We start from the raw sequence: 114,322 nt of genomic DNA, 5'->3' as shown, positions 1-114,322 counted from the left end.
TGAACACTTTGGCCAAGCTCCAAGTGTGGACCACTCCACTGTGGTTGCTCCTCATGGTGGTACCGGTGGGATACCTGCTGATTTCCCACCCCGAGAGCATCGACAGCTTCTTTGCCTACACCGGTGGATCGGGCGACGGCGGTCCCAACCTTGCCTCGGTGATGCTTGCCGCCGGCGTCTGTTTGTCCCTCATGGCGCAGATTGCCGAGCAGATCGACTACCTCCGGTTTATGCCTCCCAAAACCGCGGCCAACAAGGGTGCATGGTGGCGTGCAGTTATTCTGGCGGGGCCGGGTTGGGTGATCTTTGGCGCGATCAAGCAGATTGTGGGCCTGTTTATTGCCATCTACCTGATCGCCTCCTTGGATCCCGCAGCCGCCGCCACCGCCAATGAGCCGGTGCACCAGTTCCTGGGCGTTTACCGGGAGATGATGCCAGCCTGGCTGGCCATGACGCTGGCTGTGGTGCTGGTGGTTATTTCCCAGATCAAGATCAACGTCACTAATGCCTATTCGGGGTCGCTGGCCTGGACCAACAGCTTTACCCGCGTCACCAAAACGTACCCGGGCCGCATGGTTTTTGTGGTGGTGAACCTGGTGATTGCCCTGATCCTGATGGAAGCCAATATGTTCGACTTCCTCAACACCATCCTTGGCTTCTATGCGAACTGTGCCATGGCGTGGGTGGTGACGGTGGCGTCCGACATCGCCATCAATAAGTACCTGCTGAAGGTTTCTCCCAAGGTGCCGGAGTTCCGGCGCGGCATGCTTTACGCGGTGAATCCCGTCGGGTTTGTCTCAATGCTCGTGTCTGCAGGGATTTCGATTGCCGTTTTCTTTGGTGCTTTTGGGTCCGCCATTCAGCCGTTCTCACCGATCTTTGCGGTGGGCCTGGCCGTGGTGCTTCCGCCGTTGCTGGCTCTCCTGACGCGCGGCCGCTACTACCTGCGGCGTACCGACGACGGCATCGACCTGCCAATGTTCGACGCCGACGGGAACCCCAGCGACGCCAAGCTCCTTTGCCACGTGACGGGGATCGAGTTCGAGCGTCCGGACATGGTCCGCTCGGCCCAAAATGCGCCCGACGGCGGCCCCCAGTACGTGTCGTCCCTCGCCCTTTCGACGGATAAGACGGGGGAATTGGTACTGCCGCCCCAGCCTTGACGGTGCTTGTCGCTTGTCGCTGATTTGGGTTCTGAGAGAGGCCGGTGCATTAATGCGCCGGCCTCTTTCACGACTTTCGGATGGTTCCCGCCGGTGGTAGAAACAACGGCGGGTGCCTGTGGATAACTCTTATCGCTGAAATGTGATGTGGGCTACCCTTGAGTCATTGTCCGGAGCATGCCGTCTTGAAACTACTGGGGGAATAGCGGCCCATGACATCGCACAGCACTCGTACGTCCCGTGGCCTGCGCTTTGGCGTTTTGGCCTCCGTTGTTGGCGGCTTGCTCCTGCTGTCCGGTTGCTCGGGCGGAGCACCTGCAGATCCCGGCGCAGCATCCCCGACTTCCGCAGAGTCGGCTTCCCCCAGCGCCACACCCACTCCGACACCGACCCCCAGCGCCGTCTACAAACCCGCCGACGCGTCCGGCCCCGCCCAAAACGTTCCGGTTCCGGTGCTGCCGGAGGTGGCGAAGACGGAGACGAAGGAAGGGGCAGAAGCCTTTACGAAGTATTGGTTTTCGGTTCTGAGCTATGCATATGAGACAGGTGACACTGCCGCGCTATCGCAGCTTTCCAAACCTGAATGCACTTTTTGTCAGGGGCTCGTTGACGACATCGAAGCTGCTTGGGCTGAAGGCAAGTGGATTTCTGGCGGCCAAATAGAAATTCCGGCTGCCACCGCAAAGCCTTCCACTGACGGCTCTACACAGGTGATTCTTCAAGTACTGCAGAAAGAGTTGGTTATTCACAACCAGGACGGAAGCCCGTATCAGGACAAGACAGCTGCAACAAACGCGGGAAGCGTCGCTATGGTGAAGTTCGCCAACGCAGAATGGGTGGTCAGCGACCTAGGACTGATCCGGTAATCATGGGTTACATAGGCAAGGTCCTTGCAACCCTCGCCTGCTGCGTGGTGATCTTGGCGCCGTCTTCTTTGATTGCCTACGCCGAAGATGAGGCGAAATCGCAGCCCCGGATCGGTGGGGGTTTTACGGACACCGGGCTTCGAGTTGGGGCTAATAGCTGGGTGTCTGACCCCAATACCGGGGAAATCAATCGTGCTGAGCCTGGCGCTGTAAGTACAGACCCCGACGAATACAAGTACGAATTGCAGTGCCACCTCGGTGGGGGCGACTTCGATACCCCTTGTCTCGCCCGGCAGGTCGAGTGCAATGACGGGCCCGACGGTGAAGAAGGCATTCCGGTCATGTGGTACTCGAGGCCGCGCGGTGTTCCGGGAGCCGTTTGGGCGATCCACTCCGGCCCGACCTGTCTTTACGATGCAAAGCCGGAAGACCTGCTGCCCCGCATTGCCGCCGATATTCAGCGGCAGTTCCAAAGCCTCCCCGTAAATGCCGGAACGGTGGTGGCGCAGCCCAGCCCGCACACACTGCGGGGCGCCGAAACGAACTTCTATGCGGAAGCAGTGGAACAGCAGTTTGACGTCACCATGTTCGGCCAGCAAGTACACATCGTCGCCACGCCGATCCAGTACACCTGGAACTACGGCGACGGCACGGTCATCGGGCCCCAGCCCTCGATGGGAGGCCCGCTGCCGCAGGACCGATGGGGTGAAAAGACCCGGACAAGCCATGCGTACGGCGCTACCGGCGACTTCCAGGTTGTGCTGACCACCTCCTTCCAAGGAACGTACTCGGTCAACGCTGGCCCGCCGTTGCCCATCCCGGGCCAAGGGCAATTCAATGCACCACCACAAACCATCAGCGTATGGCGGTCGCTCACCCGGAACTACGCCGACGACTGCAACGCCAACCCCCAGGGCCAGGGCTGCCCGGGTGTTGGGGCAACGCGTTAGGGGCCCGGTCTCAGCAGAACCCGATCACCGTGCAGCGCGACCCGCGCACCCACCGGAGCGCAACCCACAGCACCACGCGTCGTCGGACGCTGTGTGATTCGCGCCGCAGCCGGAATAGTTGCTCACGCCTCCCAGTTGGGCCTAACAGAACGTTGGAAACATCGAAAGGAACCGCGCATGCTGTTTTCCCCTCTGGCCCTTGGCGAACTTGAACTCCCGAACCGCCTTGTGATGGCGCCCCTGACGCGGCTGCGCGCAGGCGAAGAAGGTATTCCGGGCCCCCTGCTCGCCGAGCACTACCGCCAGCGGGCCTCCCTGGGCTTGATCGTCAGTGAAGGAACCTACCCCAGCATCGCGGGCCGTTCCTACCCCGGCCAGCCCGGCATCGTCACGGAGGAGCAGATCGCCGGCTGGAAGACGGTAACCGACGCCGTCCACGCCGAAGGCGGACGCATGTTCGCGCAGATCATGCACGGCGGCAGGGTTTCGCACCCGGACATTACGGGCGGCCACACCATCGTCGCCCCCAGCGCCGTTGCCATCGAGGGCGAAGTCCGCACCCCGTCCGGCAAGCAGCCGTACCCTGTCCCGCACGCGCTGACCACCGACGAACTTCCGCTCGTGATGCGGGAAATCGTCGACGCCTCGCTGAACGCTATCGAAGCCGGCTTTGACGGCGTGGAGCTGCACTCAGCCAACGGCTACCTCCTGCACGAGTTCCTGGCGCCGAACTCCAACGTCCGCACGGACAGCTACGGCGGTTCCCCGGAAAACCGCGCGCGGTTCGTCATCGAGACGGTCAACGCCGTCGTCGCAGCAATCGGAGCCAGCCGCGTGGGTATCCGCATTTCGCCCGAGCACAACGTCCAGGGCATCGCCGAAGTTGATACCGCAGACGTCCGCGCCACCTACGAGGTGCTCGTGGACAGCATCGCCCCCCTGAACCTCGCCTACCTCAGCATCCTGCATCATGAACCCACTGGGGTACTGGTCCAGGACCTCCGCACCCGCTTCGGCGGGACCTTCCTGGTCAACACCGGCTTTGGAGTAGTGACCACCCGCGAGGAAGCTGTGGCCCTGGTGGCGGACGGCCACGCGGACGCCGTAGTGGTGGGCCGTCCCGCAATCGCCAACCCGGACCTGGCCCGCCGCTGGAACGAGAGCCTGCCGCTGAACGAGCCGGACCCGTCCACCTTCTACGCAGAGGGCGCAGAGGGCTACACGGATTACCCGGTGTACGCGGGCTAGAACCGCCCTTGACGGCAACTCCTTAAGACAGACGACGGCGGCACCCGGCTTGGGTGCCGCCGTCGTCTGCTGCTCGAGGTGCTGTCCCGGCAGCGGGCGCCAAAGGAATCCGACCGCCTTTGGCTAGTGAAGTTGGCCCGCCGGGCTCCTCGGGGAAGCCGGCGGTGATCAGATGCTACTCCAGCAAATGGATATTTACCAGAGGCCCGTCGGGCCGCCGCGGAAAGGGCTAAAGGACTGCCTCCCGGCCCGTTCCTTCAGTCATTACGAGCCTCCCGTCCTGGATGTTAACAAGGACGCTTTTGGGCTTTCCGCTGACCTTCGTGATCGCCTTCAGACCGCGGTTGGTCACCTCAACCCCCACATGCGCACCCTTCGCCGGCAGCTCTACAGATACCTCGTTTGCGATGCCGAGGATCGGGTTGGTGGAAACGTCCAGGTCCCGCCGAGCCTGCTTGCCGTTCACCGTCACGGTGATGTTTGCCTCCTCGAACCCCTCCTGAAACACAATAAGCAGTTCCCGCATCATGCCCTCTTCCTCGAGCGTTGGGTTGCCTGTGACGGCATTTCAACTACAGCACTTTGGAGGCGGCAGCGGAATACCTTGCCGGAGGCCCCGCGCGATCAGCAGCAGTGGAGCCCGCAGCCCGCTTAGGGCAAGATGTTCTGGTGACCCAACTGCCGCAGGCCCCTTCCGTACCTCCGTCCACACACCGGAAACGGGAGGACGACATCTATACCCAGGTTGCCACGGAGCTGGGGGTCAAAGCCTGGCAGGTCAAGGCGGCAGTGGAGCTTCTCGACGGCGGATCCACCGTGCCCTTCATCGCCCGGTACCGCAAGGAGGCCACCGGAACGCTGGACGATACCCAGCTCCGTGACCTCGACGAGCGGCTGCGCTACCTCCGCGAACTCGAGGACCGCCGTCGTACAGTGCTTGAGGCTGTTGCTGCCCAAGGCCAGCTGACCCCCGAGCTGCAGAAAGCCATCCTTGCTGCCGACACGAAGTCCCGGCTCGAGGACATCTACCTGCCGTTCAAATCCAAGCGGCGGACCAAGGCTCAGATCGCGCGTGAAGCCGGCCTGGAACCGCTGGCTGACGCGTTGCTCAAGCGTCCCGAACTCAGCCCGGAGCGCGAGGCTGCCAAATACCTGAACCCGGAACATGCTGTTGGTGACGCCGCTGCTGCGCTCGCAGGAGCCCGGGCCATCCTCGTTGAGCGCGTCGCCCAGGACCCTGACCTGGCCGCCAACCTGCGCGAGCGGCTGTGGACACAGGGCCGCATGGTGTCCCGCGTGAAGAAGGGAAAAGAAGCCGACGGGCAGAAGTTTGCCGACTACTTCGAGTTCGCACAGGCCCCAGCCGGCATGCCGTCCCACCGGGTTCTCGCCTTGCTGCGCGGGGAGAAGGACGGCATCCTTGACCTGGACCTCACCGAAGCGGATCCCACCGACGACGCCGCCCTCGCCGCCGCACGTTCCCGGTACGAGTCAGCGGTGGCCAAGTGCCTCGGCGTTGCCGGCCGCGGCCGTCCCGCTGATGGGTGGCTGCTGGAAACGGCGCAGGTGGCGTGGCGGTCCCGGGTGTTGGCCCGGCTCACCGCTGACCTGCGCGGCAAGCTGTTCGCCGCAGCTGAGGACGAGGCGGTCCGCGTTTTCGCTGCGAACCTCCGGGATGTTCTGCTGGCAGCGCCCGCCGGGAACCGGGCAACGCTGGGCCTGGACCCGGGGCTCCGAACCGGCGTGAAAGTCGCTGTGGTGGACGGTACCGGCAAGGTCGTCGCCACCGATACCGTCTACCCGCACGCTCCCGCCCGGAAGTGGGACGAAGCGCTGGCAAAGCTGGAGCGCCTGGCGCGGCAGCACGCCGTCGAACTCGTGGCAATTGGCAACGGCACCGCCTCCCGGGAGACGGACAAGCTCGCCGCTGAGCTGATCAAGCGGCTGCCGGACGTTGATAGGAAACCGCAGAAGCTGGTGGTTTCCGAAGCCGGAGCATCCGTCTACTCCGCTTCCGCTCTTGCCGCGGCCGAGCTCCCCGGGATGGATGTGTCGCTGCGCGGTGCTGTGTCCATCGCCCGCAGGCTGCAGGACCCGCTGGCCGAGCTGGTGAAGATTGATCCAAAGTCCATCGGCGTGGGCCAATACCAGCATGACGTGACGGCGTCGAAGCTTGACCGGAGCCTTGACGCGGTGGTGGAGGACTGCGTCAACGCAGTAGGAGTTGACGTGAACACTGCTTCGCCGGCCTTGCTGAGCCGGGTGGCCGGCGTGGGGCCGTTGCTGAGCGAAAATATCGTCGCCTACCGCAACGAGCACGGCCCCTTCGCCAAGCGTGCCGACCTGAAAAAAGTGCCCCGGCTCGGTGCGAAGGCCTTCGAACAATGTGCCGGCTTCCTCCGGATTACCGGCGGAACCGAACCCTTGGATGCTTCGAGCGTGCACCCTGAGTCCTACCCGGTGGCGCGTAAGATCCTGGTTGCCGCGGGCTCAGCGCCTGCTTCATCCTTGGATCCCCGCGATTTTGCGGACGGCACCTTCGGTCTGCCCACCGTTAAGGACATCTTGGCGGAGCTGGACAAGCCGGGCAGGGACCCGCGCCCGGCGTTTGCGGCGGCGACCTTCTCTGAGGGGATCGAGAAGATCTCCGACCTCAAGCCGGGCATGATCCTGGAAGGGACGGTGACCAATGTTGCGGCCTTCGGCGCGTTCATTGACGTGGGCGTCCACCAGGATGGCCTGGTCCATGTGTCTGCGCTCGCGAACCGCTTCGTCTCTGACCCTCGTGAGGTGGTGAAGTCCGGCCAGGTGGTCCGGGTGAAGGTGCTGGAGGCAGACCCCGAGCGGAAGCGGATTTCCTTGACCTTGCGGCTCGACGACGAATCTTCCGCCGGCGGGCAGGGCAGCGGAGGGTCCGGTGCGGGGAGGTCCGGTGCGGGGAGGTCCGGTGCCGGGAGGCAAAATCCGGACCGTTCCGGACAGGAACGGCAACGGTCCGCCAAGAAGCCGGGCCGTTCCGACGGACGTAACGCCGCCCCCAGGCCAGCACCAGTGGATACCGCTCTGGCCGAGGCCCTGCGGAAGGCCGGGCTCGGTAAGTAGCCATTTTTGCCCCCGGGGGAGGGCTTCCCTGTGCTCGGGCAAGGGGCGGGCGCCCACACATTTATTTCGCCAGGGCCGCGGCTGGGCTTTCGGCGGCGGTGGCTTTCTGTAAAAGTGGGTCCATGACCTACTTCCTGGAGTACATCATCCCTGCCGCCTCCGCCGACGCCGAGTTTGAGTTCCCCCACGACGAGATCAACTCCGGCACGACGATTCCGTTGAGCGAGACAGACGCGGAGGTCGTACACACTCCGGAACTGCCGGCGCGGACCGGAATCATCGGCGCCACCGCACCGGAAGCAAAGCTTGAAGCCGAACAGCTGATCACCCACAGCCGCGCGTCCGAGGCGTCCTTGTATTTTGATCCGTCCAACTCCCTCCAGGCGGGCGTGGGCACGCTTGTTGCCACCTTCACCGAAGGCAGTGGCTGGCAGGACGCCTAGGTTACCGGCGCTCCGCCGAGCTGCCCATACGGCAGCGAACGACGGCGGAGCCCCCATGCTCCATGAGGTCACCGCGCGTGCACGCGCGGTGACCTCATTTGCGCTGCCCAGTTTCGGGATCCCCCGGGCGCGCCCGGTTTCGGCGTTTTGATGCGGAAACCGGTAAGTCCTACCCGGGAGCCGATGTGGAACCCCTCACCCCACCACGGCCCCAGGAGGAACAGGCCGCATGATTAGTGGCTAATGAAGCAGCGGTAACCCCAATGTACCTAATGCGCCAACCGGCGTTGCCCCTCCACCCCTAATCCTACAAACACCGGAAATTCCCCACGTAGGAAGGGTTATTAAAGCAAGTACCCACTACTGATGTTTACACAGCGGGGCCTACCCTACGCTCAATTTACGAATTAGTTCTACAGGCCACTACCGGCCAAAGTTCTCTAAAAACGCCATGAAGCGGTGAGGGATTTGTCTATTTCAATTCAGCCCCCAATTTCATTCTCCAAGCCGGCGGCAGTACCGGAAAGAGCGTCCATAAGCGTTGTGATCCCAACATTAAACGAAGCCAAAAACGTCCCTTGGGTCCTTCGGCGTATGCCTTTATACGTGGACGAAGTGGTGATAGTTGACGGCCGTTCCACGGACAACACGGTTGGGGTGGCGCGGGCAGTCCGCGGGGACATCGTGGTGGTGAACGAGCAGCGCAAGGGCAAGGGTGTGGCGCTGCGGTCAGGATTTGCCGCAGCAACGGGCGACATCATCGTCATGCTGGACGCCGATGGAAGCATGGACCCCCAGGAAATTGGCTGGTTCGTTTCTCCGCTCCAGCACGACTATGACTTCGTCAAAGGCTCCCGATACGTCACGGGTGGGGGGTCCGAGGACCTGACCTGGCTGCGTCGCGCAGGAAACCGGGCGCTGACCGGATTGGCCAACACGGTCCTGCACAGCAACTACTCGGACCTTTGCTACGGCTACATCGCTTTCCGGCGGGAGTGCCTGGAAGTCCTGCAGCTGGAATCCGATGGATTTGAAATCGAGACAGAACTGATCGTCAGGGCTGCGAAGGCGGGCCTCCGGATTGCCGAGGTCCCCAGTTTCGAACTGGACCGCATCTCCGGGGCGTCAAATCTCCAGACCTTCCGGGACGGCTGGCGGGTATTGGGCACCATGGCCCATGAGTGCCTTCTGTGGGAGGCCCCTACCGCCGGCGCACGCCCCGAGGCGCTTCGCCGCGTGAAGTACGCCTACGCCAACGTGAGCTTCCCGCGCACGCCCACTGATCCACAAAGCGTTCTTCCCGTCGTAAGCGTGGCATGACATGGCGTACGTTCCCTTCCCAAGCGTGAGTGTGATCGTCTGCGCCTACACGGCTGAGCGCTGGAATTTGCTGCTGGGCGTCATCGAGTCCGTCCGCACGCAAACCCGGGCGCCCAGTGAAGTCATTGTCGTGATCGACCACAACGAGGAACTTTACGACCGGTTGGCCGAGACCGTTGGTGACGTCACCATTGCCAAGAACACCGGCCCGCGCGGGCTCTCCGGAGCACGCAACACCGGCGTGGGCCTGGCTGACTCGGACATTGTCGCCTTTCTCGATGATGACGCCGAAGCCGCGCCAGACTGGCTGGAACGCCTAACGGCGCTCTATGACGATCCTGAAGTGCTTGCGGTAGGCGGTCGGGTGGAGCCTGTCTGGGAAGCTGGACGTCCCGGATACTTCGGTGAAGAGCTCGACTGGATCGTTGGCTGCAGCCATCGAGGCTTGCCACGGGTTGCCTCCGAAGTCAGGAACGTGATCGGGGCCAACATGTCGTTCCGGCTCGACGTCATTCGCACGGTGGGCGGCTTCAACATCTCCTTGGGCCGGCAGGGTTCCACTCCCTTAGGCTGCGAGGAAACCGAGATCTGCATTCGGTCGACAATGGGCGCACCCTGGTGCCGCATCGTTTACGAGCCCGCCGCACTGGTCCGCCATCATGTGCCGGCAAGCAGGGGATCCGTCCGCTACATGCTTTCAAGATCCTGGTCGGAAGGGATCTCAAAGGCCCAAGTCAGCCACGTCGTAGGGCACAAGCGGGCACTCGGCCCGGAGCGCCGATATGTCCGCAGCATCCTGCCCCGGGCCATCTTTTCAGCCATAAGTGACTGGAGCCATGGCGATCCTGCCGGACTTGGCCGTGCGGCTGCCATAGTGGCGGTCGTGACGTGTACGGCGGCAGGCTACCTCCGGGGACGTCAGCTTGCGCATGTGCCCGGACGCCCCCTGAACCACCCGGTCCTGGCCGGAGTCAGTCCGTGGCGGGAAGTGAAGTGACCGGGGGTTTGGGGCTCGGGATCGTCAGGGCCAGAAACCTGCACCGCGGCTTCGTCAACGACCTACTCGCAGCCACCGCCACAGCGACGCCAGCGCGGACAGCGTCCATACGGCCAACCCGGACGACACCGCCCGCACCAGCAGCACCATCCGACCGACACCACTTAGACAGGGGACGACCATGAGCACCAGGCAGACCAAGAATCTTCACTTCGACATCCACGGCCGCGTCACGATCAGCGTCGACGGAAAAGCGCCGGCGGCACACCAGCTCCGGACCATGCTGGCGTGTTTCGCCACGGACGCTGAACGGCCGGCCGACATCGTCGTCGATGACCGGCCGGAGCCACTGCCGGATGCTGGCCTGCTCGAGCACGAGCTTGCGTACACGGAGACCGGCGTGCGTTTCAATGCCGACCGGGTCCAGGTGGTGAGGGACGCAGAGCAATGGCGCGTACACGGATCGGGCGAGCTGTTGACCTCTGTGGTCCCTGTTCTCGACGCCGCCATGATCGCTCGGGGAGCTGCGATGATCCATGCGGCAACGATGGCGTACCGGGGCCACGCGATCGCGCTTCCCGCGGCCGGAGGGACCGGTAAGACGAGCACCGCCGCAAAGCTGATGCGGCGTGAGGGCTGGTCGTTTATGGGCGACGACTGGGCCTTCCTCGCCGAGGACGCCACACTGCTCGGCTATGCGAAGCCGATGTTCATCAAGCCGCATCACCGGGCCATCTACCCGCACCTGTTCGAAGGCGTCCGGAAGCCCCTTGTCCCCCCACGGTTCTCGCAGACCGTCGGCAGTCTCACCACGCTGGTGCACCCGTACGTCATCCGTTATCCGCGGCTCGCGGACTTCTCCCGCCGGTGGTCGCCCGAACACCGCATGGTTGACGCGGCCACCGCGTTCCCCGGGCGGGAAGTGACCACCACGGCCCCGCTCGCGGCCGCCATCTATGTTGAGCGGTTCGAAGGAACCAAGACCCGGATTCTCGACCGGACGACCGATTGGATGGTCGACCGCATGATCGGAAACTTCCACATCGAGATGGCAGGCTTCTCGCAGCGGGTTGTCACCGGCCTGGCAGCCACGTCCGTCGTCCCGTGGCGCGAGCACTTCGCAGCGAAAGGCCTCGTGCTGAGCAAAGCACTGGACGGACGTCCCTGCCACCTGCTGCAGGTGCCCGCGGCGTACTCGGCCGACGAGGCGTCGGACGACATCGTCCGGCATCTTGAGGAGCTGCTGCCGTCGGTCCTCGACGAGCAGGTCTGAGGGGTTGGACACAGTGGGCCCCAACCCTGCCGAAGTCACCGCCGTCGTACCGGCCCGCAACGCGGAGCAAATGCTCCCGCGCTGTCTGGAGGCCCTGCGTCAGTCCGGCGTGGCCGAGATCATCGTGGTGGACGGATGCTCCACCGACGGCACCGTCGACCTCGCCCTCGCGGCCGGTGCCCGGGTCCTAAGCGACGAGGGGCGCGGCCTGCCGTGGGCTCGAACGCTCGGTGTGCAGAGCAGCACCACCCGTTGGGTCCTGCTCGTCGACTCCGACGTCGTGTTCGGGCCCGGAGGGGTTGCGGACCTGCTCACGGAGCTCGTCGAGGAAGGCTACGATGCCCTCCAGGCCGGGCTGGAGAGCGTCGCCGGCCCGGGCTACTGGGGGCAGGCGCTGGCACGTCACCACCGCACTGGCCGCAGCCGCAACTGGTTCGGGCTGGTAGCGACCGTCGTGGACCGGGAACTGATGCTGGGTGTGGGTTTCGACGACACCTTCAAGTCAGGCGAGGACATCGAACTGCGTTGGCGGATGCGGAATTCCGGGATGCGCACTGCGGTGTCACGCCGGGTCGTCGTCGAACACCGTTTCGCAGCGGACGACTTCGACTTCGCGCTCGACCAGTTCCTCATGGACGGAACAGGACTGGGAAAGATGATCCGCAAACACGGCTGGCGCGGTGCGAGGTTGGCGCTGCTGCCCGCCGCCGCGGCAGTTCGGGGCAGTGCCTTGAGCCTTGCGGCGGGGCAACCCCGGTGGCTGCGCTACTACATAGCCTTCTGCTGGTACAACTACGCGGGTTTGGTCAAGGGTTTCGCGTCGTGAGCGCCTTGAGGGGGGACCGAGCCGTGGACGCCCCGCCCGTCCGGCACTCCGCCCTGCGCAGCTCACTCGGCCTCATCATCGCCAAAGGCGCCCAGACCGGCTCAGGTTTCGCCTTCTGGGTGGTGGCCGCGCATGCGGCGTCCGAGCGTGAGGTCGGGCTCACTACGGCGGCGGTCTCGGCGGTGTTGATCTGCGCACAGCTCGCGGTGCTTGGCGCCGGGTCGGCCGTGATCGTCTCCATCGGGCGGGGGGAACCGCCGGCACGGGTGCTGGATGCGGCGTTCGGCATCGTGGCACTGGCCAGCACCGTGCTGGGCCTCGGGTACCTCCTGCTGCAGTCGGCCGTGGCGCCGGACACGGCCTCGGTATCGGTTCTCTTCTGGCTCATGTTCCTCGTGGCCGCCGTCACCGGGACCATGGGCACCGTGCTGGACCAGGCGCTCGTGGCACTGGGACGCGGTGCCAGCGCGACCTTGAGGTACACGGTGGGCGGTCTGGTCTCGCTCGGGGCTGCAGCACTCGTGGCCTGGCAAGCGAACCCCGCCGCGGCGGACGTGCTGATGGCATGCTGGACCCTTGGCACCGCCTCTACGTGCATCGTGGGTGTGGTCCAGTTGCGCAGACTCGTCGGCTACCGGCCGCGGCCATCCTTGCACCCGGCGCGTGGCCGTCCGCTGCTGATGGTGGGCATTCCAAACCAGCTCCTCACCCTCACCGAGCGCGCCCCCGGGCTGGTGCTGCCGCTCCTGCTCGTCCACATCGTATCTCCCGAGGCTGCTGCCTACTGGTATCCCGCGTGGATGATGGCTTGGGCGGCCTACACCGCCCCGATGCTGATGGGCATCGTTCAGTTTTCCGAGGGTGTGCGGGAGCCTGGCCGCCTCGTGTCGACCACCTGGGCCACACTCCGGTGGTCGCTCGCCATAGGAGGCCTGGCTGCCGTCGTCCTCATCGTCTTCGCCCGCCCCCTGCTCCATCTGCTGGGAGACCGGTACGCCGACGCGTCCGCCGGCGCCCTGCGGTGGCTGGCGGCCGGTGTGGTTGCCTATGCGGTGCTGCAGTCTTACAACGCCGTGTGCCGGGCCCGCGGCCGCTACGCGGAGGCCATCACGGTCGGCGTGGTCCTCGCAGTCGCCCTCTGCGTCGCAGCATTGTCCGCCGCCGAAAGCGGTCCCAGCGCCATGGCCCTTACCTGGCTGGTGGTGCTCTCCATCGGAGCCCTGGCGGTCGGCCTTCGGCTGCTCGCAGTCCTCCGGCACGTCAAACAGGAGGTACGATGACCAGCACGCTTGATGCGCCGAGCCGCTTAGACAGGCGCTGGAAACCCCGTGACCTGTGGTGCGCCCTCGCAGGACTCGTGTCACTCGCGCTCGCCGCGGGGGCCGCTTCCACAGTGTCCTTGCCCGTGAACAGCGATCTGGGGCTCGTCGCCGTCCTGCCCTACCCGTTCTGGGTGGGGGTCCTGATACTTAACGCCGCCTTCTTCGTGGCCTTGCGCGGGGACTCCGCGGGACCGGCGAGCCGACCGGTGATGGTCTGGCTCGTGGCTGTGCTTGTGCTCGTGCTCTTCGGGGCCGCAGCCTTTGTGACAGACGTACCGCGGGGTGAGGTCGCGTTCCGGCATCTCGGCATCGCGGATGCCCTCTCCGGTATGCAGCGGATCGATCCGAACATCGATGCGTACTTCAACTGGCCGGGCTTCTTCGCCCTCCTTGCGACGGTGCTTGGGGCGACCGGCCTCGACCCAGCGACCCTTGCCCTGTGGGCTCCAGTGCTCAACGTGGGCCTGTGGCTGACTGCCGTGGCCGTGCTCACCGGCTATTTGACCCGGGATCCAAGGCGGCGTTGGCTGGTGCTCTGGCTCTTCTGCCTCGGCAACTGGCAGGACCAGGACTACCTGTCGCCCCAGGCCTTCGGCTTCTTCCTGTATCTCGTTGTGCTTGCGATGCTCCTCGGTCCGCTGGCAGCGCGGTCCGCCAAGTTCCACGGCTTCCGGCGCGCCGACCTGGCGGAGTGGTGGCGGGGGCGCTCGCCAGCCGAACCCCAGCCGGCGCGCCGGCTGGCCGCTCTCGTCGTGACCCTCCTGCTCATCACGGTCATCAACGCCAGCCATCAGCTGACGCCGTTTATGTTGCTCATTGTCATTACCGTTCTCACCCTGAGCGGGCGGGTATGGCCCAGCAGGCTGCCTCTGATCGCCGGCCTGGTGCTGATGCTCTGGCTCGTCTTCCCGGCGAGTACGTACCTCGCCGGGCACCCGCTCCTGCAGGACGCAGGACTGCAGATTGCGGCCGAGTCCAATGTGGTGGATCGTGTGAGCGGGACTCCCGGGCACCTGCTCGCGGTGCAAATCCGGGTCGGCCTCACCGTCCTCCTGTGGGTGCTCGCCGCTGTCGGGGCAGTGCTCGACCGGCGCCGGGGGCGCCTCGACCTCCGTGTGGTCCTCCTCGCCCTCACCCCACTGCTGCTCTTCCCCGCGCAGGCGTACGGCGGAGAAATGCTCATTCGCGTTTCGCTGTTCGCACTGCCCTTCGTAGCCCTGCTGGCGAGCTCGGTGCTGCTCCCCGGAAACGGCGTCGCCCGCCCGTCCGTCCGCGCCGTGGGAGGCCTTGTCCTCACCTGCCTCCTGCTGGCCGTACTGACCGTGACCGGCCGTTTCGGAAACGCCCAGTATGACGTCTTCACCGACAATGAGATGGAGGCAGTCGCCGCCGCGGAGCATCTGGCGCCTCCCGGCTCGGCGATCATCTCTGCAGCCCACCCGACGCCGTGGCGCAGCGGGTCCTACCTCGATCACCGTTACCGGACCATGGATGACCTGTGCCGGGAGGACCTGTCAACTCAGACGTGCGGTCCCATCGTCTACAACTTTGCCCGGCACACCCCGGCCGGCGCCCACATGCTCTTCCTGCGCTCGTCGGAGGCGAGTGTGGTGCTCCAGGGCGACAACAGTGCGGGCGAATTCACCGAGCTGGAGGAGTGGTTTAGCATGCAGGACGGCGTGGAGCTGGTGTTCAACAACGTGGATGCACGTGTGTACAAGGTGGCGCCATGAGTGCCATGAGTGCCATGACTACCGTCAAGCGGCCCACCATGGCGCTCGGCCTCGCCGCCGTCGTGCTGGTGCTCCTGACGCTTGTGGGGCTGCCGACTCCGTTGCAAACGGCCGCCGCGGCAGCTGTCCTCATCCTGCTCCCGGGACAGGCACTGGCCCGGCTCACGCCGGTAACCGACTTCGCCCTCGGAGCGCTGCTCGTCCTGGCGCTTGGCCTCGCCACGCTCACCGTGGTGTCCACGGCGATGTTCTACCTTGCCGTGTGGTCGTGGCAGGCATGCGTCGTCTCGATGGGCGCCATCACCATCCTCGCGTGCCTTGCACGCGCACGGCAGGAGGCTGCGTCATGACCGATCTTGCAGGACTGTTGGTGGCTGCCGCCCTGCTCGTCACCCTCGTCACGCTCGAGGTCCGGCACGCCGGACCAGACCCCAGGCAAACCGCAGCGCCGAGGCTTCTCAGCCGGGCGGTGAGCCGCGGGGCCGTTGCCGTCATGTGGATAGCGTGCCTGCTCCTCCTCCTGCCACGTCTGCTGGAACTACTCACGTGAGTGGCGCAGCCCGGTGGTGGCTCCTCAGCGACCTCCACTTGGGCGCGGCGGACGAGGACCCCCGGCGCCCCGGCAAGGTGCTGCCAGAGTTCCTGCACCGCGAGGTGCTGGCAGCCGCCGGCCAGCAGCACGTCGTTTTTGTCGGTGACACCTTTGAGCTGGCCGGGTTCCCCGAAGAGGAGAGCCTGGCCCGGCTGGAGTCCATCCTGGACCGCCACCCGGACACCTTGCAGGCGCTCAAGGCGTGCGCGGCGCGCGGCGTGCAGTTGCACTTCGTGTGCGGCAACCATGACGTGGAGCTGGCCCGGCCCTCCGTTGGCGCCCGCCTGTCATCGCTGCTGTCACCGGCCGGGCCCGCGCAGGTCCGGGTGCACCCCTGGTTCCTGCACGTGCCCCACGTCCTCGTGGCCGAACACGGGCACCAGCATCACGCGCTGCACCGGATCCCCGAACTGCTGCGCACCGCGGTCAGCGGTACCGACGAGCTGGACCTGCCTCCGCTCGCCGCGTGGCACGCCCAGCCGTCGACATCGCGCCTGAGCCGTGCCGGCGCTGTTGCCCGGGCCTGCCTGGCGTCTGAACGGGCGGAACGCCGCGTCCGTGAGGTTGCCTACGGCGAGCTGTTGCAGGCCGAGTCACTGCGGCTGGAGCTCGACGGGGAGGCTGTCCGGGACCTGGCGCGCCTGTCCCGGTTCCGGACGGTGTCGGTGCTCCCGCGCACCGCCTCCCGCATGGTGCTCGCGGCCGCCGGGCGCAGCATCGCCAGCGAGGAGGCTCCTGCCGCAGCAGCCCGGGTCGCGCGCACCCTCGAAGCGCACAGTTCCGCAGTAGCCTGGTACGTTTCGGCCCACACCCACCGGGCCCTCGAGTCCGCACTCGAAGAATCCACCACCCGGTACGTCAACACCGGCACGTGGTCTTCGGACGTCCGCGGCCGCGGGCCTGACCAGTCGGACCGCGGTGCTTTCCCGTTCGCTGTGGTCGACGTCGCCGAAGAAGGCGCCATCAGCGGCGGGCTGCGGTACTGGCGCCCGGACAACGGCTGAAGCCTGACCGGTATGGGCTCAGTTGGCGTGAGCCAGGGCTCAGCCTATGCCGAGGGGAGCTGGTGCGGTCAGCCCTTTTCCCAGATGGCCACCCAATCCACATACAGATGGCCGCTCGTTGCCGGATCCGGGCACTCCGGCAGGCAGGATTCGGTCTGCAAAATGTAATGCATCGGCGTATCCGGCGTGGCGGTGGTACTCATGCCAATTGATCTGCCGTCAAGAAAAAACTCGACCCGTCCGGGGCTCCACTCGGTGGTGGCCGTGTGCCAGAACCTAAAGGAAGACGGGGTGTGGAACATATCGATCAGCCCGCCCTCATCGCTGCCAGTGCCGTGCATGGCAGCATAGATTGTTGCCGCCAGGTCTCCCTCCGGGAAGTCTATTTCGCCGTCCCGCGGCCACTGTTTGCTGTCGGGCCAGAGCAGCCATGCGGTTTTGAATCCCTTCAGTGCGTCGCCCTTAAACCGCACGGAGTATCGTCCGTAGAGTTGGCTGTTGTAGGGCCGTTCACTGGTCTCCGTAAGCTTGGGCGCCGGTGCCGCGCCCATTGAGTAGCCGTTTTCGGAGTGCAGATACATGTCCAGGACGCCGTCCTGCACACTAAGGACCTTGGACGGGAAATACCCGGACTTTGCCTGATTCAACTGGGCAGCCGTATCCGGCGTACCGTCAGCGTAATTGGCGCTCCACTTCGGGCCGTAGACGTCGCCCGGGAATCCGCCCACCGGCACATTCCCGCTGACAAAATCCTCCGTAAAAACCTGTTTCCACCCGGGCAGGTTGCCGACGGGCATGGCCTCTCCGCTGGGCCGGCTGGTGTTCTTAACCGCTTGGTGCGGCGAGGCAGAGGCCGCATCCGCCCGTTCGGTTCCCTGGGCTTCAGCGCTAAGGGTGGGCGGCGAATCGGAAGCGAAAGTCAGCGAGCCCAGAACCGACAAAAGGACCGCCGAAACGAGGGGGAGTACCCGCATGCGATGCCAGGACCTCTCCAAGTTGTCACCCCGCGGCGGGGCCGCGTCGATGGTTCTGAATCCGTTCATTGCGTTCAGTTGCCTCTGTGATGCGGAGATCGGCCAGGCATCCTCCCAATGCACCGGGGAAAGATACAGGCACTGTACCCCAGTCTGTACGGACCGGGTATGACGTCCCGCCTCACGCCGGGCCCGCTCTTTGGAGCCGTCCGGCAATTCCTATCCTGCAGGTACCTCTGAGGGGTCACCGGATTCCCTGGACTCCTTCTGCCACGGCCAGCGTCCGGTAATTTCAAGCTCAAGGGAAAAACTGAGGAATGTCCGGATCAGCACGATGATGGCCAGGACTCCAACGGTCTCGAAGGTCGGTGTCACCGCGACCGTACGGATGATGTCGGCGGCAACCAACAGCTCAAGCCCCAGCAAAATGGACCTGCCCAGGAGCTGCCGGTATAAGCGGTAGAAGCTCAATTTCCCACTGCCCGCAGGAAGGTTTCGCGGCTGATGACCGCGCAGTGCCAGAGGGACGGACACCAGGGCGCCAACCACCATCACGGCTACTCCGGCAAAATCGACAACCTGCCCGGCAGCCTCAATAACTTCCCGAAAGTCCAAGTTTCCTGCCTCACTCATCCCGCGTCACGTCGCTTTTGTTCAGGGGACAGCCTACGGGTGGCGGATGCCGTTGCCGGCCAGGACGTCCCGGTAACCGTCCCTGAAGGAAGGAAACGCGAAGGTGAAGCCCGTGCTTTGGAGGAGTTTGTTGCTGCAGCGCTTGTTCCCGCCGCGGGCAGGTCCGGCGTCTCCCACCGGCGGCGCAGCCATGCCCAGTTCGCCGGCGAGGAAACGCAGCACGGCTCCGAGATCGGCCGGGTCGTTGTCCACGCCAACGTAGACCGGGCCCGGGCTTGCAGGCATGGTGGCCAGATGCACGATCGCAGCAGCAGCGTCGTCGCGGTGGATACGGTTGGTGTACCGGATGTCCTGGGGAATAACGGCGGAACTGTCGCGCACCTGGTCGATCAACCTGGTCCGGCCCGGCCCATAGATCCCGCCCAGCCGAAGGGACACGGCAGTTGTGGGGGTTCCCTCAAGCCTCTTTCGGAGAAGCTCCTCCGCCTCCCTCAGGATCCTGCCGGAAAAGCCGCCCGGCGCAGGTGCCGTGCCCTCATCAACCCAGCCGCCTCCCGCGTCTCCATAAACCGCGGTGGAGGAGACAAAGAGCACCCGGCCCGGCGTCACGCCGTCGCGCTCCAAAGCATCCAGGACGTTGCCCAGGCCCCGCACATACGCGGACCGGTAGGCATCCTGCGAGGATGAATCTGCGGCCACGGCAATGACGACGGCGGAGGTGTCCGCCGGGACCGGCGGCAGGTTGGGTGCGCTCAGGTCAGCCGCCACACCTTTGATGGCGGCCGGCAGCTTTGCGGGGGAGCGGCGCCAGCCCACTACACGGCGACCGCGGGCAGCGAACCGCAAACCAGCTTCAGTCCCGAGGTCGCCGCAGCCGGCCAGGAGGATCGTCATCCCTTACGGTGCCTCCACCGGGAAGAACACGCGGGGATCCTGCAGGAGTGCCGGGTAGGTGAAGGCCGACCGGTCGATGATCTCGGTAACCGTGAAGTTTCTTCCGAACCTGCCGTCCTCCAGCGTGATGGGCCGGCCCACAACTTGCCCCACCGCAAACTTGTGGCCGTGTTCGAACGGGACGGCGACGGGAGTTTTTCCGGGGAGGGTGGCGAAGGCTTCCTCCTGGGCCAGGCGCTTGCGGGTGGGCTTTTTCAGCTGCGGCCTGGGCGGCGCCTTCCGCGGCTGCTTTGAGGGGCGGCGGGATCCGTCGTCGATGTAGACAGGAGAGTAGCCGTCATCCGGTTCCTCCGCGGCGGACGCGGCAGCGGGGAAACCATGGGCCGGCGGCAGTGCCACCGTGTCCAGGGCCTGGGGATCGACGTCGTGATGCGGGGAGCGGAGGATCCAGAGGATGTCGCCCTCAGGTTCTTGGGGCAGGAACTCGTGTTTGGGTTCGGGCCAGAGGTAGTCCATATCCGGTACCGCGTCTTCAAAAACCGAGCTGTAGAACTTTGGTTCCTTGCGCACCAGCTTGGAGCGGTGGCTCAGGTGGAAGTCGGGGTCGCCCAGCCAGGGCGGCATCGGAATCTTGTCCGCGTAGTCCGGGTGGGCCGCCTGCGGGGCGAACTCTGTGATGTTTTCACGCGTCTTGTCCGGGTGTCCGCGCTTGGTCCATTCGTCCACCATCGCCAGCCCGTACATAGTCAGGGCCGGCACATAACCCATCCACATCCGGATCGCCGGGTGGGTCTGCCAGCCGTATCCGGGAATCACCAGGGCACGCAGTGTCTGGAGCGCTTCGACGCGCTGCTTGCCCAGGCGGGCGGTGTCCAGGGCCGCGGCGCTCTGCCGGAAATCGGGGTACGGGAGGAAGGTTTGCATCCCTTCAGTCTGACGGCAGCTTGCGGATGTGCCAATTGCAGTGCCGGGCGCCACACCTCCCTCAGCGAAGTGTTCACATAGTGGACTCATGCATACACCGGGCAGTCCAACCCACTAGGATCGCCGCAACACCCCACCGTTTTGGAAGCCTACTCATGACATCAACACCTGAAAAAATCGCCGGAATCACCCACTCCTTCGCGCCCCGCTACGGGCAGATGCTGAGCCCGGACGCAAAGGGCATCCTGGTCCTTGACGAATTTACCCTTGATCCCGAGACAGCACGGAAGGACCAGCACCGCTTCCGCGACGGCATCGCCGCCGTCGCCCGGACGGTCCGCCGCATCGCGGCCCTTCGCGTGATCATCGCGGTCGTGGCCATCGCCAATCTTCCACTGTTCCTGCTGTCCAGCGGATGGTGGATTTACGCCGTTTCGCTCGCCCTCGTCGTGGGCGTTCACACCGCGGTCACCCTGCTGAACCGGCACGAGCCGAGGCTCAAGCAGCGGTCTGCGCTGGAGCTGCACATGCACCGGGAGAAGAGCGCCAACTACCGCAAGGTCCGCGACGCCGTGAAGTACATGATTGACACTCCGGGCCGCATGAACGAGCACCTGTACCTGGAGCTCCTGGTGGTCAAGCGCGTGGCCCTCAACCTGGCCCACGGCACCGTTGCTCTACTGGACACCAGCGACGAGTCTGCATGGAAGGTGCGCATCGTGCGCGAGATTCCCGCGAACAGCTGAGTCTCTGCCTTCAGCAGCTTTAAAAGCACGACGCCGGCGTGCCCCTTCTGGGGGCACGCCGGCGTCGTTGTTGGTCAACGGAATTTGTCTATCGCCGACCGGTTTGGGGAGGCCGTGCCGGCCTCGGATACTGCGCCGTCATTCTCGCGGGCAGTGATTCACGCGGGAAGCTGGATGACCTGTCCCTCGAAGACGAGGTTGGGGTCGGAAACGGTGCCGAGGTTGGCGTCGGCAAGGTGCTGCCAGCCGCCGTCGATGCCCAGCTTCGCAGCCACGATGCTCAAAGTGTCGCCCGCCTGCAGCGTGTAGGTCTCGCCACTCAGGGCAACCGCCGTGACGTGCTTGGCAGCCGGAGCCGTGGCGGTGGCTGCCTGGACAGGAGCAGCCTGGACCGGTGCAGTCTGGACTGGTGCCGCCTGGACAGGAACACTCTGCGCCGGCGCACTTTGCGGTGCTGTGCCGGTACCGCCGCCGCTCAAGCCCAGCTGCGCTGCACAGGAGGGCCAGGCGCCCCAGCCCTGCGCTGCCTGGACCTGCTCGGCGACTGCAATCTGCTGCTCACGGCTGGCGTCCGAGGCCGAACCTGCGCCGCCGTACGCTGCCCAGGTGCCGGGACTGAACTGGAGGCCTCCACTGAAGCCATTGCCGGTGTTGGTGGCCCAGTTGCCTCCGCTCTCGCACTGCGCCAGGGAGTCCCAGGTGGAGGCACTCGTGGTGGCGTTGGCCGCGGTCGCTGAAAGCGCGAGGCCGGCGGCTGAAATAGCGGCCACGGTGGCTCCACGGCGTGCGGCAGCACGGAATCTGGTGTTTTTCATGATGGTTATGCTCCTGAAGGCCACCTGCGCTGGTTCCGTCCCCGGAGATCATCGCGCCACTGCCCGCCCCTGACGAATAGAGGTCAATATCGGTGTCTGCCTGCTGGGCAGTTCTGGTGGAGGCAGCACCGGGCATTCATGTCGCCCGCTGTCCGGGCATGCATTTCACGCTAGGACATAGCAGTGCCGTTATCAAACTGAGATCTTTTCTGGGTGCAAGCTGGTGGTTTGCTGGGTGCCTCATTGCCAAGCGAGACGCGAATCCGGTCGGGGCACTATCCTGACCGGATGGATAACTATGCAGGCAGCAGTGCCGTGCCTGAGACCGAACCTGACGCAGTCGAGCCGGAGACGCACGCCAAGCCCCTCCCGGTGGCCGAACTGCACCTTCATATCGAGGGGACGCTGCAGCCGGAACTGATCTTTGCGCTGGCCGAGCGGAACCGCATCACACTGCCGTACTCCGGGCTGGATGAGTTGCGGGCGCGGTATGAGTTCACGGACCTGCAGTCCTTCCTCGACCTGTACTACGCCAACATGGCCGTGTTGCAGACGGAGGAAGACTTCGCCGACATGACTTATGCCTACCTGGAGCGCGCCGCTGCTGCCGGGGTTCGGCACGCTGAGATCATGATGGACCCGCAGGCCCATACCTCGCGCGGCATCCCCTTGAAGACCTGCGTCAACGGCGTCGCTTCCGTCCTGGCCACCTCCCAGGAAGACTTCGGGATCTCCACCATGCTGATCGCAGCTTTCCTGCGGGATCTTTCCGAGGAATCCGCGTTGGAAGTCCTCGACGGTCTGCTGGCAATGAACGCGCCCATCGGAGCGGTGGGGCTGGACTCGGCGGAGGTAGGGAACCCGCCGTCGAAATTCGAGCGGCTCTATGCCAAAGCCCGCGAAGCGGGCCTGCGCCTGACCGCGCACGCGGGCGAGGAGGGGCCGCCGTCGTACATCCTTGAAGCCCTCGATGTCCTGGGCGTTGAGCGGATCGACCACGGCATCCGGTGCATGGAAGATCCTGCCTTGGTGGAACGCCTGGTGGACGCGCGGACCCCGCTGACCGTCTGCCCGTTGTCGAACGTTCGGCTGCGCGCGGTTGACACCCTGGCCGACCACCCGCTGCCCGCCATGCTCGCCGCGGGCCTGAACGTTTCGGTCAATTCTGATGACCCGGCCTACTTCGGCGGCTATGTGGACGACAACTTCAGCCAGTTGGACGCCGTGTTCGAACTCTCCGATTTCGACAAGGCCAGGCTCGCCGCCAACTCCATTCATTCGTCCTTCGCATCGGAGGAGCGGAAGGCGGAACTGCTGGCAGAACTGAACGGCCTCGACGCGGTCCGCTGACGCCAGTTGTGTCACAGGCAACAACCGCGCCCACATGCAGCTAAACTGGGTGCCGCAGGCGTGTCCGGAGGGGTGCAGGGCGGCAGCTGTGAACGCACTCCAGGGTTATGCAGCAAGCCCTACACCCGATACTCCAGACTCACTTCCGGGAATGTCCGCTTCATAGTCGGTCACGACACGCAGAGTTAACCGTATTAAGTCGCGCGATGTAACGGGCAGTTGGCAAGATGCCTAAGACCGATCGCTTTTATAAAAAGGGGAATCATGGCCAAGTCCACCGCAGAAAACACCTTCCTTCGACTCAAGACCGTTTTGGATGTCCTGACCGAAGGCGTGTGGTCCGGTGATGCACTGAACGCGGGGCAGGTCCTCGCGGAGGCTACGGCACGCGTGCCGTTCAACGAGCACGAGGCCGAACTGCTCAGCGGCGGGATTCCCCGCGGGCACAAGACGCTGACTTCCGCCACAGCCAAGCTGGTCAAGGCCGGCTGGCTGGTCAAGGGCCGCTCCGGCTGGACCATCACCGAGGACGGCATGCGTGCCACGGTCGCCTACCCGGACGCGGTGTCCTTCGCCACCGCGCTCGACGCCGGCGCTCCGGTCCCTGCCGGCACTCCGGTTCCTGCGGCTCCCGCTGGGTTCGTCCGCCAGACCACCGCCGTTCCTGAAACAGCGGCGCCGGTTGCTGCGAAGGCCGAGGCCAAGAAGACCACCAGGAAAACTCCTGCCAAGAAGGCCGCTGCTGCCGTGGAAAAGGCAGCGAAGGTGCTTGAAGACGCCGTTGAGCCCGTGGTGAAGGCCGTGCGCAAGGGCAAGGCTTCCGCCAAGACCACGGACGCTGCAGCACCTGCGGCTGCCGAGCCGTTCGAGGACGCGGACGTTGAGACGCACCCGCAGCCCGAAGCTGTGGCTGTTGCGGGCGACTTCAACACCTTCCTCGGTGCACCCGAAAACTGGGCGCCGCAGTACGACGAGGCGCAGATGGAGTTCGACTTCCTGGACCAGCTCTGGAAGAAGAGCGCGGAACTGCCGGCCGGCCACTACACCTTCAAGATCGCCATCAACCGGTCCTGGGACGAGAACTACGGCGCGTTCGGCACCTTCGACGGCCCGAACCATGAGCTGTACCACGACGGCGGCACTGTCACCATCCGCTACAACCACAGCACCCGCGACATCACCATCAACTAACAGCTCCGCCCTCCCAAGTAAGTAGCGCTAAGTGTCGTTTTGGAGCCCCATAACGACACTTGGCGCTACTTACTTGGGAGGAGCGGCACTGACGGAGGGGAGGCGCCGTGGCAAGGCACGCAGGTCCATCATCGGGGGTGCCTGATTCTTCTGATCAGTCGGACACGGGTTCGGTCCGGCTGACTGCCCGCGTTTTTGGCGTGGTGCAGGGTGTCGGGTTCCGTTTCTGGACCATGGGCAAGGCGGAAGAGCTGGGCCTCAGCGGCGAGGTGAAGAATCTCGACGACGGTTCGGTCGCCTTGGTGGCCGAGGGGCCGCAGTGGAAGGTCCACGAGCTCCGGGAATGGTTGAACTCGAACCGGACACCCGGCCAGGTGGAACGGGTGGAGGACACCATTTCCGAAGCTGAGGGTAACTTCCGCGGCTTCAACGCACGCTGACTTCGCCTGCTTGTCCGGGACTCAATTCGTGCGAGGGCCTCAATCCCTTGGGCTAAGCCCGATGAAGGCGCCCAACTCCTCCAGGGCTGCGGGCCGGTGCGGCATGTAGCTGGTGAGCTCGGGGGAGCGGATAATGACTGCCCGCCACTGCCCGCGTGAGACCGCTACATTGATCCGGTTCCGGTTCAGCAGGAACTCAGCGCCGCGGGGTGCCTCGCTGACCGCGGAACAGGCCATCGAGACAAGCACTACGGGTGCCTCCTGGCCTTGGAACTTGTCCACGGTCCCGACCCGGACGTCAGGCAGGCCGTCCTCCGCGAGGGCTCTCCGGATGAGGTGGACTTGGGCGTTGTATGCGGCCACTACCAACAGGTCTTCCTGGCCCAGCGGACGGGACTCGCTGTCCCCGCCCGGCGTCCACTTCAGCCCGAGGTGCCGCCGCGCCTGGCGGACCACCTCGGCGGCTTCCTCCTTGGACGCGGTGGCGTTGCCGCTGTGGTTGACGAATACTGTCTCCACCCCGGGAGGCAGTTGTTCCAGCTGGCGCAGCGAGGCCGCGGGTGCCGATTGGAGCTTTCCCTCGTAGCTCAGCTGCGAGACCGCGCGGCACAGTTCAGGATGCATGCGCCAGCTGTCTGCCAGGAAGTAGCCGAGGCTGGCCGGCAGGGTGGCGTGCCCGGCGGCCAGCCAGCCCAAGGCGGATTCGTCCACGGGTTCCGGGTGGGCGCCCTGGCTGACCTGCGGCAGTTGCTGGGGATCGCCGAGCAGGAGGAGCCGCTTCGCTGACCGGGAAACGGCGAGCGTATTGGCCAGCGAGAACTGCCCGGCCTCATCGATGACCAGCAGGTCCAGCGAACCGGCCGGGACCTCCTTGCCTGTCATGGTCCAGGCAGTGCCGCCCACCAGGCAGCCGCCGGGAGAGGCCAACAACCTGCCGACGTCGCCCTCAGCGGTGCCCTGCCACGGAACGTCGTGCGGGGATGCGAGCTTTTTCGCGACCACAGCCGGCTCCACTCCACCGGTGGCGATGGCACAGCACAGCAGGTTTTCGACCACATTGTGCGACTGGCCCACCACACCGATTTTCCAGCCCTCACCCACCAGTCGGCCGATGACATGAGCACCAACGTACGTCTTTCCGGTGCCGGGAGGGCCCTGGACGGCGAGGTAGGAACGGTCGAGATCACGAACGGAGCCAGTGATGGCGGCGGCGTAATCGGCGGAACCATCGGGCCCGTGCGGAACGTCCACTGGCTGCCGGAGGGTTCGGAAGCGCGGGGGCTGCTTGCGCAGGATGTCCAGTCCCGGCTGGGCAGGCAGCGACGGCACCGATGTTCCGACGGCGGCAGCAATCTCGGCGATGGCAGCCTCGATACTGGCGGTGGCCAGCGGTTGGTCCTCAGTGAGGGCTACCGGCAGGTGCGGGTACGCGGCAACCTTCCCGGACTCGCGCTCGGCGATGGTGATGACGACCTGTCCGGGGTTGTCCGGGGCAGGCATGATCTCACTGATCCTGGTTCCAAACGTGAACGCCCGGGCACCGGGAGCGGCGTCGGGGCCGGCCATGCCGTCCGGTGGAGGAGCGTCGTAGAGCCGGCACCAGCTGGAGTCAGCCCGAAAATCCGATCCCTCCGTCATAGTGCCCTGGAGCCGCAGGATCCGCGTGCGCATGCGTTCCCGTGGTTTCGCGAGTGCCCAATCGGAGGTAACTTCGGCGGACGCCACCACAAAAACGTTCCGCTGGTCCGACCAGTTCTCGATGGGTGCTTCCACCCGGTCAAAGTGCTGCCACCAGAACTGCTTACGCTCACGGCGGTGGTAGCCGGTAGCTGCGGCGACCATGGCGATGGCGCGTTCGTCGTCCGTCCAGGGGCGGTTGTCCGGCAGACCCGCCAGGTACTCCCGCAACCGGCGTTCCTCCGCAGTTTCAGGAGCGTCAGCCGTCTCGTCAGGCGCTGCGGGGCGGTCATCGGCTTCAGTAACGGCAGGCAGACCGGCTGGCGCTTTCGACGTAGCCGAAGGAGGTTCCGCGCCGGTCAGCCCGGCGACCTCCAGCAGCCAGTCGCGCAGTCGAAGCGTGGAGAGGCAGTCGTACCGGTTGTAGTCCGAGATGGACGCCAGGATTGTCGCCGCCTCGGCCGTGTTCCCCCCATCGCGTGCCGCGCAGTAGGCGGCGTAGGCCACCACCGAGGCGCCGGCGTCCTTGACGTCCCCGGAGCGGAGGTTGTCTCCCATGTACAGCGGTTCGAGCTTCTTGATCGAGTAGGACGCTTCGGAAATGCGCAGGGACTGCCGGACCGTGGCGTAGAGGTCAACGAGCAGGCCTTCACGGAGCCAGGCGTCCACCGTGTCCTCGCCGGCCTGGTGGGCCAGGGAAAGGTTCCGCAGGGCTGTCTTTTCGTAGGCCGCGTAGTGGTAGACGTGCATGTCCGGGTAGCGGGCCCGGCGTGCCTCCACGTAGTCCAGGAAGGCCAGGAAGGCTCTGCGTTCTTCGGAGCGGGAGTGGGCCCAGAACGGGCGGAACACGGGATCGCCGGGATCGCCTTCAACCGGGTCGCTTGTAACCGGAGCCTCAATCACGCCGAACAGGTACTCAATACCCCATGCCCCGGTGGCCGGGTCCTGCCACAGCGGATCGCCTTCGAAGTCGAAGAAGATGTCACCCGGACTGGGCGCAGGGATAGATGCAATGGTGTTCTCCAGCAGGACTGTATAGGAAACGGTGTGCGGCTGGCCGTCCTTGATGAACGTCCTGGATCCTGCGGGCGCGTCAAGGCCCAGTTGCATCCGCGCCTGGGCCCGGAGCCGGACCATGGAGTTTCGGGCGTCTTCTGCAGGCATGGCTGCGAGCTGGTCGATGGTGGTGATGCCGGCAGCGTGCAGTTTCCTCCGCTGCACCACGGACATGCCGGCCACCATCAGCAGGTCCCGGTGCTTCTGCACCTGCTCGGCGCAGTAGTCGCAGCGGCCGCAGTGGACGATGCCGGGCTGCTGCCAACGGACGGTGGTATCGGCGGCCCGGTGTTCCGCTGTCAGCTGGCGGAAGCGCCGGCGTCGTTCGCGGAAAACAGGCAGCAGGTCGGGGAGGGAGTGGCTGCTGCGGAGCCAGTCCTCACCTACCCGCGTTCCGAGGACCAGGGTCACAGTGGGGGAGGGGGCGAGGCCCATCCCGAGGAGCTGGTCACCGTACGCTGCGAGTTGCAGCAGGGCACCCACCTTCGCATGGCGGGCCAGCTTGGTGTCCCAGACTTCGTAACGGCCGGGACTGCCTGTGCCGGCGCCCTCGTTGACAAGGAAGTCCGCGTAGCCCAGGAATTCGCCGTCGAAGAACGTGGCCTGGAAAACAACGTCGGCACCGGAGCGGAGGGCGAGCTCGGTTTCCGCGTGCTTGGCCTGGAGCTCTCCGCGCAGGTTCTGCCCGCGGTCAAGTGAGTAGACGCCCGTTCCGCGGCTGGCATCCCACTCGCCGTACTTGGTGATCAGGCTGGCCAGGACGGTGTGCTCGTGCTTGTCGCCGAGCTCACCGGCGCGAACCTGCATCTCGTCCGCTTCAAATTTCGCTTTGGGGGTGCGGCCCAGCTTTTCGTCGAGGATCCGGAGCGTGCGGTACTCACACTCGCTGGCGGCTACCAGATCGCTGGCAGAAAACACCAGGTCCGGCAGCGCACCGGCAGTTGCAGCTTCGAGCAAAAACACGGGGCCTCCCCATCGACAGCCGGGCCGGAGGACGGTTCCCCCGGCCTTGATTCAAACGTAGCAAGAGGGGCCGACAATTCCCCGTCCTAGGACAGGCGGGCCACATTCCGCCGGACGGGGCGGCGTGCAGTTCCGTCGGAAAAGAGATCGGGGGAGGACGCCTGGATCCGCTTGATGTCATCAAAGACGCCGCGAAGATGCAGCCGCAGGGAGTTGTCCGCATCTGCGAGGTTCCGAGCCTCCAAAGCGTCGACCACGGCGGTATGCTGCTCAATCAGCGTGGACACCGGCCGGGTGTCGATCAGGCTGAGCCGTCGGGCACGGTCCAGATGTGCCTTCGCGGAGTTGACTGCATTCCAGGCGGACTCATGCCCGGCCAAACGCAGCAGCTCACGGTGGAAATCCTCGTCCAGGCGGAAGAACTCTTCGATGTCGCCACTGGCCTCGGCCTCACGCTGGCCGGCCAGGATGTCCCGAAGGCCAGCCACGGCGTCAGCATCCGCGGCGAAGTCAGTCAGTGAGGCGCATTCGATGGCTTCCCGGACAAACTGGGCCTCCGCAACGCGGGACAGGTCCACCAAGGAGACGAAGGAACCGATTTGCGGGAAGACCTGTACCAGGCCCTCCTCGCGCAGGAGAATCAGGCTCTCCCGGACGGGAGTGCGGCTGATGCCCATCTCCTGGGCCAGTTCATTCTCGGAGAGGGGTTCTCCGGGAGGCAGCTCCAGCGAGATGATCCGACGCCGGAGCGTCTCGAGCGTCTGGTCCCTTACGGACAGCCGCGGGGACGGAGCCTTTTCGCCTTTGCCTGATGCCATGTATCCAGTGTAGCTACCGTTGACAAACTAGAATGGTAGTGCTTGTATGGTAGTAAGAAATCAGCCGATCCGCAGGCCGAATGCCACTTCCGGGAATAGTCTGGAAGCTACGGCAGGTAGGGCCCAAAAACCGCGACCTGCCCCTTATCCAAGGGCGGCAATCTTCGAAGCACACTCTCCCCAAACCCCCTTTTCATCGCCTGCAAAGGAGCAACAGATGACCGAGAGCATCGCGCCCCCTACTGCCAAGGCAGAGTCCCGCAGCACCAAGGACCTGGCCAAGGTGGCCGTTTCCGGCTGGTTGGGCACCGCCATGGAATTCATGGACTTTCAGCTTTATTCCCTGGCCGCGGCCATTGTTTTCAATAAGATCTTTTTCCCTGACGTCAGCCCGGTCATCGGCCTCATCGCTGCGATGGCGACCTACGGCGTCGGCTACGTTGCCCGCCTCGTGGGCGCTGTCTACTTTGGCCGCATGGGCGACAGGATCGGCCGCAAGAAGGTCCTCTTCATCACCATCGCGCTGATGGGTGCGTCCACCACGCTCATCGGCGTCCTGCCCACCTACGGCATGGTGGGCATCTGGGCGCCCATCCTCCTCGTGGCATTGCGACTGATCCAGGGCTTCGGTGCCGGCGCCGAAATCGCCGGCGCCACCGTGATGCTGGCGGAATACGCCCCGGCCCGCCGCCGCGGCCTGATTTCCTCGCTGGTCTGCCTCGGCACCAACTCCGGCACCCTCGCCGCCACCGCGCTCTGGGCCATCCTGGTGGCGGTACTCTCCGAGGACCAGCTGCTGACCTGGGGCTGGCGCTTGCCGTTCCTGGCAAGCTTCCTGCTGATGATCTTCGCCGTCTGGATCCGCCGCTCGCTCAAGGAGAGCCCGGTCTTCGAACAGCGTGAGGACGTCGTCGATGGCGTCGCACTCGCCAAGCGCGACCTCGCCGCTGAAGTAAACGCGTCCGCAGCAAACGAAGCAGACCAGCCCAAGCACCTGACCGAGTCCACCAGCACGATCGAAGCCGCGCTGCACCAGCGCAAGGGCAAGTCCTTCCTGATCGCACTCGGCCTCCGCTTCGGACAGGCCGGCAACTCAGGCCTCATCCAGACCTTCCTCATTGGCTATCTGGTCACGGTCCTGCTCATGAACAAGTCCGTCGGCACAACGGCCATCATGATTGGCTCGATCATCGGGTTCGCCACCATCCCGCTGGTCGGCATCCTGGGCGACCGCTTCGGCCGCCGGCCCCTGTACATCATCCTGAGCGCCACCACCGCCGTCTTCGCAATTCCCATGATGCTCATGGTCACCAGTGGCAACCCGACCCTCGTCACCATCGCGATCGTGGCCGGCCTGAACCTGGGTGTGCTCAGCCTCTTCTCGATGGAGAGCGTCACCATGGCCGAGTTCTTCGGAGCCCGCACCCGCTTCACCCAGCTCGCCCTGGCCAAGGAAATCGGCGGGATCCTCGCCACGGCCATCGGCCCGATCCTCGCCGCCACGCTGACTGCCGTCACCGGGCACTGGTGGCCGCTGGCCGCCATGCTCGTCGGCTACTCGCTGATCACGCTGCTCGCCGCAGTTGTTGGCCCCGAAGTCCGCGGCCGCGACATGGTCCGCCTGGAAGACGCCGCATGAAAGCAGTAGTCGTCCACGGTGCCAACGACCTCCGCATCGATGAACGCCCCGAGCCCGTCGCCGGGCGGGGGGAGGTTGTCCTCGACGTCGAATGGGGCGGGATCTGCGGCTCCGACCTTTCCTACTGGCGCCACGGCGCCTCCGGGACCGCCCAGCTGAAGTCCCCGCTCGTCCTCGGCCACGAGGTGGCGGGCCGGATCGCCCAGCTGGGCGACGGCGTCGAAAACCTCGAGGTCGGCCAGCCGGTCACCGTCCATCCCGCGGAACTCGTAGGGGACGGGATCATGCCGGAACGGCTCAGCGGCCGGACTAACCTGTACCCCCGGATCCGGTACTTCGGATCGGCAGCCTTCGATCCGCACACCGACGGCGGTTTCAGCGAACGGAAGCTGGTCCGCGCGTCGCAGATCCGTCCGCTTCCCGACGGCGTGGACACACTGCGCGGGGCACTTGCTGAACCGCTCGCCGTCGCACTTCACGCGGTGGGCCGGGCGGGTTCGCTGACCGGCCGCGACGTGCTGGTCAACGGCGCCGGGCCGATCGGATCCCTGGTGGTCGCGGCTGCCAGGTACGCCGGCGCACGGACCGTCATCGCCACGGACATCAACGATGCCTCGTTGCGGATCGCAAAGGCCATGGGCGCCGACGAGGTCCGCAACTTATCCGACGGAGCAACGCTGCCGGAGGATGTGGAGCTCGTGTTCGAGGCCACGGGGATCCCCACCGTCCTGGGCGGCATCCTCCGGGCCACCGCCCGGGGAGGCACGCTCGTCCAGGTGGGCAACCTGCCCGGAGCCCCGGCTCCGGCCGCCCTCGGGGATCTCGTGACGCGGGAAATCACGTGGATCGGCTCGTACCGGTTCGCGGACGAGATCATCGACGCGCTCAAGGCCATGTCCGACGGCCTGGACGTCTCACCCGTCATCACCCACAAGTTCGGCATCGACCAGGCCGCGGAAGCCATGCAGGTCTCCGCGGACCCTGCCGCCGGCAGCAGCAAGGTTATGCTCCGCCTCTCCTGACCCAAACCAAGGAGCAGCAGATGGCGTTCTGGGGGCTCAAAACGCCATCTGCTGCTACCTACTTGCAATGCCCGACACACAAAAGGACCCACCAGTGAAGATCACCGACGCACGGGTAGTGGTTTCGTCGCCAGGACGGAACTACGTCACGCTCGTTATCGAAACCGAGGACGGCATCACCGGCATCGGCGATGCCACCCTCAACGGCCGCGAGCTGGCAGTAGCCTCCTACCTGGCCGACCACCTTTGCCCGCTGCTGATCGGCCGGGACGCCCGCCGGATCGAAGACGCCTGGCAGTACTTTTACAAGGGTGCCTACTGGCGCCGCGGACCGGTGACCATGACCGCGATTGCCGCCATCGACGTCGCGCTGTGGGATATCAAGGGCAAGGCCGCAGGCATGCCCGTCTACGAACTCCTGGGCGGCGCGGCCCGCGAAGGTGTTATGGTCTACGGCCACGCCAGCGGTTCCACTGTGGAGGACCTCAGCGCTGACTTTCAGCACCACCTGGACCTCGGCTACAAGGCGATCCGCGCCCAGGCCGCCGTGCCCGGACTGGAGAAGACCTACGGGATCGCGCCCGTGGACGGCAAGCTCTACGAGCCGGCCAGCGGCAACGTCCCGCAGGAGGACACCTGGGAGACGACGGCCTACCTGGACTTCGCGCCGAAAATGATGGCGCATGTGCGTGAAGAGTTCGGCTACGGCGTGCACGTCCTGCACGACGTGCACCACCGCCTGACGCCCATCGAGGCCGGCCGGCTGGGCGCCTCGCTGGAGCAGTACCGGCCCTTCTGGATCGAGGACCCGACGCCGGCCGAGGACCAGTCCGCGTTCCGCCTGATCCGCCAGCACACCACCACGCCCATCGCCGTTGGCGAGGTGTTTAACTCGATCTGGGACTGCCAGCAGCTGATCACCGAACGGCTGATCGACTACATCCGCACCTCCGTCTCGCACGCCGGCGGCATCACGCACTTGCGCCGGATCTTCTCCCTCGCCGACCTGTACGGCGTGCGCTCCGGTTCGCATGGCGCCGGTGATCTCTCTCCGGCCTCCTTCGCCGCGGCCCTGCACGTGGACATGAGCATCCCCAACTTCGGCATCCAGGAATACATGGGCCACAGGGATCCCGCCGGCGAGGTCTTCAAGACCTCCTACACCTTCAACGACGGCTACATGCACCCCGGTGATGCACCCGGCATCGGCGTGGAGTTCGACGAGGAAGCCGCCGCGCGGTTCCCCTTCGACCCGAAATACCTGCCGGTCAACCGCCGGCTCGACGGATCGGTGCACGACTGGTGAACGGCGCCAAGCACGATAACTTCGATGTGGTGGTGATGGGGGAGATCCTCGTCGAAGTAGCCACCGACCTCCCCTTCGCCCACGGCGTCCCGGCGCAGCTGGGCATCTCGGGGGACGCGCTCAACGTGGCAGCCGCGTCAGCCGCGGCCGGCGCCAGCGTGGGCCTGCTGGCCGTGCTGACCGACGACGACCTGGGCCAGGCGATTGCTGCCAGGATCGCGGAACTGGGCATCTCCACGGGCCTCCTGAAGTACCGCCAGGGGCAGCAGGGCGTTTACCTGGTGCACAGCGACCCCGAAGGCCAGCGCGAATTCTCCTACGCCCGCAACGGCAGTGTCGGGTCCTCGCTCGGCCCGGATGACGTCGACCCCCGCGTCTTCCAGTCAGCGGGGGCCGTGGTGGCGGGCGGCATCGCCTGCGCCATTTCGACGACGTCCCGCGCCGCCGTCGTCAAAGCCGCCTCCCTCGCCCGGCGCTTTGTGTTTGATCCCAACTTCCGTCCCCGCCTCACCACTGTGGAGGACGCGGCGGCGGTGCTTGCCGAGCTGGCGCCGCAAGCTTTCCTGGTCACGCCCTCCTTTCCCGGCGAAACCAGCATGTTGCTGGGGACTTCCACACCACAGGAAGCGGCAGCCAAACTCCGCTCCATGCGTACGGAACTTGTGGCCGTCACGTGCGGTGCGGAAGGCGTCCAACTGGAATGGGACGGGGATTCCGTGTGGATCCCTGCCGTCCCGGCTCCGGCAGTGGTGGACCAGACCGGGGCGGGCGACGCCTTCGTGGGTACGCTGACCGCCCGCCTGGTGCTCGGTGACAGCTTCCCGACTGCGGCCCGTTACGGTGCAGCGGCATCCTCGCTGGTGGTGGGCGGCAAGGGCGGAACAGGGTTCATCCCGACGTTCGAGCAGACCCGCAAGCACGCCGCGACTGGAAACCCCGCGACCGCCACGTCCGCAAAAGCGGCAAACGCTGTGGAAGGAGCCGTGTCATCGCACGCCTGAACCTCGCGACGCTCTCGGCCGGCGGGCAGCAGGCCGCGCTGCAGCGGGACAAGCTGCAGCCTGGAATCGTCCACCTCGGGCTTGGCGCCTTCGCCCGTGCCCACACCGCGGTCTTCACCGAGGACGCGATGCTCGCTTCCGGTGACCTTGAGTGGGGGATCGTCGGCGTCACCCAGCGTTCGGACACGGTGGCCCGGCAGCTGGCACCCCAGGACGGGCTGTTCACGGTGGCCGAACGAGGCGATGGTGCGGCACCGGCGCGCGTGGTCTCAAGCATTGTCGAAGCCATCTCCGGCCGGGACAACCCGCAGGACGTCGTGGACCGCATCGCAGCGCCGGCAACCCGGATCGTCACCCTCACCGTCACCGAGAAGGGGTACCGGTTCGATCCGGTCACCGGCATCCTCAACGGTAACGATCCGGAGGTCCAGGCAGATCTGGCAGGGAGGCCTCCGCTGACCGTCGTCGGCCAGATCGCCCGGGGCCTGCAGCGGCGGGCCCGCAGCGGCGCGGGGCCGATCACCGTGGTGTCCTGCGACAACCTGCCCGGCAACGGCGAACTGACCGGCACCCTGGTCCGTGGGTTCGCGGCTGCCCTGCCGGCAGTGGAAAGCGAACCCCTGCTGGCCTGGGTGAAAGGCAACGTCACGTTCCCCAGCACCATGGTGGACCGGATGGTCCCCGCCACTACCGAAGGCGACCTTGTCGCCGTCGAACGCGAACTTGGCCTGCGGGACGAAGCCGCCGTAGTGGCCGAGCCCTTCAGGCAGTGGGTCATCGAGGACAACTTTGCCGCCGGCCGCCCCCGCTGGGAGGAAGCCGGTGCACTGTTCAGCTCCGACGTCGCCGCCTGGGAGGCGGCAAAGCTGCGCCTGCTCAACGCCAGCCACTCCATGCTGGCCTACCTCGGACTGGCGGCCGGCAAGGAAACCATCAGCGACGCCGTTGCCGAGCCCCTCTTCCTTACCGCCTGCCGGAGCATGATGGTGGAGGAAGCGCTTCCGACCATCACCCTGCCGCCCGAACTGGACGGCGACCGGTACTGCGCCGACGTGCTGGCACGTTTCGCGAACCCCGCCCTGGGCCACACCACCGCCAAGGTGGGCAGCGACGGCTCCCAGAAGATCGGGCTGCGCCTGCTGCCCACCATTAGTGGGATGCTCGACGCCGGGCGGCAGCCGCGATGGGCTGCCCTGGCAATTGCCGCCTGGATGCACCGGGTGGCCACCGCAGCACCGGCAGACCTGAACGATCCTCTGGCCGCAGAACTTCAGGCCGCGCTGCCCGCGACCCGTACGGCAGCCACCGTTGTTCCTGCGCTGTTGGGTTTCCGCCCCATTTTCGACCAGAACCTGGCACAGCATGAGGGTTTCACCGAACTGCTGCTGCACTGGTACCGCACCCTTGAGACCGACGGGCTGGAAGGCCTGGGAAACGAGATCAATCATGGCTGACGCATCCGGCGTCCTGCGCATTTCACCGGTCATCCCGGTGGTCACCATTGACGACCCCCAGGACGCGGTGCCGCTGGCCCGGGCCCTCGCCGACGGGGGAGTGAAGATCATCGAACTTACGCTCCGGACCGAGTCCGCCCTGACCTCGCTCAAACTGATCGCCAACGAGGTGCCGGACATCCTGGTGGGTGCCGGAACCATCCTCACCCCCGCACAGGCCGACGACGCCGTGGCAGCAGGCGCGCAGTTCCTGGTGAGTCCCGGGGTAACCCCCGCCCTGCTCACCTCCATGCTCAGCCTGGACGTCCCGGTACTTCCCGGCGTGGCCACCGTGGGGGAGGTCATGGCGGTCCTGGAAAGTGGCCTGGACTCCATGAAGTTCTTCCCTGCGGGACCGGCCGGCGGGCCCAACTACCTGGCGGCGATCGGCGCGCCTATTCCCCACGTCCAGTTCTGCCCCACCGGTGGAATCAGCCTCGGCACGGCACCCGACTACTTGAAACTGCCCAACGTTTCCTGCGTCGGCGGCAGTTGGCTGACTCCGGCGTCCGCCGTCGCGGCCAAGGACTGGGGCAGGATTTCCAGCCTGGCCAGCGAGGCCGCGGCCCTCGGGCGGTAATCCATTCAAAAGTAGTAGCGGCAACTGCCGTTCTGACGCTTCAGAACGGCAGTTGCCGCTACCGCTGTTGAGTGCGTGTGGGGGACCGCGTCAGCCCTCCGCGGCGGCCGCCCGGACCTGGGCCTTGTCGTGCTCTGCATGGGCGGACCGCAGCAGGTCCAGGAACTCGGTCTCGTTGCGGATGAGCTTCTTGTACTTCTCGGGCAATCTGCGGATCTGGTTCTCCTCACGGCACATGGCGGCGAAGATCTTGTCCCGCTCCACCATGTCCGTCTCGTAATTGAGGTCCAGGTACTCCACGGCGTGCCGGCGGGCGCCGGAGACGGCGTTCTTGGCCTTGCCCTTGGGACTGAAAATGGATGCCAGCACCGTGACCACCAGAACGCCGAGGATCACGCCCAGGGAGACTTCGGTGCTGACTTCCACTACGTTCACGTGGCCGCCGTCGTTGATGAACGGCAGCGTGTTCTCGTGCAGTGCGTGCAGGATGAGCTTCACTCCGATGAAGCCCAGGATGACTGCCAGCCCGTACGAAAGGAAGATCAGCCGGTCCAGCAATCCGTCGATCAGGAAGAACAGCTGCCGCAAACCCATCAACGAGAACGCGGTGGCGGTGAAGACGATAAAGACGTTCTGCGTCAGCCCGAAGATCGCCGGAATGGAATCCAGCGCGAAGAGGATGTCCGTGCCGCCGATAGCCACCATCACCAGGAGCATCGGGGTGAGGACGCGCTTGCCGTTTTCCAGGGTGAAGAGCTTGTCGCCGTCGTAGTGTTCCGATGCCGGCAGGAACTTCTTGGCGAGCCTTACGACCAGCCCTTCGGACTCGTCGTCGTGGCTGTTGGGGCGCAGCAGGTTGCCCGCGGTGATGAGCAGGATGAGCCCGAAGATGTAGAACACCCAGGCGAAGCTGTTGATCAGCGCGGCACCGAGGAAGATGAACGCCGTACGGGCGATCAGCGAGAAGACGATGCCGAACAGCAAAACCTTCTGCTGGTCCGCGCGGGGAACGCGGAAACTGGCCATGATGATGAGGAACACAAAGAGGTTGTCCACGGAGAGCGCCTTCTCGGTGACGTAGCCCGCGAAGTACTCGGTACCCATCGTGGGCCCGCCGAACATCAGCACGCCCAGCCCGAAGACCAGCGCAATGCCGACGTAGATGGCGGACCAGGTGGCGGATTCCTGCAGTGACGGGGTGTGTGCCTTCCGCACATGGAAAAAGAAATCGAAAGCCAGCAGGCCAACAATCCCTGCAATGGTCAACGTCCAGACATAAGAAGGTACTTCCACGCGGCGGGCCTTTCGTCGTCAGTGTCCTCCCAGCCTATCGACAGCAGGCTTACCTAAGCAGGCCGGAGGAGCTCATGCTCCACCACGGCGGTACGGGACAGCGTCTTGTACCCCTCCTGTTCGAACAGGACAGTAATCACATCGTCCTCGTGCCGCATCACCAGCCCCGGACCCCACTCCTTGTGGATCACGGCGGACTGCAACGGGAAAGGTTCGTCCCCATTCGGGGAATCCTGCCCGCCGGACCCCGGCCCGCCGTCGTCGTGCATACCCTTTGCCAGGCCGGGCCCATCCGCCTGGCTGGCGGTCTCGTGGCAGGCGTCGCAGTTGCCGCACGGGTCCGGCAACTCCTCGCCAAAGTAGCCCAGCAGGAACTGCCGCCGGCAACTGTCCGTTTCCGCGTACGCACGCATCATGGTGAGCCGGGACTGGTCCACGCGCTGCCGGGCCTCGGCCAGTTCGACGGCGCGCTGGACCAGCGCGGGCAGCTTGGCCTTGGAGGTGAGCCGGATGCCGCGCTTGCCTGTGGTGACCGCGCCCGCCTCCTCCAGTTGGTTCACCAGGCCGGTGACGCGGCGCCCCGGGAAACCGGTCAGTTCAGCCACCGACGTTTTGGGAGCGGGCCCTCCCGCGGCCTTAAGGACCTTGAGCACGGCCAGCAGCCGGTCCGGGTCGGGGGAGTGGGTCCCGAAGAACTTTCGCAGCCCCAGGTCCTCGGCGCGGTAGTGCAGCACGGCTGAGGCAGGCTCCCCGTCGCGCCCCGCCCGGCCGATCTCCTGGTAGTACGCGTCCAGTGACTCGGGAATGTCCGCGTGCACCACAAACCGCACATTCGGCTTGTCGATGCCCATGCCAAAAGCGGTGGTGGCGACCACCACGTCCAGCTGGTCGTCCAGGAACAGCTCGTGGATGCGCTCCCGGTCGGCCGCTGACCTGCCGGCGTGATAGGCCTCCGCCCGGAGTCCCTCCTTGCCCAGTTTGGCCGCGTACTTTTCGGTGTCCTTGCGGGTGGCGGCGTACAGCAGGCCCTGACCCTGGTCCCTGGCCAGCGCCGCCACCTGTTCGAGGACGGACTTCCGCTTGCCCTTGTCCTCCTGGTGCCGGAGCACATCGAGGCTGATGTTGGGCCGGTCGAAGCCGCGGACCAGGACCAGCGGGTCCTGCATGCCCAGCCGCTCCGCGATCTCATCGCGCACGGGAGGGGATGCTGTGGCGGTCAGGGCAGCCACCGGCGGGTTGCCCAGGCGCTCGCGGACGTTGCCCAGGTTGAGGTAGTCCGGGCGGAAATCATGGCCCCAGGAGGAGACACAGTGAGCTTCGTCGACTACGAATATGGAGATATCCAACGCGGCGATCCGGTCCACGGTTTCCTGCTTGGCGAGCTGTTCGGGGGCGAGGAACAGGAAGGCAGCCGTCCCTGATTCCGCCGCCTGCCACGCGGCGTCCAGCTCGGAGTCGCTGTGGGAGGAGTTGATGGCGACGGCGGCTCCGTCACCCAGGTCCCCGGACAGCCCGTCCAGCTGGTCCTCCTGGAGGGCAATGAGGGGTGAAACCACGACGGCGGGCCGTCCCGTTGTGTTCTTCAGGTGCAGGGCGGCGACCTGGTAGATGGCGGATTTGCCGTAGCCGGTGGGCATCACCGCCAGGACGTCGCGGCCGCCGGCAAGGGCAGTCATCCCGGCGAGCTGGCCATCGCGGAGGTGGGGCAGGGAGAAGGAGGACGCCGCCAGGGCGGCGAGGGCACGATCGTCGGACATAGGGAGCTGCTCCGCACTGTGGATCCTGCGGCCGCTTGCTTCAGCCGAGGTAACCAGCCTAACCCGGCCGGCACACGCCGTCGTCGGAGTCCGCGGCTATGTGGACAAGTCTCCCTGCCCTTGTTCTGCACATCCTGCGCTGCTGTCCTTGACTTCCCGGTCACCCTGAACAAGTGTGGGAGCAACTGGTCCCACCGCACATGCCCTGGATTTTCCGGAGTGGATTTTCGGGACCAGGCCAAGCAAGGAGGATGCAGCGTGGCGCGCAAAAATCCGAAGGTCGAAGAGGCCGACGAGGCGGCGCTTGAAGTTACCGGACACCCCAAGACCTGGGCCGCCGGCGTTCCCGGCGTCTATCACTCCATGAAGCCCGCGTTGGAGCACATGGGCCTGGAACGGTCGCGGAAAACCCTGCTGGCGCTTAACCAGAAGGACGGGTTTGACTGCATGAGCTGTGCGTGGCCTGACCCGGGTCACCGCAAGACGTTCGAGTTCTGCGAAAACGGTGCGAAGGCAGTCACCTGGGAAGCCACGCCGGTAGTCATTTCTTCGGAGTTCTGGGCCGAGCATCCCGTCAGCGAACTCCGGGAGCGGTCGGAGTACTGGCTGGGCATGCAGGGCCGCCTCACCGAACCCGTGTACAAGCCCGCCGGCGAGGACCATTACCGGCCGGTGGGCTGGGACGAGGCTTTCGGCATCATCGTGGATAAGCTCAGCTCCCTGCCGAGCCCTGACCAGGCTGCCTTCTACACCAGCGGCCGTACCTCCAACGAGGCTGCGTTCCTGTACCAGCTGTTTATCCGCGGGTACGGCACCAACAACCTGCCGGACTGCTCCAACATGTGCCACGAGTCCTCCGGCTGGGCAATGGGGCAGACCATCGGCGTCGGCAAGGCCACGGTTTCCTACAGCGACTTTGAAAAAGCGGACCTGATCATCATCCTGGGCCAGAACCCGGGCACCAACTATCCCCGGATGCTCACCGCCCTGGAGGAAGCCAAGGACGCGGGCGCCAAGATCGTGGCGGTCAACCCGCTGCCCGAGGCGGGCCTGATGCGCTATAAGAACCCGCAGCGGGTGAAGGGCATCATCGGGCACGGCACGGACCTGGCCGACCAGTTCCTGCAGATCCGGCTGGGCGGGGACATGGCGCTGCTGCAGGCCGTGTCCAAGCGGGTCCTGAACGCCGAGGCTGCGGCGCCGGGAACCGTGCTGGACCATCAGTTCCTGGCGGAACACTGCCAGGGGCTTGAGGAACTGAAGGCACATCTTGCCATGCTGGACGAAGCGGCCGTCCTTGAGGCCACAGGGCTGCGCTCGGAGGAGATCGACGAACTGGCGGACCGCTACCTCCATGCGGACAAGGTGATTATCACCTGGGCCATGGGCATCACGCAGCACAAAAAGGCCGTGGCCACCATCAAGGAGATCATCAACCTGCTGCTGCTCCGTGGCAACATCGGCAAACCCGGTGCCGGCGCCTCGCCAATCCGTGGGCACAGCAATGTCCAGGGGGACCGGACCATGGGCATCTGGGAGCAGATGCCGCCCGCTTTCCTGGACGCGCTGGGCAGGGAATTCAGCTTTGATCCGCCCCGGGAGCACGGGGCAGACGCGGTGGAAACCATCCGGCAGATGCGCGACGGCGGCATCAAGGTATTCATGGCCGTTGGCGGCAACTTTGTCGGAGCCATGTCCGACACCCGTGCCGCCGAGGCGGCGATGGAAAACACCGAGCTTTCCGTCCAGGTCTCCACCAAGCTCAACCACTCCCACGCCGTGACCGGAGCCGAGGCTTTGATCCTGCCCACGCTGGGGCGCACCGAGATCGACCGGCAGGAGTCCGGCCCGCAGTTCGTGTCCGTGGAGGACACCGTCTGTGCCGTGCACGCTTCGCACGGCACGGTTGATCCGGTGGCGCCGGGGCTGCTCTCCGAGGTGGCGATCGTCAGCCGGCTCGCGCAGCGCGTGCTGGGGGACCGGATCGCGGCCGACTGGGCCGGCTTCGAAAAGGACTACGACCTGATCCGGGACCACATTTCCCGCGTGGTGGCGGGCTGCGAGGACTACAACCGGAAGATCCGGCAGGAGGGCGGCTTCGTCCTGCCCAACGGGCCCCGGGACTCGCGAACATTCAACACCCCCACCGGCAAGGCCATGCTCACCGTTAATGAACTCGAACATGTGGAGCGGCCGGCCGGTACCCTGATCCTGCAGACCATCCGCTCACACGACCAGTTCAACACCACCATCTACGGCCACAACGACCGGTACCGCGGCATCAAGAAGGGCCGGGAAGTGGTGTTCGTGAACCCGGCGGACCTCACCGAACTCGGGCTTGAGGACGGGCAGCATGTGGACATTTGGGGCGTCTACCCGGACAACGCGGAGCGCGTCCTGCGAAAGTACCGGGTGGTGTCCTACCCCACCGCCCGCGGGTGCGCCGCCGCCTACTATCCCGAGGCCAACGTCCTGGTTCCCCTGGAAAGCGTGGCCGAGGGCAGCCAGACGCCGGCCTCCAAGGCCGTGATCGTGAAGCTCGAGCCGTTGCTGGTGCTGGAAGAGGAGCCAACGGCCGCGGGATAGCGGGTGGCTGAGCCTTCCGAACCTGCGCTTTTGCGGGCTCGATTTCGACAGGCTCAATCACCGGGGTGGATTTCGACAGGCTCAATCACCGGGCCGCCGTTACTGGGCGGTATCAGCCCAGCCCTTGCCCGCAGGGCCGCCGTCGTGCCCGTCCTCGCAGAGGCCGAAGGCAATGCCCGCTGCCCGTGCCACCGCCGCGCTGGATGCTTCCCTTGACCCGGTGCTCCCGGTCCCGGCCTCCAGGCCCGCGGCGTAACCCACCAGGAAGGTGGTGACCGGCGCGGCCGGGTGGATCACGGAGTCGGCGGACCTCCGGGCCAGGTCAAGGAGCAGCTCGTTGTCCACCTTAAGGTCGAGGATCTGCAGCGCCTGGGCAAGCCTGTTGCTCCACTGGTCCAGGACCTGTGCTTCGTCGTCACTGACTGCCATGGTCTGCTCCTTCGTCAACATTGGCCGCAACTCGCTGTTTCCGGTGCTGACACTACAAGGCTTCGCCGCGGAAGTCATCGGGCCCCTAAAACCCCTAATCGCAAAGAGGGTAGAGCAGCTCCCTTCCGACTCTGGCACTGCCACCGGCCCCTGCCTAGACTGGGCGGACCCCAGCCCAGGAGCCTCGGCAAGATCAGCCGGCTCAAGCCAAGCCGGCACGAGAACGTTCGGCATCGGATCACTCGCAACATGGAAGTTGCCTGTCGATCGAAGCAGGACCCTGCAGGGGTACTTCACCTACCCAGGATCACGGCCGCCCTACCGGGCCGGCCTGACTACAGGAGAAACAAATGACAGGGAACAAAGCCGTTGCCTACAAGGAACCAGGCAAGGTCGAAGTAATCGATATCGATTACCCCAGCTTCGAACTCAAGGACGGGCCCGGCGTGAACCCGGCGAACGTGGGGCGTGCGGTCAACCACGGTGTGATCCTCAAAACCGTGGCCACCAACATCTGCGGCTCGGACCAGCACATGGTGCGCGGCCGCACCACCGCACCGCCGAATCTGGTGCTGGGCCACGAGATCACGGGAGAGGTGGTGGAGGTGGGCCGCGACGTTGAGTTCATCAAAGTCGGCGACCTCTGCTCGGTGCCGTTCAACATCGCCTGCGGCAGATGCCGGAACTGCAAGGAACGCAAGACCGGTATTTGCCTGAACGTAAACCCGGACCGGCCGGGCAGCGCCTACGGCTACGTGGACATGGGCGGCTGGGTGGGCGGCCAGGCCAACTACGTCCTGGTGCCATACGCCGACTGGAATCTGCTGAAATTCCCGGACAAGGACCGGGCTATGGAGAAGATCCTCGACCTGGCCATGCTGTCGGACATTTTCCCCACCGGGTTCCACGGCGCCATCAGCGCCGGGGTCGGTGTCGGGTCCACCGTTTATGTGGCGGGCGCTGGTCCTGTCGGCCTCGCAGCGGCAACGAGCGCTCAGCTGCTGGGCGCCGCCGTCGTGATTGTGGGGGACCTCAACGCGGACCGGCTGGCGCAGGCACGCAGCTTTGGCTGCGAAACCGTGGACCTGAGCCAGGGCGGCCCGGCGGAGCAGATCGAACAGATCCTGGGCGTACCCGAAGTGGACTGCGGCGTGGATGCGGTGGGATTCGAGGCCCGGGGACATGGTCATGGAAAGAACGCAGAGGAGGCTCCCGCCACTGTGCTGAACTCGCTGATGGAGATCACTGCGGCCGGCGGTGCCCTGGGCATCCCAGGCCTCTACGTCACCGGTGACCCCGGCGGGATTGATGAGGCCGCCAAGAAGGGCGCGCTAAGCCTCAGCCTGGGCACCGGCTGGGCCAAATCCCTCAGTTTCACCACGGGCCAGTGCCCGGTGATGAAGTACAACCGGCAGTTGATGATGGCCATCCTCAATGACCGGGTGAGCATCGCAAAGAACGTGAATGCCAAGCCCATCACGCTGGAGGAAGCGCCGAAGGGTTACGCAGAATTCGATGCCGGTGCGGCCACCAAGTATGTGCTCAATCCGAACGGTTACCTGAGCTAAGGCGGTAGGGCACGGCGGACGGTGGTTCTTCAAGGAAACTGGATGCGGAAATAAGGGCAACCCGGGCCGGGTTAGGCTTTGGAAGAACAGCCACACACCGCATCGAAGGAGTCCCCTTGAGTGACATCACCGTCCGCCACAACGCCGGCCGCGAGCGCTTCGAAATCCTCGACACCGGGAACGTGATCGGCAAGGCAGCGTACAAGGAGTACGACGCCGGAGGCTCACCACAGCGGATTTTCTACCACACCGTGATCAATGAGGAATACGGCGGCCAGGGTTTGGCAGGCCAGCTCGCGACGGCGGCCCTGGACGAGACGGTCGGTGCGGGGCTGGGAATCGTTCCGGTCTGCCCCTTCATCAAGAAATTCCTCACTAAGCACCCGGAATACGCGGAGAGCATAGTCCCCGTCGCCCCGGCCCACCTGGAGTTCCTGGACACGGCATTGGCTGCCCGCACCCGCTAACGGTCATTGCACCCCGGGGTTCGGCGGTGCCACGACCATAAGCGGGTGCGGATCACGGAGCGACAGATTTGCCGCTTCCGCATGCCTTACAGGCAGCTCCCAAACTTCAATGATCTAATCAGCATCGCATCGCGTGCACTGGGGCCCGCAGGATGCGGATCGGATTGTTGAGTCGGGACAGGAGCCCTATGTCGGTGGACCAAAAGATGCGTGCGGCGCGCCAGGCTATCCCTGCGCCCCGCCATGCGCGGAAGAGGCTGGCCCTGCTGTTCACCGCCGTGGCGCTGGTGATCGCCGCCGTCGTTGTTTTGGCCGTCGTGAGGTCAGGACCGCCCGGTGGCACATCCGGCCCGGTTCCGGCAGCTGCTCCCGAGGCTCCGGTGGCTGTAGCCCCGGATTCCCTGGAGGACAAAATCCAGTCCCTCCTCGATGAGAATTCGGAGTACCGGATCGGACTGGCCCTGGCCGACATTTCCGGTGACGCCGCGCTCACGTTCGGCAACCAGGAGGACTTCACCGCCGCCAGCACGGCGAAGATCATCACTGCCGCCGCCTACTACCACCTGGTGGAAACCGGCGAGGCGGCCCTGGACGACCCGCTGGGGGACTACGACGCGGCGTTCCAGCTCCAAGCCATGATCAACGAGAGCAACAACGATTCGTGGCTGCTGCTGATGGATGCTGTGGGCTATCAGGAGTTGATTGAATACGCTGCATCCATCGGCGTGACCTACGACCCGGAGGAGAACCTCCTGACCCCCGCCGAGATGGCCCTGGTCCTGAAGCAGTTATATGCCGGGGACCTGCTGAACCCGGACAACACGGCCGAATTGCTGAGCTACATGCAGGACACCAACAACGAGGAACTCATCCCGGGAGGCTCCCAGGCCGGCATTGAGGTGTTCCACAAATACGGGGAAATCGACGGCGAACTCCACGATGCCGCCGTCCTGGCCTACCGTGGTTCCACCTTTGTGCTGGTGATCTACACGGAGAATGCCGACGGTACGGAAGATGACGGGCAGGCAGAGGTCATCAGGGAGCTGACCGGGGTTGTGGAAAAGGCCCTCTTTCCTCCTGTCCAGGCGGGGAACAACGCGTCCTAGGGGTCATCAAAGTCGTTAACGCCCGCGCGGGTGGGTAAGACTGTTTCCGTGAGCAACAATCCCCGGACTGCCCTGGCCGTCGCCGGCCTCAGCCTGGGCACGGCACTGAACCCCCTCAACTCCTCGATGATCGCCGTGGCATTGGTGGTGCTCCGCGGCGACTTCGGGCTCGACGTCGCCGCCGTCACCTGGGTGGTCACCTCCTTCTACCTGGCCTCGGCCGCCGGGCAGCCGGTAATGGGCCGGCTGGCCGACAGGTTCGGTCCACGGCAGATGTTTATGCTGGGCATGGCACTGGTCGCCGTCACCTGCGCCCTGGCGCCGCTCGCCCCGAACTTCGCCCTGCTCTGCGTGGCCCGGGCCGTGATGGCGCTGGGCACCGCCACGGCCTATCCCAGCGCTGTGGTGATGGTGGGGGCGATAGCCCACCGCGCGAAGGTTGACGCCGCCCGGCCGCTGGGCCGGCTGCAAATGGCCAACACCTCGGCAGCAGCCGTGGGTCCGGTGGTCGGCGGCTTGCTGGTGAGCTTCGTGGGCTGGGAAGCATTGTTCCTGATCAACGTCCCGCTCGCGCTGGCCGCATTGTTGATAGTGCGGCAGGCGGCCCCGCAGGACAAGGCGCGGGAGCATGGCAGCGTGGCCGAGCTCGTCAGGGACTCGGACATCCCCGGGATCCTGGCTTTCGTTTCAGCCCTGCTCCTGGTGATGATGGCGGCCCTGAATGTGGCGCCGGGATACCGCTGGTGGATGCTGGCGGCCGGCACGGTCATCGCTGCCGTGTTCGCTTGGCGTGAGCTGCGCTTCAAGCGGCCGTTCCTGGACCTGAGGCTGCTGGGCCGCAACCGGCCGCTGATGCTCGTGTACCTGGGCTTCGCGGTGTTCAGCAGTGTCTACTATTTTGTTTTCTTCGGCCTGCCCCAGCTGCTGCAGGAGGCAGGTGGCTACGACCCCGGCGTCGTCGGCCTGCTGATGCTGCCGCTCGCCGCGATGTCCGTGGTGGCCACGCCTTGGGCAGTCAAGGCAATGGGAAGGTTCGGCGTGCGCCGCGTGCTGATTGCCGGCGTCGTCCTCCTCACAGCGGTGGCGGCGCTGATGTGGCTGCTGACCGGCACCCTGGTGATCCCGCTGGTAGTGGTGCTGACAGCGCTGATGGGCGTCCCGTACGGAACGGTGAGCATCGCCACCAACCAGGGTATGTTCGTTTCCACCCGGCCACAGGAGCGGGGCGTTGCGGCGGGCATTTACCAGACGTGCCGGTATGTCGGCGCGATTACCGCCACCGTGATGATCGGTGTGTTCGCTGCCGACGGCGTGCACCAGGAAAACTGGGCCCGGATGGTCCTGGCGATGCTGGTCCTGTGCGTGGTGACCTTCGGTGTGTTCCTGCTGTGGAGGCAGCGGACGGAGTAAGCGGGCCATCCCGGAAACCGGGCTTATCGTGGAGATATGGCTTCTCCAAAGGCGCAGCTGTACTTGGACATCGCCGCGAAAGGACTGTGCATCCTCGGCGCGGCGTTGATGATCTTCGGCCGCGGTGCCTGGTTCTACGCGGGCGTGGCCACCGTGGTCCTGGGAGTGCTGTTTATCGGCGGGTCGCTGATTGCCACCCGCACCTTGCGGCACCGGGGATGGGACGGCACCGGCCGGCCGCCGGCCGGGTAGCGCGCCCCAGTCCCTTCAGGATGCTGCACGCGATGGGCCGCCTCGGCGGCAACCGGCTCAGGTGTACATCAGCGAGCCGGGGGTGGTGAGTTTCTCCCCGGTTTCCAGCCAGGTCTTCAGGCCGGAGAGGATCATCGGCCAGCCGCCGTAGAGCTGTTCGTTGGCGCCTTCGCGGAGGTCGCTGTGGGTGACGGTGAGGCGGCAGGAATCGCCCACGGGCTCGATGTCCCACGTGATCTTCGAGGTTCCCTCGGCCTTGACGTCCTCGCCCCAGAGGGCGCGCATCGTCTGGACCAGCCGGCGGGGCGGATCGACCTCCACGTTCTCGCCTTCGCCGAGCGGCGCGCCGGCCTTGACGTTGTTCATCACGAACCGGCCGCCCGGGGTCCAGTCCGATTCGATGGTGTTCCCGAACTGGTACTTGCTGCGGATCCCGCTGTCCGTGATCGCTTCCCAGAGCCGCTCGGGCGTGGTCTTGATGTAGATCTCGAAGATTTTTTCCATGGGACTTTCCAATCTGGATTTGAGGTCGCTGAGGCCAGCGGCCCATGGTTCGGCGTACTTGCTCACCCAGCGGTCGTGGACGAGCCGGATGGGCACCGGGTTCAGGAAGTGCAGCTTTTCGCGCCCCCGACGGCGGGCCACTACCAGGCCGGCCTCCTCAAGGATCTTGAGGTGCTTGGCGATCCCGAAACGGGTCATGTTGAAGCGGCCCTCAAGGGCGCCGAGGGTCTGGCCGTCCTGGCGGAAGAGCTCGTCCAGCAGCTCCCTGCGGGTTGGGTCCGCGAGTGCTTTGAACACGGCATCCATAGGAACCATGATAGGTGACCATTTAGTCACATATCAAGAGTCAGTTCCGGGACGCCAGGTCCTGGTCCCGGTCCTGGAAGACGTCCTCCCCGGGGCCGGTAAAGGCGCGCGAGCGCTGGACCGCCTCGATCGAACCCGTGAACAGCTGGGACTCCTGAGGGTCCGCCGGCGCCCGTGAGCCGGAGGTTCCCAGCCCCCGCAGTGGCTGCTGCCTGCGGGTGGAGGTGCCGCCGTCGGACGTTCCCTCGGTCCAGCGCTGCTGGGGCAGGGCCTCCGGATGGCGGTGCTGAAGGAAGGTGACCATGGCCTCGCGGATGAGGCAGCGCAGGTCGAAAAGGGCGGCGCTGTCCGCGGCGCTGACCAGGATCCGCACGCGGACGAAGCCGCCGGTGGCATCGGTGATCTGCAGGACGCCCACGCGCTGGTCCCACAGCTCGGTCCCGGCGAGGACCCCGCGCAGTTCGGCGCGCATGTCCTCCACAGGAGCGCGCCAGTCGAGATCGAACTCCACGGTGCCCATTACCTCGGACTGGCGGCGGGTCCAGTTTTCGAACGGCGTGGTGGTGAAGTACGTGGAGGGCAGGATGAGGCGCCGGTCGTCCCAGATGTGGACCACCACGTAGGTGAGCGTGATTTCCTCGATCCGGCCCCATTCCTTCTGGACCACCACAACGTCGTCCACCCGGATGGCGTCCGTGAAGGCCAGCTGCATGCCGGCGAAGACGTTCACCAGGGAAGTCTGCGCCGCGAGGCCGGCGACGATGGAGATGACGCCGGCGGACGCCAGCAGCCCGGCGCCGAGGGCCTGGATGGCGGGGAACGTCAGCATTACCGAGCCCACCGCCAGGACCACCACCAGGGCAACGCCGATCCGCCGGGCCAGGATCATCTGCGTGCGGAGCCGTCGCGCCCGCCGGTTGTCAGCCACGTCAACGCTGTACCGGCGGAGCACTACGGCTTCGACAATCAGCAGCACCGCCACCCCCAGCCAGGCCAGGGAGCAGATGAGGGTAATCAGGAGGAGATGGTCGACGACGGGAAGCCAGCCCTCGCTGGCGGCCGTCAGCCCCAGCGCGGTGCGGACACCGATGAGGCACAGTGCCAGCCGCAGCGGCTGGCGGGCCACCCGGGAGGTGGCCTGCAGCTCCGGGCGCTTGCGGTTCAGCCGGAGGACGAGTTTGCGCAGCAGCCAGGACAGGACGAGTCCTGCAGCGACTGCCAGCGTGACGGCAATGAAGGGCATCGCGGGATTCAGTAGGTCTTGCATCCATTAACCTCTACCAACATGCGGCGGGGGACCGAAATCGACGCGGCCCCGGCGTGGTGTGTGCAGCCACACTAAGATCGCTCTTATGAATCCCTCCCTGAATCTCGTGGCGGCGGCATGACCGCACCGTTGCGGGTGGCCGTGCCCGATCAGAAAATGCTGGATGCGCTGGGGGCGCCTGCCGGCGTCGAACTTCTCCTGTGGGACCTCGCAGGGCCCGCTCCGGAGGGCCGGATTGACCTGCTGGTGCCGCCGTACATGGGCAAGCCGGGTGTGCTGGTTGCGCTGGTGGGCCTGGACGTCGGGCTGGTCCAGAGCCAGTCCATCGGGTACGACGGCGTGGCGGACGTACTGCCTGACGGCATAGTTTTCGCCAATGCGGCGGGAGTGCATGAGACCTCGACGGCGGAACTCGCCCTCGGAATGGTGATCGCCAGCCAGCGCGGCATGGCGGACTTTGCGCGGAACCAGGCCAGCGGGACGTGGGACAACAGCCAGCGGCCCAGCCTTGCCGACCGGCGCGTGCTGCTGGTGGGTTACGGGGGAGTGGGCAAGGCCATCGAGGCCCGGCTGCTGCCGTTCGAAACCGACGTGACCCGGATGGCCAGCCGCGAACGCGAGGACGCGGCCGGAAAGATTTTCGGCATCGATTCGCTGTATGAGCAGTTGCCGCTGCACGACATTGTTGTGGTCAGTGTTCCCCTCAGCGGGCAGACCCGGCACCTGGTGGACGCGAAGTTCCTGGCCGCCATGCCGGACGGGGCGCTGCTGGTGAATGTGGCCCGCGGTCCGGTGGCGGACACAGAGGCCTTGCTGGCCGAGGCGTCGCAGGGCCGGCTGCGTGCAGCGTTGGACGTCACCGATCCGGAGCCGCTCCCGGCTGGTCATCCGCTGTGGACCACGCCCGGCGTGCTGATTACTCCGCACGTGGGCGGGGCGAGTTCGGCGATGTTCCCGAGGATGGTCCGGCTGGTCAAGAAGCAGATCGGGCTGCTGCTGGAGGGCAAGGAGCCGGTGAACGTGGTGCTGGGCGGCGCGCCGGGCTAGGCCTCTACTCAGAAACACCCGTGGCTCCTATGCTTAGGGCCATGTCCACTTATGAGGTCCGCCGCAGCGCGGTTATCCCTGCCCCGGCAGAAGATGTTTTTCCGCTGGTCAACAACTTTCACGAGTGGACCGCATGGTCGCCGTGGGAGACCGTGGATCCGGGCATGAGCCGGCGCTACTTCGGCAGAGAATCAGGCGTGGGTGCGGGCTACGAGTGGAGCGGCAACCGCAAAGCCGGCAGCGGCACCATGGAGATCGTTGAGTCGGTGCCGTCCCGCGAAATCAAGGTCCGCCTGCAGTTCACCAAGCCGTTCAAAGCCCTGAACCCCACCTCGTTTACGTTCACCCCGGCGTCGGGCGGCACCGAAGTCAGTTGGGTGATGACCGGGGAAAACAAGGGCGCGGCCAAGCTGTTCGCGCTCTTTATGAACATGGACAAACTGGTGGGCTCGGACTTCGAACGCGGACTGAAATCGCTGTCGGCAGCAGTGGCGGCCAGGAAGAGCTGACCCCCGGAGGCCGGCCGGTTACACGGCCGGCTCGCGCCTCCTGCGGAGCACCGTCCGGACATGCTCACGGAAACTGAGGCTGCTCCGGCGGCTCACTACGATCACGGCGAACAGCGCGGTCACCAGGACCACAGCACCGCCGGCCGCCACTGACCAGCGCGCACCGAATTCGGAGCCGATCCATCCCATCAGCGGCGCGCCAATGGCAGTTCCGCCCTGCAGGATTGCCAGGTAAAGGGCCAGCACCCGCCCGCGGAACCGGGGTTCCACCGAGAGTTGGATGCTGGTGTTGCAGCTGTTCAGGAACGTGATGGACGCGAGGCCCACCGGGATCAGCACAGCAGCGTAGAGCCAGAACGACGGCGACACGCTGGCCAGGAGCGTGAAGGCACCAAGGCCCAGCGCCCCGCCGAGGAGGTACCGCAGCCGCGGCCCGGCCCTGCGCGCCGCGAGCAGCGCTCCGGCCAGTGTGCCCACCGCCATGATGGAGCCGAGGAGTCCGAATTCGCCCGGTCCCACCCCGAACTCGGTGGTGGTCATCAGGGCATTCGTGATGGGGAAGTTCATGCCGAAGGCCCCCAGGATACCCACCAAAAAGAGGATCAGCATCAGGTCCGGCCTTTGGCGGACATAACGCACGCCTTCGGCCACCTGGTGTTTGCTGCGGGTCGCCTGGACGGCCGGGGCCAGTTCGGAGGTCCGGATCCGGAACAGCGAGATGATGACGGCGGCAAAACTGGCCGCGTTGAGCAGGAACACCGGTCCGGTGCCCACCCAGGCGATCAGCACACCGGCGATGGCCGGCCCGGTGAGCCTGGCGGTGTTGAACGATGCGGAGTTCAGCGCCACCGCGTTGGAGATCCTGTCCTGTCCTACCAGTTCCGAAACGAAGGCCTGGCGCGACGGCGCATCGATGGCGCCGGCGATGCCAAGGCAGAGGGCGGCCAGGTAGGCGTGCCAGAGTTGAGCGGTGCCCGTCACCACCAGGAGTCCAAGCACCAGCCCGGTCAGGCCCATGGCCACCTGCGTCCAGAGCAGGATGACGCGCTTGCGGTAGCGGTCCGCCAGTACTCCGCCGTAGGGGCCGAGCAGCAGCATAGGCAGGAACTGCAGGCCGGTGGTGATTCCGAGGGCAGCGCCGGAGTGGTTGGTGAGGACGGTCAGGACCAGCCAGTCCTGCGCCACCCGCTGCATCCAGGTCCCGATGTTGGACACGATCGCTCCGCCGGCCCAGATCCGGTAGTTGCGGTTTTCCAGAGCCCGGAACATGGCGCTCATTTTCCGCTCATCTCCTGCATGATGTGAGCGGCCCGGCTCAGGATCAGCCGGTCGTCCTCGCTCAGTCCCGCCACGCGCCGGGCGAGCCAGGCTGTCCGCTGGTTGCGGGCTTCGGCCAGCACGGCCCGTCCGGCGTCGGTGACGTCCACGCGGACCTGGCGGCCGTCGTCGGGATTCGCGGCCCTGGACACGAAGCCCTGGTCGGCGAGGGCGTTGACGATGCGGGTCATCGAGGGTGCCTGCACGTGCTCCCGCTCGGCCAGTTCACGAAGAGTGGTGGGGCCGCTTCCGTTGAGCTGGGCCAGGACTGTGTACTGGCCTGGGGTGATGACGTCGCCGGTAGCTTCGACGCGGAGCCTCCGGGACGTGCGCATCACGGCGGTGCGGAGTTCGATGGCCAGGGTGTCGGGGGTGATGGAATCCGTGGCTGGGCCGTTCTCGGTGTTGGTTGCGGTCACTGTGGTTTTGCGCCTCCTGAAAATGCTTAGCAATGCTAATTAGTCCTGCTAATAAGTATGCCGCTGCAGTCGAGGAAGGGCAAGGTTCGGGAGGTTGAGATGCATCACTGGTTAGGCTGGGGCATGGACTACGTACTCCGCCAGGCCACTTCCGAGGATGCCGAAGCGGTGGTGCTGATGCACACGCTGGCGCACGAGGAGTGCTATCCCCATCTGCTGTCGCCCGCCTTTTTCGCCGCCCGCCGGGACGCGATCCCGGAACGGGTGGCCCGCCGCCGGAATCACCTGGACGTGCAGGACCCCCGGATCCTCGCCCTGGACGCCAACAACGAAGTGGTGGGATTTGCCGACGCCGGTCCCGGGCGGGACGAGGACGGTCCCGTCCCGCTGGAGTTGTATTCGATTTACCTCCTCAGCCGGGCGCAGGGCATCGGTCTGGGGGCGGCGTTGGTGGGTGCCGCGATAGGGGAATCGCCGGCTTACCTGTGGGTGCTGGAGGAGAACCTGCGGGCGCAGGCTTTCTACCGCAGGCATGGCTTCCAGCCGGACGGCAGGCGCGGCCTGCTTCCTCCCGAGTGGGAGGCCCTGCCGGAAATCCGGATGGTCAGGACCGGGCGGGATTCCACGTCCACCGCAGGAGCTGGTAGAGGCTGCTCCTGCTGAAGCTGTCCTCCACGACGGCTCGATTTTCCGGTCACTGTTCATGGCGCCGACCCCGGCCTTGCTGCTGCCCGTCAGGCTTACGCCGTATCCGCCGGACGCCACAGAAATGATGCGGAAATGGGGTGGGGGATCCTGACCTGAGACCAGCACTGGTGACGGGCGGCACCGTGATGCCCTGACCGCCGCCGGCTGGGACGTGCAGGTCCTGCCCGGTTTGGACCATCTCGCCGCAATGCACAGTTCCGTGGTCCTGCCCATCCTGAGCACGTGGTTGAGGACGGCCGCCCGGGTGGGGGACTAGGAACATCTTGCCCTATGGCCTCGATCGAGGAATGTCAGACCCCCTTGCAATGATGGGTTCATGGGGAAAGCGGCGGTCGCTAAGGCATTTGAGGACATCAAGGCGGCTCTTGCTGTGCTCAATGCCGAGGTGGATGAGTGTGGTTCGGAGCCGTTCGCCGATGCTGATCCGCTGGCCGGACTGGCTGATGGGTGCCTGGACATTCTTGCCGGGGCGCGCGTGGCGGAGGCCGGGCTCGCGGGTTTGAAGGCCCGGGCTGCCGTAAAGTATGCGGACACTGCCCAAGCTATTGCGGGGCCGGACGCGCCGGTGCAGTCGCTGGAAATGGCTGTCGCCGCGGAAATCGGCTGCCTCCTGGCCCTCGGTACCCGGGCAGCCGGTGCATTCCTGGCCGCGTCCCACGCCCTGTGCAAGGAGTTGCCGCCCACCCTTTCGGCATTGCAGGCAGGGACGATTACCTGGCAGCATGCCCTCGCCATGGTGGATGAAACGGCCACACTTGACCCCGCTGGCGCGGCGGCACTGGAAGCCCACTTCCTTGACCCGGACGTGCCCAGGCCGCCTACGGCCGCCCCGATCGGGGAATTGCCGGCGTACCGGTTCAAAGCCAAGGCCAGGAACTGGCGGGAACGCCACCACCCTGAGTCCATCGAAAAACGCCACGCCAAGGGCATCGCGGACCGGCGGGTGGAATACCGGCCGGAGCAGGACGGGATGGCCACGCTTTCGGCCCACCTGCCCGCGGACCAGGCCTCGGCGATCTGGAACAAGCTCACCGCCGCCGCACGGGAACTGCAGGGACCGGAAGAGACCCGCACCCTCACCCAACTGCGGCCGGACCTCTGTGCTCACTGGCTCCTCGGCGGCACAACCAGTCCCGGAGCCGTCCACCCCGGAACCGGTGACACTACGGGTGCAGGAATTGATACGGGGCTGTCGTCCTCGATCCGCGCCCAAGTGCTGGTCACCGTTCCGGTGTTCTCCCTGATGGGCCTGACCGACGACCCGGCAATGCTGGACAGCTATGGCCCCATCCCGCCATCGATGGCACGCAAACTCGCCGCCAATGGTGCCGCTTCGTTCTACCGGGTGCTCGTCGATCCCCGGGACGGGGCGCCACTGGAAATCGGCCGCACCAGCTACCGGCTCACCAAAGCCATGAAAAGGGCACTGCAGCTCCGGGACGGCAGATGCACCTTCCCCGGCTGCAACAACCCATCCCTGGACAACGACACGGATCATCTTCAAGCTTGGCAACACGGCGGATATACGGGGATCAGCAACCTGGCCCAGCTTTGCCCAAAGCACCACCGCCTCAAACACGCCACCGGATGGACGTCGACCGCAGCCACCAAAGACGAACCACCTGGCTGGACCTCACCCACCGGCCGACACTACAAAGCCGAACACCACGATTGGGAACCAGCACAATGGCCCGCGCAACTGGCGCCGCCTTGGAAAATCGCCGGGCGTTCACGATCCTCACCCGGTGATCCTCCGGACTTCGTCTACGTCGGAAGTTCCCCAGGCGAAGAAGGACTCGAACGGTTCTTGCACGCTTTCGGCTAAGGCGTCCCAAGCCATATGCAGTTTGCCCAGTCTGAATCACCCATGGCTTCGGCTCAAAGCATTGGGGTTTGGACCGGCCGCGACGCGACCGCCGGGGCTTCCGGCTCAATCCTCGGAACCCGCCTTGGCCTTGCGCCAACCGCCGGCTCGGTTGACCGCGATGATCGCAGCGAAGATCTCGAGCAGCGCATCCTCCTGGATTGCGTCGCCTTCGTAGTACGAGATCATCCGGCCGGTCTTGTTGCCGTGGCCGCCGGTGATGATGTGGTGCGGGTCCGGGCTGAGGCCGCCGTCGTACAGGAACACGTTGACGTGGTCCTTCGCCGCGAGCAGCGCGCAAATGTTGCCCTGCAGGACGAAGTAGGGCTGGACGGTGCGTTTGATCGTTTCCTCGACCTCGGGATCAGCGGCGTGGACGAGGTCCCGCACCTGCCGGCAGATGGCCTGCTGCCATGGCGGAAGCGCATCGATGTACTGGTCCACGCGGGGGTCCTTGTCGTACGTCATCGAGTACTCCTTCGAGCGTCAGCGTTTCCATGGCCCATGGTTCCCCAGTCCAGCCGGGAGGGAAAGGGGGCGCTTCCCGCGCTGGAAGCTGCGTCCCGCCGTCGTGGGTCTTTTCTGCAGGGCTAGGATGACCGCATGGGTGCCGTTGACGATTCCCTCGCCGCCATGTCCGAGCCTGACCGCGGCTGCCTCCAGCGCGTCATCGGGATTGCGCGGAGCTTCGCGCCAGAGGCCGTCGAAGGGATGAGTTATGGGATGCCGGCCCTGAAGCTGGACGGCAAACCCCTGATCGGTGTGGTGGCGGCCGCCAAGCACCTGTCCATCTTCCCGTTCTCGCCCGCAGTGGTGGACGCCGTCGCGCCCCAACTCGGCGGCTATTCGCTGTCCAAGGGCACAGTACGGTTTACGCCGGACCATCCCGTTCCCGATGACGTGGTGGCGGAGATGGTCCGGCTGCGGATGGCGGAGATCCGGAAGCACGCGCCATCTGTGAGACCATCCGGTATGGGTGAAAACAGCGAAGAGTTGGACAGAGCCGTCCCCACCACCGGGGCAGACCAGTTCCCGGAGCCGGTAGATCCGGCTCCCGGAACTGAACAGGGACGGTCTGTTGGTGACCGCCGCCGGGATGCAGAAGCCAAACTGGAGCAGCACCTGCGCCAGGCCCGCGACAAGGAAACGGAAGCGGACGGGCAGCAGTAACCACCCGCGCGGTCCTCAAACGAAGAGGGGCAACAATGAGATCGAACGAACTGCTGCTGGACGCGTTCGGCAGGATCCGGGAAACGGTGGAACGCACCCTTGAGGGGCTCGACGACGGGTCCCTGGCCCTGCGGCCGGCGGGAAACGGAAACTCGATCGCGTGGCTGATCTGGCACCTGGCCAGGGTGGAAGATGTTCAGGTTGCAGATGTGGCGGGGCTGGAACAGGTCTGGTTGGGCCAGGATTTTGTGGGCAGGTTCGGCCTGCCGCTCAAACCCCGGGACACCGGCTACGGGCACTCAAGTGACCAGGTGGACGCCGTGCGGGCGCCCGCGGAACTGCTGCAGGAGTACTACGAGGCCGTTCACCAGCAGACAGTCGGGTATCTCCAGGGCCTCGGCGATGAGGAGTTGGACCGCGTCGTGGACACCCGATGGAACCCGCCAGTCACCCTCGGTGTGCGGCTGGTAAGCACCATTGCTGACTGCCTCCAGCATGTAGGGCAGGCCGCATATGCGAAGGGCCTGCATCGGACGCCAGGAGAATAAGTTTCCCTATTTCCGAAGCGGCAATTCAGTTCCATAATGGCCACATAGGCTTCGGGGACCCCTCGCGCCGGTGATGGCTGGCGGGGCGTCGCAGGGTCCCAGGTAGCCGCCCACAGCAAGGCGGAGTGGACGGCCACGCGGCCCCGGACAGAGACGTTCCGGGACTGCCATCGGGGAGAGCATCGCCATCACCGCGATAAGAAGGCGCAAAGGAATTATTATGCTCAAGGATTCAGCAACTATGGCTGTCCTTCCGGCCAAGGACATCAACAGGGCGAGGGATTTTTACCGGGACAAGTTGGGCATCGAACCATCCGGTTCCATGGAAGATGACAGCCTGATGTACACCTGCGGCAAGGGGACAGGCTTCCTCCTCTACCAGACGGACAATGCGGGGTCGGCCAAGAACACCCAGATGGGGTGGGAAGTGGACAACCTCGAGCAGGAAATGCAGGACCTGCGCGGCCGCGGCGTCACGTTCGAAGACTACGATTTTCCCGGCCTGAAGACGGAAAACGGCATTGCCACCAGTGACTGGGGGAAAGCTTCCTGGTTCCTGGACAGCGAGGGCAACATCCTCAACCTCGTCCAGCGGGCGTAGTCCCTTGCAAAAGCCCGGGCGGGCACGTGCCCGCGCGGGCTTTGCCGGAATTGTTACAGGCACGGGTTCCTGTGCGACAAGGATCCTCAAGGTTGGATCAAGGGAACATCAAAGTTGCCTCAGGTTTGTCCGAATTCCGGCTTCTACCCTCATCTTGGCGAATAGGCTCCCAGCCATAACCAAAGCGGCTTGAGTAAAAGGGCCCGGCTTATTGCCGGGCCTTTTTTATGGGGGAACATTGTCAAAGTTTGGGAAGCTGCCAGGGTCAGCGCCGGGACCAAAGCGGCCACGGAGGTCGGGAGCACTCGCCCTCGGGGTTTCGTTGGCCCTTTTGACCGGCGGTGCTGTCGCCTTGCCTCGGGCGCTGTCCGGGGATCTGGAGACTGCCGCTTCAGCCAGCACGGCTATGGCTACCCCGGCCTTGGCGGCCGCAACTGCCGAAGCGGCGCCCGCGCCGCCGGCCGCTCCCGGAGTCCCGGAGACGGGGGAGCCGCTGGACCCCGGAACTTCCAGTAGCGTGGCACATGGCGCCGCCGCGGCAGTCCAGCCTGACTTCGCCACCAAGGCGATCGACCTGCTGGCAACTCTTCCCATCAAGGGCCGGGCACCCAAGACAGGTTATGACCGGGAGCTGTTCGGGCAGGCATGGCTGGACGTTGACCGCAACGGCTGCGACACGCGGAATGACATTCTCAAGCGCGACCTGACCGCCATCACGTACACCAACAGCGTTCCCTGCAAGGTGCAGACCGGAACACTCGCGGACCCGTACACGGGCGCCACCATCAGCTTCCTGCGGGGGAACGGGACCAGCACCGCCGTCCAGATCGACCATGTTGTGGCCCTGAGCGACGCCTGGCAGAAGGGCGCGCAGCAGCTGACCGCTGAACAGCGGACGGCCTTCGCCAACGACCCGCTGAACCTGCAGGCGACTGACGGCCCTACTAACCAGAAAAAGAGCGACGGCGACGCCGCCACCTGGCTGCCGCCGAACAAGGGCTTCCGGTGCGAGTACGTTGCGCGGCAGATTTCGGTGAAGGCGGCGTACAGCCTCTGGGTTACCCAAGCGGAGCACGACGCGATGGGGAACATCCTCGCCGGATGCAGCGGTCAGCCGGCACCCACGAACCAGCAGGCGCCTGCTGCTGCATCGTCTCCAGCACCGGCCGCGGAGCCTGCTCCAGTCGTGGCGGCACCTGTTTCTGCCGCACCGGCTCCGGCTGCTGCGGCACCCGCTGTCCCTGCGCCGGCTGCGCCCGCACCTGCCGCCGTCTTCTACGCGAACTGCGCGGCGGCAAAAGCTGCCGGGGCGGCGCCGATCCTTGCGGGGCAGGCAGGCTACCGGGCGGGGCTGGACCGCGATCTGGACGGCGTCGCCTGCGAAAGCTGACCCACAATCTTGGGGCTTTCACGTCCCGTCTGTATCACCATCACAAACATTCCTAGGGGGAAAAGTGAAAAAGACGCTCGCATTAGTTGTCCTGACCGGTCTGATGCTGACTGGATGCGGTGGCAAACAGGCGGCAGTGCAGCCGACGGAGACTGCAACCGCTGTTGCTGCGGTTGTAGAAACGGTCAAGGTGCCAGGCCTGACGGGGGTGACGCTGGACAAAGCCACTGATCAGCTGGAGGATCTCGGGTTTAAGGTCGAGGCTGTGGACAGCGTCGATGGCAAGTCGATCCTTGTTAAGAAGAACTGGCAGGTGACGTCCCAAGACCCCAGGGATGGTGCACAAGCGGCAAAGGGTTCCACCGTGCACCTCGGCGTCAAGTCCCTCGAAAAGCTGGCTGAGGAAAAGGCAGCGGCAGAGAAAGCCGCTGCCGAGAAGGCTGCCGCTGAGCAGGCCGCAGCCGAGAAGGCTGCCGCTGAGAAAGCCGCTGCTGACAAGGCCGCTGCTGACAAGGTGGCAGCTGATCAGGCGGCCGCCGACCAGGCAGCCGCACAACAGGCGGCAGCTGCTGCGCAGGCCGCCCAGCAGGCAGCGAAGCCCGCGCCGGCTCCTGCTGCACCTGCACCCGCTGCGCCGGCTCCCGCCGCACCCGCGTCCGTCTACTACCAGAACTGTGATGCAGTCAGGGCCGCGGGGGCGGCTCCGCTCTACGCAGGACAACCAGGCTTCCGGGCGGCGCTGGACCGAAATTCCAATGGAGTTGCCTGCGAGTAGCCGCATCTTTGAAGCCAGGAAAGCCCTGGATGCCTTCCCGCTCGAAGGTATCCAGGGCTTTTCAGTGCGTAACTAGGTTCAGCGCCCCTGGCCGCCGTCGTGGTTGCAGAGCGGATGGCATCGATGGCCCGCTGGACCTTGCCCAGTAGCAGCCCACATGTCTTCGGTGAATATCGCCGCGTCTGAACGGACCCGGGACCAGATGCGGATCATGCATCCGAGCTCAAGCTCTGAGGGAGGGTCTTTTCAGGTCGACTTGGCGCTCGCCGCAACGTGGCGGGCGGGATCGAACCGGTCAAAGGAGGACGAGCCGATCACGAAAATGCCGCGCTGGGGGATCCAGAAATCACCCAGCCGGGTCTGGACGCGCAAGGGCTGCCGGCTCCCCAGGTCCTCGCCGCCAAGGGTGGCCGAGGTTCGGGAGATGAACCACATCCGGCGGGGTTTGGCGCGAAACCCCTGCCGGTTCGGCACAGTGCCTGTCAGTCCCAGCCGGCCCGCCCGCAACGCAGGTCCTTCCGCGGCACCCATGGCTTTCAGGAATGACTTGCTCGCCAGGAGGGAGCCGGGCATGGAGCTGAGGGCTGCCGTCATGGCCTGCGTCATGGCAGTTGCCTCCAGGTCAAGCTCCCATACCAGGTCCACCTCCTCGCCGACTTCCACCCTGAAGCTGTTGTCGGCAGTCCAGGTGACGGCTACGCGGCATTCAACGGTTTTCTCCAAGGCGGCGCCAAAGTAACGGGCACAGGAAACCTCCGCCGGGGCATCGGCGTAGATGCTCCAGGAACCCGAGGGCCGGCGCAGCCAGACTGAGGTGTAGCCGGGGCCGACGCTGGTCACGGGGAACCGCCGCAGCGCCAGGACATGGCCGGAACTGAAGGTCAGGCCCATCACGCCGTACCCCGAAAACCGCTCATCGTCTCCGGGCCCAAGTTCGGCATGCTGTTCGGCTTCGAGGACCTGTTCTCGAATGCTGTTCATGGGCTTGTTGCCTCCGCCTTGAGGGGGTGGGGCTCAGTCTACGCCGGGACGCCCTTTCATCGGCGTCCGGGCGGACGGCCGAGCTGGCCAACCTCAAGACCGTTCTCGAGGACCGGTAGTCAGTCCTGCGGATGTCCGTCCACGGGCGCCACATGGATCCGTGCGATGCGCAGCCGGTCCATCGCCGTCACGGTCAGCAGATGTCCTCCCACGCCCACACTGTCGCCGATCCGGGGCAACCGGCCCAGACGGTCGATGACGTAGCCGGCCACGGTCTCGTAGTGCCCTTCGGGCAGTTCAATGCCGGACGCCGAGGCGAACTCCTGAAGGATCAAGCCGCCGTCGACGTCGACTGAACCGTTGGCTTTGGTGACGTGGTCCTCCGGGTCCGTGCCGGCGTCGTACTCGTCATAGATCTCGCCCACGAGCTCCTCCACCAGGTCCTCCAGGGTGACGATGCCGTCCGTGCCGCCGTATTCGTCCACCACCAGCGCGATATGCTGGCCCTGCCTGCGCATGCGGGACAGTGACGGGACCACCTTGTTGGTTCCCGGCAGCGGGAGGATCCCGCGGACGATGTCCCGCACGAGGCCGGCGTCGTACTCTGCGTCCCGTGGCATGAGGTCACGGATGTGGATGAAGCCGATGACGTCGTCGGGCGTCTTGTCCATGACCGGATAGCGCGAGTACGGGCCGTCACGGACCTTGCTGCGGGCGGCGGCGATGGTGAGACTGCCGCTGATGAAGGTGACCTCGGTGCGGGGGCGCATCACCTCCTGCAGTAGGCGCTCCCCGGCACCGAAGACATCGGTCAGGATGCTCCGGCTGTGTTCCTCCAACGCCTCGCTCTCCGCCACCATGTCCCACAGTTCCTCCGAGGTGACACTCTCCTGCTTGGCGTGGGGGTCGCCGCCGAAGAGTCTGACGACGGCGTCCGTGGACGCGGACAGCAGCCAGACGGCGGGGCGCATAATCTCGGAAAGGACGTGCAGGGGAGGGCCAAGGACTTTGGTAAAGCCGACGGCGCTTTGCATGGCAAGCCTCTTGGGCACCAGCTCGCCCAGCACCAGCGAGAGGTAGGCCACCAGGAGGGTCATGCCGATGAAGGAGGCAGGTTCGGCCGCAGCGCCGAAGCCGATGCCCCGCAGGAGAGGTTCGACGTCGGGCGCGATAGTGGACGCGCCATAGGCCGCCGAGAAGAAGCCGGACAGGGTCACGCCGATCTGGACCGTTGAGAGGAATCTGTTGGGGTTTCCTGCCAGCGCGGCGATCCGGGCGCCGCTTTTTCCCGACTTCTCCATCCGGCGCACCTGGCTTTCGCGGAGGGACACCAGCGCCATTTCGGTGCCGGAGAAGACTCCGCCCAGCAGCACAAAGAAGAGGACCAACAGGAAATTGACCAGGGTGTCGCTGTCCATGATCAGACACTACCGAAAGGTTGGCTCAGTTACCGGCCACCCGGTAACTACAGGGCGCCGGCAAGCGAATGTCCTGCGGTCCTGCCGGTAAAGAGGCAGCCGCCCAGGAAGGTTCCCTCGAGTGCATTGTAGCCGTGGGCGCCCCCGCCCCCGAAACCTGCTGCCTCGCCCGCCGCGTAAAGCCCCGGGATGGGGAAGCCGTCCTGGCCGAGCGCTTGGCCGGCAAGGTTCGTCTGGATGCCGCCGAGGGTTTTTCGGGTGACAACATGCAGCCGCACGGCGATCAGGGGACCGGCCGCCGGGTCCAGGATCCGGTGCGGCTTGACGGTTCGGAAGAGCCTGTCGCCAAGGTACCGGCGGCTGTTGTGGATGCCGGTCACTTGGGCATCTTTGGAGTAAGGGTTCTGGATTTCCGCGTCGCGTTCCCCGATCTGGCGGCGAAGTTGCTGGAGGTCCAGCAACGGCTTGTCGGTGAGGGCGTTCATGCCCTTGACCAGGTCGGCCAGGTTGCCGGCGACCACAAAGTCGGCCCCATGGTCCTTGAACGCCTCGATGGGGGCCGCGGCGCCGCGGCCCAGCCGGGTGCGGAGCAGCAGTTTCAGGTCCCGGTTGGTGATGTCCGGGTTCTGCTCGGAGCCGGAGAGGGCGAATTCCTTTTCGATGATCTTCTGGGTGAGGATGAACCAGGAGTGGCTGTACTGCTGCAGGTCCGGAGTGGTCCGCAGAAGCTTGAGCGTGCCGAGGGTGTCGTAGCCGGGCAGGCCGGGTGCAGGGACCCGGCGGCCCAGGGCGTCGAACCACAGGGACGACGGTCCGGGGAGGATCCGAATGGCATGATCCGGCCAGATGGGGTTCCAGTTCTGGATGCCTTCGGTGTAGTGCCACATCCGGTCGCGGTTGACCAGCCGGACGCCGGCGTCGTCGGCGATGTCCAACATGCGTCCGTCCACATGCTGCGGCACTCCCGTGATCATCTTCGCCGGCGGGGTGCCGAGGCGTTCCGGCCACCATTTGCGCACCTGCTCGTGGTTGCCGCCGATCCCTCCCGACGCGATGACCACGGCCTGGGCGTGGAGCTCGAAGTCCCCAATCTTGTCCCGGTTGGAGGCGACGCCCCGCGGCGCAGAGTCGGGTGCCAGGACGGCGCCGTGCACCCCGGTGACCGTGCCGCCGTCGAACGTTAACCCCTCTACACGGTGCCGGAAGAAGAACCTGACCAGCCCCGATTCCGCCGCGGCCCGGGCCCTGTTGGCGAAGGGTTCGGAGATGCCGGTGCCGGTTCCCCACGGAACGTGGAACCGCGGGACGGAGTTGCCGTGTCCGCCGGCCCTGCCGTCGCCGCGCTCGGCCCAGCCCACCAGCGGAGTGAACTTGATGCCCTGCTCCTGCAGCCAGCTGCGTTTCTCGCCGGCGGCGAACTCGACGTAGGCGCGTCCCCACTGCTGCGCCCATTCGTCTTCGGGATGCTCGCCGTCGAGCCGGTCCCATTGGGCGGAGCCCTGCCAGTCCTGCCAGGCCAGCTCGAAGGAATCCTTCACGCGGAGACGGCGCTGCATGGGGGTATCCACCAGGAACAGGCCGCCGAGGGACCAGAACGCCTGGCCGCCCAGGTTGGCCGCGTTCTCCTGGTCAAGGATGGCCACGCGCTTGCCGGCCCTGGCCAGCTCATTGCTGGCCGCCAGCCCGGCCAGGCCGCCGCCGATGATGATGACGTCCGCGTCCATCCGATGCCCCTCCGGCGGGTGGTGATTCTTTCTCACACGGAGCCTACCGCCAGCGTCCGATATCCTGCGCCTGTCTTAGCCCGTCTTAACCCTGTCAATGTCCCCGTCGTTGTCGTGTTCTTGCTGCAACAACGTTGCAAAGTCGGAGGTGTGTGTTTCCGGCCACCAGTGCCCTGCATTTACTTTTGTCACGGTCAGCTTGGACACCCAATTCTCCAGACCGTCAATGAGGCGGGGGGAAAGGAACGGGTCCTTAACTGGAACCACCACATGGACAGGAATCGATACCGGAAGCGGCGGTTGGCGTTCGATATGGAAGTTTGCCCGGTAGAGAGCGAGACCCCGGATAGGGTCATTACCTACCGTGCGCCCGGCAGCCCGCTCGTACCAGCCGGTGAGGAAGAAACGCCAGAATGCTTCCGGCAGCAACGGGATCTGGAAGAAGGCAACGTACAGGCTGCGCCGGAGTTGTCCCAACAGTTGGGCCCAGCCCCGCGGGTGGCGAACGCCTTGACGCATCCACCAGGAGAAATGCCGCAGGTCCGGTCCCGACACGCTCGTAAAACGGCTGATCCTCCCGGCGGCACGAGGGTCTTGGACCGCTGCCCAGGCCTGGATAGACCCCCAGTCGTGGCCCACGAGGTGAACCGGCGAGGCCTGCGTCGCGGCCAGCACTGCATACAAATCATCCACCAGGGCTTGCAGCACGAAGCTCCCGTGGCCGCCGGTCACAGAAGAAGATCCTGCATTTCGGGTGTCATAAGCAATCACGTGGCATGTTGCCGCCAGTTCGCGAATCAGCGGAACGTACACGCGGTGGTCATCCGGGTAGCCGTGGACCAGGAGCAGGGTGGGGATACCGGGTGCCGGGTCCGGACCATATTCAAAAACCGCCAGTGCCGCCCCCTGGGACGGGACAATCCGCCGCCTTTCCTTCCACCTGTCCATCGGCAAAGCCTAAGCCATTTAGCGACGGCGGTACCTTGCTGGAGCTCTCGGGCTTCGCCCGGCCCGAACACCAGGGTTATGGCAGCGGTAGTGCGTGGTGGGTACGGTGTCCTCATGCAGAAGATATCGATTGATGCCCTGGCCCGTCAGCAGCTTGAAGCAGCCGTATCCGGATCCAGCGGGCGTGCTTCGGATACCGTGTTCGGCGGTCACGAAAAGACACTGCGGCAGACCGTCATGGCCTTCCGGGCCGGCACCCAGCTCAGTGAACACTTGAACCCCGGCGAGGCCACGGTCTTCGTGATCAAGGGATCGGTCTGGCTGAAGGCCGGCGGTGAGGCGTGGCAGGGCAAGGCCGGGGACCTCCTGATCGTCCCGGAGGGGATGCACAGTTTGGAGGCGGAGGAGGACTCGGCTGTGCTGTTCACTGCGGTGAAGCTGGACCGGTAGGGCAGCGACGCCCGGGGACACCTGGCGCCAATATATTTCTCAGGCCCGGAAAGGCGATTTAGCGTCCGGTGATGCGGCGGGCCGACCGGACGCTTGCGGCGTCGATCATTGACCCGCTGCCGTCGCCGAGGGCTCCGCGGTTTTCCCTGAGCGCGGCTTCGTACTGGTCGAGAAGGGCATGTGCGGCGGCGAGGTCTTCGGCGCTCGTACCAAAAACCTGCTCCGCGATGTCGGCCTGTGCGGGGTGGATGCAGGCGCGGCTTCCAAACCCGATGTCCCGAAGGCTAAGGCAGGAGGCCTTGAAGCCGGCAAGGTTGGTGTAGTCGGCGTCCACAGGGCCGACCGGCTGGGGAAGACCCGCGGCAGCTGCATGCGTTATGAGCCAGTGGCGGAACCAGGTCATGTTTTCGCGGCCCGAAGCGGCGTGCCGAAGGTCAGCGGCCAGATCGATTTCGCCCAGTTGCACCTGTTGGGTTTCGGGCAGGCTCAGAAGCTCGGCCAATGCGAGGACTCCCCGGGCGCTTTCGATGAGCAGACCGAGGGCGGGGCCACCACCGGGAGTGTCGCTGACCCTGCGGGCAATGTCTTGGACATAGGCGGCCTCCTCGGCCTTGGGGATCCAGAGCCCGGTGAGGTTGGGGCACTCAGTAAGAAGTTCCGCCTCGTGCAATCCTGCTGCACCCGGGTTGATCCGGACCCAAACTTCGGCATTTCGGGCATCGCCGCTCAGGAAGGCGACGGCTGCGGCAAGTGCCTCTTCTTTGCGGGAAGGGGCAACGCTGTCCTCCAGGTCCAGAATGATGGCTCCGCGGCGACTTTTTGCTTTAGCCACGAGCCTGGATTGGTCTGCGGGGACGTAGAGGAACGAGGCGTTGCTCGTGGCTGTCCTAATCATCGTTTACCGGGAAAGGGTCCAGCTGGGGTTCATCGGACAATCGGGCGGCGAGGGCCAGATACCCGTGCTTGAGGTGGTCGCGTGTGGCGCCGGCTACAAGTTGAAGGTTTCCAGCCCGTGCGGCGTCAAGAATGCGGCGGTGTTCCTCATGTGAATCGGGGGCCCGGTGTTCGATAACCTGCAACAGGTCCCAAGGGTAGCGCTGCCACAGCATCGCGATCTCCGTCCGGAGCCCGTCATCCCCGCACCGGTCGTAAAAGGCGAAGTGGAACTTCCGGTTGGCCTCATTAAAAGCCGGCTTGTCCCCGGCGCTTTCTGATTGCTCCATGTCCTCGAAAAGCTCCGTGGCCTCTTGAAGATCCCTCCGGCTCATATTCCACACGGCCCGCTGCATGGCATACGGTTCGGCCAGTTGCCGCATGAGGTACACCGTCTTGACCTGGGCGAGGTTCGCAGTTGCAACACGGACACCGTGATGTGGTTCTGCCACCAGGACGCCCTCTGCCTCGAGAAGACCAAGGGCTTCGCGTACGGGAGTGATGCTCGTAGAAAATTTCGAAGCCAACTGGCTTTGGGGCACGCGGGCCCCCCGGGCGAGTTCACCGGTGCTGATCTGCCGGCGCAATTCGGCCGCGATCAGATCTCTCTTGGTTGCCACGGTGCTGCTCCTTCACCTCACTGGACGTACGTCCCAGACTAGCCTGAACTATGCCTCAGCCTAGCAAAGAATGCATTCTTTTGGAAGATTATCGATTATCCCTTGACGCTGTGCATTTTCTTTGCGAACGTAGATGGCAGGAGTCAACAAGGGCCGGCCGGTAGATGTTCCGCGGCAAAGCGGTAGGTCATCCCGGGTGAGACTCACAGCCGAAAGTAAGGATCACTCCAGTTCCCCTGCCGGCACCTCCCGTTCGCGTTGGGACCAGCGCCAGAAGTCCAGCACTGAGAAGACGCGGCAAACCTCGCTGGCCGGAAAGACGGCCGGCAAGACCAAATCCACGTGCAAAGGAGCAACAATGGATTCGAAAATCCAGTCCCCGGCGGCTGAGCGCGAGGCCCGGCGCGCGGCCGCAGCCTCCGCCGTCGGCAGCCTTGTCGAATGGTATGACTTCGCCCTCTACGGTGCCGCAGCGGCCTTGATTTTCAAGACCTACTTCTTCGGGACCACCGACCCCGCAGCCGGCCTGCTGGCCGCCTTCGCAACATTCGCCGTCGGGTATTTTGCCCGCCCGTTCGGTGGCATGGTGTTCGGGCATCTCGGTGACAAGATCGGCCGTAAACCCGTGATGATCGCCACGCTGACCATCATGGGTATCAGCACGGCGCTCATCGGTGTCCTGCCGGGTTACGACGTTATCGGCTTGGGGGCTCCACTGCTGCTGGTGCTGCTTCGGATCGCCCAGGGCCTCGGAGCCGGAGCGGAATACGCCGGAGCCGTCATCCTTTCCTCGGAGTCGGCGCCGTCGACCCGCCGCGGCTTCTATGCGTCCTGGTCGGGCGCGGGAGTGTGGATCGGTTCGGCCCTCGGCCTCCTGTCCTTCCAGGCGGTGCTCTCCATGACCGGCGACGCTTTCTACACCTGGGGCTGGCGGATTCCGTTCATCCTCAGCCTCGTGATGCTGCTCATCAGCATGTACATCCGGCGCAAGGTCAACGAAACCCGCTCGTTCGAGAAGGCGAAGCAAGGCAAGGAGATTGAGCGCATTCCCCTGGTCCGACTCTTCCGCACCGAGAAGCGCCGGCTGCTGGTTGCCCTGGGATCGAACTTTGTCCTGTCAGGATTCGCATACATCCCCCAGGTCTGGGCGCTGAGCTACCTGACCAATAACCTGGGTCTCGCCGCCGCCCTTGCCCTTGGCATCAACGCCGCGCTCCTGCTCGGCGGTGCCGCATTCATGCCGCTCTTCGGGCGCCTCGGGGACAAAGTGGGACGCCGGAAGCTGTTCCTCTTCGGAGCTGCCTTTGGTGCAGCGTGGGCATTCCCCATGTTCATGCTCATCGATACCCGCCAACCTGTTCTGATCCTGCTGGCACTGGTCGTCTGCTTCGTGGGAGCGGTGGCCACCTCCATGGCCGCCCAGGCCGCCTTCCTGACCGAACTGTTCCCTCCGGCCATCCGCTACTCGGGCGTCGCTTTCGCCCGCGAAGTCAGCGGTGCGCTGCTCGGCGGCACCGCACCACTTCTCGCCACTGCACTGTTCGCCTGGTCCGGACACTGGTGGCCGATCGCGACGTTCATGGTGGTCATGGCCCTGGTCAGCCTCACAGCGGTCTACTACTCCAAATACTTCCGTTCTGACGCACATCAGGGCAGCGACGAGCGTTTCAACGAAGACACCGAGGGCCAGGGCCCCAGCTCCCGCAGGTCCCCTGTGCAGTCAATTCCCGCACAGTAAACGCAACCCAACCAACCCCGGTCATCCCTTCTCCTGCTGCAAGGCAGGGAAAGGGATGACCCGGGGGACCAGGCACCACATGCCGCTACGAGTTCACATACATAACTAGGAGTTGAATATGCCTGGAGTTGACCGGGTAAAGCTGACCATGGTGACCGACAACCATGTCGACATGCTGCTTGCGGACCTTCCCAACGTGACACGCACGGGGTTGGCCCACCACTTCGATCCCAAGACGCAGTGCGTGCTGGGCGAAAATGGAATTGCGCTGCACGTGGAGGTCAGCTGGGGCAGGTACACCTACCGGGCACTGTTCGATACCGGCATGTCCGCGAATGTCCTGCTGCACAACCTCTCGACGCTTCACCTCGCCGCCAACGAGCTGGACCACGTCGTCCTCAGCCACGGGCACCCGGACCACTATGGGGGACTGCAAGGACTGCTCGACGCGCGGGAGGCACCGTTGCCGATCTCCGTCCACCCTGACGCGTTCGCCCCACGCTACCTTCGGCTCGCCTCAGGCCAGGTGGCCCCGTACTTCAACTACGGGCTGACCAAGGAATCGGTGACTTCCCGCGGCGGCATGCTGGTGGAGCACACCCAGCCGCTGGAAATTGGGCCAGGACTCATCGCAACCGGCCCGATTCCCCGGGAGACCGACTTCGAGGTTCCGCCCACGGACCTTTCCGCCCCCAACGCGCTGTTGCACGTCCGGGAGGGCAAGGTGGAGGCGGACGTCGTCCCGGACGACCAGGCCCTGGTCATCCAGCTGGGGGACGGCATCATCGTCCTCGCCGGGTGCAGCCATGCAGGCATCATCAACACGATCAATTACGCGAAGCGGATCACCGGCGTCGAACGGGTCATTGGTGCCTTCGGCGGATTCCACCTGGGCTTCCCGGGCTCACCGAAAGCCAAGACGGAAAAGACGATTCAGGCGCTGAAGGACCTTGACGTTGAAGTGATTGCACCCAGCCACTGCACCGGCATGGAGGCGATCATGGATATCGCCCGGGCGATCCCGGACCGTTTCCTCCTGAACGTCACAGGTTCGGCAGTATCCCTCCAGGCAGGTCCCACCCTCGCCGTGGACCTCGACGCCGAAGCGCGTGAAGGAGCAACCCGGAAATGAAAGCGGTTCGCCTGCACCAGGCCGGCAGTGGCGTCCAAGTGGATGAGGTTCCCGTCCCCCGGCCAACCGGTGAAGAGGTACTGATCCGCGTCGAGGCCGCCGGCCTGTGCGGCTCCGACGCCCACATCCTCAACGGCCGGACTCCGTTGCCGCACTATCCGCGCATCCTCGGACACGAGGTAGCGGGCACCGTTTGCGAAACGGGGCCCGGCGCCGCCGGGGTGGAAATCGGTGCCCGCGTCGCGGTGAATTTCCTGATCACGTGCGGACAGTGCCGGTACTGCGTGTCAGGCCGGACCTCCCTCTGCCTCAGCAGGGAAGGGCTCGGCGTGGTACGCGACGGCGGGTTCGCGGAGTACATGGTGGTGCCAGCCCGGAACCTCATCCACATTCCAGGCGCAGTTCCCTTCCGCCATGCAGCCCTCGCCACTGACGCCTTCGCCACCTCCCTCCACGCAATCTCCAAACGCGCCCAGGTGCAGGCGGGGGAGGGCTGCATCGTGGTCGGGGTGGGCGGACTGGGTCTTAGCGCAGTGCAGCTGCTGAAAATCCGCGGCGCCTACCCCATCATTGCCGTGGACGCAGATGCGAAAGCACTTGAACTGGCCGTGAGCCTGGGAGCCACCCACAGCATTCCTGCCAGCGCGATGGAGGACGAGAACCATCCGGCCTGGGCCGTGACCGGAGGCGCTGTCCACGCCTTCGACTTCGTCGGCCGTCCCGAGACCGTCCAGTCAGCCACCCAGGCGGTGGACCGCGGAGGCCGGGTGGTAGTGGTCGGCCACAGCCCCCACTCCTGGAACACGGCGGACGGAAGCACCATGGTCCGGGAGGAAAAAACCGTCATGGGCTCCTACGCCTTCGACAAAAACGAGATCGAAGACGTGCTTGGCTTCATGAGCCGCGGCCTCATCGACGTCGACACCATGATCGGGCAGGTCATCGGCCTGGACGACGTCGACCGCGCCCTCGCCACGTTCGGGGCGCCTGGCCGCATCCCCGGCCGGACCATCGTGGAACCCGCCGCTGGCGCACTAAAAGACGGCGGCTTCCTGCTCGCCGAAGAACCCGAAAGGACCATGTCATGAGCGACGCCACAGATTTCTTCACCGGCAACGGATTCTCCCGGCTGACCGGGCCCCTGGCCGAAAAAGCGCGGGAATTCGACGCCACCCTCGAGAAGGCCCGCAACGACGCGGGGTTCTCTCCGAAAGGCAACCTGCGCGAACCGGTCCTCACCGCAGAATTCCCTGGCTGCCCCACGGACCTGCCGATCAATTTCCTTGCCCTGCCCAACCGGCAGATGGATTACTGCCTGATCAGGATCAAGCCCGGCCATGGTTTCCCGGAACACGTGCACGGCTACGGGGATGAGATCTACCTGGTCATCTCCGGCCACGGCAAGGTTCGGATTGACGGGGAACTCTACGACGCCGGCCCCCTGGACACCTTCCACCAGAGGACCGGAGTGCGGCATGAAGTGTTTAACCCGGCTGAAAACGAGGAAGATTTCGAGATCTTTGCGGTGAATACACCGGCCGTCCACCAGGACCTGCGCTCGAAGTTCTGGGGCATCCCCGTCCCCGGCGCCACCACGGACGCCGAAGGCAGGTACCACCACGACGAAAGCCCGGTCCGATGACGCTGCCACTGACAGGAATCACAGTCGTTGCCCTCGAACAGGCGGTGGCGGTGCCCTTCGCCACACGCCAATTGGCCGACCTCGGTGCCACCGTCATCAAAGTCGAACGGCCGGGAAGAGGGGATTTCGCAAGGGACTATGACGAGACCGTCGACGGCCTCTCCAGCCACTTTGTCTGGCTTAACCGGAACAAGAAGTCCATCGTCCTGGACCTCAAGACGGGAAGCGGCCAGGAGACGCTGCGCCGCCTGATCTCCAAGGCCGATGTCTTCGTCCAGAACCTTGCTCCGGGAGCGCTTGAACGGCTCGGATTTGTTCCCGAAGAGCTGTGTGAGGAGTTCCCGCAACTGATCACATGCAGCCTCAGCGGATACGGCAGGGGCGGCCCGCTTGGCGACAAGAAGGCGTACGACCTGCTGATCCAGGCCGAAGCCGGTTTCCTCTCTGTCACCGGTACCGAGGATGAACCCGCCAAAGCGGGTATATCCATCGCTGACATCGCCGCGGGCATGTACACCTACAGCGGAATCCTCAGTGCTCTTTATGAACGGGAAGTCACGGGAAAGGGCCGCCAGCTGTCGGTAGCCCTCCTGGACTCCCTCGCGGAGTGGATGGGTTTCCCGTACTACTATGCGCGGTACGGGGGAAGCCGCCCGGTCCGGGCGGGAGCACATCACGCATCAATCGCCCCTTATGGTCCGGTGTCGTGCCTGGACGGGTCCCTCCTGATTGCGGTCCAGAACGAACGCGAGTGGGAACGCTTTTGTACCTCAGTGCTGGCTAACCCCGAGCTCGCAACGGATTCGAGGTTCGACAGTGTAAGCAACCGGATCGCCAACCGCGTTGACCTTGACCGGCTCATTGACGAACGGCTCGGGACGCGGCCTGTCCAGGAGGTGGCAGAGGCTTTGGACCGGGCAGGAATAGCCCAAGGCAAAATGAACGATGTGGCGGACCTGGATCAGCATCCCCAGCTCTTGGCGCGGAACCGGATCGGAACCGTGGAAACGGAGGCGGGAACCGTCAACGCCTTTCTCCCCGTCGTCGAATCAGCGGGTTGGACACCCAGGCTGGAGCCAGTTCCCGCTGTCGGCGCCGATACCGAAGCCATCCTCGGCTGGCTCGAAGAGGAGCGCGTGTCCGCCTAGCGGCTGCGTTCGCTAGGACATTCGGCTCACTTGGCAGCCCGTGGGAAGGGGTCAGTGACGGCCATCAGCCGGCGCCTGGCAGGGGCTGGCTCCTCCATGCCACGGACTCTCTCCGCGAGCAGGTGAGCCAACTTCCATGACGGCGTAGTGGAGGTTGACTCGGGGTTGCTAAGCCAGCCATCGTATACTCCGAGCATGCCAATCAAGCGTCTCGACCAAGCCCTCCACGCCCAGCGGTCCGCCCTCAAGCAGCGCAGGGGCGATCGATGAGCGGCGGCCTCGTCGCCCTGCTGGACGACGTCGCAGCGCTGGCCCGGATAGCGGCTGCCTCGGTGGACGACGTCGCTGCCGGAGCCGCCAAAGCGGGGGCCAAGGCGGCCGGCGTGGTGATTGACGACGCTGCAGTCACTCCACAATATGTGTCCGGGGCGGACCCGTCCCGCGAGCTGCCGATGATCAAGAAAATCTTCTGGGGCTCGCTCCGCAACAAGCTGTTGATCATCCTGCCGGCGCTGCTGCTGGTCAGCGCCTTCATCCCGTGGATCATTCCGTTCATCCTCATGCTCGGCGGCACCTACCTCTGCTTCGAAGGTGCCGAGAAGGTCTGGCACAAGCTCCGCGGAGACCACTCGGACGAAAAGGCGCCAGCCGTTGAACGTGGTCCTGACGCGGAGGACAAGGTGGTCAAGGGCGCCATCACCACCGACTTCATCCTGTCCTGCGAGATCATGGTCATCGCGATGAACGAGGTGGCCGGCGACTCCTTGTGGGTCCGGGCGCTGATCCTGGTCCTCGTAGCCTTCGCGATCACAGTGCTCGTGTACGGTGCCGTGGGACTCATCGTCAAAATGGACGACGTCGGCCTGCACCTGACCACCAAGGACTCCGCCGGGTCCAAGCGCTTCGGCGAACTGCTCGTCAAGGGGATGCCCGCCGTTCTGGCCGCGATCACCCTGATCGGCACCATCGCCATGCTGTGGGTTGGCGGTCACATCATGGTGCAGGGTGCACACGACCTCGGCTGGCATGCGCCCTATGACTTGGTCCATACCCTCGAGCACCCCTTCGCCGGGATCGCGGTGGTGGGTGGCTTCCTGGCCTGGCTGGTAAACACCCTGTGCTCGGCCGTTATCGGCATTGTCTGGGGCCTCGTGGTCATGGCCGTCCTGCACCCGCTGCTGAAGGCGCTGCCGTTCGGCAAGGAGAAGGGCGGCCACGAGGAGGGCGACGTTCGCGCCGCACTAGGCGGCCACCACGAGACGAAACACGACGGCGGTCCCGCCTCTTAGCCCGTCCCTGCGGTCGGTCTCAAACGAGCGGACCGCCCGCAGGGCCGGGTCCGTCGAAGGATGCAGCGGTGCTGTTCTGCGGTACCACCACGTGGACGGCGTTGCGCTGGACGGTGAAGTCGGTGGGCGTGAGCTTCGCGATCTCGCCGTCGAGGTTCACCGGCAGCGGCGGTTCGGTGACCAGCCGGACCTGTCGGCTGGTCAGGTGGTACACCCGGTCGTGCTTGATGAAGCTTCCGTCCTTGAGCAACCGTGCGATGCTGACGTGCTCCCGGAGCGGCCCGGCCAGGATCGCGTAGATGTCGAGAGTGTGATCATCGATTCCCGCCGTGGGGGAGACCGTGTTGCCGCCGCCGTAGTGCCGCCCGTTGCCCACGGCCACCTGAAGCAGCTCCTCGAGCTCCAGCGGCTCGTGGTCTCCGTCCGGGAACTCGAGGCGGGCCCGGAAAGGCTTGTGCCGGGCATAAGCCTGCAGCGTAGCTACGGCGTATGCCAGCGGCCCGATGTACCGCTTCAGGCGCGGGCTGAGAGCCTCGGTAACGCCCACCGACAAGCCAACAGAAGCGACGTTGAGGAAGGGCTGGCCATCGGCGCGGCCAAGGTCGATGTCCACCACCTTCCCGTCTGCGATCGCGGCGCATGCCGCGGCAAGGTCATCCGGTATCTCCAGCGTGCGGGCGAAGTCATTGGCCGTGCCCAGCGGAAGAACGCCCAGCATAATATTGGTGGCGGCAACCCGACCGGCGGCGCAGGCCACCGTCCCGTCGCCGCCGCCGACAACCACCAGGTCGTGCCCGTCGGCAATTACTCGATCGAGCGTGCCGGCCAGCTCCGCTCCCGACAGGACGGGGTGCACAACCGAGACAGGGACGCCTGCCTTTCGCATGGTGTCCACGGCCAGTTCGTGTGCCGCAGCCCCTCGGCGTGAGCCGGCATTGATCACAACGGCAGCGGAGCGGGCCTCGCGGGCAACGTTCATGGAGGACATGGTAGGTGGTTGACCTGTGAATTCCTGCCGGCCGACCAGCAGCCACAAGCAAAACGGGCGGGACCTAGTGCGTGTTTTCGCGCTCGCCGACCGGCCGCGGCTGCTTCCAGGTGGACTCCCGCGGACCGGGAGGGTACGCCGCAGTCTTCCCTGCCCAGGCGATGACCAGGGCCGCGATGACCGGGATGGCCGCGGCGGCGGGAACCAGCAACGGCCCGGCCACCACCAGCGCGGCGGACCCATACAGTGCGCCGATGGTGATGCCCAGCTGGATGGTGAGAACCGTCAGCCCATTGGCCGCGTCCTTGTTCTCGCGGCCGGCCCGGAGGATGGCCGACTGGTTGTAGATGCCGATGGCGCCAAGTCCGGCGCCCCACACCGTCATCAACGCGAGCGCGAAGACGAGGCTGCCACCCACAAAAGGCAACGCCAGCATCGAAGCGGCAATTGCCGCCGTCGTAATCAGAAGCGAACGCCGCGGGTGGGAATCGACCGTGAGCCCCGCGATCCAGATGCCGAGCAGGCCCGCGACGCCCAGGACGGTGAGGGAGAGGCTGATGGCGTAGTCGGGCAGACCGGCCTCGCGGATGTACGGGGCAATGTAGGTGAAGAGTGCGAAGTGGGCCAGGACCAGCAGCGGCCAGGCGATGGCCACGGACTTCACGCCGGGCTGGGCAATGGCCGCGCGCATGGAGGGGCGGGCCTCGCCGGCGCCGCGCCGGACCGGCGGGAGGAAGAAAAAGCCCAGGACGGCGAGAAGGACGCCGAAGCCGGCGAGGGCCAGGAACGCCGCCCGCCAGCCGAGGACCGTCCCCAAGGCGGTGCCGACCGGGGCGCCAATGGCCAGGCCCAGGCTGTTGCCGCTGAAGACGACCGCCAGGGCCTTGCCCACCTTGTCGGCCGGGACCACGCGGGCCACATACGGGGCCATGGTGGTCCAGAGCAGTCCGTGCGCCAGGCCGCCCACCAGCCGGGCAACCATCGCGAACGTGAAGTCGGGAGCGAGCCCCACCAGCGCGTTGCTGAGCGCGAACGTCAGGACCAGCGCCACCAGCAAAGGCCGCTTCGGGATGTTGGCCAGCAGCCGCGCCGCGGGCACCACGGTGACCACAATGACGGCGGCATAGGCGGCGGCGAGGTAGCCCGCTACCGGCTCGGACACGTTCAGGCCCGTGCTGATCTGGGGGAGCAGACCGGACGGGAGCAGCTCGGTGGTGATGGCGGTGAAGGCGATGGTTGCCAGGACCATCATGGCGGCCAGCGGGAATCGCTGGGGCGCCGGCGCGGAAATCGCGGAGGACATTAAGGGGATTCCATTCAAGGAGGAGGGGAGTGGAACCGGGCGATGCTGGCCTAACAATTCCTCCCTTAAATTTACCCGATGAACCGGGGGCTTCAGTGCAGTGGCGTGTCGTGGAAAAGGAGTTGGGCTTGCGATGTTTCCCGCTGCCCCGGAGTCCTGAGGATCAGGGTTCCGGACAGTACGACGGCGGCTGCCGGTCCAAGTGCCGGGATCGACCACGAGACCCTGGAGAATCACCGAATTGCATTGATGTGCCCGGATGGCGGTGCCAAAATGGTCGGAGCGGCACCAATGAGCCGGGATGCCTCAAAACGGCAAGATTAAACGCAGAGTGTCCGTCCGCAAAAGCGGCGTTCGACTCTTCTCGACAGCCCGGCACGGTTGCCGGACACCTGGGCTTCGCCGGACGCCGGACGCGGGAAGCCCAAAGCCAAAGACGGCGCCATCCGTCGGTGGCGCGTGACCTCCATTGGAGGGAACGAGATGACGCACCAACCTCTTAAGAAACGCCGCCTCCGGGTTTCAGACGTCAACGTTGTTGACCACCGGGTCCTTCGAAAAGCGCTCGGCGGGACAATCGTGGGAAACACGATGGAATGGTACGACGTTGGCGTGTTCGGCTATCTGATCACCACCATGGGGCCGGTGTTCCTGCCGGAAGCTGACAAAGCCGTGCAGAACCTGTTCCTGCTGGGAACCTTCGGAGCAACCTTTATTGCCCGCCCCCTGGGCGGCATATTTTTCGGCTGGCTTGGCGACAAGATCGGCCGCCAGAAGGTGCTGGCGATGACCTTGATGCTCATGGCTGCGGCGACCTTCGCCGTCGGCCTGCTCCCGGGGTACGCGGTGCTGGGCATTTGGGCCGCCGTGCTGCTGGTGATCACCAAGCTGGTGCAGGGCTTCTCCACCGGCGGCGAGTACGCGGGCGCCACCACGTTCGTCAGCGAGCACTCCCCGGACCACCGCCGCGGCTTCTTCGCCAGCTTCCTGGACATGGGCAGCTATCTGGGCTTTGCCTTGGGTGCCGGCTTGGTGTCCGTCCTCCAGCTGACCCTGGGCCAGGCCCAGATGGAGGCCTGGGGCTGGCGGATCTCGTTCCTGATCGCAGGGCCCCTCGGCATCATCGCGATCTACTTCCGGATGAAAATTGAGGAATCGCCCGCGTTCACGGCAACCCTTGAGGCTGAGGCCGAAATCGCCAGGCATCCGGAAACCGGTGAGGTGCTCGGCCCCATCGGTCCGGTGGGAATCTTCAAGGCCTACTGGCAGAGGATAGTGCTGGCCATGATCCTCGTGGCCGCTGCCAACACCGTGGGCTACGCATTAACGTCCTACATGCCCACATACCTGACCACCAACAAGGGATATGACGAGATCCACGGGACTCTCCTGACCATCCCGGTCCTGGTGGTCATGTCCCTGTGCATTCCACTGACCGGTCATCTCTCGGACCGGATCGGCCGGCGCCCGGTGCTGTGGATCGGTGCCGTCAGCACGGTGGTTCTGTCCCTCCCGGCGTTCCTTCTGATCTCCATCGGGACCATCCCGGCCACGATCGCCGGCCTGGCCCTGGTCGCCTTCCCCGTCACGTTCTACGTTGCCAACCTGGCCTCGGCGCTTCCGGCGCTTTTCCCCACCGCCCACCGCTACGGGGCCATGGGCATCGCCTACAACTTTGCAGTGGCGATCTTCGGAGGCACCACGCCTTTCATCATTGCGAGCTTGATTCAACTCACGGGCAACGACCTGATGCCGGCCTATTACCTCATGGCCACCTCTGCGATCGCCGCGGTCACCATTTATTTCCTGCCGGAATCCGCCCGGAGGCACCTGCCCGGGTCAATGCCCAGCGTGGATTCGGAGCAAGCTGCCCGGGAGCTGGTGGCAACACAGGACGATAACCCCATGCTGGACATGGCCACGCTGCCCTTCGGCCCCGGTTATGAGGCCGCAAAGGCGGCGCATGCGGGACCTGAAAGCAGGGCGGGGGAGCCATGAGGCGGCGGGGCCGGTAAGTGCGGGAGAGTATGACGGCGGCACTCGGCCAGGAACCCTGGATGCCCGGACCAGGAGGGGTATCCCCGCATATTGACTGCCTGTGACCCGAGGCATAGCGTCTGCGGTAAGCGGGGCCATTCACCCCGTTTCCACGGGATAAGGGGCCGGATCTGGGCCGCTCCTGCACGGCCACGGAGCCAGGTGAGGAGGATTCTGTGCGGACATCATTCAGCATCAAATGTACCCGGGCTCCCCGGAGGCGTTCCGGATGGCCGCGGAACACCGTGTTAGGGATCCAGGGAAGGGAAAACCATGCCGAAGTATCTGTTTGAAGGGACGTACGTGGGCCAGGGAATCAAGGGGCTCATGCAGGAAGGCGGCACCAAGCGGCGTGATGCCCTGACGGAGGCCCTCAAGTCTGTAGGCGGAACGCTGGAGAGCTTCTACTACGCCTTTGGTTACTACGACGTCCTGGGGGTTTTTGACGTGCCGGATGATGCAAGCGCTGCAGCACTGTCGCTGCTGATCAATTCGACCGGGAACGTCAACGTCCGGCTAAAGCCGCTCATGACGGTGGAAGACCTTGACGAAGCCGCCAAGAAGACGCCGTCCTACCGGGCACCGGGACAGTAGGGGAGCCTGGCACCTGGCCAGCGGGCCGGCGTCGTGGAAGTACGACGGCGGCCCGCTGGCTTTTGCACGTCAGGGTTGCCATGGGTGCGGATTATTGCGGACACTGCCTGGCTGCCAGGAGGGCGAGATCGTGAATAAGTCGCTGGACTTCGCGCTCGCGTCCGCTGCTCCTGGAAAGCGGGGATGGGGAGGCCGTGAGCCCTTGGCTTGGAGGAGCAGGAACGGGCCGACGGGCCGCTGGCGATGCCGCGGAGTCCGATGCGTCTTTGATCGTCACGATTATCCCCTTACGCGAACTGGTGTGAACACCTTAGAAAGCAGTTACCCCCGGCGGAAGAGCTTTTATCCAGCGAAGGAATTTATTGCGCGATTCTTGCGGATTCCTTGAAGGTTCCGCCGTTCCGGTGATGTGCCGGCAGGGCCGATCTGGGTGCTTATGCACCCACGACGTCGCCAACCGGAGCGGCTAAGCAGCGGCGGACTGCTCGATGGTGACGGTGCCGGCATCGCCGTCCACGGTGATCTGCTGGCCGGTGGAAAGCCGTTGTGTGGCCACTCCAGTGCCGAGGACGGCGGGGATCCCGTATTCGCGGGCCACGATAGAGCTGTGGCTGAGCGGGCCGCCGACGTCCGTCACCACGGCGGAGGCCATCGCGAACAGCGACGTCCAGGCCGGAGTGGTGATGCGGGCCACCAGGACGTCGCCCGGCTGCATCTGGCCGAAGTCCTGGGGCCCGGCCAGGACGCGGGCGGGAGCGCTGACCCTGCCCGCACTGGCGCCGACGCCTTTGATGGTGCCGCCACTCTGGTGCTGCGAGCCGGCCGGCATCATGGAGCCGAAGGCCCGCTCCATCCACCGGCTCTCGGGCAGCATCTGCGGGGCGGCGGCCTTGGCCTGGCCCCGCCACAGCATCTTCCGCTCCTCGACGGCGGCGGCACGGACGGGCCGCTCGGCCCCCGTGATGGCTGCGGTGGCCCGCGCTTCCGGTGCTGCGAGGCCGAACTCGACGGCGCTCCGGAGCTCCTGGATGCGCAGCCAGAACACATCGCCGGGCTCCGTGATGATGCCCGCGACCACCAGCCGCTGCCCGAGTTCCAGCAGCATCCGCCGCAGCAGCGGCCAGGCAAGGCCGACGTCGGCCAGCGCGTCTTCCCGGATCGGGGCGGTGTCCTGGGCCCACCGGAGCAGCCGGAGGAACGCGGACCGGCGGCGTGGCCCCAGCCGGGCGGCCATTTGTTCTGTAAGCGACTCGCGGCGTTCGGTCAGCAGCCGCTGCCGCTCGTGCGGGTCGGTGCCCTTCCCGCGCAGGTAGAACTTCACCGTTTCCAGCAGGGCGGAGGGATCGTCGGCCGCCACGGGACTGGCGAAGTCCAGGTTGTAGACCGCGTGGCCGAAGAGGTCCAGATGCTCCCGGAGGCAGAAACGCCATTCCTGCCACAGGACGGTGTCCACCCCTTCGGGCGGGGAGCCGGTGCGCTGGGACTCGGCGAGCGCCGCCGTCGGCTCCTTCAGCAGCGCCGTTGTCAGTCCGGGGTCGCTGCGGGCCCAGCCGGCCAGATCGTACAGTGACTTCTCCGCCCGGATGGGTTCGCTGTCGAAACCGAGGAGGAGCGTCTGGGCGGGCGGATCGCCGTCGCGCCGGACCAGCTTGTCGTAGAACGCCCGGAAGGAGATTTCGCTGGTGGCCGCGAGCGGAATGATCGACTGCACGGCCGTGTAGTACAGGGTGCCGGCATCCAGCAACGCGTGGACACCGGCCAGCAGTTCCTCGCCGGACAGCTCGGCGGCGGGCTTGACCGACCAGTCCTTGATCGCCCGTTCGTACCTGGGGTGGGAGAACTCGCGCCAGCCGGCCACGCCCATGTGCGCCTTGCCGCCAACCAGCGAACGCATCGCTGTGACCGACCTGCCCATCATCCGCCACATCGCCGAACTGCGGTAATAGTAGTAGGCGTAGCCGTTGATGGTGGGCAGTCCAATGTCCCCGTCGCGCATGACGTTCTTGCCCACGGCCTCGGCCATCAGGGCTGTCAGCGAGCGCGCCACCGAGCCGTCGATCATGTCGGCAAACAGGGGCGAGAGCGGGTCGGGCAGCTGTTCCACGATGCTCGCCCGGAAGTAGAGCCCCTTCGGGTACGGCAGCGCCCAGGTGTCCGGGGTGTCGGCCGCCGGTTCGGGCAGCGCCGTGATGGGCCGGGACTGCAGGATGAAGAACTCGCCGCCGGCCCGCGCCCACTCGACGTCCTGCGGCGTACCGAAATGCTCCGCGATCCGCTGTCCGTGGCCGGCGAGTTCGGCCGCGGCCTTGTCGTCCAATACGGCCGCACGACGGCGGGCTGCCGCCACCGGCTGCTCGCGGGTGCCGTTCTCCGCATAGACGGTCATGACATCTTTGTCCGCTGTCTGCCGCGACACCACGGAGCCGGTCCCGGCGTCCACCACCACGTCATCGGTGGTGACCGTCCCGCTGACTACCGATTCGCCCAGGCCCCACGCGGCACTGATGACGGTCTGGTCGCGCCGGCCGTTGGTGGGGTTGGCGGTGAACATGACCCCGGCCGCGTCTGCCTCCACCATCTGCTGGATCACGACGGCGAGCCGCACTTCCTCCGGTCCCACACCTTCGCGGGCGCGGTAGGCCATGGCGCGGGCCGTCCAGAGGGAGGCCCAGCAGCCGATGACGGCGGCGGTCAATGCCTCCGCCCCGCGGACGTTCAGGTAGGTTTCCTGCTGCCCGGCAAAACTGGCGGAGGCAAGGTCCTCGGCTGTGGCGGAGGAGCGCACCGCTACGGGGGCATCCCCGCGGCCGCCGAGACTCGCGTAGCCTCCGGTGAGCTCGGCGGCGATCCCGTCGGGCATGCTGCCACTCTCGAACAGCGCGCGGATCCGCTCGGACGCGTCCTCGTAGTCCTGGGGCGACGCCTCGGGGGACAGCGCGGCCAGTTCCTGGATGCGCTCCCCAAGGTGGTTGTCAGTGACGAACCGTGAATACGCGGCGGTGGTGAGGACAAATCCCGGCGGGACCCGCAGTCCAGCCTGGATGAGTCCGCCGAGTCCCACGGCTTTGCCGCCGGCCACGCCGACGTCGCCCCGTCCCACATTGCCTAAATCCTCGACGAAGGTCATGACCGCGCGTCCTTGCTGCCCGGGATGGGGCGCCTGCACTGAACCTGGTCCTCAACATACTGGCACTGCAGGGGGCAGGAGGCCACAGACTGAGGCCCGCCGCCGTCACCGGTTCCGCAGGAGCCCACAACCGGGGGATTCTGCGGGGTCCGTGGTGCTCGGGCCGGGCGAGCCTACGGCTGCACGGAGTCGAAGAACGTGTAGCCGGAATCCGCCTGCCCGGTCTCGGCCTCGCGGGATTTCATCCGGATGAAGTCCACATCCTGCTGGGAGAGCGTGGTTTCGCCGTGGGGATCTTCGTTGAGGGGCCGGCCCGTCGCTGTACTGATTTCTGCGGATAACGTTCGCGGAAGGATCACGCAGCCGGGGTTTTCAATCAGCCACCGGGTGACTGTGGAGGGAAGCCGGTGCCACTGGTCTCGGATAACGGTGTCGGTCATGGCGTGCTGCCAACGTTCTTGGGGATGCACTGCCGGCCCGCGGAAACGTGGAACGGCGGTGACTGGGGATCAGTGACCCGGGTCCGGGCCGACTGCGGGGACGGGTAACGGTTGATGCCCCGTTCTGACCGGGTGGTTCCGTCTTGGCCGTCCTCATTATTCGGGGCACCGGATGTCCAGTCACGGCGTCCCGACGTACAGCGAGTCTACGCCCCCACTGCCCACAGGAGGCCGGCGAAGGCCGTGCAATCTACGGGAATGATGGCACCGCGGGGGCTGGCTTCAAAGGCGGGGCCGAATCGCTGAAGGACGGACGCCGGCCGGACCGGTAGGCAGAGTCGATGACGGGTTCGAGTTCGTCGAGCACGGTGCGGTTCCCCGGGAGAACCACGTGGGCCAGGAACTCCGATTCAAGGGAAGCAACGCCTGCCGCCGCCGCTCCTAGTTTGGCATCGATGGACAGGGACAGTGCGTGCCAGAACCTGCGGTTGGCGCGTTCGAGCTCTTTTGCCTTTGCTTCCCGGATAGGGCCTTCCGCAGTATCCCCCGGGGATGCCATGGTCCCATCGGACCCCGGCAGTGAAACTACGATGCGGAATTGCCTCCCGCCGCCCCTGAAGGCGATGGCACTCCGGTTCCCGCGTTGACTGAACAGAACATCCGTCGCCCCGTAGTCCACAAGCGCTTGTCTGATGTGTTCCCGGGAAGCTCCGCTGCTCAAGGAGTCGCCCCGGGTGTAAGGACCTGTCATCGTCCAACTATGCGCCTTGCTGCCACTCCTTGCTTCATCTTCCGGTTGGTGAGCCCTTGATGCGCCTATATCATGCTAAGCATGCTTACCATTGGTACTTCGGTTAGTTGGCTATTGGCATGGGGTGGGGCGGGCCACGGACCTTGGCGAGGGAAATATGCAGGAACCGGGCCGGCACCAGCATAGTTAAGCTTTGGACTTGTGCTTACGGGTACAGTCACCGCAGGAATGCAGGACGGAAACGAACAGGGGCTTCAATTGGCAGGAAATGCAACTTTCCGGCACAGCAACACCGCGCTGCTCTCGGTGAGCAGCGTCGAGGCTCCGAGGATCGTGAGTTCCACGGATTTCGACCGCAGGCTGGCCTCCACCCTGCAGCGGCTGAAGTTCCCGCCCCGGCTGCTTGAGCGCGTTGCCGGGGTAACTCACCGCCGCTGGTGGGCCGCCGGGACGTCGTTTGATGATGCTGCCGCCGAAGCGGGCGCAAAAGCCCTGGCCGAGGCCGGCGTCGAAGCGTCCGACGTCGGCCTGCTGATCAACACCTCCGTGACCCGGCGCAACCTGGAACCGTCCGTCGCGGTGAAGATCCACCACGGGCTCGGCCTGCCGTCGTCGGCCATGAACTTCGACCTTGCCAACGCCTGCCTGGGCTTCGTGAACGGCCTGACCCTGGCGGCCAGCATGATCGACTCCGGCCAGATCAAGTACGCGGTGATCGTCAACGCCGAGGATGCCGAGGCCACGCAGGAGGCCACGCTCGCCCGGCTCCAGCGGCCCGAAACCACACGCGAGGACTTCAACCGGGAGTTCGCCACGCTCACCCTGGGCTCCGGAGCTGCTGCCGCCGTGCTGGGCCCCGCGGACCAGCACCCCGGCGCGCACCGGATCGTGGGCGGTGTGATGCGCGCCGGCACCGAACACCATGAGCTGTGCGTGGGCGGCATCGACGGCATGGCCACTGACACCAAAGGCCTGCTCGACGGCGGCCTCCAGCTCGTCGTCGACGCCTGGCACGAAGCAAAGCCGGAGTGGGACTGGGCCGCCATGGACCGCTACGTCACCCACCAGGTGAGCAACGCCTACACGCAGGCCATTATCGACGCCATCGACCTGGACCCGGCCAAGGTGCCCATCACGTTCCCGCACTGGGGCAACGTAGGCCCCGCCTCCCTTCCCATGACCCTCGCGGCCGAAGCGCAATCCCTCGAAACGGGGGACCGGGTCCTCTGCATGGGCGTGGGATCCGGGCTGAACACCGCCATGCTGGAAATCGTTTGGTAACCCCGGACTGGCCCGGCGTCCGCCCGGAATGGTCCCGCACAATCGAGGTAAAGTCCACGTCCGGCGGCGATGTGCCAGGAACAGTGCGCCAATGGCACCTGCTGGACAACGGCGCGGAGCTCGCCCGCCTCGGCCTGGCGCCGGCGGGTACCCTGCTGTGCGTGCACGGCAACCCGACGTGGTCGTATTTGTGGCGGACGCTGCTGGCTGCCGGATCGGATCCGGCCCACCGGTGGCGCGTTGTGGCGGTGGACCAGCTGGACATGGGCTACTCGGAGCGGACGGGCACCTTCCGCCGCCTGCCGGACCGGATCAACGACCTCGGCGACCTGACGGATGCCCTGGGCCTGAAGGGGCCAGTTGTTACGGTGGGCCACGACTGGGGCGGCGTGATCAGCCTGGGCTGGGCCCTCGCGCACCCGCAGCAGCTCGCCGGGGTGGTGCTGACGAACACCGCCGTCCACCAGCCCTCCGGTGCGGATATCCCGCCGGCCCTGCGGCTTGCCCTGCATCCCGCCGTCCATAAGTGGGGAACGACGACGTCGGACGCCTTTCTGCGGGTGACGCACTCGCTGGCACACCCGCCGCTGCCCGCTGGGATCCGCAAGGCCTATGAGGCGCCCTACCGCGGAGCCCGCCGCCGGGCCGGGGTGGGAAACTTTGTGGCGGACATTCCCGTGGACGCATCCCACCCCAGCTTTCCGGCACTCAGCGGCGTGGCCGAAGGGCTGCGCGGGTTGCAGGTCCCGGCGCTGATGCTCTGGGGCCCCCGGGATCCCATCTTTTCGGACCGGTACCTCAAGGACCTCCTCACCCGGCTTCCGCACGCCGACGTGCACCGCTTCGAAGGCGCCGGCCATCTCCTGGCGGAAGACCGCGATATTGCCGAACCGGTTTTCGACTGGCTCGCCCGGAACGTTAGTCCCCGCGAAAACGAATCCCCGGAAGCGGAAGCCGCAACGGCTGGCGGCCTGGGGCTGGTGGATGCTCCCGAGCCCGCGGAATTCCGGCCCCTGTGGGACCTGCTCGGTGAGCAAGCGGCAGGGCCGGCGGGAGGGGAAACTGCCGTCGCCGAAATGGCGCCGGACGGCACCACCGCCCGCTCGCTCAGCTGGCACCAGCTGGAGCGGAACATCCTGGACCTCGCCGAAGGGCTCCGGGACGCCGGAGTGGGAAACGGCAGCCGGGTGAGCCTGATGGTTCCGCCGGGAGTGGACCTGACCGTAGCCCTTTATGCCTGCCTGCGGCTGGGCGCCGTGGTGGTCGTGGCCGACGCCGGACTGGGAACCAAGGGCTTGAGCCGTGCCGTGAAAGGCGCCACCCCTGATTTCCTGCTCGGAATCGACAAGGCGCTGGCTGCTGCCTCGGTGCTCGGCTGGCCGGGACGGCGGATCAGCGTGCGGGACCTCCCGGCCAGCCGCCGCCGGATGCTGGGAGTCGAGACTTCCCTCGCCGCCCTCGCCCGCGCGGGCGCCGGAGGCAACCCAGGACAGCTGAGGGAAAGCGCGTATCCGGAGGCCCCGGCCGCCGTACTCTTCACATCCGGTTCCACCGGCCCCGCCAAGGGCGTGCTCTATACGCACCGGCAGCTGGCCGCGATGCGGGACACGGTGGCCGAAACCTTCGGGATCCGTCCCGGCGCCCGGCTGGTGGCAGGGTTCGCCCCGTTCGCCCTGCTGGGACCGGCGCTCGGCGCGGTGTCGGTGACGCCGGCTATGGACGTCACGGCGCCCCGCACCTTGACGGCCAGCGCGCTCGCAGACGCCGCGGCAGCCATCGATGCCACGGTGGTCTTCGCCTCGCCGGCGGCGCTGCGGAACGTCCTTGCCACCCGGGAAGGCCTGAGCGCGGCGGGGCACAAAGCCCTGGGAAGCATCGGGTTGCTGCTGTCAGCCGGCGCACCTGTCCCGGAACCGCTGCTCGCAGAGGTGCAGCGGCTGCTGCCCCGGGCGTCGCTGCACACGCCGTACGGGATGACCGAGGCGCTGCCGGTCACCGACATCAGCCTCGAGCAAATCCAGGCCGCCGACGCCGATGCTGCCGCCGGCACCGTGACGGGAGCAGGCAACGGCGTCTGCGTGGGAACGTCGGTGCACGGCGCGCGCGTGGCCGTGGTCCCGCTGGCAGCGGATGGCACGGCGCCCGGGTGCGATCCCGTGACGGAGGCCGGCGTCACTGGCGAAATCCTGGTCAGTGCCGCCCACGTCAAGGAAGCGTACGACAGGCTGTGGCTGATCCAGCAGGAAAGCAGCAGCCTGCCGGGATGGCACCGCACGGGAGATGTGGGGCATTTCGACGCCGTCGGCCGGCTGTGGGTGGAGGGCCGCCTCGCCCATGTGGTCACGGCTCCTGGTGCTGTGGTGACGCCGGTCGGCGCCGAACAGGCCATCGAACGCCTGGACGGCGTCCGGCTGGCGGCCATTACCGGCGTCGGACCGGCGGGCACCCAGGCCGTGGTCGCCGTCGTCGAGACCGTCCCTCCCGCCCGCAAGGCCGGCCCTGCCGCGCCGCAGCTCGCCGGGGATGTCCGGAGGGCGGCCCTGGAGGCAGGCGTCCATGTCTCCGCCGTGCTCGCAGTCCCCGCCCAGCCCACCGATATCCGGCACAACGCCAAGATCGACAGGAGCCGCCTGTCCCGCTGGGCCTCGCGGGTGCTGGCCGGCGGCCGGCCGGGAACGCCATGAGGGTCCTCGTCACCGGCGCCAGCGGCCTGCTCGGGGGAGAGGTGGCCCGGCTCCTGGTGCGCCAGGGCCAAAACGTGACCACCTTCCAGCGCCGTCCGTCAGGAGTCGACGGCGCCACGGACTTCTGCGGGTCCCTCTCGGACGAGGAAGCGCTGCGGGCAGCCGTCCAAGGCGTTGAAGGAATCATCCACCTCGGTGCGAAGGTTTCTTTCACTGGCCGTGCCGCGGAGTTCGACGAGGTGAACGTCGAAGGGACGCGCCGCCTGCTCCGTTGCGCCCGTGCGGCCGGGGTACGGGACGTGGTGTTCGTGTCTTCCCCGTCGGTGGCCAATTCTGGCGCCGCCATTGCTGGGCTGGGCGCGGAGCCGGCTGACCCGGAGCATGGGCACGGCGATTACTCGCGCACCAAGGCCGAGGCGGAGCTGCTGGCACTGGCAGCGGACACTCCGGAATTCCGGGTGACGGCGGTACGCCCCCACATCGTCTGGGGCCCCGGCGACACCCAGCTGGTGGAACGGGTCCTGGCACGCGCCGGCCGGGGCCGCCTGCCGCTGCTCGACGCCGGCGCGGCCCTCATCGACACCACGTATGTGGACAACGCCGCCGCGGCCATCGTCGCCGCGCTGCACCGCATGGGCCACGTCCATGGCAGGGCCTTGGTGGTGAGCAACGGCGAACCTCGTCCGGTGGGCGAGCTGCTGGCAGGCATCTGTGCCGCGGGAGGCGTCCCCGCGCCGGCGTGGTCCGTGCCAGGTGCCGTGGCGCGGGCGGCGGGAGCGGTGGTGGAGAAGCTCTGGACCTGGGCCGGGCGGAAAGAAGAGCCGCCCATGACCCGGTTCCTCGCCGAGCAGCTGTCCACCGCCCACTGGTTCGACCAGCGCCAGACGCAGGAACTCCTCAACTGGTCTCCCGCAGTCTCGCTGGATGAGGGCCTGGCGAGGCTGGCCGAGCACTACAGTTCACAGCCAGCGCCGCCGTCGTAAATTACGACGGCGGCGCTCGGGTTGGGAAGGCTGCCCTTCAAGGGCGCCAGCCGCTCAGCTGATGGTGAGCTTGCGGCCCTTGATCAGGAGCCAGAAGATGAAGCTTGTTTCGCCGATGATGGCGAACAGGCCGAACACCGGGGTGAATCCATCCACGAACGCCACCCCGAGTGCGTCGAGGACGTATCCCGCGCCGGAGATGACCAGGAGGACTCCGAAGACTTTGGGGACAAAGGTGGAGCGGAGTTCCAGGTACCCGATGAGGATGAGGTAGAGCCCGAACAGCCCCAGGCTGGTGAGCCAGATGGTACGGAACGATTCGATGGCGTTCATGGCCTGTTCGGGATCGTCCAGCAGGGTGTAGGCGTAGGCCAGTTGTCCTGCTGCCGCGGCGAAGAGCCCTGCGAATGCGACGCGCATCCAGGCTGCGGCCGCTGACAGCGGCCTGTTGACGCCTTTGAACAGGGCGTACCAGGCGGCAGAAACGAGCACATCGAGGAGAATGACCAGGTAGATGCATACGACGCCGGCAAGGTAGATGGGCCCCGACTGCGAGATGTCCTGGGCAGTTTTACCTGCATCTCCCGAAGTGATCAGGGGCATCACGCCGCCGAAGTAGCCGGCCGCCATAAGGATCACCACGAGCAGCAGTCCCAGCCCGGACACCAGGCTGGCGGTGGCGGGTGTCCAGCTGCGGAAATCCAGTTTCGAGGTGCTTTGGGAAGGGGAGGTGCGGGTTGCTGGGAAGGTGCTCATGACATCTGCCTTACGTCGTAAGTTTATGATGTAAGCAAAGTACGCCTACGGTGTAAGGTAAGTCAATGGATCAAGGAGAAAGAGGGGGCATGCCGGAAAGGAAAAGCCAGCGGGCCGGAGAGGCGGGCACGTTTGAACCGCGGCAGGGTACTCGAGACCGCCATCAGGCTGGCGGACGAGGGTGGGATCGAAAAGTTGTCGATGCGCCGGCTGGGGGATGAGCTGGGCGTGGAAGCGATGTCGCTGTACAACCATGTTTCCAATAAGGAGGACCTGCTCAACGGGATGATCGATGCCCTCTACGGTGAGATCGAACTGCCATCCCATGACGATGACTGGAAGACCGCCTTGCGCAAGCGGTCCGGCTCGGTGCGGGCAGTCCTGCAGCGCCACCCCTGGGCCAACGGACTCATGGACTCAGCCACCCAGGCCGGCCCCGCCACGCTGAGGCATCATGACAGGGTGCTCGGGACATTCCGGAACGGGGGATTCTCCCTGGCTATGACAGCGCACGCCTTCTCCGCTTTGGATAGCTACGTGTACGGCTTTGCGAAGCAGGAAAAGGCCCTGCCCTTTGATTCGGGCGAAGAAGCGGCCGCCATGGCCCACGTCATGCTTGCCCAGCTGCCGTCCGGCGAGTACCCCTACCTCCATGAACTGATGGCCAAGCATGTCCTCCAGCCGGGATACAGCTACGCTCACGAGTTCGCGTTCGGGCTGGACCTGGTGCTCGACGCCCTGGAGCGGGCCAGGGATTCAGGGGCCGAGCCGCGGGACTAAGCGGGCTGGATGGAAGGGCGGGACTTTGATGCGGGATCCTGCCCGCGGCGGTAGATGAAGTATTCGGCCACCGCCAGGCTGAGAACCCATGATGCCCCGATCAGGAGTGCCCGGGTCAGCTCGTTCACCGGCCCCACCAGGACAATCCAGGGAATGGTCACCACAACAATGGTTCCCTGGGCAACGCCGATGGCGTACGCCCGGGACATCCACTCACTGTGCCGGACGTAGTTCCGGCGCCGCACGGCGATGAATCCCAGGATGATGAACGCCACCATGGCGGATCCGAAGACCAGGCGGAGGGCGAGGAGAAGCGGTCCGTCCAGGGGTGGGAGGTCATAGAAGACGGCCATCCACAAACCGGACAGGGCGGCGAGCAGGCCGGTAGGGGCGAGGATGCGCCCGGCGATCTTGTGCCAGCTTGCCCTGCCGCGTTTGCCGCGGCGCAGGGCGGGAACGAACTGGAACGCGCCCAGCACCAGGTACACGGTGACCGCAGGGATATGGATCAGCACGGGGACAGGTGAATCGAAAAAGCGCGCGTTGTCCGGGGTTACCTGGCCTCCCGTCAGGTCGGTCAGGCGGACGGCCCCGGCGATGATCGGGACGAAGCTGAGGAGGATCAGGCCGGCGGGCGCGAGCCACCGGGATTTGGGGTTTGGGCGGGAGCGGCGGATAGTTGCAGAGCTCATGGTCTCGCTTCTTTGAAGTGGCTGGGCCTTGCCCTGGCACGGGCATCGTTGTTCCTGCAGGGCCTGCGGTGGGAGTCCAAGCGTTGATGGCCGGAATAACGGTGCCCAGCAGCACCTATTCGTACGGCGTAGGCCCAACCTACTGCACTTGGTTCCGGCAAGCGACAGGGACGCGGATTCTTTCGACGGCGTCGAGCTCGTGCCACCCGGCCAGCCCTGAAAACGCTGACGGCAGCAATACAACACCCTCACTGCTACGAAGACTGGGTGGGCGAGGGTGGTTCGAAGGAGAGGTCCGATTACATGAACGAAAAGAGCCGCAAGGCGCTCATCAGCATCCCCATCGCGGTGGTGGCGGCGGTGCTCATGGCCCTTGCCGGAAGCCAGGGCGCGCCAACTCTCGGCGGGTTCCCGGTGTTCGCGCTGGGTGTTGCTGCCGCATTTGTCATCCAGTGGCTGGTGTTCGTCCCGTCCTACAAGGCGCAGACGGAGAGGTTTTACGATCTCACCGGTGCGCTGACATACATCTCCATCACGGTGTTCCTGGTGCTGGCTTCCCCGGGCGTGGATGCGCGCGGCCTGGTGCTGGCGGTGATGGTGGTGCTGTGGGCCGTCCGGCTGGGCAGCTTCCTGTTCCTGCGGATCAGCAAGCACGGCAAGGACGACCGGTTCGATGAGCTCAAACCGGACTTTTTCCGCTTCCTGAACACGTGGACCATCCAGGGCCTGTGGGTGGTGCTCACCGCGGCGCTGGCGTGGGTGGCCATCACCTCCGACAAAAAGGTGGGCCTGGACCTGTTCTTTTGGGTTGGGCTGCTGGTGTGGGCCGCGGGTATCACGGTGGAAACCGTGGCGGACGTCCAGAAGGCCCGGTTCAAGGCCCACCCCGCCAACAAGGGCCGCTTCATCAACACGGGCCTGTGGTCAAAGTCCCGCCACCCCAACTACTTCGGCGAGATCACGCTCTGGGTGGGCGTCGCCGTCATTGCCCTGCCGGTGCTGCAGGGCTGGCAGTGGGCCGCGCTGGTCTCCCCGGTGTTCGTGGCCCTGCTGCTCGTCAAGGGCAGCGGCGTGCCGCCGCTGGAGGCCAAGGCGGACAAGAAGTGGGGCAGCCAGGCGGATTACGAGGCGTACAAGCAGAACACCCCGGTGCTGGTGCCGAAGCTTAACTAGGAGAGGGGGAGTGCGGCGATGGCCAGGACAAAGCCGGGCGGGAACGGCAACCCGGCCTCGAATGGCCCGTTTGGGGTTACCTTCTCTCCATTGTCGGGGCCGTGTTTCACCGCCTTCGCGGCTTGCCCTAAGGCGCGAATCTTTTGGTAACACGGCATATTGACTGCCTCTAGCCGGAGGCATACCGTCTGCATTATCGGGGTAATTCGCCCTGTTTTCACGGAATGAGGCGCCGGGTCCGGGCCACTTCTTAGCGGCGATGGCGCCAGGTGAGGAGGATTCTGTGTCTTGGGAAATGTCCGGAACATATGTGGGCAACTGCACTTGCCAGCTGATCTGTCCGTGCCCGGTGGACGGGGTGCCAAACGGACCCGGAGGTGAGTGCCACGGCATGAATGTCTTTCATATCGCCAAGGGAAGCCTCGATGACACGGACTTGTCCGGTGTCGACTTCGCGTTCCTTAACTGGTTCCCCACGCATCTGACGGCGGGCGGCTGGAAGGTGGGTGCCGTCATCGACCAGTCCGCGTCCGACGCCCAGGTAGGCGCCTTGGAAACCATTCTTCGGGGCCAGGCCGGCGGTCCCTTCGGCGACCTGGCCGGGCTGTACGGCGAGTGGCTGGGACTGGAGCGTGCCGCCGTCACGTTTACCGACGGCGAGCGGCCTTCCGGCTCGGTCGCGGGCAAGGCCCAGTTCACGTTTGAGCCGTTGCCCGGACCCGACGGCGGCGCGACCACAGTGAAAAACGCGATGTACGGCTTCGCGCCCGAGTTCCGGATCGGAAAAGGGCCGGGACATGTGGACCTGTTTGGCCAGGAGTTCGACGGCGTCTATGGCGAAACGTCTGACTTCATGTTCGCCAGTGAGATGGCAGAGGGCGCTCCCAGGGGCCGGGGCTGAGCGGCCGGCCGGTGGAACGCAGGAAGCTGTTCACTATCGGTCAGTCGGTGGCGAAGGCCTCCCGTGTTGATCCGCGGGAGGCCGGCCTTGTGGCTGCCCTCCTGCTCCTCGCTGCTGCCAGCTGGATTTTCACATCCACGCAGCTGGCGGGGATGGACATGGGCTCCTGGACTTCGCCTGGGCCCCTGGGCTTCTTCACCCTGACGTGGGTGGTGATGCTGGCAGCCATGATGTTCCCGTCGGTGGCACCGATGGTGGTGGCGTACCACCGGATCCAAAGGCACCGGCGGCAGGCCGGACGGTACGCGCCGGCAGGGTCCACGGCGGTCTTCGTAGTGGGTTACCTGGCCGCATGGACGGCCTTCGGACTGATGGCCTATGGGCTCTACATGTCGGTGGCAGGGCTGGCGCCGGGGATCTTTGCTGTTGACCAGGGCGGCCGCTACTTTGCGGCAGGAGTCATCCTGATGGCGGCGGTCTATCAGCTCACGCCGGCCAAAAAAGTGAGCCTGATGAAATGCCGCACGCCCATGGACTTCATCCTGCACCGCATGCGGCGGGGCTATTCCGGTGCCCTCCGGATGGGTGTGGAGCACGGCGCGTGGTGTGTGGCGTGCTGCTGGGCGCTGATGACCGCGCTGTTCGCGCTTGGGGTGATGAGCGTCGGCTGGATGGCCCTGATCGGGGCCTTCATTGCCGGGGAGAAGATGCTGCCGTGGAGGCGGCTCGCCAACCGCGCCGTTGCGGTGGCGCTGGCTGTGATCGCGCTGGGTGTGGCTTTTGCTCCTGTGGCGACAAGTGGAATGGGAATGTAGCGAAGGAGAAGGCCCATGCCGAAGTAGCCCCGGCGGGGTAAGGGCGACCTGCGGCGGAACGTACAACCGCGGCACCCGGGGGGGTGCCGCCGTTCGGCGTGTGGCGCAGGGATTACCCACCAGCGGTCCACGACAAATCTGCAATATCATTCCGATTAGCTGTTGATGGGAATCGCCGGCCCACGCGTCGCGGGAATTTCGGAAATATTTTGCGGATTTAGATCCTGTGGGGCCTATGACACGGTAGCATCGATGGAATCAGCAATATGTTTCGGAAAGGTGTGTCGCCGTGGAGGACATTGCGGCCATAGGCGCCGGTATCCGGCGCGCCCGCAAAGAAGCCGGCATCACGCAAGAGACGCTGGCTGACCTGATCGAAACGTCCTCCCGGACCATCCACGCTATCGAAACGGGGACCGGTAATCCTTCGCTGGTAACCGTCGCGGCCGCGGCCAACGCGGTCGGGCTGCATCTCAGGGCTACGGATGACTGAGGTCCTGGGGCGCCTGAAATTTGTCCGCAGCGCGGACGTGTACAAGGCGGGCGTCCTGGCCGGTCACCTGAACCGTACCAACCGTGGCAGTGTTGTCTTTTCCTATGTGCCCGACTACCACGCGTCGGGCGGCCGGACTGTCGCCAGCACACTGCCCCTCACCGCGGAGCGGGTGGAAGCCCCCAGTGGTGCCCTACCGTCCTTCTTCTCCGGCCTCCTGCCCGAAGGCCACCGCCTTACCGTGCTCAAGGACGCCGTGAAGACGAGCCTGGGGGACGAACTCAGCCTTCTCCTGGCCGTCGGCGCCGACGTTCCCGGCGACGTCCAGATAGTACCTGCCGGGGCGTCACCTGTGGAGCCCCTGCCGCTGGCGGACACGTCGCACCCGGAGGACCTGGACTTCGCCTCCCTGGCTGAAGCGGTGGATCGGCACGGCCTGCCCGGGGTCCAGTCCAAGGCCAGCGCCTCAATGGTGACAACGCCGCTCGCTCTGGCCAACCGCCGCTACCTGCTCAAGCTGGATCCGCCCCAGCACCCGCATCTGGTCCTCAACGAAGCAACCCACCTTGCTGCGGCAAAAGCCCTGAAAATCCCGGTTGCCAAGCACAGTGTTGTCCTGGACCGGAACGGCCTTGCCGGCCTCCTGGTTCAGCGGTTCGACCGCACCCAGGGCGACGGGCTGCTGCGCCTGGCCCTGGAGGATGCCGCGCAGGTCCTCAACCTCCCGCCGGCATCAAAATATGCCGTGAGCTCGGAGGAAGTTGTGCTGGCCCTCGCCGGGCTGTGCAAAGCCAAGGTCATCGCCGTAAGGAACCTGTATCTGCAGTTCGTCTTCGCGTGGCTGACCGGTAACGGTGACCTGCACGCCAAGAACGCCTCGGTTCTGGAAGGGCAACAAGGAGGCTGGGCGGTGGCCCCGGTCTACGACATCCCCTGCACGCTGCTTTACGGTGACGACACTATGGCACTTACTGTCGCCGGCAGGGTGAAGAACCTCAAGGCCAGGCATTGGCAGGATTTCGCTGCCAGCATCGGACTTCCGGAAAGAGCTGCCATAGCCGCAAACAAACTTGCCCTGACCGCGGCTGTCGCCATCGACCTGGGCACTCTGCCCTTCACTGGGTCGCCCCTGAACGGGGCGCTGCGGGAACTGCGATTCCGCCGCGCTGAGCTCCCGGGCTGATCCCCGTCCTGGTGTGCCGATGTCTTGTTGGTTCACTAAGGCGACGAGGGAAGGTGGGCGCTCAGGAAGAACCCGCTATCTCTCGGTCCCCATTCGATGCTTCCTCCGGCGACTTCGACTCTCTCCTTAAGCCCCAAGAGCCCATAGCCTGAAGTACCGTCAAGATGGTTCTCGGGCCTGCCGCCACCATCATCAGAGATGTTGAGAGTCAGCGAGCGGGGTTCCCACCGGAGATCGATGAGCGCATTCGTTCCGGAACCGGCGTGCTTTGAAATGTTCGTCAGCGACTCCTGCACTACACGGTACGCTGTGTGGCCCACGCTGGGGTCAAGCCTTCCCGCCTCCCCGTAGGCTTTCACGTCCACTTGCACTCCCGCTGACCGGACAGGTTCGATCAGCCACTTTATGTCATTCAGGGTGGGAAGCGGGTTTTGCTGTTCGTTGGCTGGTTTCCCCCCGGGCGGCTTCAGCAGTCTCAGGAGGCGGGCAAGTTCCTGCGTAGCCTCCGTTCCAACGGATTCGATGACTTCCAGGGCCTGGGCTGCGCGTTGGGGATCGGTGTCGATAACCCGCCGGCCGCCGGCCGCGTGCAGCATCATCACCGTGACGGCGTGGGAGACGATGTCGTGCAGTTCGGCGGCGATGTGCGCGCGTTCCTGGGCGATTGCGGCCTCAGCCTGGCGCCGGTCTTCCTCCAAAGAGTTGATGCGGAGACGGTTCCGCGCCACAAAACGGCCGAAGGCCCATGCCCCTCCCAGCCACACGGCCCCGGTACCGATGAACCACAGATCCTCATCAAGGGGCCTGCCGCGTGAAGTGATCAGGACAGGAAAGGCGACTGCGGTAATGAGGGCTGCCAGGGACTGCCGAAGCGGGCGATCGGATGCCACTGCGGCCAGCGTGACCAGGACAGGGGTTATTGGCATGTAGGGGACGCGGTACACCTCCGAGAAGTTGAAGTACGTCGGAGTGGCGAAGACTACGAAGATCGCCTGGTGCAGCAAGAGCCCGGCGAAAACCATAACCGGGGCGCGGTGCCTCCAAAAGAGTGGGACGAATCCGCCCGCTACGTAAACAAGAGCCGCCACAGCAAGGACTCCCGAGAGCGAGCCGGACGTAGCCGGAAAGAAACTGGCGAGCTCGACGGCAAATGCCAGCAGCACGACGGCGAAATCTGCCCTGGTGAAGCCGGGTGGCCGGTTCACCCCCAGACCGGAGCGTGACACCTTGGATATCGGCGATCTTTGGACCACTGTCCACCTCACAACGGGTTCTCAGTCAAGGCTGTGCCTCTGTCCTCAGTGTGCGCCCGGGCAGGACTTTCTTCATCCACCCTCCGTATGAGCGATGGCATACACCCCCGGGTGGACCATTGCGGTAATCGGGAATGGCGCCCCAGGGCTGGAATGCTCAGCTGCGCCCGTCCGGTTTGACCAGGCCCAGCCGGTACGCCGCCGCCACCGCCTGTGCCCGGTCTGCCACGCCAAGTTTCATCAGGATGCGGTGCACGTGCGTTTTCACTGTGGCCTCGCTCAGGAATAGCTTCGCGGCGACCTCAGCGTTGTTCATTCCGCGGGCAATCGCCGCGAGCACCTCCCGTTCACGGCGCGTCAGCTCATCCAACTCCGCCGGGGTGGGAAGAGACGACTCCGCTCCGTTGGAAAATTCCTCGAGGAGTTTGCGGGTGACATTCGGGTCAAGCCATCCCGCTCCCCGGGCCAGGGCACGGATGGCGGATGCCAGGATGCGCGGCGCCGAGTTCTTGAGGATGAAGCCAGAAGCGCCGGCACGGAGGGCGGCATGAACGGCTTCATCTTCATTGAAGGTGGTCAGAATGAGCACTGGTACCGCTTCTGTGCGGCCGGTATTGAACTCTTCGGAGGTGAGGATCCGGGTGGCCGCGACGCCGTCCATGACCGGCATTCGAATATCCATCACCACCACATCGGGCTGAAGCCCTGCGACCACTTCAACGCCGGCGCGGCCGTCACTGGCCTCCCCGACGACCATGATGTCGGGCTCTGACTCCAGCAGCAGCGCCAGCCCTGCCCTGATCAGGGCTTCGTCATCGACGAGGACCACCCGGAGGCGGCCGTCGGCTTCACCGGCCGGCACGGGCGCACCGCTTCGTGTGCCATCCATGAGTGGACAATATCCATCCCCACGCTGAAAAGCCACGGCCAAAATGAAGCCAGGGATCCGGCGTCGCTACGCCCTGGGATGTAGCTGATAACCGCGCAGCATCCTCGCCTGATGTACATCGGAATGGCTACCGGGGGTCGACGCGCCATATAGGTTCCGTGATCAACACTGGTGCCTATCAACTCCATGAAAAGAAGGTCATGGAGGAGAAAACCAAGGAGCTCCCGATGGCCTGGAATTCCAGACAACGAACAGCATGGGTGACCGTAACCATCGTCTTTAGCCTCGGCTTCATGGGGGCAGAGCCCTCCGGGAGCGCACGGGACAGCACAGTACCTCCAACATCAACGGACTGGAGGCACGTCCCAAGTCAACAGAATCATGCGGCCATTCCGCTGGAAGGCTCACCGGAACTCTGGAAGTTCCGTCGCCTCACCTCCAGATGAGGCAGCAAAGATCCGGCCGACCCACGTCTTGGACTCCCTCCGAATCTGGACGTCCGCACCAAACAACCCGCCACTGTGGCGCCACCACCAAGGAAAGGAACCATCATGAAAACCCGTCCAGGCCCGGCAAACGAAATACAACCCGGGGGCCATAGAGGCTCGGGACAGCCGACACCGGGAGGAGCCATGACCGCCATGGACCGGGTCGGAGCTCTCAGCGGCGCCGTATATTTCATCGTGGCGAACGCTGCAGTCGCCATAGGCGCAGACCCCGCAACGCCTGATGCGCCCTCGGGGCAGGAGAGCCTCGATGCTTTGGCGCGTATGGCCGCAAACCCGGCCGCGCAAGCGGCGATGAGCATGGAATTTCTGGCGTTCACGGCTTGGATGGTTTTCGTCGGTTACGTTTGCTGGCGCCTGCGCGCTGCGGGCTGGGTGGCGGCAGTGGCCCTGGTGGGCGGTGTTGTCGAGATTGCGGTGAAGCTGGGCTCCGGGGGCCCTCTCATTGCGGGTTATTTGCTGCGTGACCAGATTTCGCCGGAGCAGGCAGCCGTTCTTGCCGAGATAAACAAGGCTGACTTCATGGTCGGACTGCTGCCAGCCGGACTGTTCGTGCTCTGCGCCGCGATCGCTGCCCTCAGGACGAGGGAGTTGGGCCGCGTGCTGGCATGGTCCGGCATTCTCATCGGGGCGGGCAATATCGTCACTTCGGCGGTCATCGGCGTGAATCTTCCCGAGTCCGGTTTCGCGCCGACGTTCCTGCTGATCCTGGTATGGGAACTGGTGATCAGCCTGCGCTGGGGCTTCGCCCGCAACCAGTCCCGGATTCGGGCCGCAGTCAAACCGGTAGATCCGGTGACCAGCTAGGGCCCTGGTCATGCTCATCGGTGGCTACGGGATCCTACGCGATCCGGCAGGGCGCCTCTGGTGACCTGCGGTGGAACGTACGACGGCGGCACCCGGGGCGGGTGCCGCCGCTCGGCGTTTCGCGCGGGCCTTAGTGCACCAGCGGTCCGCCGCTCCGGACCGACGCAACGACGTCGAGGATCGCCTGGGTGGTGATTGCAGCGCCGGCCTGGTCGGCAACAAGCGCTTCGTGGCTGGCCCAATCAATGGTCTGGTGGACACTGTTGGTGGAGAGGCCGGCCAGTTCGTTCTGCGCGTCCTGGTGTTTGCTGCTGTTGCCGACGCCGGCTGTCAGCACCACCAGTGGTTTGCTGCCGAACTCCCGCAGTGATGCAGCCTCCTGCATGGACGTGTTCGCTTGGACGTACTCGTCGATGGTGCTGCGCAGGTTCGCCGGGCTGGCGATGTTGGCGCGGACCTCGTCCCGGGACCTGGCCGGCAGGGAGCCGACCTCGAGCGGGGCGTACACCCGGCCCAGGCCGAGCCGGGCGGAGGTGGAGATCAACGCCGAGAGCCGGCCAAGGACGTCATAGCTGCCAGGGGCCGCAACCACGCCGGGAGTGTCTGTTGCTGCCCTGTCCGTGGAGTCGATCAGCACCATGGCGGCCACTTCGTCGGGGTAGCGGGCGGCGAAGGTGAGTGTGTAGAGGCCGCCGAAGGAATGTCCGGCGAGGACGTAGGGTCCGGGGACGTTCGCGCGGTGCAGCAGCGTGTGGAGGTCTGCGGCGATTTGGGTGGCGTCCTGGGCGTTGTCAGCAGGCTCGCTCCACCCCCGCCCGGCACGGTCGTAGGCGCAGACCCGGGTGTTGTTCGCTACGGCGGCGGCGATCCACCCGTGGTTCGAGGACATCTCACCGGCGCCCGGTTGAAGCACCACCGTGGGGCTGCCCGACCCGGTGCAATTCAGGTGCAGCCTGTAACCGCCGACGTCGACCAGCTGGCCAGGCATCGGGAACGCCCTGGCATCGGCTGCTGCACCCAGCGTCTGGTAGCCGCCGCCGATTGAGGCCAGCGCCAATACCGCCAGGACCGGGTGGACCAGCCAGCCTCTGCTCCTGCTGTGAAGTTGCCGGCGGACACGGAGGGACATCCAGATCGCCAGGGCGAGGAGGGCGGGAGGCCACACCCAGCTGAGCGGCCCGTCCACTGCGGGGCCGAATACCACCAGGAGGAGACCGCCGGCGCCCATGATCACCGCGGGAACAAATGCCCAGCGCTGCGGCTGGTCAGTGAGCCGTACCGAGAGGATGGCCAGCACTGCCCACCCCACGGCAAAGCCACACAGGACAGCGCCGGTCATCTCGCTCTCCCGCGCGCGGATGACGGGAGCGGCGGCAAGGAGCACGGCGGCGAGGAACCCCGTGGCCAGGGAGATGGCCACAACCCGGCCAATGCGCCACCTCGCCACACGGCCGGAGGGGCGGGAATCAGCGGGACCGCTCTTTCCGAAGTCAGGATGCGTACGGGGGGTCTGCGGGGTGGTGGCCACGGCGGGCTCGATTCAGGGAGGTGGCGTCGCGCGAGTACAGCCATCTGCACCTGGGGCACGTGCCGTCCCCTTGACTATAGGCCTGTTCGCAAGGGTTTGACCGGCATGGGACCAGCCCGACGGCCGGCGTTCACCCACCGTCGGGCGATACGTCAGGGGGTCGCTGCCCCAGGGACGGACGTTGGTGAGAAGCATGGTCATTCGTTCGGTTAGGATCGGAGAACAGCCGAGGGGGTCGGCAGCATTCTGGGGGAACTTCATGACACTCAAGCCTTCACGCCCGTTTGCCATGCCGCTCATGGCTGCCCGAAGGGCGCTGCTGGCCGGCGCCGTGCTCTTGCTGGCCACCGCCGTCGCAGCTGTTCCGGCCTCCGCAGCCGACCCAAAGGTCATTGCCGTCGTCGGCCAGCCGTTGGCCGTTGCGTCCGGGCCGGACGGCACGCTGTACGTCAGCGACTATGGCTGGGCCGGTGGCGTCAGCGCCTACAGGCCAGGGGAGACCGCGCCGTCGCGCACCATCAGGACCGGACACTTTCCCACATCGCTGGCCGTGACGCCGGACGGGACGTTGTACGTGGCGCAGAGCAGTGACGCGCAGTCCGAAATCGGCGTGGTGGCCCCGGGCGCAAACGAGGTCTCCCTGGTGATGAAGGTGTCTCGCGGCACGCATTGGCTGACTGTTGGGCCGGAGGGGTCGCTGTACGTGGTGAATCCGGACGAGAACTCGGTGTCCGTGGTTAAGCCGGGGGACGCATGGGTTAGCCGGACCATCCAGGCCGGGCGGTATCCGGTTAAGTTGGCCGTGGCAAGGGACGGGACGGCGTATGCCACCAACCAGCTTGCGGGCACCGTCACCGTGATCCCGGCAGGTGCGCCGTCGCCGTCGCACACCATTGACGTGGGCGCGAAAGCCAATCCGCACGGGATTGCGGCAGCGCCGGACGGGACCGTCTACGTGGCCAACATCCTCACGAACGATGTCGCTGTGATCGAACCAGGCGGGACCACGGTGGCGCGGCGGATTCCCGTGGGTGAGGCGCCGCAGGAGGTGCTGGCCGCCGCTGACGGAACCGTGTACGTGACCAACAGTCTGGACGATACAGTCTCGGTCATTCCGGCCGGGGCGGCGGCTGCCACGGAAACCCTTGCCACCGGCGACGATCCCGGCCGCCTGGTTGAGCCTGGCGACGGTTCCGTGGTGGTGGTGAACAGGCGCGGCAAGTCCCTGACAGTGCTCGACGGCGGATCGGCTGGCCCTGTTGCGGCACCCGCCACGGGTGGGGAAGAGCCTGCAGAAGCAGCCGACGGCGGCGGGTCAGACGGTGCCGTCATCGCCAAAGGTTCCTTTGACGTGGCCCTTCCGGCCGTCGCCGTCGGGGCAGGCGCTTTGTTTCTCGCCAGCGCTGCTTTCCTCGTTGTGCTGCTTCGGCGCCGCGGAAAGGCCACCGGGGCGAACGGCCCGGTGGCCTGGACTTTGGAGTAGGGCTCGCGCACAGCGCCCGCCGCACGCCGTCGGCTGTTAGCCTGCGGTTATCAAAGTGCCGGCTGTTTGTGGGTATGCCGATGTCTTGTTGGTTGCCTCGCGAAGGATGGGCTGGAACGACGTCAAAGGGGGAGCGTTGTGGGTGGAAGATCCCAGCCGAACGAATCGGCCCAGCCGCGCTGGGCCAGGATCGCCGTCGTCGCCTATTTGTCTGTGACGTTTGCCGTTGTTATCACATCGCTTCTGGCCGGAACCGTGGATATGGGCCTGGATGCGAGGTTCAAGGACGGCCTGCTGCACGCCATGGTGTTTCTGACGTTGCCCGTTTCGGCTGCATATTTCGTCATCGGGGCTTTTGGCTTCGAGGGTGGACGGGGCCTGACCACGGTCCTCTACTATTGCGGATACCTCCTCCTTGCGGTGGTCAACGCGGGTGTCTTCCGCTGGGTTGTCCGCAGCGCACGGAAGCGTGCGCCCGTTCCCACCGGCGTGCCCGGCACCCCGCCCCTGCAACCAGCCGTGAGGCTACACGGGGTAACCCCGGACGCCAGACAGCTGTGGTGGACCGTGCCGCTGGCAGTGCTGCTGAGTCTTCCGCAATGGCTGGTGGCGGGTTTTGCCTGGTGCGGGATCAGCGGTTGCAGCGGCGGAGGTTTCGGGGTGGCCACCGGGACCGAGTGGGTCGCCGTCATCTTGAGCGTGGTCAACGGCGTGATCCTGGCAGTGGCCGTATTCGCAGTGCGCTGGCTGTATCCCACGCGGCAACGCGCCCTCATTGCCCTGGCAGCCGGGACATTCTTCGCACTGCTGGGCGCTGCAGTCACCCACGGGTAGGGGCGGCGGTTGTAGGAGTCTGATTGCTCCTGGCGCTCTGCGGCGGCAACTGCCCGATAAGGTCATTCCATGACCACTGACGCTCTACGGCCCGTCTATTTTCTTTCGGACAGCACCGGCATCACGGCCGAAACCCTGGGCAACACGTTGCTGACGCAGTTTCCCGGGAACAATTTCGACCGCATCACCATCCCGTTCATCACCACCGTTGACCAGGCGCGGTCCGTCGTCCGGATCATCGACGGCGTTGCCGCCACCGGCCCCACGCCGCTCGTCTTTTCGACGGCGGTCAGCAGCGAAATCCGCCAGACGCTGTCGGCATGCCAGGGGATCATCGTGGACCTCATCGGGACATATGTGGGGCAGCTGGAGCAGGCGCTGGGCAGCCATGCCAGCGGGGAACCCGGGCGGGCGCACGGCCTGGGCAACGCCGCGCGCTACCAGTCCCGGATGGCCGCCGTCGAGTATGCCATGGAGCACGACGACGGCCAGAGCCTGCGGGCGCTGGAAAAGGCCCAGGTCATCCTGGTGGCCCCGTCCCGCTGCGGGAAGACGCCCACCACCATGTACCTGGCGCTGCAGCACGGGATCTTCGCCGCGAACTTCCCGCTGGTGGAGGAGGACTTTGAACGGGAAGGGCTGCCCAGGTCGCTGAAGCCGTTCGTGTCGAAATGTTTCGGCCTGACCACCAACCCGCTGCGCCTGAGCCAGGTCCGCACCGAACGGCGCCGCGGCTCACCCTACGCCTCGCTGCGCCAGTGCGGTTTCGAGCTGCGCAGCGCGGAGCGGCTCTACGAATCCCACGGGATTCCGTACCTCAACTCGGCCAGCGTGTCGGTGGAGGAGATGGCGGCCACCATCCTGCAAAGAATGAACCTCAAGCATTAGGGAAAACGTTTCAATAAGTGAGCTGGCGCACATCAGGTGGCGCGTCTCGCTCAGGCCTGCCACTGTGGAGGGGATTTGTGCCCTCCACCGGCCACCGCCGTGAGCAGGGCCTTGGCACTTCACCCTCTGCGAAGGAGCAGTAACTATGGCAACAGACATCCTGTGGTTCTCGGAACTCGGACTCAATGACCTGGACCGGGTGGGCGGCAAGAACGCCTCCCTCGGAGAGATGGTGCAGAACCTCACTTCTGCAGGCGTCCAGGTGCCGGACGGTTTCGCCACCACCGCGGATGCCTACCGCCGCTTCCTGTCCGATTCCGGACTGGACCAGCGGATCGTTGACCGGCTGGTGGGCCTGGACACCGATGACGTGACGGCCCTGGCTGCCGCCGGGCAGGAAATCCGGACCCTGATCCGCCAGACGCCCTTCCTGCCGGACTTCGAGGAACAGCTCCGGAACTCGTACCGGGAACTGGTGGAGAAGCACGGCGGCTCCGATGACCTGTCCTGGGCTGTGCGGTCCAGTGCGACGGCGGAAGACCTCCCGGACGCGTCCTTCGCCGGGCAGCAGGAAACCTTCCTGAACGTGCGCGGGATCGAGAACATCCTGGCCGCCATCAAGGACGTGTTCGCGTCGCTCTACAACGACCGGGCCATCGCGTACCGGGTGCACCACAAGTTCGAGCACGCGGATGTGGCCCTCTCGGCGGGCGTGCAGCGGATGGTGCGCTCCGACGTCGGGGCCTCCGGCGTCATGTTCACCATGGACACCGAATCGGGCTTCCAGGACGCCGTGTTCGTCACCTCCTCCTACGGCCTCGGCGAGGCCGTTGTCCAGGGTGCCGTGAACCCGGATGAGTTCTATGTCTACAAGCCGGCGCTGCAGGCGGGCCGTCCCGCCATCCTCAAGCGGGGACTGGGCGAGAAGGCCCTGCAGATGACGTACACGAGCAGCCAGGAGATCGGCCGCACCATCGACTTTGTCCCGGTGGAGGCGTCCCTGCGGAACCGCTTCAGCCTCAGCGACGACGACGTCGAGCAGCTCGCCCGGCACGCCGTGGCCATCGAGAACCACTACGGCCGTCCCATGGACATCGAATGGGGCAAGGACGGGATCGACGGCGGCCTGTACATCCTGCAGGCACGCCCGGAAACGGTGCAGTCCCGCCGCGCCCCCGGCAGCCAGAGCCGCTTCCGCCTCAACGAAACCAGCCCGGTCCTGGCCGAGGGCCGCGCGATCGGCCAGCGCATCGGTGCTGGCAGCGTCCGCATCCTCACCGCCATCGACCAGATGGCCGCGTTCCAGACCGGCGACGTCCTGGTGGCTGACATGACCGACCCTGACTGGGAACCGATCATGAAGCGCGCCTCCGCGATCGTGACCAACCGCGGCGGACGGACCTGCCACGCGGCCATCATCGCCCGGGAACTGGGGATCCCCGCCGTCGTCGGAACCGGCTCCGCCACGGACGCCCTGTCCGACGGGCAGGAGGTCACCGTTTCCTGCGCCGACGGCGAGACCGGCACCATCTACGAAGGCCTGCTGGACTTCACCGTGGAGGAAACCGGGATCACCAAGATGCCCGACGCCCCCGTCAAGGTGATGATGAATGTGGGCACCCCGGAACAGGCGTTCACCTTCGCCCAGCTGCCCAACCACGGCGTGGGGCTGGCCCGGCTCGAGTTCATCATCAACCGCCAGATCGGCATCCACCCCAAGGCGCTGCTGAACCTGGACAGCGAGCCGGAGGATGTGGCCGCGCAGATCCGGGAGCGGATCGCCGCGTACGGCGGCCCGCGGGACTATTACATCAAGCGCCTGGCCGAAGGGGTGTCCACCATCGCCGCCGCGTTCGCGCCGGAGCCGGTGATTGTGCGCATGTCCGACTTCAAGTCCAACGAGTACGCCAACCTCCTGGGTGGGCCGGCCTACGAGCCGCACGAAGAGAACCCGATGCTCGGCTTCCGCGGCGCCTCACGCTACCTGGAACCGTCCTTCCGCGACTGCTTCGACCTTGAGTGCGAGGCCCTGTCCTTCGTCCGCAACGAGATGGGCCTGACCAACGTCAAGCTCATGATCCCGTTCGTGCGGACCCTCGAGGAGGCCCGCGGCGTCATTGAGCTGCTCGCCGAGAACGGGCTGCGCCGCGGCGAGAACGGCCTGGAAGTGATCATGATGTGTGAGCTTCCCTCCAACGCGCTCCTCGCCGACGAGTTCCTGGACCACTTTGACGGCTTCTCGATCGGCTCCAACGACATGACCCAGCTGGCCCTGGGCCTGGACCGGGACTCGGCGATCGTGTCCGCAGGCTTCGATGAGCGCGATCCTGCCGTCAAGAAGCTCCTCAGCATGGCCATCCGGGCCTGCCGGGAACGCGGCAAGTACGTGGGCATCTGCGGCCAGGGCCCCAGCGACCACCCGGACCTCGCCGAGTGGCTGGTGGACCAGGGCATCGACTCCGTCTCCCTGAACCCGGACACGGTGGTGGACACCTGGCTCCGTCTCGCGGACGTCGCGGCGCGCGCTTCAGCCGTGGCTGAGGCCGAGGACGCGTTCGTGGCGGGTGCCGGGGTCAGCTAAGCCCCTCGATTGGTTGCCGTGCCGCCGTCGGGAATCCCGACGGCGGCACGCGCCTACGCCACCCCTGTATCCTGACAAAGTAGGTTCAAAGTAGTCACTCTCCGGCTGGCCCCCGGACTCTTGGAATGGATTCTTTATCAGTACCGAGACGCCAGCTCCCGGGGGAATCCCGACGTCGGACCCCAAGCCCCCGCGCGCAGCTGCGGCGCAGCCTGCCCTCGTGGCCTGGGTGGAGGCTGGTGAGAGCCTGACCGCGCGATGGCGTTCGGCAAACGGCAGACCGGCGCCGAAGCGCGTCGAAGTGGTGTCCGACTCCCTCACGGCCGATGATGCGTACCGGATGGCGTCACAGGGGATCGCTATGCTCTGGCACGGTGACTTCCACAACGGGCGGCAGATCCTCAACGCGCTGGACCGGCGGGTAGGCGCCGGCAAGAAAAAGACCGCAGGAACTCCGGCCGATGAGTTCTATCGCTATCGCCAGTCCCGCTCGCATCGGGCACGCATTCTCGGCCTGCTGCTGATTCCCCTTGATCCGGGCCCGGTGGTGCCCTTGCGCCGCGCACCGGATATCCGGGAGGCGGCAGCGGAAGCGTACGGAGATGTCGGCGAATCTTCCATCGTGTCCCTGCATGAGCTTGTCGGGGCAATTGGCGCCCACCAGTGGCGACGGAATGGCGTCTACGTCGATGCCCTCCAGGGCCGCATCCACCCGCACTACGGCACCTTCTTCCCCACGCGGAGCGAGTATGTGGACCTTGTGGCCGCCGCTGCGCTGCCCTCTGACACGCTGGCGTTCGACGTCGGAACCGGCACCGGGGTGCTCGCTGCCGTCCTCGCGCGCCGCGGCGTCCGCCGCGTGGTGGCGACGGACAATGAACCGCGTGCCATCGCCTGTGCCGGTGAGAATTTCCGGAACCTCGGTGTCCAGGACCGTGCTGAGGCCGTCCTGACCGACATGTTCCCGCCCGGACGGGCACCGCTGGTCGTGTGCAACCCGCCCTGGATCCCGGCCACGCCGCATTCCAGCCTGGACAGCGCCGTCTACGACCCCGGGAGCAGGATGCTGTTCCGCTTCCTGAACGAACTCCCCGACCATCTGGAACCCGGCGGTGAGGGCTGGCTTGTGCTCTCCGACCTGGCCGAGCACCTTGGCCTGCGGTCGCGTGAGGATCTGCTGACCGCCATCAAGGCGGCCGGGCTGAAGGTGGTGGAACGGCTCGACACCAAGCCAACGCATCCGAAGGCATCGGACCGCGGCGATCCTCTGTTCGCTGCGCGCGCGGCCGAGGTCACGTCCCTGTGGCGGCTTGTTCCCCGGTAGTCAGGGCAATGAGGCGTAAGCAAGCGCAGCAGGCAGTCGTCCTGCTCCTAGCCGTTGTCCGCGCCGTCTCCGGTGTCCTCCCACATGACATCCAGATTGTGGAAGATCACCGGTCCATCGCACAGTTCCGCCATCTTGGCAGCGAACTCCGACGTTTCCGGCCGGCCGGAATTCTCCATTGCCGAGTCGAAGGATTCGAAGTGGACGATGGTGAAATAGGTCCCGGGATGGTCCCTGTCCGCCGTGGCAACAATGCGGCGGAACGTGGCCGGAGTGCTCCCCCCGGTTCTTGAAGGACGGCCCAGTTCTTCGATCTCCTTGATGCGGGAGGTCTTGAATTCGATGATCTGCACAAACCCGGCCATGACGGCTCCTCGACGGCGGTGGACGTTGGTCCGGATCAGCCTAGTCCCGGCGTCGGGCGGCGAACAGGGCAGAACTGCCCTGTCTACGTCATGTCATGCTGGCGCCGGGGCAGGGGATGACGTAGTCAGCCGTAGGTGGCAAGCGTAAAGGTGAGCCTCCCCACCTTATTTTGAGCAGCTCACGATAAGCCTGTAAAGTTAAGTACAGGCCGCCGTAGCCCTTGAGTACCGCACCGGTGAACATACCCGGGCCAGCGGGGCAAGCGCCACATGCGCAAACGCCCTCCTGCTTGAGCGGCACAAGAACCTGTATGGCCCTTATCCCGAAATCCCACGGAGAACCCATGACTTTGCTGACCGAACGCCCCGCAACATCCTCATCCACCGCCGAAACCGCAGTGCGCGGCGGCAGCTACGTGACTCTCCCCGCCGGCAGCGTCCCCGTCGGCGTCGAGGGCAGCTATGTCACCGTCGCTGGCGCGCGAAACCTGCCCCCCGTCACCCGTGGCAGCTATGTCACAGTGGACGGCAGTCCCGTTGTTGCCGCCAGCGTCATCGAGGGCAGCTACGTAACGCTTCCAACGGCGGCCTAGGGTCCAGCGCCCAGCGGGGGATAGCACCACCGCGCGGGCGTAAGAGGAGGCCGACGGCGACACCGGGTGTCGTCATCGGCCTCCTTTTTCATGCCAGCCTTGGGAAGTTAGCCCGCTGCTGGCGCCGTCGCCGCCTGCTTGGCGTTCATCCACTCGCTCATCCACGGGGCCCGGACGCTGGATGTGATCCGGCAGTCGGCCACGAAGGTTCCCTTGGCGCCGCCACCGATCCAGTCCGTGAGCGCGGAAAGATCCGCCAGGGACCGGATGATCGCGGACTCGGCGCCGAGCGCGCGGGCGATGCCGCTGAAGTCCACCTCGGGAATCAGCATCGGCTTTTCGGTCAGGCCCTGGGAGCCATACTGATGGATCTCTGCTCCGTAGGCGGCATCGTTGTAGATCACGACGACGGCGCTGCTCGCCGCACCGATCAGCGATTCGAGGTCGGACAGGCCCATGAGGAAACCGCCGTCGCCCGAGGCGAGCACCAGGGTGTGGTCGTCCTCCAGCGCGCGGGCTGCCCCGACGGCGCTGGCGAGGCCCAGACCGATGGCCTGGTACGCGGTTCCCACCATCACCAGGTCCTGCGGCCGCGGGATGTTCCAGTACATGGGTGCCCAACCGAGAAAGTGCCCGCCGTCCTGCACCACTGTACGGCGCTCCGGCAGCACGGCGTCGAGAGCCGTGGCAAGGGAGCGCGGGTCCAGCCGGCCGTCCGGAGTCTCGTCGGAGCCCGGGTGGTGGCCCGGTCCTTCGGCCAGGCGCTTGCGGGCTTCCGCGCGCCAGGCGTCCGCCGCAGCCTCGCCGTCCAGCAGCTGGAGCAGGTGCCCCGCGGCGGACTTGGCGTCGGCGCTCACGAACAGGTCCACCCGCGGGTGCGTGGGCTGCAGGGCGGTATCGATCTGGATGACCGTGCTGTCCGCGCCAAGCAGGTGCCCGAACCGCAGGGTGAAGGGGCTCAGGCTGGCCCCGGCCACGAGGACCACGTCCGCCTCGCCCATGAGGCCCGCTGCGGTGTCGGTGCCGAAGCCGCCGGCCACGCCCAGGTACCCCTCGCCTTGGAGGAGGTTGAGCGCCAGGGCGGTTCCGGCGGTCAGTGCGCCGAGCCGGTCGGCCAGTTCGCGCAGCTCCGGGCCGGCGCCGGCAAGGTGCGCGCCGCGGCCCGCCAGGATCAACGGCCGCCTGGCCCCGGCGAGCAGGCGGGCCACCTGCCCAAGGTCAGCGCCGCCGTCGTCCGTCACCTGCGGGGCCAAGGGCGCCGGAAGCTCCTCATCCTCAGCCTCGAGTGCCGCGAGGTCGTAGGGAATGGCAATCACGACGGCGGTGCGCCGGGTGAGTGCGTACTCCACCGCCTGCCGGGTGATGGAGCCCGCGGCGTCGCGGGTGACGGTGAAGGTGGCCGCGCCCAGGCCCGCGGCGATGGCTGCCTGGTCCACGTCCTGGGGCCGGGCGCCACTGCTCGGGGCGTCACCGGTAACCAGCACCACCGGGATCTGCGCCTGGACCGACTCGGCGAGGGCGGTGAGGGCGTTGGTGTAACCGGGGCCGTAGGTGGTGGTGCCAGCGGCAAGCCGTCCCGACGTGCGGTAGTAGGCGTCGGCCGCGGCGATGGCGGCTCCCTCATGCCGGACTGGGGAGAAGCGCAGGCCCAGCTTTTCCGCGGCGTCCAGGAAGTAGACATTGCCGTTGCCCATAACGCCGAAGACGTCGCTGACATAGCTGCTGAGAACCTGTGCGACGCGGCCGGAGACGGTAAGAGTAGTCATGCAGAAATCGTGCGCCGGAGTTCCCGGATAGGCAATAGCGTGAATTTTGGTTGGGACATTTGGCAGTAGAGGCAGTAGACGACTGAAAATCTGCACGCTTATGGTGTGGATCACCCTGCTCTACTCGGAGGCGCGGGATTCCTGCTCGGAGAGCCGGCTCAGGAGTCCGTCGTAGCGCGGCGGCATGAGCTCCAGCACGGAGATGGCCGTGCTGGTCCGCTGGATTCCGTCGATTTCCAGGATCTGGTTCGTGATGCGGTAGAGGTCGGCCGTGCCGCGGGCCACCACCTTGGCCATGAGATCCGCGTCGCCGGTGGTGGCGTGCACCTCGATGACCTCAGGGATGGCCGCGAGCCCGTCCTCCACGGCGCCGGTCCGCGTCTGGCTGATGGACAGCGAGAGGAAGGCCATGAGTTCGTAGCCGAGCGCGGCGGGGTCCAACCTCCGGCTGAAGGAGCGGAGGGCACCGCTGCGCTCCAGCCGGGCCAGCCGCGCATGGACGGTGTTGCGGGCGACGCCGAGTGTACGGGAGAGGGCCAGGGCGCTGGCTTCGGGGTCCTTGTCGAGGGCCAGGATGATCCTGCCGTCGAGGGAATCCAGGGCGCGGGAGTTTGGAATGGTCATATTTTCACCACAAGTATTAGAAGTTGAGCAGAAGTCCCAATGGCTTGAGGGTATCTTGCAATGTGTGCCGGGTCACAATCATGATCGGTCCTCATGACCCGTGATCAGCTTTTGACCGCACCGGACACCGCGCTCCCCACCCTCCGGGGTGCTGTGACCGGGCTTCCGTCCTACGTCCCCGGCCGGCGCAGCGCCGGCATGGACGTCGCCGCCCTTGCCAGCAACGAAAGCCATTACGAACCGCTGCCTGCCGCCGCCGCTGCGGTGGCCGCTGCGGCCGGCACCATGAACCGCTACCCGGACATGGCCGCCGTCGAACTCCGCGAACGGCTCGCCAGCCACCTGGGCGTCACCGCGGGGGAGATCGCGGTGGGGCCCGGTAGCGTGGGCGTCCTCCAGCAGATCATCACCGGGCTGTGCGACGCCGGGGATGAAGTGATCTTCGCGTGGCGTTCCTTCGAGGCGTACCCCATCCTGGTGGAGCTGGCAGGCGCCCGGCCGGTCCGCATCCAGCTGGACGAGGCGGAAGGGCACGACCTCGACGCCATGGCCGCCGCCGTCACCGTCCGCACCAAGGTGATCCTGCTCTGCACGCCCAACAATCCCACCGGAGTGCCGATCAGCCACGACCGCATCGAGGCTTTCCTGCAGTCCGTCCGCTCCGACATCCTGGTCGTGATCGACGAGGCCTACGTGGAGTACGCCGAAGCCGGCAGCGGTCCCGATTCATTGGCGCTCTACCGCCGGTACCCAAACGTCTGCATCCTCCGCACCTTCTCCAAGGCCTACGGCCTCGCCGGCCTGCGCGTGGGCTACGCCGTGGCGGCGCCGGCCATCGCCGAGGGGCTGCGCCGCACCGCCCTTCCCTTCGCCGTGAGCGCGTTGGCCCAGAAGGCGGCCGTCGCGTCGCTGGACGCGGGGGAGGAGATGGAAGCGCGGGTGGCCGCCGTCCGTCAGGAGCGCGCACGGATGTCCGCGCAGCTGGAAGCCCAGGGCTGGAAACTGCAGCCCAGCCAGGGCAATTTCCTGTGGCTCCGCGCGGATGACGGCCTCCGGGCCAGACTGGTGGAGGCGTTTGATGCCGCCGGCATCATGGTCCGGGCGTACCAGGGCGACGGCGTGCGGATCACCGTTGCCGATCCCGCCTCCAACAACCGCGTGCTCCGGATCCTCGAAGCCCACGCAGCCTGACAACTTCTTGATCCCTTACTACTCCGTTCCACCTACAACCAGAGGACTCCCCATGGAACAACAGACAACGACGTCTGCCCGCGCCCTCGGCGCGGCCCTCAAACCCCGCCAGCTCACGATGATGGGCCTCGGAAGCGCCATCGGCGCGGGCCTGTTCATCGGCTCCGGCGCCGGAATCCAGGCCGCAGGCCCGGCGGTGCTGATCTCCTACCTCGTGGCCGGCACCCTCATCATCCTGGTGATGTGGGCGCTCGGCGAAATGGCGGCCGCCAACCCGGACAGCGGCGCCTTCTCCGTCTACACCGCCGCGGCCTACGGGCCCGTGGCCGGTGCCACCGTGGGCTGGCTCTGGTGGCTGCAGCTGGTGGTGGTCATCGCAGCCGAGGCGCTCGGTGCGGCGGGCCTGCTGGCTACGATCTTCCCGGCCCTGCCGGTGTGGTTGATGGCGTTCGTGTTCATCGTGGTGCTTACCGCCGTGAACCTGACCAGTGTGAAGAACTTCGGTGAGTTCGAGTTCTGGTTTGCCCTGCTCAAGGTGGCAGCCATCGTCGGATTCCTGCTGGTGGGCTTTGCGCTGCTGTTCGGCTGGCTGCCGGGCGTCCAGTCTCCGGGGCTGTCCAACTTCACCGGCGTCGGCTTTGCACCGAGCGGTTTTGCCGGCATTGCCACGGCGCTGTTCGTGGTGGCGTTCGCGTTCGGCGGCACCGAGATCGTGTCCGTGGCTGCAGCCGAGACGGCCGAGCCTGCCCGCAGCGTGAAGAAAGCCGTCCGGACCGTGCTGTGGCGCATCCTGGTGTTCTACATCGGCGCGATCTTCGTGATCGCGGCGGTGGTTCCCGTCGGTTCGGCGGGACTGAAGAGCCCGTTCGCCGCGGTGCTGGACGCCGCCGGTATGCCGGGTGCAGCGACCGCCATCACCCTGGTGGCAGTGGCAGCACTGCTCTCCGCCCTCAACGCCAACCTCTACGGCGCCTCGCGGATGGCGTTCTCCCTGGCCGAGCGGGGCGAAGCGCCACGTTGGCTCGCTTCCGTGTCCAAGGCCCGGGTTCCGGTGGTCGCGGTCCTGGCCAGCGTCACCTTCGGTGTGGTAACGGTGGTGCTGGAGATGGCCTTCCCCGAAAAGGTCCTTCCCGTCCTGCTCAACATTGTAGGCTCGACGAGCCTGCTGGTGTGGACGTCCGCGCTCCTGGCCCAGCTCGCACTGCGCCTCCGCGCCGACCGGGCGGGAACTGAGCTTCCGTTGCGGATGCCCGGCCTCCCGTGGCTCACTTCCCTTGGTCTGCTGATCCTCGCGGCGATCTTCACGGTGGGCTTTATCGGTGAGGATTCCCGTCCCCAGCTCCTGAGCACATTCGGACTCGTAGCGCTGCTGGCTTTGGCGAACTGGCTGAACCACCGGGGCAGGAGGGTTGCGCCGAGTGTTGTCTCTTCAGAGCAGCGTCAGGCGCCGGTGCTCGTCGACTAAACCAATCGCCACAGTAACCCGCCGCCTCGCAGAGCTCTTCAGCAAGAAACAGGAAACCCCCGCCCTGAGATCAGGCCCGCGGGGATTTCCTGTCATCTTGTGCTTACTTTGCCGCGTACTCCCATTCCCAGCCGGCAGGCATGAAGCCCTGCTTGTGGACCAAGACGCCGGTGGGTGTCGGTACGTCGAGCACAATGGTCCCCGTGGCCTTTTCGCCTGGCCCCAATGCAGAAGGAAAGTTTTCTTCGTCGTTCAGGCACATAAACGAGGATGCCGTCATGACGTTGCCGTTGAATGTCGTTCCGTTATCCGCGACTGCCTTCCAAGCGTAGCCAGCCAATCCGAACTGAGGGTTGACCGATTCTGCCAGTGCAGGATTGGTCTCCATGGAAACATTCAGAGCAACGAAGTGACCGTTCTCTGACGGTTGGGCGTACTGGTTGGTACATGGGGCATCGACTTGGATGGAGTTGATCACAAAGGTCGCGACAGTCTTGTCCTTGTCTGTGACCGAAGCCCCTTCGCCTACTTTTTTCACCAAATTCCCGCGGCTGGACTTTGTTGCATTCGCGGCAGGGCTCGACGTCGTCGTCCCGGCTGTGCTGGCACCGCTGGCTGGTTCAACTGACGGCGCCGTTGGTGAGCTCTGAGGTGTACCGCCACATCCTGCGAGTAGCAGCGCTGCGACAGGCAGGATGAGAAGTTCTTTTTTCAATTGTTGCCCCCAAGATGTGAGATTTGAACGAGTCAGCTCAGCTTATTTCAGGGGTCTGACAAAGTGACTTGGGGCGTCGTCACGGGTAAGTAACATTGCGGTCCTAAGCCCTGCTAGCCAAGTTGCCTGGGAAGTCCGGTGGGAACCTGTGTTGATTGGTGAATTTCTGCAGCAAGACGACGTATCTGCTGGAGTAACGCGTCGGGGGTTTGGTTGAGGTCGATTGCATGACAGGAAATACTGGTGTCAAGGCCAATGATTCTTAGGACTCGGGGTTCTTCCTCGCCCTTAGCGTAAATAAGGTGTCCTGAAGGAAGTCGGAACCGGGTGCAGTAGGCCAGCATTTGATAGATGTCTGCATTCGGATAAGCGAAATTTTTGGGTGCTTTGTATTTTGCGTCGATGACCGCTCTTACTCCGCGTGCGTCCTTCCACAGCAGGTCCGGAATGAGAGAGATACTGCCGGCGGTGTCTAGCGCGCGGCCCTTGGCCTGGAGCTCGATGGTACCGCCGATTCTGCGGAGCTGTTCACTGAGGGCAATCGTAAGGAAGTCTTCGAAGATCTGCCACATGTCGAACAGAAAAGCTGAGGCGGTAATTTCGCCGTGACGTTGTTCTAGCGAGGCGTTCTGAAGGATGAGCGTTGCCAGGAATACGGCAGGCCGGTAGCGGGTGTTTAGGCGAGTGAACTCTATTGCAGGCAGCTTGGCCCCCGGCACGATCGCTTGTACACCGTCAAGTCGCTGGACAAGCTTTAGGAGGCTGGTGCGGTGCCTGCGGGAGAGTGAGGGCAGGCGAAGGAGTCGTTGCGCTGCGGTGAGTAGCAGACTGTTTTCGGAAATGTTAATTGTG

The 114,322-nt window shown here is 65.6% G+C and carries 103 protein-coding genes and 1 pseudogene (2 of these 104 running past the window's edge); 67 read left to right on the top strand and 37 right to left on the bottom strand.

Annotated features, from left to right (window positions below):
• From QF047_RS16005 to QF047_RS15990, 4 genes are all read left to right on the top strand, one after another.
• A protein-coding gene (locus QF047_RS16005) for a cytosine permease (protein WP_307279116.1) crosses the window boundary here: on the top strand, positions 1 to 1,163 show its 3' portion. The gene continues 565 nt to the left of window position 1, outside the view; 1,163 of the gene's 1,728 nt are visible here — the last part of the coding sequence; its start codon lies beyond the left edge, outside the window; the stop codon is at positions 1,161 to 1,163.
• A 212-nt stretch (positions 1,164 to 1,375) separates the two neighbouring features.
• Positions 1,376 to 2,029: a DUF6318 family protein gene (locus QF047_RS16000; protein WP_307279113.1), complete on the top strand. Its 654-nt coding sequence runs from the start codon at positions 1,376 to 1,378 to the stop codon at positions 2,027 to 2,029.
• Positions 2,030 to 2,031: 2 nt separating this feature from the next.
• The gene (locus QF047_RS15995; protein ID WP_307279110.1) at positions 2,032 to 2,979 is read left to right on the top strand and encodes a hypothetical protein; all 948 of its coding nucleotides are present in this window, start codon (positions 2,032 to 2,034) and stop codon (positions 2,977 to 2,979) included.
• A gap of 177 nt (positions 2,980 to 3,156) precedes the next feature.
• Positions 3,157 to 4,227: an alkene reductase gene (locus tag QF047_RS15990; protein ID WP_307279107.1), complete on the top strand. Its 1,071-nt coding sequence runs from the start codon at positions 3,157 to 3,159 to the stop codon at positions 4,225 to 4,227.
• A gap of 229 nt (positions 4,228 to 4,456) precedes the next feature.
• Here the strand turns inward: QF047_RS15990 and QF047_RS15985 are convergent, their stop codons facing one another.
• Positions 4,457 to 4,753, bottom strand: coding sequence for a hypothetical protein (locus QF047_RS15985; RefSeq protein ID WP_306639262.1), 297 nt, complete (start codon positions 4,751 to 4,753; stop codon positions 4,457 to 4,459).
• A gap of 143 nt (positions 4,754 to 4,896) precedes the next feature.
• Between QF047_RS15985 and QF047_RS15980 the strand changes: the two genes are divergently transcribed.
• From QF047_RS15980 to QF047_RS15930, 11 genes are all read left to right on the top strand, one after another.
• Entirely contained in the window at positions 4,897 to 7,329 is a 2,433-nt protein-coding gene (locus tag QF047_RS15980) for a Tex family protein (protein WP_307279105.1), read from the top strand.
• Between the two features lie 122 nt (positions 7,330 to 7,451).
• On the top strand, positions 7,452 to 7,772 hold the full coding sequence (locus QF047_RS15975) for a hypothetical protein (RefSeq protein WP_307279103.1): 321 nt from the start codon (positions 7,452 to 7,454) through the stop codon (positions 7,770 to 7,772).
• Positions 7,773 to 8,231: 459 nt separating this feature from the next.
• On the top strand, positions 8,232 to 9,092 hold the full coding sequence (locus tag QF047_RS15970) for a glycosyltransferase family 2 protein (protein WP_307279101.1): 861 nt from the start codon (positions 8,232 to 8,234) through the stop codon (positions 9,090 to 9,092).
• Position 9,093: 1 nt separating this feature from the next.
• Positions 9,094 to 10,089, top strand: coding sequence for a glycosyltransferase family 2 protein (locus QF047_RS15965; RefSeq protein WP_307279099.1), 996 nt, complete (start codon positions 9,094 to 9,096; stop codon positions 10,087 to 10,089).
• Between the two features lie 181 nt (positions 10,090 to 10,270).
• Positions 10,271 to 11,362 (top strand): hypothetical protein, encoded by a 1,092-nt coding sequence (locus tag QF047_RS15960; RefSeq protein ID WP_306638300.1) that lies wholly within the window; start codon positions 10,271 to 10,273, stop codon positions 11,360 to 11,362.
• Between the two features lie 13 nt (positions 11,363 to 11,375).
• Entirely contained in the window at positions 11,376 to 12,188 is an 813-nt protein-coding gene (locus QF047_RS15955; RefSeq protein ID WP_306638301.1) for a glycosyltransferase, read from the top strand.
• Positions 12,185 to 13,468, top strand: a complete 1,284-nt coding sequence (locus QF047_RS15950) for a lipopolysaccharide biosynthesis protein (RefSeq protein ID WP_306638302.1) — start codon at positions 12,185 to 12,187, stop codon at positions 13,466 to 13,468. The genes QF047_RS15955 and QF047_RS15950 overlap by 4 nt, the downstream gene beginning before the upstream one ends.
• Positions 13,465 to 15,243 (top strand): glycosyltransferase, encoded by a 1,779-nt coding sequence (locus QF047_RS15945; RefSeq protein WP_307279095.1) that lies wholly within the window; start codon positions 13,465 to 13,467, stop codon positions 15,241 to 15,243. The genes QF047_RS15950 and QF047_RS15945 overlap by 4 nt, the downstream gene beginning before the upstream one ends.
• Positions 15,240 to 15,593, top strand: coding sequence for a hypothetical protein (locus QF047_RS15940; protein WP_307279092.1), 354 nt, complete (start codon positions 15,240 to 15,242; stop codon positions 15,591 to 15,593). Before QF047_RS15945 ends, QF047_RS15940 begins: the two co-directional genes overlap by 4 nt.
• Positions 15,590 to 15,793, top strand: a complete 204-nt coding sequence (locus QF047_RS15935) for a hypothetical protein (RefSeq protein ID WP_307279089.1) — start codon at positions 15,590 to 15,592, stop codon at positions 15,791 to 15,793. The genes QF047_RS15940 and QF047_RS15935 overlap by 4 nt, the downstream gene beginning before the upstream one ends.
• Positions 15,790 to 16,839 carry a hypothetical protein gene (locus QF047_RS15930; RefSeq protein WP_307279086.1) on the top strand — a complete coding sequence of 350 codons (1,050 nt, stop codon included), beginning with the start codon at positions 15,790 to 15,792 and terminating at the stop codon, positions 16,837 to 16,839. The genes QF047_RS15935 and QF047_RS15930 overlap by 4 nt, the downstream gene beginning before the upstream one ends.
• A 68-nt stretch (positions 16,840 to 16,907) precedes the next feature.
• Here the strand turns inward: QF047_RS15930 and QF047_RS15925 are convergent, their stop codons facing one another.
• The 4 genes from QF047_RS15925 to QF047_RS15910 form a co-directional block, all read right to left on the bottom strand.
• Entirely contained in the window at positions 16,908 to 17,636 is a 729-nt protein-coding gene (locus QF047_RS15925; protein WP_307279083.1) for a glycoside hydrolase family 16 protein, read from the bottom strand.
• A gap of 396 nt (positions 17,637 to 18,032) precedes the next feature.
• On the bottom strand, positions 18,033 to 18,428 hold the full coding sequence (locus QF047_RS15920; RefSeq protein ID WP_307279080.1) for a DUF1622 domain-containing protein: 396 nt from the start codon (positions 18,426 to 18,428) through the stop codon (positions 18,033 to 18,035).
• A gap of 51 nt (positions 18,429 to 18,479) precedes the next feature.
• Complete coding sequence (locus QF047_RS15915; RefSeq protein WP_307279077.1) at positions 18,480 to 19,340, bottom strand: NAD-dependent epimerase/dehydratase family protein; 861 nt, start codon at positions 19,338 to 19,340, stop codon at positions 18,480 to 18,482.
• Positions 19,341 to 19,343: 3 nt separating this feature from the next.
• Positions 19,344 to 20,264, bottom strand: a complete 921-nt coding sequence (locus tag QF047_RS15910) for an MSMEG_6728 family protein (RefSeq protein WP_307279076.1) — start codon at positions 20,262 to 20,264, stop codon at positions 19,344 to 19,346.
• 155 nt (positions 20,265 to 20,419) lie between these two features.
• On the opposite strand from QF047_RS15910, the gene QF047_RS15905 reads away from it, so the two are divergent.
• On the top strand, positions 20,420 to 21,010 hold the full coding sequence (locus QF047_RS15905; protein ID WP_373427054.1) for a hypothetical protein: 591 nt from the start codon (positions 20,420 to 20,422) through the stop codon (positions 21,008 to 21,010).
• A gap of 158 nt (positions 21,011 to 21,168) precedes the next feature.
• Here QF047_RS15905 and QF047_RS15900 read toward each other — a convergent pair whose 3' ends face one another.
• Entirely contained in the window at positions 21,169 to 21,825 is a 657-nt protein-coding gene (locus QF047_RS15900) for a transglycosylase family protein (RefSeq protein WP_307279074.1), read from the bottom strand.
• A gap of 288 nt (positions 21,826 to 22,113) precedes the next feature.
• Between QF047_RS15900 and QF047_RS15895 the strand changes: the two genes are divergently transcribed.
• The 3 genes from QF047_RS15895 (at position 22,114) to QF047_RS15885 (ending at position 24,806) form a co-directional block, all read left to right on the top strand.
• Positions 22,114 to 23,175 carry an adenosine deaminase gene (locus QF047_RS15895; protein WP_307279072.1) on the top strand — a complete coding sequence of 354 codons (1,062 nt, stop codon included), beginning with the start codon at positions 22,114 to 22,116 and terminating at the stop codon, positions 23,173 to 23,175.
• A 264-nt stretch (positions 23,176 to 23,439) separates the two neighbouring features.
• Positions 23,440 to 24,366, top strand: coding sequence for a glycosidase (locus QF047_RS15890; RefSeq protein ID WP_307279071.1), 927 nt, complete (start codon positions 23,440 to 23,442; stop codon positions 24,364 to 24,366).
• Between the two features lie 107 nt (positions 24,367 to 24,473).
• Positions 24,474 to 24,806, top strand: a complete 333-nt coding sequence (locus tag QF047_RS15885) for an acylphosphatase (protein WP_373427773.1) — start codon at positions 24,474 to 24,476, stop codon at positions 24,804 to 24,806.
• Positions 24,807 to 24,845: 39 nt separating this feature from the next.
• Here the strand turns inward: QF047_RS15885 and QF047_RS15880 are convergent, their stop codons facing one another.
• Complete coding sequence (locus QF047_RS15880; protein ID WP_307279069.1) at positions 24,846 to 28,502, bottom strand: TM0106 family RecB-like putative nuclease; 3,657 nt, start codon at positions 28,500 to 28,502, stop codon at positions 24,846 to 24,848.
• Between the two features lie 86 nt (positions 28,503 to 28,588).
• Positions 28,589 to 29,320: a GntR family transcriptional regulator gene (locus QF047_RS15875; RefSeq protein WP_306638317.1), complete on the bottom strand. Its 732-nt coding sequence runs from the start codon at positions 29,318 to 29,320 to the stop codon at positions 28,589 to 28,591.
• Between the two features lie 217 nt (positions 29,321 to 29,537).
• On the opposite strand from QF047_RS15875, the gene QF047_RS15870 reads away from it, so the two are divergent.
• From QF047_RS15870 to eda, 6 genes are all read left to right on the top strand, one after another.
• Positions 29,538 to 30,959, top strand: coding sequence for an MFS transporter (locus QF047_RS15870; RefSeq protein WP_307279066.1), 1,422 nt, complete (start codon positions 29,538 to 29,540; stop codon positions 30,957 to 30,959).
• Positions 30,956 to 31,981 (top strand): L-idonate 5-dehydrogenase, encoded by a 1,026-nt coding sequence (locus tag QF047_RS15865; protein WP_307279064.1) that lies wholly within the window; start codon positions 30,956 to 30,958, stop codon positions 31,979 to 31,981. The genes QF047_RS15870 and QF047_RS15865 overlap by 4 nt, the downstream gene beginning before the upstream one ends.
• A 94-nt stretch (positions 31,982 to 32,075) precedes the next feature.
• A complete protein-coding gene (gene manD / locus QF047_RS15860; protein ID WP_307279062.1) occupies positions 32,076 to 33,287 on the top strand; it encodes a D-mannonate dehydratase ManD in 1,212 nt (403 codons plus the stop codon).
• A gap of 35 nt (positions 33,288 to 33,322) precedes the next feature.
• Positions 33,323 to 34,288, top strand: a complete 966-nt coding sequence (locus QF047_RS15855) for a sugar kinase (protein WP_373427815.1) — start codon at positions 33,323 to 33,325, stop codon at positions 34,286 to 34,288.
• On the top strand, positions 34,276 to 35,742 hold the full coding sequence (locus QF047_RS15850) for a mannitol dehydrogenase family protein (RefSeq protein ID WP_373427814.1): 1,467 nt from the start codon (positions 34,276 to 34,278) through the stop codon (positions 35,740 to 35,742). The genes QF047_RS15855 and QF047_RS15850 overlap by 13 nt, the downstream gene beginning before the upstream one ends.
• Positions 35,735 to 36,361, top strand: coding sequence for a bifunctional 4-hydroxy-2-oxoglutarate aldolase/2-dehydro-3-deoxy-phosphogluconate aldolase (eda, locus tag QF047_RS15845; protein ID WP_307279059.1), 627 nt, complete (start codon positions 35,735 to 35,737; stop codon positions 36,359 to 36,361). Before QF047_RS15850 ends, eda begins: the two co-directional genes overlap by 8 nt.
• A 90-nt stretch (positions 36,362 to 36,451) precedes the next feature.
• On the opposite strand, the gene QF047_RS15840 is transcribed toward eda, so the two are convergent.
• Both QF047_RS15840 and QF047_RS15835 read right to left on the bottom strand, forming a co-directional pair.
• Positions 36,452 to 37,654, bottom strand: coding sequence for a TerC family protein (locus QF047_RS15840; protein ID WP_307279057.1), 1,203 nt, complete (start codon positions 37,652 to 37,654; stop codon positions 36,452 to 36,454).
• Between the two features lie 53 nt (positions 37,655 to 37,707).
• On the bottom strand, positions 37,708 to 39,411 hold the full coding sequence (locus QF047_RS15835) for a RecQ family ATP-dependent DNA helicase (protein WP_307279055.1): 1,704 nt from the start codon (positions 39,409 to 39,411) through the stop codon (positions 37,708 to 37,710).
• A gap of 258 nt (positions 39,412 to 39,669) precedes the next feature.
• Between QF047_RS15835 and QF047_RS15830 the strand changes: the two genes are divergently transcribed.
• Positions 39,670 to 41,997, top strand: coding sequence for an FdhF/YdeP family oxidoreductase (locus QF047_RS15830; RefSeq protein ID WP_307279054.1), 2,328 nt, complete (start codon positions 39,670 to 39,672; stop codon positions 41,995 to 41,997).
• Positions 41,998 to 42,096: 99 nt separating this feature from the next.
• On the opposite strand, the gene QF047_RS15825 is transcribed toward QF047_RS15830, so the two are convergent.
• Positions 42,097 to 42,426 (bottom strand): DUF6457 domain-containing protein, encoded by a 330-nt coding sequence (locus tag QF047_RS15825; RefSeq protein WP_307279051.1) that lies wholly within the window; start codon positions 42,424 to 42,426, stop codon positions 42,097 to 42,099.
• Between the two features lie 350 nt (positions 42,427 to 42,776).
• Here QF047_RS15825 and fdhA point away from each other — a divergent pair, with 350 nt between their 5' ends.
• The 5 genes from fdhA to QF047_RS15800 all read left to right on the top strand — a co-directional run bounded on the left by fdhA (position 42,777) and on the right by QF047_RS15800 (position 47,229).
• Positions 42,777 to 43,994 (top strand): formaldehyde dehydrogenase, glutathione-independent, encoded by a 1,218-nt coding sequence (gene fdhA, locus QF047_RS15820; RefSeq protein WP_306638327.1) that lies wholly within the window; start codon positions 42,777 to 42,779, stop codon positions 43,992 to 43,994.
• 116 nt (positions 43,995 to 44,110) lie between these two features.
• On the top strand, positions 44,111 to 44,461 hold the full coding sequence (locus QF047_RS15815; RefSeq protein WP_307279048.1) for a GNAT family N-acetyltransferase: 351 nt from the start codon (positions 44,111 to 44,113) through the stop codon (positions 44,459 to 44,461).
• 188 nt (positions 44,462 to 44,649) lie between these two features.
• Positions 44,650 to 45,567: a serine hydrolase gene (locus QF047_RS15810; RefSeq protein WP_307279046.1), complete on the top strand. Its 918-nt coding sequence runs from the start codon at positions 44,650 to 44,652 to the stop codon at positions 45,565 to 45,567.
• Positions 45,568 to 45,615: 48 nt separating this feature from the next.
• On the top strand, positions 45,616 to 46,977 hold the full coding sequence (locus QF047_RS15805; protein WP_307279044.1) for an MFS transporter: 1,362 nt from the start codon (positions 45,616 to 45,618) through the stop codon (positions 46,975 to 46,977).
• Positions 46,978 to 47,013: 36 nt separating this feature from the next.
• The gene (locus QF047_RS15800; protein ID WP_307279042.1) at positions 47,014 to 47,229 is read left to right on the top strand and encodes a hypothetical protein; all 216 of its coding nucleotides are present in this window, start codon (positions 47,014 to 47,016) and stop codon (positions 47,227 to 47,229) included.
• Between the two features lie 57 nt (positions 47,230 to 47,286).
• On the opposite strand, the gene QF047_RS15795 is transcribed toward QF047_RS15800, so the two are convergent.
• Together QF047_RS15795 and QF047_RS15790 are read right to left on the bottom strand one after the other, a co-directional pair.
• Entirely contained in the window at positions 47,287 to 48,039 is a 753-nt protein-coding gene (locus tag QF047_RS15795) for a metalloregulator ArsR/SmtB family transcription factor (protein ID WP_306638332.1), read from the bottom strand.
• Positions 48,040 to 48,079: 40 nt separating this feature from the next.
• Entirely contained in the window at positions 48,080 to 49,306 is a 1,227-nt protein-coding gene (locus tag QF047_RS15790; RefSeq protein WP_307279039.1) for a mechanosensitive ion channel family protein, read from the bottom strand.
• 117 nt (positions 49,307 to 49,423) lie between these two features.
• Here QF047_RS15790 and QF047_RS15785 point away from each other — a divergent pair, with 117 nt between their 5' ends.
• Both QF047_RS15785 and QF047_RS15780 read left to right on the top strand, forming a co-directional pair.
• Positions 49,424 to 50,353, top strand: a complete 930-nt coding sequence (locus tag QF047_RS15785; RefSeq protein ID WP_307279037.1) for a 2-hydroxyacid dehydrogenase — start codon at positions 49,424 to 49,426, stop codon at positions 50,351 to 50,353.
• A 41-nt stretch (positions 50,354 to 50,394) separates the two neighbouring features.
• Entirely contained in the window at positions 50,395 to 50,862 is a 468-nt protein-coding gene (locus tag QF047_RS15780) for an SRPBCC family protein (RefSeq protein WP_307279034.1), read from the top strand.
• Positions 50,863 to 50,880: 18 nt separating this feature from the next.
• On the opposite strand, the gene QF047_RS15775 is transcribed toward QF047_RS15780, so the two are convergent.
• Both QF047_RS15775 and QF047_RS15770 read right to left on the bottom strand, forming a co-directional pair.
• Positions 50,881 to 52,140 carry an MFS transporter gene (locus QF047_RS15775; protein WP_307279032.1) on the bottom strand — a complete coding sequence of 420 codons (1,260 nt, stop codon included), beginning with the start codon at positions 52,138 to 52,140 and terminating at the stop codon, positions 50,881 to 50,883.
• Entirely contained in the window at positions 52,137 to 52,598 is a 462-nt protein-coding gene (locus tag QF047_RS15770; RefSeq protein ID WP_307279030.1) for a MarR family winged helix-turn-helix transcriptional regulator, read from the bottom strand. The genes QF047_RS15775 and QF047_RS15770 overlap by 4 nt, the downstream gene beginning before the upstream one ends.
• Before the next feature lie 123 nt (positions 52,599 to 52,721).
• Between QF047_RS15770 and QF047_RS15765 the strand changes: the two genes are divergently transcribed.
• Positions 52,722 to 53,261, top strand: coding sequence for a GNAT family N-acetyltransferase (locus QF047_RS15765; protein ID WP_307279028.1), 540 nt, complete (start codon positions 52,722 to 52,724; stop codon positions 53,259 to 53,261).
• A gap of 361 nt (positions 53,262 to 53,622) precedes the next feature.
• On the top strand, positions 53,623 to 55,131 hold the full coding sequence (locus tag QF047_RS15760; RefSeq protein ID WP_307279026.1) for an HNH endonuclease signature motif containing protein: 1,509 nt from the start codon (positions 53,623 to 53,625) through the stop codon (positions 55,129 to 55,131).
• A 105-nt stretch (positions 55,132 to 55,236) separates the two neighbouring features.
• Here the strand turns inward: QF047_RS15760 and QF047_RS15755 are convergent, their stop codons facing one another.
• The gene (locus QF047_RS15755; protein ID WP_306638344.1) at positions 55,237 to 55,638 is read right to left on the bottom strand and encodes a DUF1801 domain-containing protein; all 402 of its coding nucleotides are present in this window, start codon (positions 55,636 to 55,638) and stop codon (positions 55,237 to 55,239) included.
• A gap of 135 nt (positions 55,639 to 55,773) precedes the next feature.
• Between QF047_RS15755 and QF047_RS15750 the strand changes: the two are divergent.
• The 5 genes and pseudogenes from QF047_RS15750 to QF047_RS15730 all read left to right on the top strand — a co-directional run.
• Positions 55,774 to 56,115 (top strand): annotated as a pseudogene (locus QF047_RS15750) (iron chaperone); the annotation flags it as partial.
• Between the two features lie 260 nt (positions 56,116 to 56,375).
• A complete protein-coding gene (locus QF047_RS15745) occupies positions 56,376 to 56,888 on the top strand; it encodes a DUF664 domain-containing protein (RefSeq protein WP_307279021.1) in 513 nt (170 codons plus the stop codon).
• 220 nt (positions 56,889 to 57,108) lie between these two features.
• Positions 57,109 to 57,489 carry a VOC family protein gene (locus QF047_RS15740; RefSeq protein WP_306638348.1) on the top strand — a complete coding sequence of 127 codons (381 nt, stop codon included), beginning with the start codon at positions 57,109 to 57,111 and terminating at the stop codon, positions 57,487 to 57,489.
• Positions 57,490 to 57,895: 406 nt separating this feature from the next.
• Positions 57,896 to 58,879 carry a DUF1524 domain-containing protein gene (locus QF047_RS15735; protein ID WP_307279017.1) on the top strand — a complete coding sequence of 328 codons (984 nt, stop codon included), beginning with the start codon at positions 57,896 to 57,898 and terminating at the stop codon, positions 58,877 to 58,879.
• Positions 58,880 to 58,943: 64 nt separating this feature from the next.
• Entirely contained in the window at positions 58,944 to 59,654 is a 711-nt protein-coding gene (locus QF047_RS15730) for an excalibur calcium-binding domain-containing protein (RefSeq protein WP_307279014.1), read from the top strand.
• Positions 59,655 to 59,900: 246 nt separating this feature from the next.
• On the opposite strand, the gene QF047_RS15725 is transcribed toward QF047_RS15730, so the two are convergent.
• The 4 genes from QF047_RS15725 to QF047_RS15710 form a co-directional block, all read right to left on the bottom strand.
• Positions 59,901 to 60,635: a hypothetical protein gene (locus QF047_RS15725; protein WP_307279011.1), complete on the bottom strand. Its 735-nt coding sequence runs from the start codon at positions 60,633 to 60,635 to the stop codon at positions 59,901 to 59,903.
• Positions 60,636 to 60,754: 119 nt separating this feature from the next.
• Positions 60,755 to 62,053: a hemolysin family protein gene (locus QF047_RS15720; RefSeq protein ID WP_307279008.1), complete on the bottom strand. Its 1,299-nt coding sequence runs from the start codon at positions 62,051 to 62,053 to the stop codon at positions 60,755 to 60,757.
• A 47-nt stretch (positions 62,054 to 62,100) separates the two neighbouring features.
• Positions 62,101 to 63,777, bottom strand: coding sequence for an FAD-binding dehydrogenase (locus QF047_RS15715; RefSeq protein ID WP_307279004.1), 1,677 nt, complete (start codon positions 63,775 to 63,777; stop codon positions 62,101 to 62,103).
• Positions 63,778 to 63,852: 75 nt separating this feature from the next.
• Complete coding sequence (locus QF047_RS15710) at positions 63,853 to 64,725, bottom strand: alpha/beta fold hydrolase (RefSeq protein WP_307279001.1); 873 nt, start codon at positions 64,723 to 64,725, stop codon at positions 63,853 to 63,855.
• Between the two features lie 114 nt (positions 64,726 to 64,839).
• Between QF047_RS15710 and QF047_RS15705 the strand changes: the two genes are divergently transcribed.
• On the top strand, positions 64,840 to 65,175 hold the full coding sequence (locus QF047_RS15705; protein WP_306638360.1) for a cupin domain-containing protein: 336 nt from the start codon (positions 64,840 to 64,842) through the stop codon (positions 65,173 to 65,175).
• Between the two features lie 58 nt (positions 65,176 to 65,233).
• Here QF047_RS15705 and QF047_RS15700 read toward each other — a convergent pair whose 3' ends face one another.
• Both QF047_RS15700 and QF047_RS15695 read right to left on the bottom strand, forming a co-directional pair.
• Entirely contained in the window at positions 65,234 to 66,070 is an 837-nt protein-coding gene (locus QF047_RS15700) for a CoA ester lyase (RefSeq protein WP_307278996.1), read from the bottom strand.
• Positions 66,063 to 66,728: a GntR family transcriptional regulator gene (locus tag QF047_RS15695; RefSeq protein ID WP_307278992.1), complete on the bottom strand. Its 666-nt coding sequence runs from the start codon at positions 66,726 to 66,728 to the stop codon at positions 66,063 to 66,065. Before QF047_RS15695 ends, QF047_RS15700 begins: the two co-directional genes overlap by 8 nt.
• Before the next feature lie 358 nt (positions 66,729 to 67,086).
• Between QF047_RS15695 and QF047_RS15690 the strand changes: the two genes are divergently transcribed.
• From QF047_RS15690 to QF047_RS15665, 6 genes are all read left to right on the top strand, one after another.
• Positions 67,087 to 68,466 carry an MFS transporter gene (locus QF047_RS15690; RefSeq protein ID WP_307278988.1) on the top strand — a complete coding sequence of 460 codons (1,380 nt, stop codon included), beginning with the start codon at positions 67,087 to 67,089 and terminating at the stop codon, positions 68,464 to 68,466.
• Positions 68,467 to 68,584: 118 nt separating this feature from the next.
• The gene (locus QF047_RS15685) at positions 68,585 to 69,598 is read left to right on the top strand and encodes an MBL fold metallo-hydrolase (RefSeq protein WP_307278985.1); all 1,014 of its coding nucleotides are present in this window, start codon (positions 68,585 to 68,587) and stop codon (positions 69,596 to 69,598) included.
• On the top strand, positions 69,595 to 70,686 hold the full coding sequence (locus QF047_RS15680) for an alcohol dehydrogenase catalytic domain-containing protein (RefSeq protein ID WP_307278982.1): 1,092 nt from the start codon (positions 69,595 to 69,597) through the stop codon (positions 70,684 to 70,686). Before QF047_RS15685 ends, QF047_RS15680 begins: the two co-directional genes overlap by 4 nt.
• On the top strand, positions 70,683 to 71,240 hold the full coding sequence (locus QF047_RS15675) for a cupin domain-containing protein (protein ID WP_307278979.1): 558 nt from the start codon (positions 70,683 to 70,685) through the stop codon (positions 71,238 to 71,240). Before QF047_RS15680 ends, QF047_RS15675 begins: the two co-directional genes overlap by 4 nt.
• Complete coding sequence (locus tag QF047_RS15670; protein WP_307278976.1) at positions 71,237 to 72,388, top strand: CaiB/BaiF CoA-transferase family protein; 1,152 nt, start codon at positions 71,237 to 71,239, stop codon at positions 72,386 to 72,388. Before QF047_RS15675 ends, QF047_RS15670 begins: the two co-directional genes overlap by 4 nt.
• A 266-nt stretch (positions 72,389 to 72,654) precedes the next feature.
• Entirely contained in the window at positions 72,655 to 73,677 is a 1,023-nt protein-coding gene (locus QF047_RS15665; protein ID WP_307278973.1) for a DUF808 domain-containing protein, read from the top strand.
• Positions 73,678 to 73,696: 19 nt separating this feature from the next.
• Here the strand turns inward: QF047_RS15665 and QF047_RS15660 are convergent, their stop codons facing one another.
• Together QF047_RS15660 and QF047_RS15655 are read right to left on the bottom strand one after the other, a co-directional pair.
• On the bottom strand, positions 73,697 to 74,656 hold the full coding sequence (locus QF047_RS15660) for a lipid kinase (protein ID WP_307281988.1): 960 nt from the start codon (positions 74,654 to 74,656) through the stop codon (positions 73,697 to 73,699).
• A 73-nt stretch (positions 74,657 to 74,729) separates the two neighbouring features.
• Positions 74,730 to 75,968, bottom strand: a complete 1,239-nt coding sequence (locus QF047_RS15655) for an MFS transporter (protein WP_307278971.1) — start codon at positions 75,966 to 75,968, stop codon at positions 74,730 to 74,732.
• Between the two features lie 483 nt (positions 75,969 to 76,451).
• Here QF047_RS15655 and QF047_RS15650 point away from each other — a divergent pair, with 483 nt between their 5' ends.
• Both QF047_RS15650 and QF047_RS15645 read left to right on the top strand, forming a co-directional pair.
• Positions 76,452 to 77,966 carry an MFS transporter gene (locus tag QF047_RS15650; protein ID WP_307278968.1) on the top strand — a complete coding sequence of 505 codons (1,515 nt, stop codon included), beginning with the start codon at positions 76,452 to 76,454 and terminating at the stop codon, positions 77,964 to 77,966.
• A gap of 312 nt (positions 77,967 to 78,278) precedes the next feature.
• Entirely contained in the window at positions 78,279 to 78,599 is a 321-nt protein-coding gene (locus QF047_RS15645) for a GYD domain-containing protein (protein ID WP_307278964.1), read from the top strand.
• 466 nt (positions 78,600 to 79,065) lie between these two features.
• Here the strand turns inward: QF047_RS15645 and QF047_RS15640 are convergent, their stop codons facing one another.
• The 3 genes from QF047_RS15640 to QF047_RS15630 form a co-directional block, all read right to left on the bottom strand.
• Positions 79,066 to 81,726, bottom strand: coding sequence for a PEP/pyruvate-binding domain-containing protein (locus tag QF047_RS15640; protein WP_307278961.1), 2,661 nt, complete (start codon positions 81,724 to 81,726; stop codon positions 79,066 to 79,068).
• Positions 81,727 to 81,899: 173 nt separating this feature from the next.
• Positions 81,900 to 82,166 (bottom strand): hypothetical protein, encoded by a 267-nt coding sequence (locus QF047_RS15635; RefSeq protein WP_307278958.1) that lies wholly within the window; start codon positions 82,164 to 82,166, stop codon positions 81,900 to 81,902.
• Positions 82,167 to 82,416: 250 nt separating this feature from the next.
• Complete coding sequence (locus QF047_RS15630; RefSeq protein ID WP_306638391.1) at positions 82,417 to 82,725, bottom strand: hypothetical protein; 309 nt, start codon at positions 82,723 to 82,725, stop codon at positions 82,417 to 82,419.
• 450 nt (positions 82,726 to 83,175) lie between these two features.
• Between QF047_RS15630 and QF047_RS15625 the strand changes: the two genes are divergently transcribed.
• The 3 genes from QF047_RS15625 to QF047_RS15615 are packed head-to-tail and all read left to right on the top strand — an operon-like array spanning position 83,176 to position 87,865.
• The gene (locus tag QF047_RS15625) at positions 83,176 to 84,198 is read left to right on the top strand and encodes a 3-oxoacyl-ACP synthase III (protein WP_307278955.1); all 1,023 of its coding nucleotides are present in this window, start codon (positions 83,176 to 83,178) and stop codon (positions 84,196 to 84,198) included.
• Positions 84,192 to 86,882, top strand: coding sequence for an alpha/beta fold hydrolase (locus QF047_RS15620; RefSeq protein WP_307278952.1), 2,691 nt, complete (start codon positions 84,192 to 84,194; stop codon positions 86,880 to 86,882). The genes QF047_RS15625 and QF047_RS15620 overlap by 7 nt, the downstream gene beginning before the upstream one ends.
• The gene (locus tag QF047_RS15615; protein WP_307278950.1) at positions 86,879 to 87,865 is read left to right on the top strand and encodes an NAD(P)-dependent oxidoreductase; all 987 of its coding nucleotides are present in this window, start codon (positions 86,879 to 86,881) and stop codon (positions 87,863 to 87,865) included. Before QF047_RS15620 ends, QF047_RS15615 begins: the two co-directional genes overlap by 4 nt.
• Positions 87,866 to 87,919: 54 nt before the next feature.
• Here QF047_RS15615 and QF047_RS15610 read toward each other — a convergent pair whose 3' ends face one another.
• Complete coding sequence (locus QF047_RS15610; protein WP_307278946.1) at positions 87,920 to 88,621, bottom strand: DUF4386 domain-containing protein; 702 nt, start codon at positions 88,619 to 88,621, stop codon at positions 87,920 to 87,922.
• Positions 88,622 to 88,753: 132 nt separating this feature from the next.
• Here QF047_RS15610 and QF047_RS15605 point away from each other — a divergent pair, with 132 nt between their 5' ends.
• Positions 88,754 to 89,401: a TetR/AcrR family transcriptional regulator gene (locus tag QF047_RS15605; protein ID WP_307278943.1), complete on the top strand. Its 648-nt coding sequence runs from the start codon at positions 88,754 to 88,756 to the stop codon at positions 89,399 to 89,401.
• On the opposite strand, the gene QF047_RS15600 is transcribed toward QF047_RS15605, so the two are convergent.
• Entirely contained in the window at positions 89,398 to 90,093 is a 696-nt protein-coding gene (locus tag QF047_RS15600) for a DUF2306 domain-containing protein (RefSeq protein WP_307278940.1), read from the bottom strand. The genes QF047_RS15605 and QF047_RS15600 overlap by 4 nt on opposite strands.
• A gap of 303 nt (positions 90,094 to 90,396) precedes the next feature.
• On the opposite strand from QF047_RS15600, the gene QF047_RS15595 reads away from it, so the two are divergent.
• From QF047_RS15595 to QF047_RS15575, 5 genes are all read left to right on the top strand, one after another.
• On the top strand, positions 90,397 to 91,266 hold the full coding sequence (locus QF047_RS15595) for a DUF1295 domain-containing protein (RefSeq protein WP_307278937.1): 870 nt from the start codon (positions 90,397 to 90,399) through the stop codon (positions 91,264 to 91,266).
• A gap of 259 nt (positions 91,267 to 91,525) precedes the next feature.
• Entirely contained in the window at positions 91,526 to 92,167 is a 642-nt protein-coding gene (locus tag QF047_RS15590; protein ID WP_307278934.1) for a DUF1326 domain-containing protein, read from the top strand.
• Between the two features lie 11 nt (positions 92,168 to 92,178).
• Positions 92,179 to 92,982, top strand: a complete 804-nt coding sequence (locus QF047_RS15585) for a DUF2182 domain-containing protein (protein ID WP_307278931.1) — start codon at positions 92,179 to 92,181, stop codon at positions 92,980 to 92,982.
• Between the two features lie 289 nt (positions 92,983 to 93,271).
• Positions 93,272 to 93,475, top strand: coding sequence for a helix-turn-helix transcriptional regulator (locus tag QF047_RS15580; RefSeq protein ID WP_307278930.1), 204 nt, complete (start codon positions 93,272 to 93,274; stop codon positions 93,473 to 93,475).
• Positions 93,468 to 94,658 carry a type II toxin-antitoxin system HipA family toxin gene (locus QF047_RS15575; protein WP_307278927.1) on the top strand — a complete coding sequence of 397 codons (1,191 nt, stop codon included), beginning with the start codon at positions 93,468 to 93,470 and terminating at the stop codon, positions 94,656 to 94,658. Before QF047_RS15580 ends, QF047_RS15575 begins: the two co-directional genes overlap by 8 nt.
• Before the next feature lie 35 nt (positions 94,659 to 94,693).
• Here QF047_RS15575 and QF047_RS15570 read toward each other — a convergent pair whose 3' ends face one another.
• Both QF047_RS15570 and QF047_RS15565 read right to left on the bottom strand, forming a co-directional pair.
• Positions 94,694 to 95,863: a sensor histidine kinase gene (locus QF047_RS15570; RefSeq protein ID WP_307278924.1), complete on the bottom strand. Its 1,170-nt coding sequence runs from the start codon at positions 95,861 to 95,863 to the stop codon at positions 94,694 to 94,696.
• Between the two features lie 205 nt (positions 95,864 to 96,068).
• Positions 96,069 to 96,800, bottom strand: a complete 732-nt coding sequence (locus QF047_RS15565; protein ID WP_307278921.1) for a response regulator transcription factor — start codon at positions 96,798 to 96,800, stop codon at positions 96,069 to 96,071.
• Positions 96,801 to 97,432: 632 nt separating this feature from the next.
• On the opposite strand from QF047_RS15565, the gene QF047_RS15560 reads away from it, so the two are divergent.
• Positions 97,433 to 98,113 (top strand): hypothetical protein, encoded by a 681-nt coding sequence (locus QF047_RS15560; RefSeq protein ID WP_307278919.1) that lies wholly within the window; start codon positions 97,433 to 97,435, stop codon positions 98,111 to 98,113.
• Positions 98,114 to 98,243: 130 nt separating this feature from the next.
• Here the strand turns inward: QF047_RS15560 and QF047_RS15555 are convergent, their stop codons facing one another.
• Positions 98,244 to 99,641 carry an alpha/beta fold hydrolase gene (locus tag QF047_RS15555; protein ID WP_307278916.1) on the bottom strand — a complete coding sequence of 466 codons (1,398 nt, stop codon included), beginning with the start codon at positions 99,639 to 99,641 and terminating at the stop codon, positions 98,244 to 98,246.
• Positions 99,642 to 99,900: 259 nt separating this feature from the next.
• Here QF047_RS15555 and QF047_RS15550 point away from each other — a divergent pair, with 259 nt between their 5' ends.
• The 5 genes from QF047_RS15550 (at position 99,901) to QF047_RS15530 (ending at position 106,751) form a co-directional block, all read left to right on the top strand.
• Positions 99,901 to 101,124, top strand: coding sequence for a YncE family protein (locus tag QF047_RS15550; protein ID WP_307278914.1), 1,224 nt, complete (start codon positions 99,901 to 99,903; stop codon positions 101,122 to 101,124).
• A gap of 138 nt (positions 101,125 to 101,262) precedes the next feature.
• Positions 101,263 to 101,958, top strand: coding sequence for a hypothetical protein (locus QF047_RS15545; protein WP_307278911.1), 696 nt, complete (start codon positions 101,263 to 101,265; stop codon positions 101,956 to 101,958).
• 69 nt (positions 101,959 to 102,027) lie between these two features.
• Complete coding sequence (locus QF047_RS15540) at positions 102,028 to 102,846, top strand: pyruvate, water dikinase regulatory protein (protein ID WP_307278908.1); 819 nt, start codon at positions 102,028 to 102,030, stop codon at positions 102,844 to 102,846.
• Positions 102,847 to 102,991: 145 nt separating this feature from the next.
• Positions 102,992 to 105,427: a phosphoenolpyruvate synthase gene (gene ppsA, locus QF047_RS15535; protein WP_307278906.1), complete on the top strand. Its 2,436-nt coding sequence runs from the start codon at positions 102,992 to 102,994 to the stop codon at positions 105,425 to 105,427.
• Positions 105,428 to 105,647: 220 nt separating this feature from the next.
• Entirely contained in the window at positions 105,648 to 106,751 is a 1,104-nt protein-coding gene (locus QF047_RS15530; RefSeq protein WP_307278903.1) for a class I SAM-dependent methyltransferase, read from the top strand.
• Between the two features lie 47 nt (positions 106,752 to 106,798).
• Here QF047_RS15530 and QF047_RS15525 read toward each other — a convergent pair whose 3' ends face one another.
• Positions 106,799 to 107,116 (bottom strand): hypothetical protein, encoded by a 318-nt coding sequence (locus tag QF047_RS15525; RefSeq protein WP_307278901.1) that lies wholly within the window; start codon positions 107,114 to 107,116, stop codon positions 106,799 to 106,801.
• 344 nt (positions 107,117 to 107,460) lie between these two features.
• Between QF047_RS15525 and QF047_RS15520 the strand changes: the two genes are divergently transcribed.
• Positions 107,461 to 107,709 carry a hypothetical protein gene (locus QF047_RS15520; protein ID WP_307278899.1) on the top strand — a complete coding sequence of 83 codons (249 nt, stop codon included), beginning with the start codon at positions 107,461 to 107,463 and terminating at the stop codon, positions 107,707 to 107,709.
• A gap of 107 nt (positions 107,710 to 107,816) precedes the next feature.
• Here QF047_RS15520 and QF047_RS15515 read toward each other — a convergent pair whose 3' ends face one another.
• Both QF047_RS15515 and QF047_RS15510 read right to left on the bottom strand, forming a co-directional pair.
• Positions 107,817 to 109,475: a thiamine pyrophosphate-binding protein gene (locus tag QF047_RS15515; RefSeq protein WP_307278895.1), complete on the bottom strand. Its 1,659-nt coding sequence runs from the start codon at positions 109,473 to 109,475 to the stop codon at positions 107,817 to 107,819.
• Positions 109,476 to 109,595: 120 nt separating this feature from the next.
• Entirely contained in the window at positions 109,596 to 110,099 is a 504-nt protein-coding gene (locus tag QF047_RS15510; protein WP_307278893.1) for an Lrp/AsnC family transcriptional regulator, read from the bottom strand.
• Positions 110,100 to 110,192: 93 nt separating this feature from the next.
• On the opposite strand from QF047_RS15510, the gene hisC reads away from it, so the two are divergent.
• Positions 110,193 to 111,290, top strand: coding sequence for a histidinol-phosphate transaminase (hisC, locus tag QF047_RS15505; RefSeq protein ID WP_307278889.1), 1,098 nt, complete (start codon positions 110,193 to 110,195; stop codon positions 111,288 to 111,290).
• Positions 111,291 to 111,342: 52 nt separating this feature from the next.
• Entirely contained in the window at positions 111,343 to 112,755 is a 1,413-nt protein-coding gene (locus tag QF047_RS15500) for an amino acid permease (RefSeq protein ID WP_307278886.1), read from the top strand.
• 103 nt (positions 112,756 to 112,858) lie between these two features.
• Here the strand turns inward: QF047_RS15500 and QF047_RS15495 are convergent, their stop codons facing one another.
• Entirely contained in the window at positions 112,859 to 113,293 is a 435-nt protein-coding gene (locus QF047_RS15495; protein WP_307278883.1) for a hypothetical protein, read from the bottom strand.
• Between the two features lie 290 nt (positions 113,294 to 113,583).
• Positions 113,584 to 114,322, bottom strand: partial view of an McrC family protein gene (locus QF047_RS15490; RefSeq protein WP_307278880.1) — the 3' portion only. It continues 470 nt past the right edge of the window; only the last 739 of its 1,209 coding nucleotides appear in the window; its start codon lies off the right edge, out of view — the gene reads right to left on this strand; it ends in the stop codon at positions 113,584 to 113,586.

The sequence above is a fragment of the Arthrobacter sp. W4I7 genome (genome assembly GCF_030816215.1).
Lineage (GTDB): Bacteria > Actinomycetota > Actinomycetes > Actinomycetales > Micrococcaceae > Arthrobacter > Arthrobacter siccitolerans_A.
This window is presented reverse-complemented; position numbering and strand designations above follow the sequence as displayed.

Bases quoted from the DNA above. Each gene is read 5' to 3' on its own strand.
- QF047_RS16000 (WP_307279113.1), top strand. From the start codon at position 1,376: ATGACATCGCACAGCACTCGTACGTCCCGTGGCCTGCGCTTTGGCGTT.
- QF047_RS15995 (WP_307279110.1), top strand. From the start codon at position 2,032: ATGGGTTACATAGGCAAGGTCCTTGCAACCCTCGCCTGCTGCGTGGTG.
- QF047_RS15990 (WP_307279107.1), top strand. From the start codon at position 3,157: ATGCTGTTTTCCCCTCTGGCCCTTGGCGAACTTGAACTCCCGAACCGC.
- QF047_RS15985 (WP_306639262.1), bottom strand. From the start codon at position 4,753: ATGCGGGAACTGCTTATTGTGTTTCAGGAGGGGTTCGAGGAGGCAAAC.
- QF047_RS15975 (WP_307279103.1), top strand. From the start codon at position 7,452: ATGACCTACTTCCTGGAGTACATCATCCCTGCCGCCTCCGCCGACGCC.
- QF047_RS15965 (WP_307279099.1), top strand. From the start codon at position 9,094: ATGGCGTACGTTCCCTTCCCAAGCGTGAGTGTGATCGTCTGCGCCTAC.
- QF047_RS15960 (WP_306638300.1), top strand. From the start codon at position 10,271: ATGAGCACCAGGCAGACCAAGAATCTTCACTTCGACATCCACGGCCGC.
- QF047_RS15945 (WP_307279095.1), top strand. From the start codon at position 13,465: ATGACCAGCACGCTTGATGCGCCGAGCCGCTTAGACAGGCGCTGGAAA.
- QF047_RS15940 (WP_307279092.1), top strand. From the start codon at position 15,240: ATGAGTGCCATGAGTGCCATGACTACCGTCAAGCGGCCCACCATGGCG.
- QF047_RS15935 (WP_307279089.1), top strand. From the start codon at position 15,590: ATGACCGATCTTGCAGGACTGTTGGTGGCTGCCGCCCTGCTCGTCACC.
- QF047_RS15925 (WP_307279083.1), bottom strand. From the start codon at position 17,636: ATGCCCGTCGGCAACCTGCCCGGGTGGAAACAGGTTTTTACGGAGGAT.
- QF047_RS15915 (WP_307279077.1), bottom strand. From the start codon at position 19,340: ATGACGATCCTCCTGGCCGGCTGCGGCGACCTCGGGACTGAAGCTGGT.
- QF047_RS15910 (WP_307279076.1), bottom strand. From the start codon at position 20,264: ATGCAAACCTTCCTCCCGTACCCCGATTTCCGGCAGAGCGCCGCGGCC.
- QF047_RS15905 (WP_373427054.1), top strand. From the start codon at position 20,420: ATGACATCAACACCTGAAAAAATCGCCGGAATCACCCACTCCTTCGCG.
- QF047_RS15900 (WP_307279074.1), bottom strand. From the start codon at position 21,825: ATGAAAAACACCAGATTCCGTGCTGCCGCACGCCGTGGAGCCACCGTG.
- QF047_RS15895 (WP_307279072.1), top strand. From the start codon at position 22,114: ATGGATAACTATGCAGGCAGCAGTGCCGTGCCTGAGACCGAACCTGAC.
- QF047_RS15890 (WP_307279071.1), top strand. From the start codon at position 23,440: ATGGCCAAGTCCACCGCAGAAAACACCTTCCTTCGACTCAAGACCGTT.
- QF047_RS15875 (WP_306638317.1), bottom strand. From the start codon at position 29,320: ATGGCATCAGGCAAAGGCGAAAAGGCTCCGTCCCCGCGGCTGTCCGTA.
- QF047_RS15870 (WP_307279066.1), top strand. From the start codon at position 29,538: ATGACCGAGAGCATCGCGCCCCCTACTGCCAAGGCAGAGTCCCGCAGC.
- QF047_RS15865 (WP_307279064.1), top strand. From the start codon at position 30,956: ATGAAAGCAGTAGTCGTCCACGGTGCCAACGACCTCCGCATCGATGAA.
- QF047_RS15855 (WP_373427815.1), top strand. From the start codon at position 33,323: ATGGGGGAGATCCTCGTCGAAGTAGCCACCGACCTCCCCTTCGCCCAC.
- eda (WP_307279059.1), top strand. From the start codon at position 35,735: ATGGCTGACGCATCCGGCGTCCTGCGCATTTCACCGGTCATCCCGGTG.
- QF047_RS15835 (WP_307279055.1), bottom strand. From the start codon at position 39,411: ATGTCCGACGATCGTGCCCTCGCCGCCCTGGCGGCGTCCTCCTTCTCC.
- QF047_RS15825 (WP_307279051.1), bottom strand. From the start codon at position 42,426: ATGGCAGTCAGTGACGACGAAGCACAGGTCCTGGACCAGTGGAGCAAC.
- fdhA (WP_306638327.1), top strand. From the start codon at position 42,777: ATGACAGGGAACAAAGCCGTTGCCTACAAGGAACCAGGCAAGGTCGAA.
- QF047_RS15810 (WP_307279046.1), top strand. From the start codon at position 44,650: ATGTCGGTGGACCAAAAGATGCGTGCGGCGCGCCAGGCTATCCCTGCG.
- QF047_RS15800 (WP_307279042.1), top strand. From the start codon at position 47,014: ATGGCTTCTCCAAAGGCGCAGCTGTACTTGGACATCGCCGCGAAAGGA.
- QF047_RS15795 (WP_306638332.1), bottom strand. From the start codon at position 48,039: ATGGATGCCGTGTTCAAAGCACTCGCGGACCCAACCCGCAGGGAGCTG.
- QF047_RS15790 (WP_307279039.1), bottom strand. From the start codon at position 49,306: ATGCAAGACCTACTGAATCCCGCGATGCCCTTCATTGCCGTCACGCTG.
- QF047_RS15785 (WP_307279037.1), top strand. From the start codon at position 49,424: ATGACCGCACCGTTGCGGGTGGCCGTGCCCGATCAGAAAATGCTGGAT.
- QF047_RS15780 (WP_307279034.1), top strand. From the start codon at position 50,395: ATGTCCACTTATGAGGTCCGCCGCAGCGCGGTTATCCCTGCCCCGGCA.
- QF047_RS15775 (WP_307279032.1), bottom strand. From the start codon at position 52,140: ATGAGCGCCATGTTCCGGGCTCTGGAAAACCGCAACTACCGGATCTGG.
- QF047_RS15765 (WP_307279028.1), top strand. From the start codon at position 52,722: ATGGACTACGTACTCCGCCAGGCCACTTCCGAGGATGCCGAAGCGGTG.
- QF047_RS15760 (WP_307279026.1), top strand. From the start codon at position 53,623: ATGGGGAAAGCGGCGGTCGCTAAGGCATTTGAGGACATCAAGGCGGCT.
- QF047_RS15755 (WP_306638344.1), bottom strand. From the start codon at position 55,638: ATGACGTACGACAAGGACCCCCGCGTGGACCAGTACATCGATGCGCTT.
- QF047_RS15745 (WP_307279021.1), top strand. From the start codon at position 56,376: ATGAGATCGAACGAACTGCTGCTGGACGCGTTCGGCAGGATCCGGGAA.
- QF047_RS15740 (WP_306638348.1), top strand. From the start codon at position 57,109: ATGCTCAAGGATTCAGCAACTATGGCTGTCCTTCCGGCCAAGGACATC.
- QF047_RS15735 (WP_307279017.1), top strand. From the start codon at position 57,896: ATGGCTACCCCGGCCTTGGCGGCCGCAACTGCCGAAGCGGCGCCCGCG.
- QF047_RS15725 (WP_307279011.1), bottom strand. From the start codon at position 60,635: ATGAACAGCATTCGAGAACAGGTCCTCGAAGCCGAACAGCATGCCGAA.
- QF047_RS15720 (WP_307279008.1), bottom strand. From the start codon at position 62,053: ATGGACAGCGACACCCTGGTCAATTTCCTGTTGGTCCTCTTCTTTGTG.
- QF047_RS15715 (WP_307279004.1), bottom strand. From the start codon at position 63,777: ATGGACGCGGACGTCATCATCATCGGCGGCGGCCTGGCCGGGCTGGCG.
- QF047_RS15710 (WP_307279001.1), bottom strand. From the start codon at position 64,725: ATGGACAGGTGGAAGGAAAGGCGGCGGATTGTCCCGTCCCAGGGGGCG.
- QF047_RS15705 (WP_306638360.1), top strand. From the start codon at position 64,840: ATGCAGAAGATATCGATTGATGCCCTGGCCCGTCAGCAGCTTGAAGCA.
- QF047_RS15700 (WP_307278996.1), bottom strand. From the start codon at position 66,070: ATGATTAGGACAGCCACGAGCAACGCCTCGTTCCTCTACGTCCCCGCA.
- QF047_RS15690 (WP_307278988.1), top strand. From the start codon at position 67,087: ATGGATTCGAAAATCCAGTCCCCGGCGGCTGAGCGCGAGGCCCGGCGC.
- QF047_RS15685 (WP_307278985.1), top strand. From the start codon at position 68,585: ATGCCTGGAGTTGACCGGGTAAAGCTGACCATGGTGACCGACAACCAT.
- QF047_RS15680 (WP_307278982.1), top strand. From the start codon at position 69,595: ATGAAAGCGGTTCGCCTGCACCAGGCCGGCAGTGGCGTCCAAGTGGAT.
- QF047_RS15675 (WP_307278979.1), top strand. From the start codon at position 70,683: ATGAGCGACGCCACAGATTTCTTCACCGGCAACGGATTCTCCCGGCTG.
- QF047_RS15670 (WP_307278976.1), top strand. From the start codon at position 71,237: ATGACGCTGCCACTGACAGGAATCACAGTCGTTGCCCTCGAACAGGCG.
- QF047_RS15665 (WP_307278973.1), top strand. From the start codon at position 72,655: ATGAGCGGCGGCCTCGTCGCCCTGCTGGACGACGTCGCAGCGCTGGCC.
- QF047_RS15660 (WP_307281988.1), bottom strand. From the start codon at position 74,656: ATGAACGTTGCCCGCGAGGCCCGCTCCGCTGCCGTTGTGATCAATGCC.
- QF047_RS15655 (WP_307278971.1), bottom strand. From the start codon at position 75,968: ATGTCCTCCGCGATTTCCGCGCCGGCGCCCCAGCGATTCCCGCTGGCC.
- QF047_RS15650 (WP_307278968.1), top strand. From the start codon at position 76,452: ATGACGCACCAACCTCTTAAGAAACGCCGCCTCCGGGTTTCAGACGTC.
- QF047_RS15645 (WP_307278964.1), top strand. From the start codon at position 78,279: ATGCCGAAGTATCTGTTTGAAGGGACGTACGTGGGCCAGGGAATCAAG.
- QF047_RS15640 (WP_307278961.1), bottom strand. From the start codon at position 81,726: ATGACCTTCGTCGAGGATTTAGGCAATGTGGGACGGGGCGACGTCGGC.
- QF047_RS15635 (WP_307278958.1), bottom strand. From the start codon at position 82,166: ATGACCGACACCGTTATCCGAGACCAGTGGCACCGGCTTCCCTCCACA.
- QF047_RS15630 (WP_306638391.1), bottom strand. From the start codon at position 82,725: ATGGCATCCCCGGGGGATACTGCGGAAGGCCCTATCCGGGAAGCAAAG.
- QF047_RS15615 (WP_307278950.1), top strand. From the start codon at position 86,879: ATGAGGGTCCTCGTCACCGGCGCCAGCGGCCTGCTCGGGGGAGAGGTG.
- QF047_RS15610 (WP_307278946.1), bottom strand. From the start codon at position 88,621: ATGAGCACCTTCCCAGCAACCCGCACCTCCCCTTCCCAAAGCACCTCG.
- QF047_RS15600 (WP_307278940.1), bottom strand. From the start codon at position 90,093: ATGAGCTCTGCAACTATCCGCCGCTCCCGCCCAAACCCCAAATCCCGG.
- QF047_RS15595 (WP_307278937.1), top strand. From the start codon at position 90,397: ATGAACGAAAAGAGCCGCAAGGCGCTCATCAGCATCCCCATCGCGGTG.
- QF047_RS15590 (WP_307278934.1), top strand. From the start codon at position 91,526: ATGGCGCCAGGTGAGGAGGATTCTGTGTCTTGGGAAATGTCCGGAACA.
- QF047_RS15575 (WP_307278927.1), top strand. From the start codon at position 93,468: ATGACTGAGGTCCTGGGGCGCCTGAAATTTGTCCGCAGCGCGGACGTG.
- QF047_RS15565 (WP_307278921.1), bottom strand. From the start codon at position 96,800: ATGGATGGCACACGAAGCGGTGCGCCCGTGCCGGCCGGTGAAGCCGAC.
- QF047_RS15560 (WP_307278919.1), top strand. From the start codon at position 97,433: ATGACCGCCATGGACCGGGTCGGAGCTCTCAGCGGCGCCGTATATTTC.
- QF047_RS15550 (WP_307278914.1), top strand. From the start codon at position 99,901: ATGACACTCAAGCCTTCACGCCCGTTTGCCATGCCGCTCATGGCTGCC.
- QF047_RS15540 (WP_307278908.1), top strand. From the start codon at position 102,028: ATGACCACTGACGCTCTACGGCCCGTCTATTTTCTTTCGGACAGCACC.
- ppsA (WP_307278906.1), top strand. From the start codon at position 102,992: ATGGCAACAGACATCCTGTGGTTCTCGGAACTCGGACTCAATGACCTG.
- QF047_RS15525 (WP_307278901.1), bottom strand. From the start codon at position 107,116: ATGGCCGGGTTTGTGCAGATCATCGAATTCAAGACCTCCCGCATCAAG.
- QF047_RS15520 (WP_307278899.1), top strand. From the start codon at position 107,461: ATGACTTTGCTGACCGAACGCCCCGCAACATCCTCATCCACCGCCGAA.
- QF047_RS15515 (WP_307278895.1), bottom strand. From the start codon at position 109,475: ATGACTACTCTTACCGTCTCCGGCCGCGTCGCACAGGTTCTCAGCAGC.
- QF047_RS15510 (WP_307278893.1), bottom strand. From the start codon at position 110,099: ATGACCATTCCAAACTCCCGCGCCCTGGATTCCCTCGACGGCAGGATC.
- hisC (WP_307278889.1), top strand. From the start codon at position 110,193: ATGACCCGTGATCAGCTTTTGACCGCACCGGACACCGCGCTCCCCACC.
- QF047_RS15500 (WP_307278886.1), top strand. From the start codon at position 111,343: ATGGAACAACAGACAACGACGTCTGCCCGCGCCCTCGGCGCGGCCCTC.